81 protein-coding genes (1 of these 81 only partly in view) are annotated in these 86,406 nt (G+C 62.4%); 39 read left to right on the plus strand and 42 right to left on the minus strand.

Annotated elements, in window-relative coordinates; translation table 11 throughout:
* From RE4_RS22505 to upp, 3 genes are all read right to left on the minus strand, one after another.
* Positions 1-551 carry the beginning of a CaiB/BaiF CoA transferase family protein gene (locus RE4_RS22505; RefSeq protein WP_020909750.1) on the minus strand. 676 nt of this gene lie to the left of the window's left edge, so the window shows 551 of its 1,227 coding nt (coding positions 1-551); the start codon lies at positions 549-551; its stop codon lies beyond the left edge, outside the window.
* A gap of 289 nt (positions 552-840) precedes the next feature.
* Complete coding sequence (locus RE4_RS22510) at positions 841-2,538, minus strand: PucR family transcriptional regulator (protein WP_003946020.1); 1,698 nt, start codon at positions 2,536-2,538, stop codon at positions 841-843.
* A 92-nt stretch (positions 2,539-2,630) separates the two neighbouring features.
* The gene (gene upp / locus RE4_RS22515) at positions 2,631-3,254 is read right to left on the minus strand and encodes a uracil phosphoribosyltransferase (RefSeq protein ID WP_019746096.1); all 624 of its coding nucleotides are present in this window, start codon (positions 3,252-3,254) and stop codon (positions 2,631-2,633) included.
* A 223-nt stretch (positions 3,255-3,477) separates the two neighbouring features.
* On the opposite strand from upp, the gene bar reads away from it, so the two are divergent.
* From bar to RE4_RS22570, 11 genes are all read left to right on the plus strand, one after another.
* The gene (gene bar / locus RE4_RS22520; RefSeq protein WP_060939374.1) at positions 3,478-4,587 is read left to right on the plus strand and encodes a barbiturase; all 1,110 of its coding nucleotides are present in this window, start codon (positions 3,478-3,480) and stop codon (positions 4,585-4,587) included.
* A gap of 137 nt (positions 4,588-4,724) precedes the next feature.
* Complete coding sequence (locus RE4_RS22525; RefSeq protein WP_060939403.1) at positions 4,725-6,203, plus strand: amidase; 1,479 nt, start codon at positions 4,725-4,727, stop codon at positions 6,201-6,203.
* 41 nt (positions 6,204-6,244) lie between these two features.
* Positions 6,245-7,468 carry an aminotransferase family protein gene (locus RE4_RS22530; protein ID WP_060939375.1) on the plus strand — a complete coding sequence of 408 codons (1,224 nt, stop codon included), beginning with the start codon at positions 6,245-6,247 and terminating at the stop codon, positions 7,466-7,468.
* Between the two features lie 292 nt (positions 7,469-7,760).
* Entirely contained in the window at positions 7,761-9,200 is a 1,440-nt protein-coding gene (locus RE4_RS22535) for a uracil-xanthine permease family protein (RefSeq protein ID WP_020909747.1), read from the plus strand.
* 89 nt (positions 9,201-9,289) lie between these two features.
* Entirely contained in the window at positions 9,290-10,192 is a 903-nt protein-coding gene (locus RE4_RS22540) for an FAD binding domain-containing protein (RefSeq protein WP_019746091.1), read from the plus strand.
* Positions 10,193-10,194: 2 nt separating this feature from the next.
* The gene (locus RE4_RS22545; protein ID WP_029256750.1) at positions 10,195-10,839 is read left to right on the plus strand and encodes a (2Fe-2S)-binding protein; all 645 of its coding nucleotides are present in this window, start codon (positions 10,195-10,197) and stop codon (positions 10,837-10,839) included.
* Positions 10,836-13,358, plus strand: a complete 2,523-nt coding sequence (gene cutA, locus RE4_RS22550; protein ID WP_060939376.1) for an aerobic carbon-monoxide dehydrogenase large subunit — start codon at positions 10,836-10,838, stop codon at positions 13,356-13,358. The genes RE4_RS22545 and cutA overlap by 4 nt, the downstream gene beginning before the upstream one ends.
* Positions 13,355-14,026 (plus strand): SRPBCC family protein, encoded by a 672-nt coding sequence (locus RE4_RS22555; RefSeq protein ID WP_003946004.1) that lies wholly within the window; start codon positions 13,355-13,357, stop codon positions 14,024-14,026. The genes cutA and RE4_RS22555 overlap by 4 nt, the downstream gene beginning before the upstream one ends.
* Positions 14,027-14,307: 281 nt before the next feature.
* On the plus strand, positions 14,308-16,407 hold the full coding sequence (locus RE4_RS22560) for a hydantoinase/oxoprolinase family protein (protein ID WP_019746087.1): 2,100 nt from the start codon (positions 14,308-14,310) through the stop codon (positions 16,405-16,407).
* Positions 16,407-18,347 (plus strand): hydantoinase B/oxoprolinase family protein, encoded by a 1,941-nt coding sequence (locus tag RE4_RS22565; RefSeq protein WP_060939377.1) that lies wholly within the window; start codon positions 16,407-16,409, stop codon positions 18,345-18,347. The genes RE4_RS22560 and RE4_RS22565 overlap by 1 nt, the downstream gene beginning before the upstream one ends.
* 14 nt (positions 18,348-18,361) lie before the next feature.
* Positions 18,362-19,195: an NmrA family NAD(P)-binding protein gene (locus tag RE4_RS22570; protein WP_060939378.1), complete on the plus strand. Its 834-nt coding sequence runs from the start codon at positions 18,362-18,364 to the stop codon at positions 19,193-19,195.
* A 6-nt stretch (positions 19,196-19,201) separates the two neighbouring features.
* On the opposite strand, the gene RE4_RS22575 is transcribed toward RE4_RS22570, so the two are convergent.
* The 5 genes from RE4_RS22575 to RE4_RS22595 are packed head-to-tail and all read right to left on the minus strand — an operon-like array spanning position 19,202 to position 23,626.
* The gene (locus RE4_RS22575; RefSeq protein ID WP_019746084.1) at positions 19,202-20,212 is read right to left on the minus strand and encodes a YdcF family protein; all 1,011 of its coding nucleotides are present in this window, start codon (positions 20,210-20,212) and stop codon (positions 19,202-19,204) included.
* A gap of 25 nt (positions 20,213-20,237) precedes the next feature.
* A complete protein-coding gene (locus tag RE4_RS22580; protein ID WP_060939379.1) occupies positions 20,238-21,044 on the minus strand; it encodes an ABC transporter ATP-binding protein in 807 nt (268 codons plus the stop codon).
* Positions 21,044-21,826: an ABC transporter permease gene (locus tag RE4_RS22585; protein ID WP_202022878.1), complete on the minus strand. Its 783-nt coding sequence runs from the start codon at positions 21,824-21,826 to the stop codon at positions 21,044-21,046. The genes RE4_RS22580 and RE4_RS22585 overlap by 1 nt, the downstream gene beginning before the upstream one ends.
* Before the next feature lie 2 nt (positions 21,827-21,828).
* Complete coding sequence (locus RE4_RS22590) at positions 21,829-22,611, minus strand: ABC transporter permease (RefSeq protein WP_174531779.1); 783 nt, start codon at positions 22,609-22,611, stop codon at positions 21,829-21,831.
* A gap of 10 nt (positions 22,612-22,621) precedes the next feature.
* Positions 22,622-23,626, minus strand: coding sequence for an ABC transporter substrate-binding protein (locus RE4_RS22595; RefSeq protein WP_060939381.1), 1,005 nt, complete (start codon positions 23,624-23,626; stop codon positions 22,622-22,624).
* Positions 23,627-23,821: 195 nt separating this feature from the next.
* Between RE4_RS22595 and RE4_RS22600 the strand changes: the two genes are divergently transcribed.
* The 3 genes from RE4_RS22600 to RE4_RS22610 are packed head-to-tail and all read left to right on the plus strand — an operon-like array spanning position 23,822 to position 25,842.
* A complete protein-coding gene (locus RE4_RS22600; protein WP_019746079.1) occupies positions 23,822-24,604 on the plus strand; it encodes an IclR family transcriptional regulator in 783 nt (260 codons plus the stop codon).
* Positions 24,601-25,413 carry an alpha/beta fold hydrolase gene (locus RE4_RS22605; RefSeq protein ID WP_060939382.1) on the plus strand — a complete coding sequence of 271 codons (813 nt, stop codon included), beginning with the start codon at positions 24,601-24,603 and terminating at the stop codon, positions 25,411-25,413. Before RE4_RS22600 ends, RE4_RS22605 begins: the two co-directional genes overlap by 4 nt.
* Before the next feature lie 42 nt (positions 25,414-25,455).
* Positions 25,456-25,842, plus strand: a complete 387-nt coding sequence (locus tag RE4_RS22610; RefSeq protein ID WP_003946047.1) for a RidA family protein — start codon at positions 25,456-25,458, stop codon at positions 25,840-25,842.
* Between the two features lie 13 nt (positions 25,843-25,855).
* Here the strand turns inward: RE4_RS22610 and RE4_RS22615 are convergent, their stop codons facing one another.
* From RE4_RS22615 to RE4_RS22655, 9 genes are all read right to left on the minus strand, one after another.
* On the minus strand, positions 25,856-27,106 hold the full coding sequence (locus tag RE4_RS22615; RefSeq protein ID WP_080945738.1) for a reverse transcriptase family protein: 1,251 nt from the start codon (positions 27,104-27,106) through the stop codon (positions 25,856-25,858).
* 240 nt (positions 27,107-27,346) lie between these two features.
* Positions 27,347-28,288 (minus strand): ABC transporter substrate-binding protein, encoded by a 942-nt coding sequence (locus RE4_RS22620; RefSeq protein ID WP_060939383.1) that lies wholly within the window; start codon positions 28,286-28,288, stop codon positions 27,347-27,349.
* A 41-nt stretch (positions 28,289-28,329) separates the two neighbouring features.
* A complete protein-coding gene (locus RE4_RS22625; protein WP_020909735.1) occupies positions 28,330-29,037 on the minus strand; it encodes a class II aldolase/adducin family protein in 708 nt (235 codons plus the stop codon).
* The gene (locus RE4_RS22630; RefSeq protein ID WP_060939384.1) at positions 29,034-30,188 is read right to left on the minus strand and encodes an LLM class flavin-dependent oxidoreductase; all 1,155 of its coding nucleotides are present in this window, start codon (positions 30,186-30,188) and stop codon (positions 29,034-29,036) included. Before RE4_RS22630 ends, RE4_RS22625 begins: the two co-directional genes overlap by 4 nt.
* Entirely contained in the window at positions 30,185-31,294 is a 1,110-nt protein-coding gene (locus RE4_RS22635) for an LLM class flavin-dependent oxidoreductase (protein WP_060939385.1), read from the minus strand. Before RE4_RS22635 ends, RE4_RS22630 begins: the two co-directional genes overlap by 4 nt.
* Positions 31,291-32,334 carry an ABC transporter substrate-binding protein gene (locus RE4_RS22640; protein ID WP_029256742.1) on the minus strand — a complete coding sequence of 348 codons (1,044 nt, stop codon included), beginning with the start codon at positions 32,332-32,334 and terminating at the stop codon, positions 31,291-31,293. The genes RE4_RS22635 and RE4_RS22640 overlap by 4 nt, the downstream gene beginning before the upstream one ends.
* Positions 32,318-33,160, minus strand: coding sequence for an ABC transporter ATP-binding protein (locus RE4_RS22645; protein ID WP_031332129.1), 843 nt, complete (start codon positions 33,158-33,160; stop codon positions 32,318-32,320). Before RE4_RS22645 ends, RE4_RS22640 begins: the two co-directional genes overlap by 17 nt.
* The gene (locus tag RE4_RS22650) at positions 33,157-34,014 is read right to left on the minus strand and encodes an ABC transporter permease (protein WP_060939386.1); all 858 of its coding nucleotides are present in this window, start codon (positions 34,012-34,014) and stop codon (positions 33,157-33,159) included. Before RE4_RS22650 ends, RE4_RS22645 begins: the two co-directional genes overlap by 4 nt.
* A 4-nt stretch (positions 34,015-34,018) precedes the next feature.
* Positions 34,019-35,071 carry an NrtA/SsuA/CpmA family ABC transporter substrate-binding protein gene (locus RE4_RS22655; protein ID WP_060939387.1) on the minus strand — a complete coding sequence of 351 codons (1,053 nt, stop codon included), beginning with the start codon at positions 35,069-35,071 and terminating at the stop codon, positions 34,019-34,021.
* A gap of 247 nt (positions 35,072-35,318) precedes the next feature.
* Here RE4_RS22655 and RE4_RS22660 point away from each other — a divergent pair, with 247 nt between their 5' ends.
* From RE4_RS22660 to RE4_RS22675, 4 genes are all read left to right on the plus strand, one after another.
* Positions 35,319-36,068 carry an IclR family transcriptional regulator gene (locus tag RE4_RS22660; protein ID WP_020971387.1) on the plus strand — a complete coding sequence of 250 codons (750 nt, stop codon included), beginning with the start codon at positions 35,319-35,321 and terminating at the stop codon, positions 36,066-36,068.
* A 117-nt stretch (positions 36,069-36,185) separates the two neighbouring features.
* Positions 36,186-36,656, plus strand: a complete 471-nt coding sequence (locus RE4_RS22665; protein WP_031332131.1) for an NfeD family protein — start codon at positions 36,186-36,188, stop codon at positions 36,654-36,656.
* Positions 36,653-37,468, plus strand: a complete 816-nt coding sequence (locus tag RE4_RS22670; RefSeq protein ID WP_020971385.1) for a slipin family protein — start codon at positions 36,653-36,655, stop codon at positions 37,466-37,468. Before RE4_RS22665 ends, RE4_RS22670 begins: the two co-directional genes overlap by 4 nt.
* A 60-nt stretch (positions 37,469-37,528) precedes the next feature.
* Positions 37,529-38,767, plus strand: coding sequence for an HNH endonuclease signature motif containing protein (locus RE4_RS22675; protein ID WP_060939388.1), 1,239 nt, complete (start codon positions 37,529-37,531; stop codon positions 38,765-38,767).
* Between the two features lie 80 nt (positions 38,768-38,847).
* Here RE4_RS22675 and RE4_RS22680 read toward each other — a convergent pair whose 3' ends face one another.
* Positions 38,848-39,555, minus strand: coding sequence for a pyridoxamine 5'-phosphate oxidase family protein (locus RE4_RS22680; protein ID WP_060939389.1), 708 nt, complete (start codon positions 39,553-39,555; stop codon positions 38,848-38,850).
* Between the two features lie 97 nt (positions 39,556-39,652).
* Here RE4_RS22680 and pdxR point away from each other — a divergent pair, with 97 nt between their 5' ends.
* Positions 39,653-41,038, plus strand: coding sequence for a MocR-like pyridoxine biosynthesis transcription factor PdxR (gene pdxR, locus RE4_RS22685; RefSeq protein ID WP_060939390.1), 1,386 nt, complete (start codon positions 39,653-39,655; stop codon positions 41,036-41,038).
* 59 nt (positions 41,039-41,097) lie between these two features.
* Positions 41,098-43,215: an oxidoreductase gene (locus RE4_RS22690; protein ID WP_060939391.1), complete on the plus strand. Its 2,118-nt coding sequence runs from the start codon at positions 41,098-41,100 to the stop codon at positions 43,213-43,215.
* Positions 43,216-43,223: 8 nt separating this feature from the next.
* Here RE4_RS22690 and RE4_RS22695 read toward each other — a convergent pair whose 3' ends face one another.
* The 4 genes from RE4_RS22695 to RE4_RS22710 form a co-directional block, all read right to left on the minus strand.
* Entirely contained in the window at positions 43,224-44,282 is a 1,059-nt protein-coding gene (locus RE4_RS22695) for an isopenicillin N synthase family dioxygenase (protein WP_238077123.1), read from the minus strand.
* Between the two features lie 170 nt (positions 44,283-44,452).
* The gene (locus RE4_RS22700; protein ID WP_003945979.1) at positions 44,453-45,556 is read right to left on the minus strand and encodes an inositol-3-phosphate synthase; all 1,104 of its coding nucleotides are present in this window, start codon (positions 45,554-45,556) and stop codon (positions 44,453-44,455) included.
* Complete coding sequence (locus tag RE4_RS22705; protein ID WP_003946014.1) at positions 45,549-46,112, minus strand: PadR family transcriptional regulator; 564 nt, start codon at positions 46,110-46,112, stop codon at positions 45,549-45,551. Before RE4_RS22705 ends, RE4_RS22700 begins: the two co-directional genes overlap by 8 nt.
* A 149-nt stretch (positions 46,113-46,261) precedes the next feature.
* A complete protein-coding gene (locus RE4_RS22710; protein WP_020971380.1) occupies positions 46,262-47,653 on the minus strand; it encodes an L-serine ammonia-lyase in 1,392 nt (463 codons plus the stop codon).
* Positions 47,654-47,826: 173 nt separating this feature from the next.
* Here RE4_RS22710 and RE4_RS22715 point away from each other — a divergent pair, with 173 nt between their 5' ends.
* From RE4_RS22715 to RE4_RS22735, 5 genes are read left to right on the plus strand one after another with little or no spacing between them, the layout of a single operon-like run.
* On the plus strand, positions 47,827-49,221 hold the full coding sequence (locus RE4_RS22715) for a purine-cytosine permease family protein (protein ID WP_020971379.1): 1,395 nt from the start codon (positions 47,827-47,829) through the stop codon (positions 49,219-49,221).
* Between the two features lie 25 nt (positions 49,222-49,246).
* Entirely contained in the window at positions 49,247-49,699 is a 453-nt protein-coding gene (locus tag RE4_RS22720; RefSeq protein WP_020971378.1) for a RidA family protein, read from the plus strand.
* A 17-nt stretch (positions 49,700-49,716) separates the two neighbouring features.
* Entirely contained in the window at positions 49,717-51,207 is a 1,491-nt protein-coding gene (locus RE4_RS22725) for a 4-hydroxyphenylacetate 3-hydroxylase N-terminal domain-containing protein (RefSeq protein WP_020971377.1), read from the plus strand.
* Positions 51,207-51,788, plus strand: coding sequence for a flavin reductase family protein (locus RE4_RS22730; protein WP_020971376.1), 582 nt, complete (start codon positions 51,207-51,209; stop codon positions 51,786-51,788). The genes RE4_RS22725 and RE4_RS22730 overlap by 1 nt, the downstream gene beginning before the upstream one ends.
* Positions 51,785-52,594, plus strand: a complete 810-nt coding sequence (locus tag RE4_RS22735) for a cyclase family protein (protein WP_020971375.1) — start codon at positions 51,785-51,787, stop codon at positions 52,592-52,594. Before RE4_RS22730 ends, RE4_RS22735 begins: the two co-directional genes overlap by 4 nt.
* A 21-nt stretch (positions 52,595-52,615) precedes the next feature.
* Here the strand turns inward: RE4_RS22735 and RE4_RS22740 are convergent, their stop codons facing one another.
* The gene (locus tag RE4_RS22740) at positions 52,616-53,470 is read right to left on the minus strand and encodes a MerR family transcriptional regulator (RefSeq protein ID WP_020971374.1); all 855 of its coding nucleotides are present in this window, start codon (positions 53,468-53,470) and stop codon (positions 52,616-52,618) included.
* Positions 53,471-53,511: 41 nt separating this feature from the next.
* Between RE4_RS22740 and RE4_RS22745 the strand changes: the two genes are divergently transcribed.
* Both RE4_RS22745 and RE4_RS22750 read left to right on the plus strand, forming a co-directional pair.
* Positions 53,512-54,093, plus strand: a complete 582-nt coding sequence (locus RE4_RS22745) for a VOC family protein (protein WP_158630225.1) — start codon at positions 53,512-53,514, stop codon at positions 54,091-54,093.
* Positions 54,090-55,274, plus strand: coding sequence for a M20 metallopeptidase family protein (locus tag RE4_RS22750; protein WP_020971372.1), 1,185 nt, complete (start codon positions 54,090-54,092; stop codon positions 55,272-55,274). Before RE4_RS22745 ends, RE4_RS22750 begins: the two co-directional genes overlap by 4 nt.
* Here RE4_RS22750 and RE4_RS22755 read toward each other — a convergent pair.
* The 3 genes from RE4_RS22755 to RE4_RS22765 are packed head-to-tail and all read right to left on the minus strand — an operon-like array spanning position 55,256 to position 57,674.
* On the minus strand, positions 55,256-56,056 hold the full coding sequence (locus RE4_RS22755; protein WP_020971371.1) for a DUF1707 SHOCT-like domain-containing protein: 801 nt from the start codon (positions 56,054-56,056) through the stop codon (positions 55,256-55,258). The two genes, RE4_RS22750 and RE4_RS22755, sit on opposite strands and share 19 nt — an antisense overlap.
* 10 nt (positions 56,057-56,066) lie before the next feature.
* On the minus strand, positions 56,067-56,879 hold the full coding sequence (locus tag RE4_RS22760; protein ID WP_020971370.1) for a DUF1707 SHOCT-like domain-containing protein: 813 nt from the start codon (positions 56,877-56,879) through the stop codon (positions 56,067-56,069).
* A gap of 30 nt (positions 56,880-56,909) precedes the next feature.
* Positions 56,910-57,674, minus strand: coding sequence for a DUF1707 SHOCT-like domain-containing protein (locus tag RE4_RS22765; RefSeq protein ID WP_060939392.1), 765 nt, complete (start codon positions 57,672-57,674; stop codon positions 56,910-56,912).
* 107 nt (positions 57,675-57,781) lie between these two features.
* Here RE4_RS22765 and RE4_RS22770 point away from each other — a divergent pair, with 107 nt between their 5' ends.
* The 3 genes from RE4_RS22770 to RE4_RS22780 all read left to right on the plus strand — a co-directional run bounded on the left by RE4_RS22770 (position 57,782) and on the right by RE4_RS22780 (position 62,519).
* Positions 57,782-58,201: a DUF5318 family protein gene (locus RE4_RS22770; RefSeq protein ID WP_042448217.1), complete on the plus strand. Its 420-nt coding sequence runs from the start codon at positions 57,782-57,784 to the stop codon at positions 58,199-58,201.
* A gap of 550 nt (positions 58,202-58,751) precedes the next feature.
* Entirely contained in the window at positions 58,752-60,902 is a 2,151-nt protein-coding gene (locus RE4_RS22775; RefSeq protein WP_060939393.1) for a transglycosylase domain-containing protein, read from the plus strand.
* A gap of 39 nt (positions 60,903-60,941) precedes the next feature.
* Positions 60,942-62,519, plus strand: coding sequence for a glycosyltransferase family 87 protein (locus RE4_RS22780; RefSeq protein ID WP_060939394.1), 1,578 nt, complete (start codon positions 60,942-60,944; stop codon positions 62,517-62,519).
* A 2-nt stretch (positions 62,520-62,521) separates the two neighbouring features.
* On the opposite strand, the gene RE4_RS22785 is transcribed toward RE4_RS22780, so the two are convergent.
* Complete coding sequence (locus tag RE4_RS22785; RefSeq protein WP_020909716.1) at positions 62,522-62,821, minus strand: helix-turn-helix transcriptional regulator; 300 nt, start codon at positions 62,819-62,821, stop codon at positions 62,522-62,524.
* Between the two features lie 187 nt (positions 62,822-63,008).
* On the opposite strand from RE4_RS22785, the gene RE4_RS22790 reads away from it, so the two are divergent.
* Positions 63,009-66,851 carry an nSTAND1 domain-containing NTPase gene (locus tag RE4_RS22790; protein ID WP_060939395.1) on the plus strand — a complete coding sequence of 1,281 codons (3,843 nt, stop codon included), beginning with the start codon at positions 63,009-63,011 and terminating at the stop codon, positions 66,849-66,851.
* A 6-nt stretch (positions 66,852-66,857) separates the two neighbouring features.
* Here the strand turns inward: RE4_RS22790 and RE4_RS22795 are convergent, their stop codons facing one another.
* From RE4_RS22795 to RE4_RS22805, 3 genes are read right to left on the minus strand one after another with little or no spacing between them, the layout of a single operon-like run.
* Positions 66,858-67,637, minus strand: coding sequence for a DUF4190 domain-containing protein (locus RE4_RS22795; protein WP_021333212.1), 780 nt, complete (start codon positions 67,635-67,637; stop codon positions 66,858-66,860).
* Between the two features lie 45 nt (positions 67,638-67,682).
* Positions 67,683-68,267 (minus strand): GNAT family N-acetyltransferase, encoded by a 585-nt coding sequence (locus RE4_RS22800; RefSeq protein WP_021333213.1) that lies wholly within the window; start codon positions 68,265-68,267, stop codon positions 67,683-67,685.
* Positions 68,267-69,622: a glycosyltransferase family 87 protein gene (locus RE4_RS22805; RefSeq protein WP_007735530.1), complete on the minus strand. Its 1,356-nt coding sequence runs from the start codon at positions 69,620-69,622 to the stop codon at positions 68,267-68,269. Before RE4_RS22805 ends, RE4_RS22800 begins: the two co-directional genes overlap by 1 nt.
* A gap of 210 nt (positions 69,623-69,832) precedes the next feature.
* Between RE4_RS22805 and rpsF the strand changes: the two genes are divergently transcribed.
* The 5 genes from rpsF to dnaB all read left to right on the plus strand — a co-directional run bounded on the left by rpsF (position 69,833) and on the right by dnaB (position 73,380).
* A complete protein-coding gene (rpsF, locus tag RE4_RS22810) occupies positions 69,833-70,120 on the plus strand; it encodes a 30S ribosomal protein S6 (RefSeq protein ID WP_003941237.1) in 288 nt (95 codons plus the stop codon).
* 64 nt (positions 70,121-70,184) lie between these two features.
* Positions 70,185-70,709 (plus strand): single-stranded DNA-binding protein, encoded by a 525-nt coding sequence (locus tag RE4_RS22815; RefSeq protein ID WP_003941248.1) that lies wholly within the window; start codon positions 70,185-70,187, stop codon positions 70,707-70,709.
* A 39-nt stretch (positions 70,710-70,748) separates the two neighbouring features.
* Entirely contained in the window at positions 70,749-70,991 is a 243-nt protein-coding gene (gene rpsR / locus RE4_RS22820; RefSeq protein WP_003941245.1) for a 30S ribosomal protein S18, read from the plus strand.
* Between the two features lie 18 nt (positions 70,992-71,009).
* Entirely contained in the window at positions 71,010-71,465 is a 456-nt protein-coding gene (gene rplI, locus RE4_RS22825) for a 50S ribosomal protein L9 (RefSeq protein ID WP_003941243.1), read from the plus strand.
* A gap of 508 nt (positions 71,466-71,973) precedes the next feature.
* Entirely contained in the window at positions 71,974-73,380 is a 1,407-nt protein-coding gene (dnaB, locus tag RE4_RS22830; protein WP_019746049.1) for a replicative DNA helicase, read from the plus strand.
* A gap of 98 nt (positions 73,381-73,478) precedes the next feature.
* Here dnaB and RE4_RS22835 read toward each other — a convergent pair whose 3' ends face one another.
* The 3 genes from RE4_RS22835 to RE4_RS22845 all read right to left on the minus strand — a co-directional run bounded on the left by RE4_RS22835 (position 73,479) and on the right by RE4_RS22845 (position 76,048).
* Positions 73,479-73,940, minus strand: a complete 462-nt coding sequence (locus RE4_RS22835; RefSeq protein WP_060939396.1) for a hypothetical protein — start codon at positions 73,938-73,940, stop codon at positions 73,479-73,481.
* Positions 73,941-73,992: 52 nt separating this feature from the next.
* Entirely contained in the window at positions 73,993-74,454 is a 462-nt protein-coding gene (locus RE4_RS22840; RefSeq protein WP_060939397.1) for an Hsp20/alpha crystallin family protein, read from the minus strand.
* Positions 74,455-75,082: 628 nt separating this feature from the next.
* Positions 75,083-76,048, minus strand: a complete 966-nt coding sequence (locus tag RE4_RS22845; RefSeq protein ID WP_024488176.1) for a DUF8129 domain-containing protein — start codon at positions 76,046-76,048, stop codon at positions 75,083-75,085.
* A gap of 436 nt (positions 76,049-76,484) precedes the next feature.
* Here RE4_RS22845 and RE4_RS22850 point away from each other — a divergent pair, with 436 nt between their 5' ends.
* Positions 76,485-76,772, plus strand: coding sequence for a hypothetical protein (locus RE4_RS22850; protein ID WP_174531780.1), 288 nt, complete (start codon positions 76,485-76,487; stop codon positions 76,770-76,772).
* Here the strand turns inward: RE4_RS22850 and RE4_RS22855 are convergent.
* The 8 genes from RE4_RS22855 to RE4_RS22890 form a co-directional block, all read right to left on the minus strand.
* Positions 76,760-77,032 (minus strand): hypothetical protein, encoded by a 273-nt coding sequence (locus tag RE4_RS22855; protein ID WP_024488174.1) that lies wholly within the window; start codon positions 77,030-77,032, stop codon positions 76,760-76,762. The genes RE4_RS22850 and RE4_RS22855 overlap by 13 nt on opposite strands.
* Before the next feature lie 685 nt (positions 77,033-77,717).
* Positions 77,718-78,146 (minus strand): Rv0361 family membrane protein, encoded by a 429-nt coding sequence (locus RE4_RS22860; RefSeq protein WP_127160033.1) that lies wholly within the window; start codon positions 78,144-78,146, stop codon positions 77,718-77,720.
* A gap of 54 nt (positions 78,147-78,200) precedes the next feature.
* Positions 78,201-78,380, minus strand: coding sequence for a hypothetical protein (locus RE4_RS22865; RefSeq protein ID WP_060939399.1), 180 nt, complete (start codon positions 78,378-78,380; stop codon positions 78,201-78,203).
* Positions 78,381-78,572: 192 nt separating this feature from the next.
* Positions 78,573-78,965 (minus strand): limonene-1,2-epoxide hydrolase family protein, encoded by a 393-nt coding sequence (locus tag RE4_RS22870; RefSeq protein ID WP_223257862.1) that lies wholly within the window; start codon positions 78,963-78,965, stop codon positions 78,573-78,575.
* Positions 78,966-79,009: 44 nt separating this feature from the next.
* Positions 79,010-80,146, minus strand: coding sequence for a PDR/VanB family oxidoreductase (locus RE4_RS22875; RefSeq protein ID WP_060939400.1), 1,137 nt, complete (start codon positions 80,144-80,146; stop codon positions 79,010-79,012).
* The gene (locus tag RE4_RS22880) at positions 80,143-81,048 is read right to left on the minus strand and encodes a metal-dependent hydrolase (protein WP_021333229.1); all 906 of its coding nucleotides are present in this window, start codon (positions 81,046-81,048) and stop codon (positions 80,143-80,145) included. The genes RE4_RS22875 and RE4_RS22880 overlap by 4 nt, the downstream gene beginning before the upstream one ends.
* Positions 81,049-81,126: 78 nt before the next feature.
* On the minus strand, positions 81,127-81,780 hold the full coding sequence (locus RE4_RS22885) for a TetR/AcrR family transcriptional regulator (RefSeq protein ID WP_060939401.1): 654 nt from the start codon (positions 81,778-81,780) through the stop codon (positions 81,127-81,129).
* A 226-nt stretch (positions 81,781-82,006) separates the two neighbouring features.
* A complete protein-coding gene (locus tag RE4_RS22890; protein ID WP_060939402.1) occupies positions 82,007-82,627 on the minus strand; it encodes a TetR/AcrR family transcriptional regulator in 621 nt (206 codons plus the stop codon).
* Between the two features lie 169 nt (positions 82,628-82,796).
* Here RE4_RS22890 and RE4_RS22895 point away from each other — a divergent pair, with 169 nt between their 5' ends.
* Positions 82,797-83,810 carry an AurF N-oxygenase family protein gene (locus RE4_RS22895; RefSeq protein ID WP_029256690.1) on the plus strand — a complete coding sequence of 338 codons (1,014 nt, stop codon included), beginning with the start codon at positions 82,797-82,799 and terminating at the stop codon, positions 83,808-83,810.
* Between the two features lie 78 nt (positions 83,811-83,888).
* The gene (locus tag RE4_RS22900) at positions 83,889-85,142 is read left to right on the plus strand and encodes an MCE family protein (RefSeq protein ID WP_249347660.1); all 1,254 of its coding nucleotides are present in this window, start codon (positions 83,889-83,891) and stop codon (positions 85,140-85,142) included.
* A gap of 563 nt (positions 85,143-85,705) precedes the next feature.
* Here the strand turns inward: RE4_RS22900 and RE4_RS22905 are convergent.
* On the minus strand, positions 85,706-86,406 hold a 701-nt coding region (locus RE4_RS22905; RefSeq protein ID WP_155716988.1), incomplete at its 5' end, for a GlxA family transcriptional regulator.

The raw sequence follows: 86,406 nt of genomic DNA on the forward strand, positions 1-86,406 counted from the left end.
ACTCGTTGAACGTCGTCCGGGCTCGAGCCGGTCAGCGACATGAGTCCGGCTTCCCCCTGGGCGATCTGGTCGTAACCGGCGCGGCCACCTTCCGGGCCGTCGTGGCCGAAACCGCTGATGGACAGGACGATCAGTCGAGGATTGAGTTCGGCCAGCCGCTCGGTGGAGAATCCGAGTCGATCGAGAACTCCGGTGCGGAAGTTCTCCATGAGAACGTCGGCGCGGCAGACAAGATCTTCGAGGGTTGCGCGCCCGCTGTCGGATTTGAGGTCGAGCGTGATCGACTTCTTGTTCCGGTTCGTGGACAGGAAATACGTCGATTCCCGTTGCGTGTTCGGTGGTTCCAGCGGTGGCTCCACAAAAGGCGGCCCCCACCCACGGGTGTCGTCGCCACCGTGAGGTGATTCGACCTTGATCACGTCGGCACCCAGATCGCCGAGCATCATTGCCGCGTGAGGACCCGCGAGTGCGCGCGTGAGGTCGACGACAATCACGTCGTGTAGCGGACCACTACGAGCACTTGTGTTGTGAGGCTTCGAAGTCGAGTTCATGTCGCACCGCCGTGTTCTGGTGTAATTGGCTGAGCCAGTTGGTGGTTGAGGCCTCCGTAGTTCGGTCGACTCCGGTCCGCTGGACCGAGAAATCGGCCAGGGCCACTGAAGGAGGTATGTGCGGCCCGTCTTTCGAACCGTAAGCGCGCACCGGTCAACGGCACATGGGTAACCTTGCCGATGACGGGTATCAGTGGTGGGTAAGAAGTGACGAACGCTCAACGCACGGCGCGATTGCGGTTGTATCGAACCGTAATTGGGGCGTTCTGTCAGCCTATTGGGTGCATCTTCATGACATTTCGTGCATCTTCATGACCTGCAGGGCGAGTGAGACGTTCAATCGAAGGACGGGGTCGTCGGTGAACGATCCGACGACGCTCTCCAGCTTTCCGATTCTGTATCGCAAAGTGTTGTAGTGCATATGCAGTGCCCGGGACGCCTCGGCAACATTGCAATTGCAGTCGAGCAACGTCTGGAGTGTCAGACGCAAATCTGCGGCTTCGGCGTTGTCCGCCGACAGGGACTTCAGAACGTCATCGGTGAACGAACGCAGTTCGCTCTTGTCCGTCTGGAGCGAGAGGAGTCGGTGTACGCCGAGTTCGTCGAAGTGCGCGATCTGGCCCGGCCCGTTGATACGTCGGCCGACGACCACGGCCGTACAGGCTTGGTCGTAGGCAGCAGGTAGATCGGCCAGGGAGTAGATCACCCGGCTCACTCCCGTGCTGAAGGAGCGGCGGCCGCTGGTGCGATCTCCGGCAACCTTGCGCACCAACCCTTCGATGTCCCGAACCGCACGGTCGGTGCTGGTGGGGAAAAGCGTGACCACCTCGTGTCGAAACCCGACGGAGGGTGCCGTCCGCTCGTGGGTGCGTACCACTTGTTGCCAGCCGTCGCTGAGTCGATCTTGGTCCGTGCGCGTGGAATTCGCGTGCTGGGATTCCGGGTGATCGACGTCGAGTTCTGCAACCACTACGGCAAGTGGACGAGTGACATCCCACCCCAACTGGGTGAAGTGCGCGCTCACTTCCGCCGGCGAGCCGGCTTCACCTATCAGTGCGTCGCGGAGGAAGTCGCCGCGGAATTTGGATTCCACTGCCGCAACTGCCAGCTGCTTGGTGACGGCCAGCGCAGCAACGGTGGCCGCTCGCTCCAGCGCTTGGACGACAACTGCGCCGAGTTCGTGGGTGCCGGCGTACGCGACCATTCGGCCGTGGTCGGTGCCGCCGGCCACCACCCGGGTGAGCGCCAACTGACCAGGAAATCCTTTGGGCGCGTTCTGTAAACCGACAGCGACCCGTTCGGTCAGGAACCGACCGGTGCTTTCGAACAACGGAAGCGCGTTCAGCGCGGCTGAATCTCCGGCCTCCGTCAACACTCTTCCGTCCGGCGAGCAGATGAGAACGCTGACGTCGAAAAGCGCGGCGAATTCCGCGGCAATCTGGGGTAGATCGCCACCTTCCAAGACGATCGACGTCAACGAGCGGTGAAGACGATCGGCAATGTCGAGTGCCGCAGACTGCTTCGCCACCAACTTGGTGAAGACCTCCGAGATCACCTCGTCGAATCCTGCGGTGACGGGAAGAACCAACAACGGCAGCCCTCGCTGCTCTGCCATGTGCAGCATGGCTTCCGGCAGTTCGTCGAGATAGCGGCCCGTTTTAACGGCAAGTGCCGCGACTCCTCGGCGTGCGAGACCGTCGACGAGGTCGCTGAGATCTGTATCGTCGAGAAGCTCTCCGGTTCGCCCGTAACGCAGCGGGAACCCGGTTGTCACCAACAGTTCGTTCGGCTTCACCCAAGCGAGGATGTCCGGTACTTCCATCACGTTCACCGATTGAACGAGGTGGCGCAAGCCCCCGTGCCCGGCAAGGACTTCGGCTCCACGCAGACTGGGCAGCTCGAGGACATCCCGAACCGTCAGTCTGTAGTCGCCACCTTCTGGCAAATGTTGAAGCTCTTCGCTCGAATATTTGGCAGATCTATCCATGTCGCGAGACTACGCTCGATCACGCGACGAACATTGTCAACAGTTGACGAAAATAGCCTCTCGAAATGAGTGGTTCTCCGTATGTCTGCCAACTACCGTGGTCCGAATTGGCGATCGCCCGCGTCTCCGAGTCCAGGTACCAGGAAAGCATTTTCGTTCAGGCCGTCGTCGATGCTCGCAGTGAGGAGCCTGACTGGATGTCCGGAGTTCCTCAGTGCTTCGATCCCCTCCGGAGCCACGACGACACATATTGCAGTCACATCGGTGGCTCCGCGTGCAATGAGCAGATCGATTGTGCGGATGATGGATCCACCGGTCGCCAACATCGGATCGAGGACGTAGACGGGGGTGCCCGACAGATCAGCGGGAAGGGACTCCAGATACGGAACCGGTTGGTGTGTCTTCTCGTCTCGTGCCATTCCCACGAAACCGACGCCTGCCTGCGGAATAAGGGCACTCGCCTGCTCGACCATGCCGAGGCCCGCTCGCAAGACCGGTACCAGGAGCGGTGGATTTGCCAGCCGCACTCCCAGCGTCGGAGCAACTGGCGTCTCGATGTCGAACTGTTCCACTTCTGCGCCGCGCATGGCCTCGTAGACCAACATATGGGTCAGTCTGCGCAAGGCGGACCGGAAAGTTGCGTTGTCGCTGCGAGCGTCGCGCATGGTCGTGAGCAGCGATGCCGCCAGCGGATGGTCGACAACAGTGGTGTCCATGGTCGAATCGTAAGTGAGAACCGATGGGGCGGCGCACAACCGGTGAATTGGAGTCGAAATAACCAATCGCGGTTTTCGTTTGGGCAACTATTGACGATGCCGAAGGGTTCGAGTCGTCATAGCGTAGTCGGCATGGCAGTTCCGAACCGCTCGGCTGGGCTGGGCGCCAGGAGCTGTCAAGGCCCAATTTTGCCTCCACGATTCCCTATACAAGGAGATGCCAATGCCCGAAGCAATCGAGGTCCGTAAGGTTCCGCTACACAGCGTCTCCGACGCCAGTGAGCTCGCCAAGCTGATCGACGACGGTGTCCTCGAGGCCGACCGCGTCATTGCAGTCATCGGCAAAACCGAGGGTAACGGCGGCGTCAACGACTACACGCGCATCATCGCGGACCGAGCGTTTCGAGAGGTTCTCTCCGCCAAGGGTAATCGCAGCCCCGAAGAGGTGGCCGAGGTACCGATCGTCTGGTCAGGCGGCACGGACGGTGTGATCAGCCCGCACGCGACGATCTTCGCGACGGTACCGGCAGACAAGGTCACCAAGACCGACGAGCCGCGACTGACCGTGGGTGTCGCCATGAGTGAGCAGTTGCTGCCCGAGGACATCGGTCGTACCGCGATGATCACCAAAGTGGCTGCGGCAGTGAAAGATGCGATGACCGATGCCGGCATCACCGATCCCGCCGACGTGCACTACGTACAGACCAAGACTCCGTTGCTGACAATCCACACCATCCGTGACGCCAAGAGTCGCGGCAAGACCGTGTGGACCGAACAGACTCATGAGTCGATGGACCTGTCCAACGGCGGTACGGCGCTCGGAATCGCGGTTGCACTCGGCGAAATCGACATGCCGACCGACGAGGATGTCATGCACAGCCGCGAGCTCTTCTCCTCTGTTGCATCCTGCTCGTCCGGCGTCGAGTTGGACCGTGCTCAGATCGTTGTCGTCGGTAACGCACGTGGCGTCGGCGGACGCTACCGGATCGGCCACAGCGTGATGAAGGATCCGCTCGACCAGGACGGCATCTGGGCGGCGATCCGTGACGCCGGACTCGAACTTCCGGAGCGGCCGCACTCGAGCGACCTGGACGGTCAACTCGTCAACGTGTTCTTGAAGTGCGAGGCCAGCCAGGACGGAACGGTCCGCGGCCGTCGTAATGCGATGCTCGACGACTCCGATGTGCACTGGCACCGCCAGATCAAGTCGTGCGTAGGTGGAGTCACGGCAGCTGTCACCGGTGATCCGGCAGTGTTCGTCTCGGTCTCGGCAGCGCATCAGGGCCCCGAGGGCGGCGGCCCTGTCGCCGCCATCGTCGATCTCGGTCAGTAGCCGGTAAGAACCTCGCTGGAAACTTCGACAGTCGCGCGCCGCCACCGGTAATTCGTCCTCGAATCAGTTGCCGGTGGCGGCGAATCCGACCGAGATTCTGCCGGCGCAACCCACTTCACTGCTTGAAAGGATTCACGATGGTTCATGCTGCTGACCCTGTCGACGAGAGCGTTTCCGGTGCGCCCGAGAATCGCGAGCTCGTCATGGCCGATGCGGTCACGCTCAGTGGTCTGATACGCAGGCGTGAAGTGTCGTGTGTCGAGGTGATGGACAGCTACCTCGACCAGATCGAAGTTCATAACCCGGCGGTGAACGCGATCGTCGCATTGCGGGATCGGGAAGCATTGACGGCGGAGGCGCGCGAGCGTGATTCGCAGTTGGCGAGTGGGCAGTATCTCGGTTGGATGCACGGGTTTCCGCATGCGGTGAAGGATCTTTCGGCAGCCAAGGGTCTGCCGTTCACGTCCGGGTCGCCGATGTTCGCGGATCGAATCGCCGAAGAGGACGACCTGTTCGTCAAGCGGATCAAGTCTGCCGGTGCCATCGTGATCGGCAAGACGAACACACCGGAGTTCGGGCTCGGATCCCAGACGTACAACCCGGTGTGGGGTACGACGGTGTCGCCGTACGACAATTCGCGCACTGCCGGCGGTAGCAGCGGAGGCGCCGCAGCGTCGTTGGCGCTTCGCATGCTGCCGGTGGCTGATGGAAGTGATTACATGGGTTCGCTCCGAAACCCGTCGGCGTTCAACAACGTCGTGGGGTTTCGACCTTCCTGGGGTCGGATACCGGAGACGGGATTCATCGCTCAGGGCGCTGTTGTGGGTCCGATGGGCCGAACCGTCACCGACGTGGCTCACCTTCTCTCTACGATGGCGGGGCCGGATGCCTATGCACCGTTGGGGATTCGTGAGAATCCCGCTGTGTTCACCGAAAGCCTCGCACGGGATCTGAAGGGCTCTCGGATCGCATGGGTCGGTGACTGGAACGGTTACCTGGCAACCGAACCTGGAGTTCTCGAGTTGTGCGAATCCTCGTTCGAGGTCTTCGAACAGTTGGGGTGCCGCGTCGAGGCAGCACTTCCCGACTTCAAACCCGAGGACATCTGGCAACTGTTCCTGCGATGGCGTTGGTGGGCGCAGCTCGGTTTGATCGATCAGTACAACGATCCGAGCTTGCGTGAGTTGATGAAGCCCGAACTGTTGTGGGAACTCGGGCATGCGGTCACCCTCTCGGCACTCGACGTGACCAAGGCTGCGGAGGCCCGCAACGGCTGGCTGTCGGCCATTACCAAGATGTTCGAAACCTACGACTACATTCTCGCGCCGAGTGCTCAGGTGTTTCCTTTCGACAAGAACACTCACTGGCCCGAGAACGTCGACGGGCGGTCGATGGACACGTATCACCGGTGGATGGAGACGGTTGTTCCCTGGACGATGGCCGGGGTTCCGGTTGCGGGGATGCCGGTCGGCTTCGACGATCGTTCGCTTCCCATGGGTATCCAGATCATCGGTCGGCACGGAGCCGACTTGGACGTACTCCAACTCGCCTACGCATTCGAGCAGGCAACCCAGTGGGTCGAGCGGGTTCTTCCTCCCGCACTCCGCGTGAACTGACCTAATCTATTTCGAACGTATCCAGTTGGGAGAGAACGACGATGGCTTCGGCATTGTGGCACGGGTTCGCGGACATGGGCGCTGTGGAGAAGAACGGCGCGTTTGTCGTCTCTCGCGGTGAGGGCGCGTACATCTGGGACCGCGAGGGCACTCGGTATCTGGATGCGACGGCGGGCCTGTGGTTCACCAATGTCGGGCACGGGCGCACGGAGATCGCGGATGCGGTGGCGGCTCAGTTGTCGAAGATCGCTCATTTCTCGAATTTCGGTGATTTTGTTCCCGAGACCACGCAGGTGTTGGCGGAGCGGTTGGCGACGATCGCGCCGGTTGCCGGGAGCAAGATCTTCTTCACTTCGGGTGGTTCGGATTCGGTGGACACTGCGGCGAAGCTCGCTCGCCGGTACTGGCACGAGGTGGGGCAGCCGGAGAAGGCGATCAGCGTCGGTCGTCAGAAGGCGTACCACGGAATGCATGTTGCGGGAACGGCTCTGGCGGGTATTCCGGTGAACCGTGAGGGTTACGGCGAGCTGATGGCGGATGCGGCCACGGTCGGCTGGGATGATGCGAAGAGTCTGCTCGAGTTGATCGAGAGGATCGGTGCGAACAAGATCGCCGCGTTCTTCGCGGAGCCGATCATCGGTGCCGGTGGGGTGTATCTTCCGCCGGAGGGGTACCTGGCCGAGGTGCGCGACATCTGCCGCGAGCACGACATTCTGTTTGTCGTCGACGAGGTCGTGACCGGTTTCGGTCGTATCGGCGGCGAGTGGTTCGCGTCTACTCGTTTCGATTTGCAGCCCGACATGATGACCACGGCAAAGGGTTTGACGTCCGGTTACGTTCCGATGGGTGCGGTGTTCATCGCGCCGCGGGTGGCGGAGCCGTTCTATGCGGGTTCGTGGTGGCGTCATGGTTACACGTATGGCGGGCATGCCGGTGCTGCTGCGGCGGCGATGGCGAACCTCGACATTCTCGAGCGTGAGAATTTGCTTGGGGAGTCCAAGCGTCTGGAGGCGTCGTTGCATACGCATCTGCAGCCGTTGGCCGAGCATCCGCGGGTGGCGGAGGTTCGTAGTGGGCTCGGTGCGGTCGCTGCGGTGCAGTTGGCTGATCCGGCGGAGGCGTTGCTGTTCGTGAAGACGTTGCGTGAGCACGGTATTTCGGGTCGCGCGGCGGGTCAGGGTGCGATGCAGATTTCGCCGACGTTCGTGATGACCGATGATCAGGTCGCGGAGATGGCAGCAGGGATCCTCGCAGCCCTCGGCTAGGTACCTCGTTTTCCGTTGACAGACATCGTGTTACGGAATCATTAAGCCGAAGAAAATGTTTGGACCCTTCGCGGCGCGGTCCTCATTTCGGTCGAAACTGTCTCCAGCACTGACGATGACCCCTGCCCGCGTCATCTGCCACCATTGTTGCCAATCTCGGCGAGTGGGTTCTGGCAGATTGTCATCACGTCCAAATCTGATTGCTGCATTAGCGTTTCACTCCAGACACGGTGTTTGTGAGCTGGGGCACAAAGCATTTCGAACACCTTCCTCCTTCGCGAAAGGTCTCGTCATGCCGATCTGGACGTTGCACGGAGACGGAAAGAACATCGGACCCGGTGAAGTGGTCGCTCCCGGCGAGCGACTCAGTTGGGGAAGAACCATCGGGTTGGGTGGCCAGCATGTCGTGTCGATGTTCGGCGCGACGTTCGTCTTCCCGATCATCATGGGGCTCAATCCTCAACTTGCCGTGATGATGTCGGGCTTTTGTACGCTCTTTTTCCTCCTGGTGGTCAAAGGACGCGTCCCCAGTTACCTCGGTACGTCGGCGGCCTTCGTCGGCGGCGTTGCCGCTATTCGTGCTCAGGGTGGAACGACGGCGGAAGTGACCGGTGCGATTCTGGTGTCGGGGTTGGTTCTGGGATTCGTCGGCATCGCCATCCACTTTCTCGGCGGTGGCGTCATCAGTAAAGCGCTACCGCCGGTGGTCACCGGCGCTGTGGTGATGCTGATCGGTTTCAACCTGGCGCCCGTTGTCGCGGGGTTGTACTGGCCGCAGGACCAATGGGTGGCACTGATCGTGATGGTTGCCCTGATCGTGATGAGCGTTGCGCTACGCGGCTTCCTGGGACGTATCGCCATTCTCGTCGCGCTGGTTTTCGGCTACATCTTCTCGTGGGTCCTCGACCGGGTCTCCGGTCCGATCACGTCCGCCGGCGGTAGTGGAGCACCCACCGAGCACTTTCGTGTCAACTGGGATTCGGTGCACTCGGCGTCATGGTTCGGGTTGCCGCCGTTCTCGGACGAAGCCAACGGAATCGTCGGTATCCACGCTCCCTCGTTCAGCCTCACGTTCATCGTTCTGGTCCTTCCCGGTGTCATCGCACTGGTCGCGGAAAACGCCGGTCACGTCAAGGCCGTCGCCGAGATCACGGGCGACGATCTCGACCCGTACATCGGACGCGCAATTGCCGGTGACGGTTTTGCCACCGCCATCGCCAGCGCAGTAGGCGGCTCTCCCACGACGACACACGCCGAGAACATCGGTGTCATGGCGGCCACTCGGGTGTACTCGACCGCCGCGTACGTGATCGCGGGTGTCATCGCGATCCTGCTCGGCTTCTCCCCCAAGTTCGGGGCGGTCATGGCGGCGACTCCCGGCGGCGTTCTCGGCGGAATTCTTGTGGTTCTGTTCGGCATGATCGGTCTGCTCGGCGCCAAGATCTGGAAAGAGAACGGTGTCGACTTCGGGAATCCGCTGAATCTGATGCCGATCGCCGCCGGTCTGATCATCGGTATCGGCGACACGGCTCTGAAGTTCAGTGACACGTTCTCACTCGGAGGCATCGCGCTCGGCACCATCGTCTTGATCGTGATGTACCACTTCTGCCAGTTCGTCGGGTCCAGGAACCCCGAACTGAACAGGCCGGAGCCCGGCAGGCGACCGGGCTCCACGACGGGTCCGGATACGTCAGATGACGAACGGGAAGAGCCCGTGGCGCAGCTCACGTGATGCCAAGTTGAATGTATGCCAGGTATGACCCGTGACCGTTGTCACATCTGCACAAAACGTGAAGTGACTCATAGAGGCAGGATTGAGTAATGAAACCGTCGCCGCTGACTTATCACCGACCGTCCTCGGTCGAGGACGCGTGCCGAATCCTCTCCGAGGTCTCTCACGAGGGGAAGGTGCTCGCCGGTGGGCAATCGCTTGTGCCGCTGCTGTCCATGCGCCTCGCCGCGCCCGCCCACATCGTCGACATCGGATCGATCCCGAACCTCGCTTCGGTGACCTCGTCCGAAGACGAAGGAGTGCGGTTCCAGGCCCTGGCCACGCACTCGGTGCTGGCGGCCGACGAAGGTGCTCGTCGAGTTCAGCCTCTACTGAACCGTGCTCTGCAGTTGGTAGCGCACCCCACGATCCGTAACCGCGGGACGAGCGTCGGTTCCATCGTCCATGCCGACCCGTCGGCGGAGATGCCGGCAGTCCTGACACTGCTCGGCGGCAGCGTGACCGTCCAGTCGGTGCGTGGCACCCGCGAGATCGCGTCGACGGATCTCTTTGCCGGTCCTCTCGAGTCGAGCCTGGAATCGGACGAGATCGCGGTGTCGGTGTCGGTGCCCGGCGCCGAACCCGGAGTGGGGACCGCCATCGACGAGATCGCGCGTCGTCACGGTGACTATGCACTGGTCGGCGTCGTCGCCCGGATTCGCGTGGTCGACGGTCTGGTGGCCGAAGCGCACATGACGTACGTGTCCGCCGGAGAGCTGGGGCAGGTCGTGGACTACACGGACGTGCTGGCGGGGGCGTCCGCGACGGATCAGCGAGACCCGCGATGGCGCACTCTCGGAGAATGCGCCCGCGCGCAGATAGATACCGAGGCAGACATTCACGGGACGGCGGCGTACCGCTCGCAGTTGGTGTCCGCGCTCACGGCGCGGGTCGGCTTCGCGGCGGCAACGGATGCTCTCAGTGAGAACGCAGTACTGGCAGGAAAGTGGTGACAATGTCCAAAAACGATCGCTCCATCGATGATCAACTTGCCGAGTTGGCAGCAGACACCGGTGAGCACCATGTGGCCGTGACGTTCACGCTCAACGAGGTGACGAGCACCGTCGTTCTTCCCTCCCGCACCTTGGCTTCGGATGCCATTCGTCACCACCTCCGTAAGACGGGCACGCACGTCGGTTGTGAACACGGCGTGTGTGGTGCGTGCACCGTGCTGCTCGACGGAAAGCCGGTTCGGTCCTGCCTCGTCCTCGCTGCCAGCCTCGAAGGTCGATCGATCACGACCGTCGAAGGCCTCGTCGAGCCGGACGGTACTTTGCATCCGGTTCAGCAGGCGTTCAAGGATTGTCACGGTCTGCAGTGCGGATTCTGCACACCGGGATTCGTGACGACCATCGCGGCGTTTCTCGAGGAGAACCCCAATCCCACACGTGAGGAAGCAACCGACGCGATCGCGGGAAACCTCTGCCGTTGTACGGGATACCAGAACATCAGGGCGTCGGTTCTGCGCGCAGCCGAGATCAAGCGTGAACGGGCCGGGCAGTTCCCGCTCGGAATCGACGACGCGTCCACTCGGGAGGCGTTGGATCGCAAGGTGCGGGGAACGACGAATCCCGTCGGAGGACGGGCGGGTAAGGCATGAGTACTCCGGTCAAACCAGCAAAGCGCAACGGGGCGAAGCACCCGGCTTCCGATCATTCGACGGCCGATCATTCGGTTGCCGACGACGGCAAGTTCTTCGGTAAACCGATTCCGCGCGAGGAAGATACGCGTCTGCTCAGCGGTCAGGGGCGATACCTCGACGATCTGGGCCACAACGCGCTGATCGCGGCATTCGTCAGGTCGCCGCACGCTCATGCGCGAATCATCGACATCGACATCGACCAGGCGCTGGAAGTGCCTGGTGTGCATGCCATCTACACCTACGAAGATCTCCTGGCCGACACGCCGGAAATGGCGGAGAACCTGCCACTGCTCATTCCGCATCCGGGAATCATCGCTCCGCGCAACGGGTATCCCCTCGCGAAGGACGAGGTGAAGCATGTCGGCGAAGCCATCGCCATGGTGGTCGCCGACAACCGGTACATCGCCGAGGACGCTTGCGCGAAGATCGACGTCACCTACGAGGCGCTGAAGCCTGTAGTGGGGATCGACGTCGCTCGCACCGCCGCCAACGCCGTCCACGCCGACGTTCCGGACAACGTCGCCGCTCACCTGCAGCACGGGTTCGGAGATCTGGATGCCGAACTGGCCGCCGCGCCGCACCGACTGACGCTGGATCTCGAAATCGAGCGTTCGGCTTCCATGCCGATGGAGGGCAAGGGTGTCTACGCGCGCTGGGACGGCGACGAGAACACCCTCACGTTCTGGACCTCCACCCAGACCTCCACGTCCGCCCGCGCCGCAATCGCCGCGCGATTGGGGATGGCGCTGAACAAGGTTCACTGCATCGCTCCTGACGTCGGCGGTGGATTCGGCGTCAAGATCGTTCACCCGTGGCCCGAAGAAGTGATGATCACGTGGGCCGCTCGACGCCTCGGCCAGGCCGGCATCTCCTGTGAGGTGAAGTGGGTCGAGGATCGCCGTGAGCACTTCATCTCGAGCGCGCACGAGCGTGGGCAGATCCAGAAGGTCGACATCGGATTCGACGACGAGGGTCGTCTGTTGGCGTTCGACTTCACGTTCTGGCACGACAACGGCGCCTACCTGCCGTACGGGATCATCGTCATGATCAACACCGCGACGCAGGTTCTCGGGCCGTACAAGCCGAAGTCGTTCCGGGTCAACGCCTATTCGCTGTACACCAACACGGTCATAGTGACCCCGTACCGCGGCGCCGGACGTCCGCAGGCCGTGTTCGCTATGGAGCGATCCATGGACGCCATCGCCAAGTACCTGAACAAGGACAAGATCGCGGTGCGGGAGGCGAACTTCATTCGCCCCGAGGACATGCCGTACGACTTCGGCCTGATGTTCCAGGACGGACGCCCGTTGATCTACGACACGGGCGACTACCAGGCAGGCATCGACAAGCTCAAGAAGCTCATCGACTGGGACGGATTTCCCGAGTACCAGAGGAAGGCTCGCGCCGAAGGGCGGTCGGTCGGCATCGGTATCGGTGCGTACGTCGAGGGAACCGGCCCGGGGCCTTACGAGGGTGCACACGTCGTGGTCGAGACGTCCGGAAAGGTCAAGGCGGCAACAGGCTTGACGACGCAAGGCCAAGGACATCAGACCGCCTTCGCCCAGATCGTCGCGGACGATCTCGGAGTCAAGGTCTCCGACGTCGAGATCGTCACGGGTGATACCCGCCGGTTCGGTTATGCCGTAGGCACTTTCGCCTCGCGTGGTGCGGTCATGTCGGGTTCGGCCTTCCATGTCGCGGCGCAGATGGTCGCGGAGAAGGCGAAGAAGATCGCCTCCGGAATCTTGGATCTGCCGGAAACCGAACTGGAACTCCGGGAAGGCCACGTGTGCAAGATCGGCACCGAAGCCGGTGTGGAAGGTACGTCCGTACCGCTGAGTGTTGTTGCCGTGCTGTCGAACCCGCTACGATATGCGTTCGACCGTGAGTCGAAGCTGGCCACCGGTTTCGCCAAGACCGACACGGACATGTCGAAGCCGCCGATTCCCGAGGGTGAGCAGCCCGGTCTGGAAGCAACAGGCTACTACTCGCCGCCCAGTTCCACCTTCGCTTCGGGAGTGCACGCGGCGATCGTCGAAACTGATCCCGTGACAGCCGAGATCACGGTCCGTCGTTACGTTGTCATCCACGACTGCGGGAACGTGATCAACCCCCGCATCGTAGAAGGCCAGGTCATGGGCGCAGTTGCGCAAGGTATCGGCGGCGCACTCTACGAGCGGATCGTCTACGACGAGCACGGGCAGATGCTCAACGCGTCGTACATGGACTTCTTGATGCCGTTCGTCACCGAGATGCCGGATTCGCTCGAGATGGATCACACCGTCACGCCGTCAGGGCTCAACCCACTCGGAATGAAGGGTGCCGGTGAGGCCGGTGTGATCCCCACCAGCGCCGTCATCGCGGCCGCCATCGAGGACGCCGAAGGAATCTCGATCACGTCCATGCCCATTTCACCGTCCGAACTGTTCGAACTTCGACTCGCACATGCGGGTTCGTCATCAGAGGAGAATTCATGAGAATCGCCGGCACCGCGCAGTTGACGGCACCTCGCGAAGAGGTCTACGACAAGCTCCAGGACGGTCGTGTACTGGCCGCGACCATTCCCGGTGTGCAGTCGCTCGAGCAGCTCACAGACAATCATTACAAGCTCTCCATCATGGCGGGAGTTGCGTCGATCAAGGGCGTCTACGACGGCGAGGTTGTTCTGTCGCAACAGAATCGGCCCAATTCGTTTGTCATGACGGCTTCGGGGGCTGGTGCTCCCGGCACGGTGAAGGCGGACGTCACGGTCACCTTGACGGAGAACGAGGGTGGCACGCTGCTTTCGTATGACGCCGATGCCGTGGTCGGCGGGATGGTCGGCGGCGTCGGGCAGCGCATGATCACCGGTGTAGCCAAGAAGATGGCCGGGGTGTTCTTCAAGAGCATCGACGGCGTCATTGCCAACGGCATCCCCGAGAAGGTCACTGCCGCCGTGGCGGCGGCAATACCGGCAGTGGCGGTCGAAGGCGCGCCGGTAGTCTCCGGAGCTGTCGCGGCACCGGCGGTTCTTCCGGCCGCTGCACCGACAGCGGGCGGCACAGATGCTCGCACGGTGATGGTCAGCGCCGTCGTCGGCGCAGCCATTGCTTTGTCAGGTGTTGCTATAGGCGGATTCCTGGCGCGTTCTGGTTGTCGCGAGTAGTTCACTCAGGTGTCAACAGCTGATTCACGATGAGGGAAACGCCCCGAACCGACCAGGTTCGGGGCGTTTTTCACGTCCGCGTAACCCACGGGGGCGCCGGCGAAGATCCGCTCGTGATCGTGCGCCGAACCTTGGCCCCCCGATTCGGCGAATTGTGACAAAGAATCCGCCCTTCCGAACCTGTGGAATAGCACTACACGTCAGGTACGAGCCACTCACCGGCTAGGCCGCAACCGTCGATCGGTACCAGACGAGACGAGCCAAAGATCTCAGGAGGAAGCGTGGAACCCAGGAAGATTCGGGTCGGTATCGATACCGGCGGAACGTTCACCGACATCGTGGCAGTGGACGACGAAACCGGCGCCATCGTCACCACCAAGACCCCGTCCACCCCGGCGGACCCCGCCGAGGGCTTTCTCGCCGGTATCGAGAAGGTACTCGCCAAGCTCGGCGAGAGCGGCGACTCGATCGGTGCGGTCAGCCACGGCACGACCGTTGCGACCAACAAGCTGCTCGAAGGCAAGGTCGAGAACCTCGGCTTCATCACCACCGAAGGCTACGAGCACGTTCTCGAAATCGCTCGTCAGTCGGTGCCGGACGGCTACGGCAACTCGTACTTCTGGGTCAAGCCCGAACGCATCGTTCCCGCCGATCGTGTACGCACCGTCGGTGGACGGCTTTCCTTCGACGGCAGCGAGATTCGTCCGCTCGACGAAGAGAGCGTCCGCAGCGCAGCGCAGTTCTTCAAGGACCGCGGCATCCGGACCATCGGCGTCTGCCTCATGCACTCGTACGCCGATCCGACGCACGAGGAGCGCGTTCGCGACATCCTCTTCGAGGTCTTCCCCGATGCGACGGTGAGCATCTCGAGCCAGGTGCTTCGTGAGTACCGCGAATACGAGCGGTCCATCACCACTCTCGTCGACGCCGCGGTCAAGCCGAACATCCGAAACTACGTGAACAACATCGCGAATCGTCTGCGTGAGTTCTCGACCACCGACGGTGAACCCCGCGACATCCCGTTCTACGTCATGAAGTCCAACGGCGGTGTCCTGTCGGCCAAAGAGGTTGTTCACCAGCCTATTACGACAGTCCTGTCGGGACCGGCTGCCGGAGCTCTCGGTGCTGCGCTGATCGCCGATGCGGCCGGCGTCGAGCAGGTGTTGACCTGTGACGGCGGCGGAACGTCGACGGACGTCACCGTCGTGGTTCGCGGCGAGCCCGCGCTGACCACCGAAGGGCGAGTAGGCAACTACCCCTCGAAGATCCCGATGATCGACGTCGTGACCGTCGGCGCCGGCGGTGGCTCGATCGCGTGGATGACGCCGGAACGCACCCTCCGAGTCGGCCCTCAGTCGGCGGGCGCCGATCCCGGACCGTTGTGCTACGGCAAGGGCGGCAGCGAACCGACCATCACCGACGCGCACGTCCTGCTCGGGCGCATCCCACCCCATCTGCTCGGCGGCGAAATTCCCCTCGACACAGAACTGGCACGCAAGGGCCTCGAAGAGCTTGCAACACAGCTCAGTCTGGGCTTCGAGGAGTGTGCGGTCGGTGTCCTCGAGGTTTCGGCGTGGAACCAGGCCAACGCCCTGCGTCAGATCACGGTCAAGCGTGGCCTCGACGTTCGCGACTTCACCCTCGTGACGTTCGGCGGTTCCGGCTCCCTGCTCGCCTGCCGTCTCGTCGACATCCTGGGTCTGAAGGACGTTCTTGTCCCGCTCAATCCGGGTAACGTCTCCGCGTTCGGTCTGCTGACGGTCGATGTCCGCAACGACTACGTCCAGACGCATGTCAGTCGTCACGACCGGTTGAAGGCTGAAGACCTGCAGAGCCAGTTCGACGCGTTGGCCGGCGAGGCCGAAATCGCGCTTGCCGAAGAAGGATTCGACGAGACGCAGCGCAAGTACTCCCGTACTGCGGATCTGCGTTACCTCGGTCAGGCCTTCGAGGTACGCGTCCCGGTGGCGGAAGGTACCGTCACGGCGCAGATCATGGACGACGCGGCCGAGGCGTTCCATCAGGCGCACCGCGAACTGTACGGCTACGACTTCCGGGGAGACCCGTCGCAGCACGTGGAGTGGGTCAACCTGCGCGTGAGCGGCATCGGCCCGATCAAGCGTCCGACGCTCAAGGAGATCCCCGCCGGCACTGGCGCCGACACTGCCCGAACCGGTTCGCGGCAATCGTATTTCGACAGCTGGGTCGAAACTGCTACCTACGACCGCACGCTGCTCGGTGCGGGTGACGTCATCGAAGGACCGGCCGTGATCGAGGAGTTCAGCTCGACTGTCCCGATCCACCCCGGATTCTCGGCACGTATCGACACCTTCGGGAACATTCGTATCTCGAAGTCTTCCGACTCGAACGGAGTGAAGTGATGACCGCCATTCTCGATGCTGCTGCTGCCACCGCGGCCAAGCCGTACCGACTCACCGCTACCGACGGCGCGTCACCTGATCCGATTCTGGTCGAGATCGTCGCCGGTTACCTCGCCAGCGTGGAAATGGAGGTCGAGACCTCCATTTCGCGCACCTCGCGTTCGCCGATGATCCGTGACGCTCACGATTTCCGCGCCGGTATTCACGACCGGAACCTCCGCAAGCTCACGGGCCGTTCGTATTCCGCGCTGGTTCATCCGATCGCCCGGGACTTCCCACTCGAGACGATGAAGCCGGGAGACGTGTACTTCCACAACGACGTCTACCTGTCCGAAGGGGGCATCGGCCATCTCCCCGACCTCTGCGTCACGGTGCCTGTCTTCGTCCGCGTCACTCCCGATGCCGAGCCGAAGGTTGTTGCTTTCGTTCAGGCATTCGGTCACCACGACGACATCGGCGGTTGCTGCCCCGGCTCCATGCCGTCCGGCGCCACCACGGTGTACGAAGAGGGACTGATGGTTCCGCCGATCAAACTGTGGGACCAGGGAGTTCCCAACGAGGCGGCGCTGCGCATCATGACGCGTAACTCCCGCATGCCGGACGCTCTCGCAGCTGACCTCGACGCCGAGTGCTCGGCGTGCCTGATGGGTGCGCGTCGACTCACCGAATTGTTCGAGCGCTACGGCGTCGACACCGTCGAGTCGTGCTTCGACGCGATGATGGACGCGACCACCGAGACGTACCGCCGCGAGATCCTCAGCAAGATCCCGGTCGGTGAGTACACGTGGGAGGACTACGCCGAGCACGACGGCGTCGACGAGCCGATGCTCCACATCCAGCGCATCACGCTCACGAAGACGCGGCCGGAGGACGAGGGCGGCGAGCGACTCATCCTGGACTTCAACGGAACCGGACCGCAGGCAAAGGGCCCGATCAACCACTGCGGTGACTACGCGGACGGAAACTTCCTCATCAAGTGGTTGGCCCCGATTCTGCGTAACCTCGCGGACACCCCGGAGCGCATGGCCGAACTGGATGTCAACGAGGGCGTCGTACCGCTGATCGAGATGAAGTTCCCCGAGAAGGGAACATTGATCACCCCGATCTTCCCTGCCCCCACCAACGCTCGCACGTTTGTCATCCTCCGTCTTCTCGGAGTGCTGGCCGGCGTCGTCGCCAAGGCCGTGGACGGCAACATGCCCGCCGACCAGGAGACCATCAGGTACACCGGTGTTTACGGTGAAGACTTCGAGGGTCACTCGTACCTCATGCGTGAGGTGCTCGGCGGCGGTTCGGGCGGACGCTATTACGCCGACGGTGAGGACACGATTCACGTCGTTCCCGATTCACGGAACCTGCCGACCGAATTCACCGAGAGCCGTTTCCCCTTCATCGTCGAGAAGCTCGGTCTGGCCATGGATTCCGGCGGAGCCGGACGCTACCGCGGCGGCCTGGGATACGAGAAGCACATCCGGATGCTCAAGGATGCGCACTTCATGTCCATTGCGGATCGTTCGATCCTCGCCTGCTGGGGAGTCAAGGGCGGCAAGGCCGGTCGGCCGTTCTCCGTGGTCCTGGATCCGGGTGGACCGAACGAGCGTGAGTTCGACGCGCTGACCGATGCCGAGCCGATCAAGGCGGGCGAGGTCGTACGGATTCGCACCACCGGTGGTGGCGGTTGGGGAGATCCACTGGAGCGCCCGATCGAGGAGGTCTTGCGAGACATTCAGTGGCGCAAGGTTTCCGTGGAGGGTGCACGCGACGACTACGGTGTTGTCGTGATCGAGGGTGACGAGCCGTCGGTCGACGAGGCTGCTACCACGGAGCTACGGGATCAGTTGCGCTCGGAGCGCGGTGAGAACGAACCCTTCTTCGATCGGGGTCCGGGCTACGCGCAGCTTTCCGGTGGCGCCACCTCAGCGGTCTACGGCTACGTCTAGGACGGAAAACTCTCATGGAGAACGGAATTGCTCGCGGCGCCGACATCGCGGTGATCGGCGCCGCGGGTAAGACCGGTGAGGCAGTCGTCGCTGCACTGCCGCCGAGCGTGACAGCTCGGCGACTGGTGCGAAAGGCGCGTGTCGACGGGGACTTCGAGGTAGAACTCGAAACGGGAAGAGGGCTGCGCAAGGCGCTCGCCGGGTGCCGAGGGGTGTACTTCATTGCCCCGAACGTCCATCCCGACGAGCCGGCGCTGCTTCGCAATGCGCTGACGGCAGCGGCTTCGGCGGGGGTGGAGCACTTTGTCTATCACTCCGTGGCGTGGCCGTTCAGCCCGTCAATGCCGCATCACCTGGACAAAGCCAGGTGTGAGGACGAACTGCATCGTTCTCCCTTGAAATGGACTGTGCTGCAACCATGTGCGTACGCGCAGAATTTCGAAGCGGTACTCACGGGTCGGTCAGAGACCATCATCGTGCCGTACAGCGCGGACACGAGGTTCTCGTTCGTGAGTTTGGCGGACGTGGCAGCTGTTGCCGCGGTCGTCCTGAGCGAGGGCCCGGGCGAGCATCACGGAGCGACGTACGAGGTGGGCGGCCCGCAAGCTCTGAGCGTCATGGAGGTGGCACAGATGGTGGAGAAGCAGACGTCACGTACCGTCGCGATAGAACAGATCAGCGTGGATCAATGGCGTGAACAGATCGGCAGCGGCCTGGACGTCAACGCCAGCTCACGATTGGCGGCGATGTTCGAGTTCTACAACCACCACGACTTCCTTGCGGGCAGTGCTGCCGTGGAACTGCTTCTGGGTCGCCGACCGATGGGCGTCGAGAGCCTGATTCGGTGATGCTTGCTACGCAATGCCTCCTGCCGCCCAGACAACCAGTGGGGGCAGGGCGGCGAGGATCAGGCAGACCGTTCCGTTGAGCCACTTGTGTTCCACCGTGACGGCGGCGAACTCGCGCAGAATAGCGCTCGGCAGGTAGTACCGGGCGGTGTGGGAACCGATGACTTCTGCGTCCAGATCGAGGCTTCGGGCAAACGTTGCGGTTCGGAGTATGTGGAAGTTGCTGGTGACCAGAACCATTCGAGGCTTCGTGGTGTCGGCGCGGAGAAGGTCCCTGGTGTACTCGAGATTCTCGAGCGTGGTGGTCGAACGGTCCTCTAGCATCACGTTCTCGCGCGGGATCCCGTGATCGACGAGGTAGACGCACATTGCCTCAGCCTCGCTGACCACCTCGTCCGATCCCTTCCCGCCGCTGACGACCAACAGCGGTGAACGTCCTTCGCGGACCTCGGCGCGGAAGACGTCCGCGGCCTTGTCCAGACGGCTGGCCAGCAGGGGCGTCACGTCGGCACCCGAAAGCCCGGCGCCGTGCACCACTATCGCGTCCATCCCGGGCTGGTACTTCTGGCGTCCGTACACGTAGGAGTAGAGCAGAAAGCTCGTGAACAGAAACCCCAGGTACGACGCGACCAGGCTGAACGATCCGAGAACGACTGCGAGCCAATATCTCTGCGTCAGCAACGCTGATGCGAGCAGAACGTAGGGAACGAGCAGTCCGAGTCCGGCGACGAGGGAGAGCAGGTTCGCCACGCTGAATCCCTCGCGCCGCAGCATCGTGACCCCGTTGACGATCAGGAATCCTGCAAGCAGGAGCACCAGCAACGGCGAGAGCAGAGCGATCGTCGCGATGACGAACGACGGGATCTCCGTCCCCGGTGCACCCGACTGCAGCATCCACAGACCGGTGAAGATCACTCCGAGAAGTAGATAGACGCCGTTGCTCAGCCTCCGCCGATCCTGCCTGAACCGGTAGCCGCAGAATCCGAGCAGCGCGAGGCCGATGAGGAGAAGGATCACGGAGCCAGACTAGGCGAGGTGTCCACTACACGGGCGCCACCGTTTTGGACTGCTGGATCGCGGACAGCACCCTGTTACGGCACTCGATGAACAGTGGGTCCGCCTTGGTGGTCAGCTGATCTCGAGCTCCGGTCAACGGGACGTCGACGATGTCCTGCATCAATGCCGGCGTTCCGCCGAGTACGACCACTCGATCGGACAGGTACACCGATTCGTCGACGTCGTGGGTGACCATGAGGACGGTGATACCAAGATCACGTTGAAGCGTCAGCAGCAGGTCTTCGAGTTCCGCGCGGGTCTGCGCATCGACCGACGCGAAGGGTTCGTCCATGAGGAGTACCTGCGGCCGATAGGCGAGAGCGCGAGCTATCGCTACTCTCTGCTGCATTCCGCCGGACAACTGCCAGGGGTAGGAACGCGCAGCACCACCTAGACCGACAACGGCGAGTGCATCGGTAACCCTCTCGTTCTGAACCTTCCGCGCCAGACCGTTGCCCCGCAGCGGCAGGCGAACGTTCTCGCCCACTCGAAGCCACGGCATCAGTGTGCGTCCGTAGTCCTGTGACACGAGAGCCAGAGTGGCGGGCGGTGCATCGATCGCGATCCCGGCGATGCGGACCTCACCGGTGGTCGGCTTCTGCAGACCGGCGATGCAACGAATCAGCGTGCTTTTGCCGATGCCGGAATGGCCGACGATGCAGACGATTTCTCCCGGTGCGACCGTAAGGTCGATCCCGCGGAGCACTTCGCGGCCGGTGGGGCCGCCGTAGGTCACCCCGAGGCCGCTCAGTTCGACTGCGGGTATCGATGCCGCAGATTCTGTGGATGACATCAGTTTCCTTTCACTGCGAGAGCGTCGTGGGTCCGCGGCTGCCATCTGAGCAACCATCGTTCGATCACGCCGTATCCGAGGTTGAGCACGTATCCGATGATTCCCAGCAGGAGAATTCCGGACCACATGTCCGCGATGGCGAATGTCTGTTGCGCGACGATCACGAAGTGACCGATTCCTGCAGTGGAGACATACATTTCGCTGCCGACCATGATGACGACACCGATCGCGAGACTGGTACGGATACCGACTGTTATCTGCGGCATCGCTCCGGGGAGGAGTACCTGCGTCACCAGGAGGGGTGTACGGATCCGGTAGCTGCGCGCCACCAATCGGATACTCGGGTCGATGGAGCGAATGCCGTCGAGGGTGTTGAGGAGTATCGGCCAGACCGCACCGAAGGCGATGGCGGCAACGTTACCGGTCGAACCGGTTCCGAAAACGATGAAGAGGGCGGGCAATACGGCCAGCGCCGGAATGGCGCGGAAGAACTGGAGAAACGGATCGGCAATATCGGCAGCCAGCGGGAACAGGGCCAGCAGGAGACCGGCGCCGATGCCGACCACCAGTGCCACGGCGAGACCGAAGGCAAGGTTGGTCAAGCTCGGTACGACGTCGTGGGCGAATCCCGGACCGAACCAGTTGTCCACAAACGCTTTCCAGATACGCGACAGTGGCGGGAAGTAGGGTGACTTGCTCGACTCCGAACCGAAGTACCATACGACGACGATCAAGATCGGCAGCCACAACTCCCACGCGAGGAGTCGAAGTCCTGACATCATCTTCACGTCGTCATCCTCCTCGGGATGTAATGCCAAGCAAGTAAACGATTCTCGATCGCCATCACGGCGAAGGCGAGCAGCATTCCGAGTAGTCCGGCGACGATGATCAGTGCGAACATTCGATCGGGGACGGATTGGCTCAGCAGGATCTCCTTACCGAGTCCCGGCACGCCGGCGATCAATTCTGCACCGATGGTCAGCAGCAAGCTCAGTGTTGCCGAGATGCGAATTCCGGTGAAGATGTAGGGCATCGACGCCGGTGCGACGACGAGAGCGAGTCTGCGCCACAGCGGAAGTCGGAAGGAGCGTGCGGTCGCCAGCAGTTCCGGGTCGACGTTGCGCACACCGTGAATCGTCTGGAGCAGAATCGGCCACACACTTACTGCCACGATCAGCGCCACCGCCATCCGTTGGGTCGGGCCCATGATCAGCAGAAAGAGCGGAATGATTGCGAGCGGCGGAACGGTTCGGCAGAAGTCGATGACGAAACGGGAGGAGACCGTCAGGAACGGGTGCGCGGCGAGCAGCAGTCCTGCCGGGATCCCGATGACCAGGCACAGCGCCAATCCGATCGCTGTGGTGGTCACCGTTTGTCCCAGTGATGTCCACAACGAGGACGTGCCGAGTTCGTTCACAAGGGCCACTGCCACGTCGCTGAACTTCGGAATACCTTTGACGTCCTCGTCGCCGAGCATTCCGAAGATCTGCCAGGCGGCTCCCAACGCGAAGAGCGTCAGCAGCCGACCGAGCAGAACCTGCCTGCGGCGAGTCTGCAGGGTTGTCAAGGCGGACAACTCAGTTGGCCGGTGTCAGCAGGGATTCGGCCTCGACCGAATCCGTCAGTACCCCGTACTTGACCAGCAGTTCGATCTCCGTGCCGAGAGCACCCGGTTCCACTACTGCGACGAACTGAGGATTCTTGCTGTTGGCCAGCATTTCGAGCGGAATCTTGGCTTGTGTCGAGAGCGCAGCCTTGACGGCGCCCGGATTCTGATTGGCGTAGTCGACGGATTTGGCAAGCGCCGTGCGGAATTTGGCGAGTGAGTCCGGGTTCGCGTCGACAAACGATTCCGAAGCGACCAGCGAGGTCCCTGGCACACCGGGCGCGGCCAAGGGGAAGGGGTGGCCGAGGATCTTCAGCCCCGAGTCGGTTGCTTTGCTCAGGAACGGATCGATGAGGAATGCCGCATCGGCTCCGCCAGTGGAAACAAGGTCGCCGAGGTTGGGCATGGGCGCCTGAATGAACGAGATCTTGTCCGCTGCTCCACCGGACTTCTCCACCGCAGCAGAGATGACTGCCTCGCTGACGGACTTCAATCCGCTGATCGCAACGGTTTTGCCTTCGAGGTCACGGAAGCCGCTGATGGAACTGTCTTTGGCGACGACGAGGCCGGACTGGTCGACGCCGTCACTCGCGGCAAAATTCGTGAGTCCTCCGACGATGGTGACGGGCATGTTCTGGCTGCGTGCCTGAATTGCGGCGGCGGCGGTCGTGGCTGCCATATCTGCATTTCCGCTGAGCAGCAACGGAATTTGAGCCGAGGAACTAGCACCGCCCTCGACGAGTTGGATGTCGAGTCCTTCGTCGGTGAAGTATCCCTGCTCCATTCCGAGCCAGATCGGTGCGAAGTCTGCGATCGGCTGAGGCGCGATTCGAATCGTGGTGGTCTGGGTGCCCCCGTCGTCGGAGGCCGTGGCGTCGCTCGAGCAGCCGGTCAGTGCCAATGCTGCGGTCGCGACCGCAGCTAGGGCAACAACTCTGAACCGTGGTGTCGACCGAAGGGTATGTCCAACCGTCATGTCCGAAAGCCTCTCGCTGGGAAAGATATGACTTCCTTGCCGGTAATCCGGTGGGAAGGTGAAGACGCTCAAAGAATTCCGTACGCCGGAACGATTGTTGTGACTATAGTAATTTCCAAGACGAATGCCAAGGGTTTTCCAAGAACACGAGATTTCGGATCGCCGGGTACATCCACGGCACCGGGAGGGGATCGGATGACGAAGGGTTCTGCGTCCGCCGTCGACAAAGCGCTGGATCTACTCGAGGCCATCGCGCGCTCGACCACGCCGATGAAGCTCAGCGAACTGGCAGAAGAAGTCGGGATGCTCCGCCCGACTGCGCACCGAGTGCTCGGAGAACTCGCGAACCGTGGTTGGGTCTTCCGCTACGACGGTCGCTATCTCCCCGGCCCGGCTGCACTGCAGGTTTCCCACGAAGCGGCAGCGCACTCGTTGGCGGCCTTGTGCGATCCGACCATGCGGGTGCTGTCCGAGAGCACCGACATGATGGTGAATCTGCAGGTTCTCGAGAGCGGCGGAACGCGGATCATCGCGGCGCTGCGTCCCGAGAGACTCAAGATGATCACTCGGATGCTCGGGGATCTGCTTCCGCCGCACCGGTTCGCGGGTCCGCTCGCGTTGGTCGCGGCACTCGAGGACAACACCCGGGCGCCCTACCTGGCGATGGTGGAGAAGAGCGGCTATCCGCTGGAAGGCCCCACCGGCTTTCTCGCCGACATAGCCGAGACGCAGAAAACCGGATTCGCCGTTGTACACAAACGATCTCAGGACATCATCGGTTCGGTCTCGCGTGCAGTGTCTTCCCGCAAGGGATCTCCGCTCTGCGCGTTGACGGTGATCGGGTTCGATACCGACTTCGATGCGAAAACGACGCGAATGGTCGAAGAACACCTGCTGCGGGCCACCGATGAAGTGCAGCAACTCCTCACTGACCACACTTCGGGCAAGCGCCCGTCCGACACAGGAGAAGAAGGATGATTTCACGGACCGAGGGCTTCATCACCGTCGCAGACGGCGAACGGGTCTGGTACGAGACTGCCGGCGAAGGCCCGGATCTGATTCTCACGCACGGTCTCGGCGGCAACGCCGCGGTCTGGTACCAACAGGTACCGTACTTCGCTCAGCATTATCGGGTAATCAGCTGGGATCAGCGAGGATTCGGCCGGTCCACCAACGAAAAGGGCAACCACGGCCCGGTAGCGGCAGTCTCGGATCTGATCGAAATCATGAACCTGTTGGAGGTCGATCGAGCGCACGTGGTCGGCCAGTCGATGGGCGGTTGGGCCGCATTGGGGACCGCGATCGCTGTTCCGGAGCGGGTGGAGTCGGTAGTCCTGGCCTGCACGACCGGCGGCATTCCCGTCGGATTCGGCCCGGACAGCGCACCTCCCCTCACCGCGGCGCCCGTCACGGCGCGGCCACTGGGGGAACACCCCGCTGTGGGCGGACGGTTGCCGAGCTTGGACATGGCGAGGGCATACCTGTACCAAGCTCTCGGCACCTTCGGTCATCGCCCACCTGACACCGAGTTCTTCCGAATTCTCAAGGCCCACAACTACTCGCCGAGCGATCTTGCGGCGGTGACGGCGCCGGTTCTGCTGATCGCGGGTGAGCTGGACGATTTGATGACACCCGAGCGGATTCGCAGCGCCGCCGAGTTCCTGCCCCACGCCGAAGTGGTCGAACTTGCCGACCGCGGCCACTCCCCCTACTTCGAGGACCCACACGCGTGGAACGAGTTGGTGGCGCACTTCCTGGCCGATGTTCGTGCCCGCCCAGTGCGCTGAAACACCAACTCGTCACGCATATTCCAACTCCGAGGAGATCTAATGGATTCATCTCAGACCGTCGAGTTCATCCCACCCGCTTTCGATACGCCGTTCTCCACCGGAGTGCGCGTCGGAGACGTTCTGTATCTGTCGGGTCAGATCGGCATGCTCCCGGACGGGACTTTGGCCGACGGCTTCGAAGCGCAGGCTCGACAGACCATGGAGAACATCGTGGCTTCGCTGATCGCTTACGGTTCCGGCGTCGAAGCAATCTTCAAATGCACTGTCATGCTTGACGACATGTCTCGTTGGCAGGAGTTCAACAAGGTCTACCTCGAGTACTTCCCGGCGTCGAGACTGCCGGCCCGCAGTGCGTTCGGAACAGATGGACTGGCGCTGGGTGCGCACATGGAGGTCGAATGCATGGCGTACACACCGCGGGTCTGACTGCTCGCGGGCACTAGCCGTCCCAATCCACACGTTCAGCCAGGCGCAGCAACGTGCGTCGGCGTGTAGTGCTGGTTTCGCCGATGTGCGCGATCCGGCCGTAGACGTGGGCGCGGAAGTTCTCGATACCGTCCCGATTCTGTTCCTGCGCAGAAGTACTGGCGGCATTGTGCAGCAGGGCGCGCAAGCGATCGTAGTCGTCACGCGGATACGACGGTTGGTCGTTGATCACCAGCCCGGTGAGGTGTTGGCGTCGATGAGGGCGCATCACCTTGGTCTTTCGTGGATGGATGGCAAACCCTTCGTCCCTGGCGATCTGCTCGACCGTCCAGAGGAGGGTTCCGACGTCGGCTACTTCAATTCCGGAGAACGCGAGGTCGTCGGCGTATCGGGTGTAGGTGAGCCAGTTCGCTTGTGCGAGTCCACTCAAGCGGATGTCGAGTTTGCGTGCGACGAGATTCGCCAGTGCAGGCGAAGTTGGCGCGCCTTGCGGAAGATGCGCGGTGCGTAGCTGTGATGCCTGTGCATACGGTAGTCCGCGCAGGGTATCGGCAGGTGTTGCAACAGTGCACAATCCGGTGAGAACTCCTGCCACTGCGGGTGGATAGCCGAGGGCTGTGAAGACGGCGTGAACGCGGCTGCCGCTGATCGAGGGGAAGAACTGCGCGAGGTCCACACCGATCACGATTTCCGACTGTGCGTGCGGCGCTGCAAAAGTCAGAGGGCTTCGACCACGGACGAATCCGTGTGCCGCGTCGTGTGGGGGCACCAGGTCGAGTATGCGGCGCAGAATCTTGCGCTGAATTTCGCGCAATCGAGGTTTCGGTACCTCGAGGAGGCGAGCGCCGGTCTTCTTGCTGATCTGCATGGGCCGGTAGTGGCGTAGCGGTAGGGGTTTCGTGCGGAGCCATTCCCCTCGGTCGGCAAACCACTCGAGTTCGGAGATCGTCAGATCCAGTGAACGAGCCAGGTCCACACTGGTGTTGTAGCGGGGAACGTCGAACCGCCACACCGAAGATTCATTGGTGTCCAGTGAGAGAGGAACAGGCCGCAGGCGAGGTAGTTCGCGAAGCAATCGGTACAGCGTTTGCGGTTCGAACGGTGGGGCGGGCATGAGGTCGAGAACGCGCACGGCCAGGAGCGTCGGGGAAACGCCGAAGACGGTTCCGAATGCCTCCTCGAGGCCGCTGAGGGTCCACGGAGCATCAGCAGCCGCAACGGCCAGACGACGCGCCAACTCGGGATCGAGCTCGAAGTCACGCATGATTCGACCCCGGGATGCGACGGGGCGGGGTGACCAAATCCTTTGTCCGGTGCGGCGGCAAGCACGCGGAGCGTGCCGAACGCCGGTGGACGCAGTATCCAATTCTTCTGGCCGACCCAGGGGTTACCCCTGAGACTGGTCGCGTGGACCAACTCTCACCCACGCGCCGCCGCATCCCTTCACAATGGCAGACCGTTCGGTATCTGTCACGTGTGAAGCGGATCTGTCAGGTGTGGGTTCTCAGATCGACGAACGATCCGAACCGACGAACTCGCTGATCCACGGCACGACTGCTTCACGGACGGTGACCGCCTTCGGCAGTAGTCCGTTGCTCAGCAGGAGATCGGCCGCGCGCTGCTGCTCGTCGAGGAACTCGTCGGTGACCGGGTTGACACCGAAAGGACGTCCGCGCAGTGCAGCTTCCCAGGCATCGAGGCTCGTGGACCCGCCACGCTTCTCGATGTCGTCGACGAAGATCTGCGCGGCTTCGCGGGGGTTGGCTTCGATCCAGGCGTCGGATTCCTGCAGGGCCTCGATGATCGCCTGGAGGGCCTCCGGGTTGGTATCCGCGAAATCGCGCCGGGTGAACCACAGTGAGGGGTGGCTGAAGAGTCCGTCGGTGGCGACCAGCGTGCGCAGTTCGTGGTTCGCTTCGATGTCCGTCAGCCCCGGGTACGCCCCTACCCAGGCATCGATGGTGCCGTCGACGAGGTCCGCTTCACCACCGCGCACGTCGGTATCGACGGGGACGATGTCGGACCAGGTCAGCCCCGCCTGATCCAAGGCGAACAACAACAGTGTGGTCTGCCACGATCCGTGCGCGATGCCGACGCGCTTGCCGCGCAGGTCCTCTACCGTGTTGATCTCGGACTCTGCCTTGACTACCAGGCGCCCGTTCTCCACGCGGGGGCCGGAGATTCCGATGTAGACGAGATCGCGGCCCTGGGCCAAACCGGTGACCGGCGGCGTGAAGCCGGTTCCGATCACGTCGTATCCGCCCTCCTCGAACAGCCAGTCCGAGTGCAGGGTCGGCAAGGCGTTTTCCGGGTTCACTGCAGGCTTGGCGGGAAGCTCACGCAGGTCCACCCACTCGACGTCCGGGAGACGACGTTCGAGGATTCCGGTGTGGCGCAAAACGAACAGTGAATTGTTGTGTGGGAAGTATCCGACGCGAACGGTCATGAGATCTACGCTTTCCTGTTCTGAATCAGTGATGGGGGTGGCTAGATGAGGCCGCGTCGACGCGCCTCGTCGGCGAGTCCGCTACGGCCCCACTGGACCGTGAGGTTGGACGGATCGAATTCGACCGAACCGCCGAGGGTTTCGGCGATCGCCTGGAACTGCGCGCCTTCCTCGAGGAGGACGACGAACTTCGCGAGGTCGAGCAACCCGCTGCGGCCGATGACGTTGACCCCGCCGTTGGCTTCGAAGATCGCCACCAGATCGGGATCGTGTTCGAGACGCTCGAGAATGAACTCGCCCGCAGAACGGGACCGATCGATGTGCGGCGGAATCTCTCGGGAGAGCGTCAGCCTCTGCGAAGCCGCATATCGGATGGGTAGCGTCCGGTGTGTCTGGGCCCAACCGCCGAGCCACGGAGTGTGGATGTGGACAACGCTGGTGATTTCCGGATGCTCACGGAACACTGACGCGTAGCCGGTGACAAAACCAGCCGATCCGTTGCCGGACAGCACCTCTCCATCGAACGTAGCGACAACCGGTGACACCGACGGATCGTCCGCCCACGGTCCCGGGTCGTTCAGGGCGACCGCGATTTCGGTGCCGGGTACGCGTTCGACGAAGTTCACGGTCCCGTTGGCTGCAACCGTTCCAGTCTTGCGGAAGACGTCGAATGCCTTGTCTGCTGCTTTGCGCGCTGCTTCGACGAATGCTGCGGTATCGGCGTCGAGTCGAGTTTCGGTGGTGGTCATCGAGTCTCCAGTCCAGAAGGTGTGATCGGGGTGCGCTGCAGGAGGGGAAGAACTTCTTCGCCGACGCGGTATGCCTCTTCGAGATGCGGGTTACCCGCGAGGATGAAGGCGTCGACGCCCAGTTCGCGCAGCTCGTCGAGTCTTTCGGCGACCTGTTCGTAGCTGCCGACCAGTCCGAACGCTGGTCCGCCGCGGATGAGGCTGAAGCCACACCACACGTTGGGCTGCACTTCCAGATCTCGGTAACCGGTGATGTGTTCGGGCACCCACCCCTTGATGCGGGCGGCGCCCACCGAATCACCCTGCGCTGCGCGGTCGGCGGCCCCCTTGTCGACGAAGGCCCAGCCTTTCTCGATCTCGGCCCACGCGGCTTCTTCGGTGTGCCGGGCAACGACGTCGATGCGTACGGCGAACTTCGGGGTGCGGCCCAGCTTGGCCGAATTCTCCCGCACGCCGTCGATCTTGGCTCTCAGATCGGCGTACGGCTCCAGCCAGGAAAGGTAGTAATCGGAGTGCAGTCCGGCGGCGGCGACGGCTGCTGCCGAAGATCCGGAGAAGTACACCTCGGGAAACGGCTGGCCGGCAAGTCCGGGTGGAAGTGCAGCACCGTGGGTTTGGAAGAATCGACCGTCGAAGTCGAAAGGTTCGCCGTCCCACACACCCTTGAGGACATCGAGGAACTCGGACGTCCTGGTGTAGCGATCGTCATGGTCGACTTTGTCGCCCCACCACAGCTGAGGCGCGCCGCCTCCACCACTGATGATGTTGTAAACCAGACGTCCGCCAGTTGCTCGCTGCAGACTCGCCGACATCCGCGCGGCCTGCACTGGGTGAAGGAACCCCGGTTGGAACGCGACCATGAAACGGTACGTGGTGGTCTCGGCGGCCACCGATGCTGCGGTCGCCCACGGATCCTCGGTCATCGGGAAGGACGGCAGCAGTCCACCGAGGAAGCCGGCAGACTCGGAAGCCTTTGCCACCGCGGCCATGTGGTCGATGTAGCTGTATCCGTCCAACTCGCCGCCGCGGATCGCGGGAGCGATGTTGCCCGGCCCGTATCCACCGGCATCGCCGCGGTTGTAGCGACGCGGAGTACGCAGCGACGCGTGGTCGCCTTCCATCCCGATCCGCCAATAGAAATCGATGCTCATGCTGTGGCCTTCTCTTCTGTGGTGGCCTTCTCTTCCTTGCGGATCCGACCCTCGGGATCGACCAGGTGCAGGAGATGCTCGCCCGCCCGGTGCAGCTCTTCGATGTGTGGCCGACCGGACAAGACGAAACCGTCCACGCCGAGATCGCGATACGACGACAATCGCTGTGCCACTTCCTCGTAGCTTCCGACGAGGCCGATACTGTGCTCGTAGCCGATGCGGTCGAATCCGGACCACAGGATGCCGCCCCGATCGATCTCGAGTGCAGCGGAATCGGCTTCTCTCAGTTGCCGTTCGACGCGAGCCCAGGCTTCGTCGGCTGTCTCCCTCGCGATGATCGGGATGCGCAGGACCTTCTCGACGGTCCTGCCGAGTTCGGATGCTCGGTCGTCGAGGGTGGTGATCCGTGTCGACAACTCGTCACCGGCAAGGGTGAACTGATGGACATCGGCATGGTGGGCCGAGAGTTCCAGAGCTTCCGGTGAGTCTCCGGTCAGATGTACTCGGGGAAAACGGAGTCCCGACAAGATGCCTCGGAATCCGCCGCCGAGTACGTCGTAGTATTCGCCGTCGAAGTCGTAACCCGTGCCGCCGAATCCGCCGGGGAGAATCTGTTCCTCGTTCCACACACCGCGTGCGACGGTCAGGAACTCCGCGGCGCGCGCGTAGCGGTCGGCTCCTCGAACCACGTCTCCGCGAGCAGCGGCGTCTTCGGGGTCCGTCTCTACCTTCACTCGCCATTCGAGACGACCTGCCGACAGGCGCTGAAGTGTCGCCGACATTTTGGCGGCGTAGACGGGGGTGCCGAAAGTGGGGTGAAACTCCACGACCACTCGCGAATGACGCGTCTGACGTAGGGCGGCGGCAGCAACGATCCAGGATTCTTCGCCATTCGGATCGTACGGTGCGACAACGCCGTCGACGCCCGACAGTTCGGCTGCGAGAATGATCTGTGCCAATTCGTCGAAGGGCCCGAAGTTTCCGGGGCGAACATCGGTCGCGACGGTAGTCGGTCGCTGTGGCCCGAAGCCGCCGCGACTGTTCAGCGCGGCCACTGCCCGACGTCCGTCACCGCGCGAGGGCAGCTCCCAGTAGACGTCCGTCATTCTTCTGTGCCCTTCTGCGCGGCGACAAGTGCGCGTGCCTGTTCCAGTGGTTCGTGCGCCACCCAGGACTGCAGGTCGAAGTCGGCGGCAAGGAAGCCGTGCGCATACAGGAATTGTTTCTGCACGCCGAGCAGGTCCACACGCTCGTCCGACAGGCTCAAATGCAGTCCGGTGTGGAAGTTCTCGCCGTAGGCTGCCACCACACCTTCGGGCCCGGACTGTGTTTCGGTCTGCAGCACGGCTCGGACCTCGTCGATGTTGGCTGCGGCCCAGTCCGCTGCTCTCAGGCTCTCGGCGAGGAAACCGACGACGATGTCCGGGCGCTGTTCGAGTAGGTCGGCATGAACCGTGATCGGTCGTGGGGTGCCGTTGTTGACGCGATCACGTAGGGATGCAGTGGAATCGAGATCGACGGCAACGGCGAGGCCGTGTTCGCGGGCAACTTCCTGGGCGCGGGCGCCCTTGACGTAGATGGCATCGACGTCGCCGCGGAGCAGGGATTCGACACCCCACGTCGTGTTGCGGGTGGACGAGGCGGTGCGGACCTCGGGGGCTGCGGTCGTCGCAACCTCGACGAGGGTGACGTCGGCAAAACTCAACTCGCCCAGTCGAAGTGCGGAGGCGAAGCCGTGCAGGGCCATGGCGCGAGGAAAGCTCCTGGCCTGATCCGCAGCCCAGGCCGGGATACCGATCCGAGCGCCGGCCAGAAGACCTGCTTCGCGGATGTCGGAGTCTCCGCGCACCAGGATTGCCTGGGCCTCGTCGATCCAGGTGAGCCCGATGAGCCTCGTCGGAGAACCACTGGCACGCGCGGCCAGTGCGGGGACGTTGCCGCCTTCGCGAATGAGTCCGGAGAGATGGTGATCGAAATGGCGCACTGCCAATTCCGGTCCGGCATCTTGCAGTACGCCGAAACGCACTCCGGATTCGTTTGCCGTCCGGTCGAGCCAACCGAGACTGTTGGCGAGACCGCTGGCGGTGGGAACGGGGCAGCGGGTGTACCAGAGTGTGTCGATTGCGGAATCAGCGATCAATGTCATGACTGTCCTGTCCGTCGGGGAAGGTGCGGCCGACACCGAGTTCCTTCAGGAAACTCGCTCGGTAGCGCAAAGATTCGGGATCGTTCCGATCGCGGGGGCGTGGCAGGTCGATGTCGACGTCCACGGCAAACCCGCCCTTGTCGAGGATGAGCACGCGGTCGGCAAGTCGTACGGCTTCGTCGACGTCGTGCGTGACGAGTAGTACAGCCGGACGGTGACGGGCGACCAGATCGCCTACCAAGTCTTGCATTTGGAGCCTGGTCAAAGCGTCGAGGGCCGCGAACGGTTCGTCGAGCAGTAATAGTTCAGGTTCGCGAACGAGAGCGCGAGCCAATGCGACGCGTTGGGCCTCGCCGCCGGAGAGGGTGGCCGGCCAGGCACGGTGCTTGTCCGCGAGGTTGACCTCGGAGAGTGCGTTGCGTGCATTGTCGGTCACCTGACGTGAACGCTTCTGTCCGACTGTGACATTGGCCAGAACTCGCTTCGACGGGATCAATCGCGGTTCCTGGTAGACAACCGTGCGGTCGCGCGGAACCAGCACCTCGCCGCTGTCCGGTGCTTCCAAACCGGAGAGCACTCGCAACAGGGTCGTCTTGCCGGTGCCGCTGGGGCCGAGGAGAACGACGAACTCTCCGCGTGTGATCTCGAGGTCGATACCGCCCAGAACAGTCTTGTCACCGAACGACTTCCGCACTCCGGTGAGCGAAACTGCCACCGGTGATCCGGCACGTCGCTCGGCCGCAGTGGTACCGGTCCGCTCACGCGTTGCCAACGGCGGCAGAGGTGCTTCGGTGGTCGGCAGCGAGCCGACGGTCGTGTTCGTCATCGCGCCACCGACAATCTCCGCCACGGCATGGAGTACCGCTCGATCAGCCTGACGACGGCGTCGAAGATGAGACCCAGCGCCGCGTACATGACGATGCACAGAACCATGTAATCGGTGCGGTTGTATTCCTGCGCCAGAGTGACCAGGTATCCGATCCCCTCACGTGTGCCGACCTGCTCGGCGGCGATCAATCCGGTGATGCTGAGCGACAGGCAGATTCGAAGCCCCATCAGAACACCGGGGAGGGCGGTCGGAAGAATCGCTCCGAACACCAGTCGCCAACCTGTCAGTCCGAAACCCTGTGCCGCTTCGACCATCTTGCGATCGACCCCGCGCACTCCCAGGTAGGTGTACGCGTACATGGGGGCGACGGTCGCGACCGCGATCAGGACCACCTTGAAAGTTTCGTCGATACCGAACCAGGCGATGAACAGCGGAACGAGCGCGAGGAACGGGACCGCGCGATTGATCTGCATGGTCGAGTCGATCAGTTCTTCACCGAGCGAGGAGAGACCGGACAGAACCCCGAGCACCAATCCGACGACCACACCGACCGAAACACCGAGTGCAGCACGTTGAAGCGACGCGAGACCGAAGTCGACCAACTGACCCGACTGGTAAAGCTCGACGAATGCCGTCCACACCGCCGGAGGTCCGGCCAGGATCTCTTCGCGGATCAGTCCGGTAGCGGATCCGATCCACCATCCGGCAACCAGCAGCGCGGGCACGAGGAAGCGGAGGGGGATCGAGACCCACTTGGGCCTGCTGCGATTGCGCCGGTAGCGGGGCGTTTCGAGTTGCGGATGTTCCACTGACTGCGACGCCGTTCGTGCGGGGCGGGTCAGCGTCACCATCGGGTCACTTCCCCTCGGTGGTGGGCGCTGCCGCTGCCGAACCTGCCACAGCACCCTGGAGGTCGAAGATCACATCGCTGCCCTTGAGCGGCTGCTGGATCACCTTGTTCTCGGCGAACAGTGTGGAGATCGATTCGAGGTCGGTGGCATCCGCTGCGGTCGGATAGCGGAAGTTGGTGATCTGGCCGCCCAGGGTGATCGCGTCGTCGAGCCGCTGTCCGGAGAGTGCACGCGGACCGGTCTGTTCGAAGACGTTCTCGAAGGCTGCTGGGTCGGCCTGCTGCTTCGCGGTGAGTTCCTGGGTGACCTCGAGGAACTTCTGGACCACCTCGGGATGCGCTTCGAGTACTGCGGTGCGGCCGGCGATGATGGTGCTGTCCACGGAGTCGATGCTCGCCTCGGTTGCGATCTCGACCGCGCCCTTGGCCTTGGCCTCCTGATACGGAATCAGGAACGATGCCCACGCGTCGACCTGCCCGGTGGAGAACGCCGACGCGGCGTCTGCCTGTTGCAGCGGAACGCGTTCGACGGAATCGATCGGCACTCCGGCCTGTGTCAGGGCCTTGAGCGTGATGTACTCGCCCTTACCTGCAGGGTTGACGGCGATGCGCTTGCCGGCCAGATCTGCGACGGTCTTGATTCCGGATTCCGGAGTGGCGATGATGCCGGCCTGGTCCTTGTTGTACGGGTCGGACGTGGCGAAGATGCGGACACCCACGTCCTTCGACAGTGCGCCGACGACGGGACTGTATGCGCCGGTTTGGATGTCGAGTTCTCCGCTGTTGAACAGTTTGAGGTTGGAGCTGAATCCCGGTGTGGTCTTGACCCATTCGATCTTTACGCCCAGCGGTGCCAGCGCCTCGTCGTAGGTTCCGTCACGCTTGCCGACGGCGATGGCACCGGAGTTTCCGGGATCGAAGACTTTGAGCGTGAAGTCGGCGCTGGAATTGCCTGCGGCGCTGTCGGAATCGGAAGACCCACACGCCACCGCCAACCCGGCCAGCGGGATCATGGCGAGCGCAGCGGCAGCTCGTGGCAGTCGGCGGAAGCGGGACATGTATGTGGCTCCTTCAGGCGTTGATTCGTCAGAACTGACGACGATGACGCTATTGGGTGCGTGTCTGTTTTACCCCCGTTTGTTTTCTGGAGATTGGAAATCTTGACAACATAGGAAGTCTGTTCATCTGGGCTTTTGTGGGTCCGCGTCTGGTTCCTTTCCGCCTGATGGAAAGGATGGCCGGACTGCTGGGTCCGTGTTAGCGTCCGATTCTCAGGTCGATCAGGCCACAGCGAAAGGATCGTTCGTGACGGACGCACGCGGCGCGGGAGTTCAGACGGTAACTCGTGCCCTGACCATGCTCACATGTTTTCGCAGTGGCGAAGAACTGGGAGTCTCGGAAGTTGCGCGGCGACAAGAGCTTGCGGTCAGCACCACGCATCGATTGCTGCAGTCGCTCGTCGACGCGGGGTTCCTCGAGAAGGACGACGCAACCAGTCGGTATCGCATCGGCGCGGCGCTGGCGGCCTACGGACAGGTCTCCTACCGGCAGCATCGGATCTATCTGTCCGAGCCCTATTTGGAGCAATTGGCCGCGACGACAGGAGCATCCGCCTCCCTGGCAGTGCGAAGCGGAAGTGAGGTGGTGTTGCTCGGATTCAGCCGATGGCGCGAGGCCGACGGGCACGTGCTCCAGGGTGTCCGCCTTCCCTTGCATGCGAGCGCACTGGGGAAAGCCTTTCTGGCTTGGTCCGATGTCGACGATTCCGAGCTCGCTGCGCTGCCACGTGAAGCGACCACTCAGCGTGCGATCACCGATGTTGCCGGTATCCGCCGGGAATTGGAACTGACTCGTGAGCGAGGATACGGATTCAACGACGAGGAGTTGACCCCGGACTACCGAACGATCGGAATTCCGATCATCGATGGATCCGGCACTGTGCGTTACGCTCTCGGGCTTCGTGGTCCGGTCGAGCTGATGATCGACGAACGGATTCCGTTCCTCGCCGACCTTGCCAAGGTAACTGCGCGACAGATCGGTGAAGTGCTTCTCTGAACTGGCGTGAAGCGCTTGTGGCAGATCCGGCCGAACGTGATTACCGTTGAAGTCGAGGGCGCGATCGCACAATGGCTACGCGACGTGACCGCGTCCTCGCGAGCGTGGAGACGAGTGATGACGACGATCGGTGTCGTTGCCCTGCTGCTGGGCGTCCTGTTGATCGTGGTCGAGGCGCATGCCCCAACCGCGGGGGTGCTCGGTGTGCTTGGAGCACTCATGATCGGTGCCGGCGTCTGGATGCTTTTCACATCCGACGGTATCGGGCAATTGATCGCGATCCCGGTGACGGCGGGGGTCGCGGTAGTCGGCCTGGGCGTGGTGGCGGTAGCGAGTCGAAAAGCGCTTACCGCGCGCCGCGCGCCCGTGCGTACCGGAACGGAATCTCTTGTCGGCTCCGACGCGACCGTTCGCAGTTGGACCGGCGCGCAGGGGCAGGTCGAGCTTGACGGCGGATTATGGAGTGCTCGAATGGAATTCGGGTACGACGACTCTGTGCCTGCCGTGGGCGAATCCGTCGTCGTAGAGCAGGTACGAGGCCTGACTCTGAGAGTGCGCCGTCGTGAACCGTGGGAGCTGCCGCTATGACCACCGTGCTTGTCGTGTTGTCCGTGTTTGTCGTGCTGATTGCAGTCCTTGTGGGAATGTCGGTGAGAGTTCTGCGCGAGTACGAGCGCGCGGTGGTGTTCCGCCTCGGCCGATTGATCACCTTGAAAGGCCCAGGCCTGGTGATTCTGGTGCCGGCGATCGATCGTATGGAACGGGTCAGTCTGCGAACCGTCACGCTGAAAATACCGGTCCAAGAAGTGATTACCCGCGACAATGTTCCGGTGAAGGTCACCGCCGTCACGTACTTTCGGGTCGTCGACGCTGACCGTTCGATAGTCGAAGTCGAGGACTTTCTGGCCGCCACCTCACAGATCGCCCAGACCACACTGCGCTCCATCCTCGGTAAAGCTGAGCTGGACTCGCTGCTATCCGAACGTGAACGCCTCAACGAGGATCTGCAGAAAGTCATCGACCAGCAGACCGAACCGTGGGGCGTCAAGGTCACGACCGTCGAGATCAAGGACGTCGAGATTCCAGCCAACATGCAGCGCGCCATCGCCAGGCAAGCAGAGGCCGAACGTGAACGTCGAGCCAAGATCATCAACGCCGACGCAGAGTTTCAGGCTTCGGCCAAGCTCGCCGAGGCGGCCGAGGTGATCAGCCGCAATCCGACCACCCTGCAATTGCGATATCTGCAGACACTTCACGAGATCGGTAGCGAGAACAACTCCACCGTTGTCTTCCCCTTGCCGCTGGATCTTGTCCGGCCCTTCATGGGCGGTCAAGCGGAGGTCTCCACAGCCACCCAAGAACATGCCCGTTCTGTCTGGAATGCGAAAGTTGTTGATTAGCAGCTAGTTTCATCTCGATATCCTCTTGTATTCGAAACTGTGTTCGAATATGATTGCTGCATGGACAGTCGGGATGCATGGCAGCTGGATGGTGAGGGCCTCAAGAGTGAGGTTCTGGATCTGGTGCGTGTCCGGCACGAGTTGCAGTCGCGGATGGTGTTGTTGATCGTGGAGATGTTTTCCCGTGAGGTTCTCGGGGGGAAGGGTTTTCGGGCGATCGCACAGTGGTTGCATGGTTCGACGAATTTGGAGATCGGTGAGTGTAGCCTGCTGGTCGGGTTGGCGCGGTTGTTGATGCTCGAACCTGTTGTCGCGGATGCGTTTCATCGTGGTGATGTTGATGCGTTGAAGGCGCGGCAGGTGGCGTCGTTTTGTCAGCATCCGCCGAAGAACATGACCCTGGCGGATGTGGACAAGGCTCGCGGGATTCTGTTGGGGTTGGCGTCGAAGAACATTGCGGATTGTGATGCGGTGCGGGCGGCGATTCGGCGGATCGAGAAGCAGTACGGGACGCGTGAGGATGGTGTTCCGGTCGGGGAGGATTCGGAGCGGAATGAGTTCTATGCCTCGAAAGGCTTGTACGGGCGTGTGTCTGTGAAGGGTGACTTGGATGCTGTGAACGGGGCCCGTCTGATCACGTTGCTGTCGAGCCTGTCGGCGCCGACGCCGGAGAAGGACGGTGTCAAGGACACGCGCACGCCTGCATTACGGCGTGCGGACGGGTTTTGCGAATTGTTGCGCCGGTACGAGCGGGCGGGGTTGGGTCCGATCGAAGGTGGAGTGAAACCACACATCACGGTGACCGCGTCGGCTAAGGACATGACGGACCTGCAAGCGTTGAAAGACCTCCTGCCGTCCACTGAGGAACTCGGGTTTGCGTGGACCGATTGGGTAGGCCCCATCAGTATCGACACCGCCCGGATGCTCGCCTGCGACTGCACAGTCACCCGGATCCTCCTGGATGAGAATGGTGTTCCGCTCGACTGCGGCAAGGAAGCGAGAACAGCGACGGTGCCGCAGCGGCGGGCTCTTGCGGTTCGTGATGGTGGGTGTGCGTTTCCGGGGTGTGGGACGCCGTCGGGGTGGTGCGATGCCCATCATATTGTTCACTGGGGTGATGGTGGCCCAACAGATCTCGACAATCTGATCTTGTTGTGCGGTCATCACCATCGGACGATGCACCACACCGAGTGGCGGGTGGAGATCGGCCCGGATCGGAAGACGGTGTTCTATCCACCGATGTCGATCGATCCGTATCAACAGCCGATCGGCGGGAACAGCCCGCCCACAGCAGCCTGAACAGGCGCAACTGAATACGTACACACCGGGGCATAGCCATGCCCCGGTGCGAGCTGCGTTTGTCGGAGTCGCGTGTGCGGTCAGAGCATCGTCGAGATATGGTCCGGAAGCGCGACACCGGAGTCGAGATCCTCGGACGGGATCGGTTCACCGAAGTGCGTAGCTGCGGGAACTACTCCAGCCCAAACGGTTTCGACACCGATGTCGGCGGCATCGTCGCCGGGGCCGCCGGTGCGGGCCTTGACGGAAGCCTCGTACAACGGCAGTGCAAGAACGATGGTTGCCGCCATTTCCTTGCGCGTGTGATCCCGCAAGTGTTGGGAACGTCCGGGAACCACCTGGTCGACGATCAGATTCAAAGCCTTCACTCGCTCGTCGCCGTCGGTCACGACTCGAGGTGATCCGACGATGACGCCGCTGCGGTAGTTCATCGAGTGGTGGAAGCCCGACCGCGCCAACACGAGCCCGTCGAGGATCGTGATGGTGATGCAGATTTCGCTGTCCGGAGCCAAGCTTCGCGAGGCCACCGAGCCGTGAACATAAATAGACCCGCCGCGGTCAGGGCCGTCGAGGTCGAACCCGTACGCGGTGGGAAACACCATGGGAACTCCGCCGACGTTCACGCCCATGTGGCACAGCTTCGCAGACTGCAAGACGTCGACGAGTGCCGCGCGTTCTGCGACGCCGTGGTGGCGGGCGCGCTTGTGCGTCGTACGTGCTGTCGGAGACAGCGGAATAGGTGCAGTGGGGGCAGGAGCAGGGGCAGCAAAGACAACGGCATCTGTCATGCAGACAATGCTGGTGGCAAAGTGGCTTCAAGTCATGGTCCAATCAGTGGAGACTTCGATAGGCCACTTCGATTTTCCACTTCCGAGAGGGTTCTGAATGTTTCTTCCTTCGGCGGTAGCCGTCGTCCTCGACCGGACAGATCGGCGGGCGCTCCCGATCCAGATTGCCGACCACCTCAGAGCTGATATCCGCAGTGGTAAGGCGGCAGTGGGTCTGAGGTTACCCAGTTCCCGGAAGCTGGCGGCGGAGCTCGAGGTGGCGCGGGGCGTCGTGGAACGGGCGTATGAGCAGTTGATCGCCGAGGGTTGGCTTGTCGCTGTGCACGGCTCGGGCACCTTCGTTGCCGAGGCGCCATCTCCCGTGGTCACTCCCACGACTACACCGAAGAAGATCGCCGACAAGATGTCGCCCAGGGTGCAGCTCCGGCCGGGCGTGCCGTGGACGCCGCCGCGTGCATCGGCAGCGTGGCGGCGGGCGTGGCGTGACGTCGGGTCCAAGCCGCCACCATTCGAGGATCCCGATCCTGCGGGTGACTACGAATTGCGTTCGGCACTATCGGAATTGCTGGCAAGAGCCCGCGGAATGTCGGTTGAACCCGAGAGAATCCTGATCACCTCAGGTGCCACGCATGGTCTCGGCCTCGCCCTGTCGGCTCTGCGTACCCGTGGTGCTGTTCTGGCGATGGAAGATCCCGGATACCGGTATGCGTCCTCGGCCGCAACAGCCTGTGGATGGTCGCTGCTCGACGTGCCCGTCGACGCTCATGGTCTCTGTGTCGACCAACTCGAAACGGCGTCGGAGAGCGTCCGCGGTGTGTATGTGACACCGTCCCATCAGTATCCGACAGGTGGGCTGCTTCCGGTAGGTCGGCGCAACCAGTTGATCGAGTTCGCACGCGCCCGCGACGTCGTCCTGTTCGAGGACGATTACGACTCCGAATTCCGTTACGACGTAGCGCCTTTGCCTGCGCTCGCCCAGTTGGCTCCTGATCGGGTGGTGTATCTCGGAACGGTTGCCAAAACGCTCGGCGCCGGAATTCGATTGGGCTGGTTGGTAGCTCCCCTCGACCTGGTCGACCGCATAGCAGTACACCGCAAGCGAATCGGCGACTTCCCGTCGGTTCCGCTGCAGCAAGCGCTCCTGTCCCTGCTCCGTGACGGCGAATGGGATCGAGCGGTACGTACCGCCCGGCGCAGGTACCGGGATCGCGATCGGGCGGTGGAGGAAGCACTGTCATCGTTCGGTGAACTGCGGGGTCTCGGCGCCGGCATGCACACGACGCTCATGCTCGACGCGGATCTGGCAGCCACCGTTGCTCGTGAGGCGCTCCTGCAAGGCGTCGAAGTGCCCACCCTGGTCGAGTCCACCCGAACGCACGGAGACCCCGGCGGATTGGTCATCGGCTACGGACGAGTGGAATCCGCAGACCTCGAATATGCGCTCGAGGTGATAGCCGGGTGCCTCGCACGTCACAGCGCGTGAAGTCTCGATGATCGGGAGTGCGGCAACGGATGGGCGTGGTCCAGTTCTAGCGTCTGCTCGTGACGATCCGAAGCCAGACCTTTCCGCACCTGCTCGCACCAGGCACCATCGGCCCGATGACCGTGCCCAATCGTGTGGTTCTCCCTGCGATGGACATGAACCTGTGTGAAGACGGGGAAATCGAAAAGGGCGACATCGACCACTTCGTGGCTCGTGCGGCCGGTGGAACGGGTCTGATCATCACCGGTTGCTGCGCTGTTGCGTATCCGCTGGGCTGCACCAGCCGCAAGGAACCGGGGCTCTCCGAAGACCGGTTCATCCCCGGACTCAAAGCGCTGGCCGACGCGGTGCACGACGCAGGCAGCAAGCTCTGTGTGCAGATGACACACCACGGCAAGGTGGCGCGCATCGATACCCTCGACGGCCGACCCCAGTTGGTCCCGTCCACACCGAAGCCGCCGGGTGACATGAGTGCGATGGCCGATTGCACGCCCGAAGAACTGGGCAAGATGGCTGCCATCAACGAGGGCAAGAGGGCGACCTACCACGAGGCCACCAAGGAAGATCTTGATTGGCTCGTCCGCATGTTCGCCGAGGCTGCCGGACGGGTGAAAGCGGCGGGCGGCGACGCCGTCGAGATTCACTGTGCCCACAACTACGTCCTCGGAGCGTTCCTGAGTCGGTACACGAATCAGCGCAGCGATGAGTACGGAGGTTCCATGGAGAACCGTGCTCGCCTGGCTTGTGAGGTTATTCGGGCGGTCAAGGAGGAGGTCGGTGGTGCGCTTGCCGTCATCGTGCGTCTGGCCGGTCAAGAGTACGGCGAAACCGACGGGCTGACCGTCGACGAGGCTGCTGCGGCCGCCAAGATGTTCGAAGAGGCCGGCGCTGACGCCATTCACGTCACCGGTACCGCGCTGAATGCTTTTGCCAACTTCACCGACGGCCCCCTGCCCGACAAGGTCGGCTACTACACGGACAATGCAACGCGAATCAAGCAGGCGATATCGATCCCCGTGATCACGGTCGGACGTATGCTCCCCGAGGTCGGCGAGAAGATGATCGCGGAAGGTCGCACGGACTTCGCCGCGATGGGCCGCCAGCTCCTGGCCGATCCACAGCTGGTGAACAAACTCAAAGACGGTGTACCCGAGCGGGTTCGGCCTTGCATCAATTGCTACGTCTGCGTGCAGGAGAACTTCTGGGACGAGACCCCGCTGTGCGCGGTGAACCCTGCCCTGGGCAACGAAGCGCTGCTCCCCTTCGTTCGGACCAGCACTCCGAAACACGTTGTTGTGGTCGGAGCGGGCCCCGGTGGTCTCGAAACGGCTCGCGTGGCCGCTGAACGTGGGCACCGAGTCACGGTGTTGGACAAATCCGATCGCCTCGGCGGCACCCTGTGGTTCTCGAGCCTCACTACCCCGGACAACGGGCGTCTGCTCAGCTGGTTGAAAGTGGAGATCGAGCGTCTCGGTGTCGATGTTCGACTGAAGACCGAAGCCTCGGTTGCTTCGATCCGGGCACTGAACCCCGACGCCGTAGTCGTGGCCACCGGTGCAGTTCGTGAGCGGCCTAGTGTTCCGGGCGGCGACTTGCCGCACGTGCACACCGGTGATTCGTTGCGCGCGTTGATGACCGGAGCGGGAGACGTCTCACAGGTGCCGCCGTTCCTGCGGACGATGGCCAAGTTGGGCAAGCTGTCCGGTATCACCAAAAGCCCCGCGGCGATCCGAGCTGTGACCCGCAAGTTCCTGCCCATGGGTAAGGACGTTGTCGTGATCGGTGGTTCGCTTGTCGGACTCGAGCTTGCGGAGTTCCTGGCCGAGCGAGGTCGCAATGTGACGCTGATCGAAGAAGGCCAGCAGTTGGGTATTCCGATGGCGATGCCGCGCCGCTGGACGGCTGTGCGCCACGCCAAGCATGTCGGTGTGGACATTCACCGCAATTCAACGGTGCAGCGAATCACCAAGGAGCACGTCGAATTCCGTTCCGGTGAAAAGACACTGACCGCTCCAGCCGACATGGTTGTCGTCGCCTCGGGGGTGTCAGCGCAAGCGCCGCTGGCCGACGCTCTGATCGGCGTAGTCTCCGACGTGCACGTGGTCGGTGACGCGGTGAACGTCGACTACATCGAAGGTGCGATGCACACGGCGTGGAAAGTTGCGATGGATCTTTGACCCATCCCCTAGGTAGCGCTTTGTGCCGCAACGATGTCCGGCCACCATCGGGCCGCGACATCGGGGTGCGCACGTAGTCGACTCTTGAGGGCGTTCGCCCCGTAGGAATCGTGGATCGGGTTGTTCGCGTCCACCGTGACGCCGGTGGCGCGCGACGCCAGCTCGGGCGGTAGGTCGAACTCCGGGATCTGCGCTGCGTAGTTCGGGTTGAAGAAGAACGGCACCGAGATACGTTCACCGTCACCTTCGGGTGAAACTACCCGGTGCACAGTCGCTTTCAAGTAGCCGCCGGTAGCGACCTCGAGAAGTTCGCCGATGTTGACCACCAGCGCCCCGTCGATCGGCGGTGCGTCGATCCAATCGCCGTCGTGCTCGACCTGCAGACCGCCCTTGCCCGGTTCGACATAGAGCAGTGTCAGTACACCCGCGTCCTTGTGCCCGCCGACGCCCTGGGAGCCGGCACCTTTCGGGCGGCCCGGGTAACGCACCACCTTGATGAGGATCGACGGATCGTGAGCGAACGCGTCGTCGAAGATGTTCGCATCCTGGCCCAGGGCTACCGCCCATTCGCGTAAGAGGCTCAATGCGATCGAGGTGAGTGTGTCGTTCCACTCGGTGATGACGTCGCGGAGTTCGGGAAGGGCGTCGGGCCACTGGTTGGGGCCCTGCAGGATCTCCCAGGCCGGTGAGGCGTCGGTGCGCTCGGCCGCGGGCTGTTCGGCGCCGATGTCGATCTGCTCGCGCCAGTCCTGCTTGCCTTCGGTCAGTTCGCCGCCGAGCCTGGTGTACCCACGGAAGTGCGGGCTGCGGACGTTCTCGATCGCGAGCTTCTCGGCAGTCGGTAGCGCGAAGAACTCGCGGGCGACGGCGAGGAGGCGTCGCTGCAGTTCGTCGGGAATTCCGTGGCCGACCAGGTAGAAGAATCCGACCTCGTGGGTGGCCGCGCGGAGCTGAGTGCGGAACTGCTCGGCGGTGTCGGGGTTCTGCGCAAGCGACAGATCGAGCACTGGCAGCGACGTAATCGACATGGGGTCCTCGATCCGTGTGATGGTTCTGATGTTCATCATTCCACGCTGATCGGCACCCGGACCCGCGCGGCGATTCGGCAGCCGCAGGCGTGATTACCCGCGCGGATGCGGAAACACCCTGCGGATAACAGAATCGGGGCCTTGCGCCGTTGGCGCAAGACCCCGAATCAGCGTGAACCTAAATCAGGCCTCGTCGGCCCGGCGTCTAGCTACGCCTCGTCGGCTCCGATGATGAACGCTTCGAGCTCGATGCGAGCCTTGTCGTCGGCCATCTGGACCGGCGGGGACTTCATCAGGTAAGCGGAAGCCGGGTAAACCGGTCCACCGATGCCGCGGTCCTTGGCGATCTTGGCTGCGCGGACGGCGTCGATGATGATGCCGGCAGAGTTGGGCGAATCCCAGACCTCGAGCTTGTACTCCAGGTTCAGGGGAGCGTCACCGAAGGCGCGGCCTTCGAGGCGGACGTATGCCCACTTGCGGTCGTCGAGCCACTCCACGTAGTCCGAGGGACCGATGTGGACGTTGCGGTCGTGAACCTTGCCGGCAAGTGCGCCGGTCAGGTTGGACGTCACGGCCTGGGTCTTGGAAACCTTCTTGGACTCCAGGCGATCACGCTCGAGCATGTTCTTGAAGTCCATGTTTCCACCGACGTTGAGCTGGTAGGTGCGGTCCAGCACGACGCCGCGGTCTTCGAACAGCTTCGCCATCACGCGGTGGGTGATGGTGGCGCCGACCTGGCTCTTGATGTCGTCGCCGACGATCGGGACGCCGGCGTCCTTGAACTTGGCAGCCCACTCCGGGTCGGAAGCGATGAAGACGGGCAGGGCGTTGACGAATGCAACGCCTGCGTCGATCGCGCACTGTGCGTAGAACTTGTCAGCGTCATCGGAACCGACGGGCAGGTAGGAGACGAGGACGTCGACCTGAGCGTCCTTGAGTGCCTTGACGACGTCGACGGGCTCGGCGTCGGACAGCTCGATGGTCTCGGCGTAGTACTTGCCGATGCCGTCGAGGGTCGGGCCACGCTGAACGGGAACGTCCAGGGGCGGGACGTCGGCGATCTTGATGGTGTTGTTCTCGCTCGCGAGGATCGCCTCGGAGAGGTCGAAGCCGACCTTCTTGGCGTCGACGTCGAACGCAGCGACGAACTGCACGTCGCGGACGTGGTACTTACCGAACTTGACGTGCATGAGGCCGGGGACCGTCTGGGTCTCGTCGGCATCCTTGTAGTAGTGGACGCCCTGAACCAGGGACGAGGCGCAGTTACCCACGCCCACAATGGCTACGCGCACCGCGGTGCTGTTCTCACCCATGGTCGGGTTCTCCTTCTTTCCGGGATGTTCCTGTTGTCGATTGCTCGGCTGCGATCAATTCGTTGAGCCAACGCACTTCGCGTTCACTCGATTCGAGTCCGAGCTGATGGAGCTGACGGGTATAGCGGTCCAGCGATCCGCTGGCCCGACCGACGGCCTCGCGGAGCCCCTCACGGCGCTCCTCGACCTGGCGTCGCCTGCCTTCGAGGATCCGCATCCGCGCTTCTGCGGGGGTGCGGCTGAAGAAGGCGAGGTGAACGCCGAAACCGTCGTCGGTGTAGTTCTGCGGCCCGGTGTCGGCGACCAGTTCGGTGAACCGTTGCCGACCTTCCGGAGTGAGCTGGTAGACGCGACGCGCCCGACGCTTGAGCGTGCCGGTGGCAGTGTCGACGTCTTCCGAGATCAATCCGTCGGCTTGCATGCGCCGCAGTGCCGGGTACAGCGATCCGTACGAGAACGCGCGGAATGCGCCGAGCAGACCAGTGAGCCGCTTACGCAGCTCGTATCCGTGCATCGGTGACTCGAGGAGCAGCCCGAGGATTGCGAGTTCGAGCAACTGACAAACCTCCCGAGTCGTTGAACCTAACCGCTTGATGCGATAACCAACTATATCGCGCCGATATATAAAACCACACTGCGGCCCGATACGTGTACCAAGGTGTCACGGATAGACGGCCTCGATTGGCCGCGGGCTGGGTGGACAACTCAGCACTCGACGACATTGACTGCAAGCCCGCCGCGTGAAGTTTCCTTGTACTTGTCGTGCATGTCGGCGCCAACGTCGCGCAAGGTACGGATGGCGGTGTCCAGTGAGACGTGGTGTGGCTGATCCTCCTCGTTCAGGGTGAGTGTCGCCGCCTGAACCGCGGTGACGGCAGCTATCGCATTGCGTTCGATGCACGGGATCTGTACCAGTCCGGCCACCGGATCACAGGTCAGGCCCAGGTGATGTTCCAGACCCATCTCCGCTGCCTTTCCCACCTGTGCCGGCGTTCCGCCGAGGGCCGCGCACAAGGCTCCGGCCGCCATCGCGCACGCCGAACCCACTTCGCCCTGGCAGCCGACCTCTGCCCCGGAGATGGAAGCGCCCGCCTTCACGACGCTGCCGATGGCAGTCGCGGTCAGGAGCATGTCGACGACGCCATTCATGTCGGCACCTGGCGTCCGAAGGTAATGCTCCACAACTGCGGGCAAGATTCCCGCTGCCCCGTTCGTCGGCGCGGTGACCACCCGGAATCCCGATGCGTTCTCCTCGTTGACGGCCAATGCTGCGAGTTGGATCCGAGAAATTGCGGTCAGTTCGTGCGTGGGTTGGCTGTCCAGAGTCCTGGCGAGTCCGGGGGCACGTCTGCGAACGGCAAGACCTCCCGGGAGTGTGCCATCTGCCCGCGTGCGACCGGCGCCGATGCACGCCCGCATGGCTTCCCAGATCTCGACCGCGTCGGCTTGGGGGTCTCGGCCGAGCGCCCACTCGTTTGCCGCGGCAATCTCTGCGACGGTCACTTCCCGTGATGCGCTGAGTGTAAGAAGGTCGTCGAACGTGCGGTAGGGGTACGGAATCTGTGGTGGCGATGGTTGCGTCTGGCCCACCGTCACTACGAAACCGCCGCCGACGGATAGGAAAGTGCGGTCCTCGATAACTGTGCCGTCGTTCGCTATCGCAGTGAACTCCAACGCATTCGGGTGATCTGGGTGGGGGTCGAACGGGGCAAGAGTGATGTCCTCGTAAGCGACGGTGACCGCGTGGTCGTCGACTGATATTTCGTGCAGCGAACGCGAATGTTCCCATAATCCGTGGACGGCAGCGGGATCGCAGTCGTGCGGTGACCATCCGCGTAAGCCCGCGAGGACTGCGTCGGGAGATCCGTGGCCGACTCCGGTGGCCCCGAGGGAGCCGCGAAGCCGTACCTGAATGCGCGAAGTCCGTGCAAGCAGGTGTGCGTTGCGTAGTCCCGCCACGAACGACGCGGCAGCACGCATGGGCCCGACGGTATGTGAACTCGACGGACCTATGCCTATCGAAAACAATTCGGACATGGACGTGTGTGCGCCCACAGATCCATCAGCACAATATGAGGTATTTAGCACAGATTTCATCGATCTTCTCCGTCTGAAGTGAGTTAAACAGGGAAATTGCCCTGTTTCGAGGATGTTTCGGCAAAGAAAATTCTCCACGGTTCCGTAGATATTTCTTACTGCACAGTTGTAGATTATCCGTACATCACTCGATCGGTTCCGATTCTCACTACTCACGCACTGCAGAGGTGCCAATGAAGACCACTGATTCCTCACTCATCGAGGACCTCACGATCCAACCTGTGCCGGAAGAGCGCCGCACCGGTACTGCCCGCCATCTGTTCTCGGTCTGGTTCGGCGTCCAGATCATGCCCCTTACCCTCGTGATGGGTGTGCTGGGTCCGACTGTGTACGGACTCGACATCGCCTCGACAATTGCCGCGATCGTCCTCGGTAACCTGATCGGTGCGGTCTTCATGGCATTGCACTCGGTGCAGGGATCAAAACTTGGTGTGCCGCAGATGATTCAGGCACGTGGACAATTCGGTATGTACGGCTCGCTGCTCGTGTTGGTCGTCGTCATCCTGATGTACCTGGGTTTTCTCGCGTCTATCATCGTGCTTGCCCGAGACACACTTGTTGCGTTGGTACCCGCATTGAACCCCTCGCTTGCGTTGGTGCTGACTACTGGTCTCACGCTGGTGGCAGTCATCTTCGGTTACGAGTTCATTCACCGACTCAACCGCGCCTTGCTCGTTCTCTTCGGAATTGCCGTCATCTTGATCGCCGTGTTCACCTTCCAAGCCGCCGGTGGAGGGCCCGCGACATCGGCGGATACGAGCTTTAGCGTGATAGGTTTCCTCGGGATGACGTCGATCGCCGCGACATGGCAGATCGCCTACGCGCCTTACGTTTCCGACTATTCTCGCTACCTGCCCGCGGCGACTCCTTCGCGCGAGGCGTTCTGGTACACCTATCTCGGCGCCGTTGTCGGCGCGATTCCGGTGATGACCCTCGGTGCGCTCCTCGTGACCGCGGCAGGCGGCGACGGAAGCGTCGCTCAACTGCTCGACATCATGCCAGGTCCGATTGGCGTCTTCGTTCTCGTCATGCTTTTCCTCGGCGCCATCGACGCGGCGGTGATCAACCTTTACGGCCCGTCCCTGTGCACGCTGACGTTGATGCAAACATTCCGAACAGGCTGGAAACCAGGAGCTTTCGCGCGTAACCTCGTCGCCACCTGCACCGCCGTCATCGCATTCATGGTGGCCCTGCTGTTCGCTGACAACTTTCTCGTCAACTACTCCAACTTCATCCACTTCCTGATGTGCTTGCTCATCCCCTGGAGCATCGTCAATCTGGTCGACTATTACATGATCGCCAAGGGACAGTACGATATTGCCGCGTTCAGTGACGTCAATGCCGGCTATGGGGCCTTCAACATACCGGCCCTGGCTACCTACATCCTCGGATTTGTCATCCAAATGCCTTTCATGTCAGGCGATTTCTTTACCGGACCGGTGGCCGCAGCCATGAACGGGGTCGACGTGTCCTGGCTCGTCGGGTCCGTGGCCAGCTTCTTTCTCTATCTCGCGCTCGTTCGACTCTCCGCCAAGCGCACTCCGGCTCTCGCTGCAGCCGCTGCCTGAAACTTGAACACCGAAAGGAATATTCATGACCGGGACCGAACTCGCCGACCTCGTCGGCGACGGCACTGACCGCCAGCGTCTGATGAACAGCACCTGGACTCACCACATCAAGACTCCGTTCTCACAGGGATGGCGGATCGGGAACCTCGTCTTCACCGGCGGCCAACTCTCGGCGGACGAACACGGAAACGTCCTCGGAGAGGGTGACATCGAGGCGCAGACCCGCAATGTATTCGAGTCGCTCACCACAGTACTGGCCGAGGCCGGTGCCACCTGGGGCGACGTCGTCAAACTCAATACCTACTACTGCTTCGACGGCTCGGGAGACCAGGTTCAGGAGAACTGGGAGACCATGACCCGCGTTCGGATGGAATTCCTCCCCGAAGAGGGGCCTGCCGGTACCGGCGTACGCGTCGCCGGACTCATGTACGACGGCTTTCTCATCGAGGCCGAAGCCATCGCGGTCATCCGCGGCTGATCACCGAAAGGAACATCATGACCAACCCCACGCTCGACGCCCGGAGACTGCGCATCGACAAGGTCACCGAACAACTCTCGCAGACCGGAGGGCACCTGCTCACCGGTGATCAGTACAAGGCCTCGTTGCGCGACGGCCGCCGCATCATCTCCTCACAGGGTGAGGATGTCGAGGATGTCACCACCCATCCCGACCTGCGTGCCGTCAACACCCTGGCCGGAATTCAGGATGCCCAGTTCGCGTCGGAGACCCGCGACGTTCTCACCTACGTGGACGACGACGGTGGCCGACGCGCCATCGGATGGCAGATTCCCCGCACTCGCGCTGACCTGATGGCCAAACGTGAAGCGACGCGGCTGATCACGCAGAAGACCATGGGCATGTACGGCCGTCCCAACGACTACGGCGCAATGATGGCACTCGGCTTCCTCTCGACCATCGACAGGATCGAAGCGGAGAACCCTGAATTCGCGCAGAACATACGCGATTTCGTGAAGATATCTGGTGATCACAACCTGCTCAGCACAGATCTGATCGCAGACCCGCAGTCCGACAAGAGTATTCCGCGAAACGAGCGCCCGTCGCAGTTGCGCATTGTCGAAGACCGACCCGACGGAATCGTCATCTCAGGTGCGAAGGTAGCCGGTAGCATCGGTTCCCTCGCACACTTTTTCACTCTCTCGACCACTCTCGGCGGTGGAGTCGGGCCGGAAGCGGCCATCTGGGCGGCGATCCCGGTCAACTCCCCCGGTCTCTCGCTCATCCTGCGCGAGCCGACGGCGAAGATGAACACGCCGCGCAATGATCACCCGCTCGATCACGCCGGTGAAGAACTCGATCAGACGATCATCTTCGACAAGGTGTTCATCCCGCGTGAGTACGTCTTCAGCAAGTACAACCTGGGATTGCTCGACCTGTACTACGAATCCTGTGCGTATTCGCTGTGGTCGGTGATGACGCGCCTGGCCTTCCGGGCAGAGATGTTCACCGGTGTGGCGCAGGTGATCACCGAGATCCTCGGCACCGACAAGATTCCCGGTGTGCAGGCTGCCGTCGCCGACATCACGCTCTACGCACAAACCCTCAAGGCGTATTCGCTCGCCACCGTTCACGAGTCAGTGGAATGGTGTGGCCTGCATGTACCGAACCCGGAACTGACAACGGCAGGCCGTCTCTACTCGATCGAGAACTATCCCCGCATCACCTATCTGCTTCGCGATCTGTGCGGGCAGGCGCTCATCGCCCGCTGGCCCGAAAAAGTTTGGGATCATCCGGAATTCGGCTCCCGGATGGAAGAGTTCTTTCCTGGAACCGGGGTCTCCGCCCGGGACAAGAACACCTTCTTCAACTTCGTCTGGGACCTGGTCGCGGGTGCTCACGCGGGCCGCGTCGGACTGTTCGAGAACGTCAACGCCACTCCGCCAGCCTTCGTCCGTAACCTCGTCTACTCCAAGACCGATCGCACCGCAGCCGCTCGGCGAGTCCGCGACTATGTGGGGATCGCCTGATGGGCGCGCCGGTGATGGACAGACGCACCGCATCACTTCGTGCAGCAGCCGGCGCCACCCACCCATGTGTGCCCGCCGAGGATTTTGCTGCCTCGATGCGCAAGCTGGCGAGCGGTATCGTGGTGGTGACCACCGAGGTCGAGGGGCGACCTTGGGGGCTGACGCTCAGTTCGGTGTCCTCGTTCTCGGCTGATCCGGCCCGGATCTCGTTGTCGGTGAACAAGACCAATGTCACAGCCCGCTACATCGCCGAGCGCGAGCGCTTCGGCGTCGCAATCCTCTCCGACGACAAGATGGCGCTCGCCGCCGATCTCGCTGCGCCTGGTAAGCCGAAATTCATTGCCGAAGAACAACTGTGCAGTCCTGGACCGCGGTTCTCGCTGCCGGCGATCGACGGGGCCCTGTACAACATCGAATGCGCAGTGGTCTTCATGGTGGAAGCCGTCGACCACGTCCTCGTTGTCGCCGACGTGGTCTCGGCGCGTGCAGGCGCTCACGCGGAGACTGCCGGACCGTTGACGTACTTCGACCGCACCTTCGGCTCGTTCGCCGTGGGAGACCCAGAAGGAGGGATCGTATGACCACGACACCGGATACGGCTGCCAGACAGCAGAGCCCACTGCTTGGTGATCGGCTACTCGAGAACCGTCAACCGATAGTCGATCTGACCAGGCCGGTGTACGAAGGGATGCCGATGTGGTTCGGCCATCAGCGCACCTTCACTCCGGTGAACCAGACACACGAGCAGTTCAAGGCGATGTACGGGACCAAGGATGGGTTCTACGCGCGCAATCTCGTGATCAGCGAGCACGCCGGCACCCACGCCGACGCGACCATCGAGTATGACCCCGACGGCGCCACCATCGACAACACCCCGTTGGCGTACTACTACGGTTCGGCCGTCTGTCTCGATCTATCGCACGTGAAATTCGAAGGCCCCGAACCGATGACACATGGATCGGCGGGTATCGAGGACGTCGAGATCGCCGAGCGGGCGCTGGCCGAGGCAGGTGAGGAGATCAGGCCCGGCGATATCGTACTGGCCTGGTTCGACTACGGCGATCGCTGGTTCCCCGAACGCAAGTACATCGACGAGAATCCCGGATTCTCCTGGGAGGGCGCCGAATACCTCGCGAAGAAGGGTGTGGTAAACATCGGCACCGACTGCAATGCGATCGACAACAGTCTCGACAACAGCTTCGCCGGACACATGGTGTGCAAGAAGTACGGGATCGTGAACACCGAGCATTTGCAGAATCTGGGACAGTTGGTGAACACCCGCTTCGACTACTTCGGCCTGCCACTGCACCTCGTCGGCGGCACCGGCTCGCCCATTCGGGCCGTCGCGGTCCCCCGTGCGCGGTTAGGGAGTCCGGAGACTCCTTAACCACGCACAGGGCTGGAGGAATTAGAAGGTCGGTGGAGTGTTCACCCACACTACGCGGGCGGTGACGGTGCCATGATTGGCGTAAGTGTGCGGGCGAGTGCTGGGAAACGTCATCGAGTCGCCGGTGGCCAGAGACACGGTTTCGACGCCGTCGAGAACGATCTCCACGCTGCCGGCGACAACGGTGAGGAACTCTTCTCCTGCATGAGTCATCGGTTCACCGCTGCCGAAACCGGGCTCGATGGTGACCATCTGGGACTGCAACACCGTCGACGACTGGTAAAGGTTCTCGATTCGAACGCCTTCGGCTTCGAGGGGAAGGACTTCGCGCTCGTCGGCGCGCACGATCATCCGATCCTCGGAGGCCGGCATACCGAGGAGCTCCGGCGTGGTCGTTCCGAGCGCATGTGCGATCTGTGTGATGCGTCCGATGCTGGGTTTGCTCAGTCCACGCTCGAATGCGCTCAACGCAGAAGGGCTGACCGCGATTTCCTGCGAAAGGTCACGCAGGCTCATCCGATTTCGGCGTCGAAGCTCCTTGACTCGGGCGCCTATGGCGCCGATGTCGTCTTCGGCGGGTGGGGCGTCGTCCTCGACGTCGCCGTCAAGCGCCTGACGGATACCGACGACGGTCATGGAGCGGGATTCGAGGAGCTTGCGGATCTTCTCGAGCCGTTTGACGTCCTGCATCGAATACATGCGTTGCCCGGACTCGGTGCGAAGAGGGGTGATCAGCCGTTCTTGCTCCCACAACCGAATTCGTGCGGTAGACACGCCGACGATGCTGGCCACGTGGCCGATCTTGAGGATCGCGGCATCGGTTGCAGACTTCGGCACCGGCTCGTCCGGACGATTCGGGGAACTGGTTGAAGACATGGACCTCGACCTCACGAAAGGGGAAACGGATCACGGTGAACGTGCGCGTAGATCATATAGTTCTCGTACATGGCGACTTGAAGAAAGCCGCACAAATTGTGTCGCAGGTGACAGGTCTCGAGGTGCGTGGCGGTGGCCGCCACGACGCAGTCGGCACCAGCAATCTGATCATTCCGATGGGGGAGACGTACCTGGAACTGGCGACTGTGAACGACCCCGTCGCCGCTGCGCAGCACCCCTTCGGACGACTGGTCTCTGCCGCACTTGAACACGACCGGGCCTTGGCGGCGTGGGCAGTGGCAGGCACTGTCGGCGACGACGCCGTGCCGCTTAGTCGCGCCGGCGTCAGCGTCCGCCTCGTCGGCTGCGACCAGGCGATCATTCGCCCTGACCTACCTTTCCGGCTCGAGCGTCCCGGCGGCCAGGCGTTTCCCGGCGCGACATCTGAGCCGCGCCGACTGCGGGAGATCCACCTGCGCGGACCCGAAGAACCGGGCGGTCTGAGCAACGGACCCACTGAACTGGTGACGACCCGCGGACCCGCAGCCCTTCACTCGTTCGCCCTCGACGACGCGGACGGGCACGAGTTGAGCGTCACCAACGACATCTGGAGCACTCTGTGAGCATCGACATCGTCGCGGTACGTCGCGATCTGCACGCCATGCCCGAAGTGGGCCTCGACCTCCCGCTGACCCAGGCCTACCTGCTGGACCGACTCGTCGAATCGGGAATCGAACTGACGCTCGGCACCGCGATGTCGTCGGTAACCGCCGTGGTGCGCGGCGGCAGGGTCGATCGCTCGAACCCGTCTCAGGTTCCCACCGTCCTGGTGCGATCCGACATGGACGCTCTCCCTGTTGCCGAAGACACCGGACTCGACTGGGCGTCGGGCAACGGGGCGATGCACGCGTGCGGTCACGACGCGCACATGGCGATCGTCCTCGCGGCGGCATTGGAAACCCAGGAGAGGCGAGCCGATCTGACCGGCGACGTCATCTTCTTCTTCCAGCCGGGAGAAGAAGGCCACGGCGGTGCGAAACTGGCACTCGAGGAAGGCCTCCTGGGCGTTTCCGGCGCGCGCCCGGTGGCCGCACTGGGGTTGCACGTCCTCGCTCATCTGCTCGGCGCCGGTGAATTCGCGTCACGCGAGGGTGCAGTGCTGTCGGGTTCGACGCTCGTCGATGTGACCATCACCGGCAGTGGCGGCCACGGCTCCTCCCCTCACCTGGCGCGTAGTCCACTCACAGCGGCGGCGGAAGCTGTTGGTGCCGTGGGGATCGCGGCGTCACACGGCGTCTCGATGTTCGAGCCCGCTGCGGTGGTGTTCGGTGCATTACGCGCCGGTGAGGCGCGAAACGTCATACCCGACAACGCTTCTCTGTCCGGGGTGATCCGCAGTTTCTCGGAGGACACGGATGCGCGTCTGCAGTCGATCGTGCGTCGTACCGTCGACGGCGTCGCACACGCGCACGGCGTCGAGGCTGAAGTGGTGCTGACCCAGGACACTGTGCCGACAGTCAGCAACGGCATTGAACTGGACCGACTGGATGCGGTCGCCGCGGGAGTCGGCACGTCGGTCACTCGATTGCAGCAGCCGATCGGAATCTCCGAGGATTTCTCGTGGATCCTCCGCGAAGTGCCCGGTGTCTTCCTGCTCGTCGGGGCCCGTACCAGCGACGAAAGCCACTTACCGTCGAATCACTCTGCGCGGGCGACATTTTCCGATGACGTGCTCGCCCCCACCCGGGATCTGATCGTGGCGTGGGTGCAAGGGCGTCTGGCAGATCAAGGCGCAAATGGGTAGACGCTCAATGGCTCGCCCGACAGTGTGGTCTCCAGGTGGCCGGAGTCGTCGGCCTCGTTTCTCACGTACATAGAGACGGTCGGCTCGTTGGCTCGGCCGATGGTGGGGTATTCGAAACGGATCTGGTCGACCACTCCGCCCGGAACCCGGAGCGTTTCCGGAGCGCCGGCGATCAGCCGCGCCAGAACCTCGAGATCGACCGTCGACAGGTCGATTGTTCGTGTCCCGGTTTTTCGGGGTGAAGGTGTCGACCAGGATTTGAAGTCACCATCGTAGATGTATCTGACGTAGTTGCCGGGCTGATCATGGGCCACTCGTTCTACGGTTGCGTTTTCGGTACTGAGCGAGACGGTATCGGCGATGGTGTCGCCGAATTCGGCCCGGTAATCGTCGATGAACTGCGCCACGCCGTGGCCGGTCATCAGATTCGGGATCGGTGCGTCGGTCCCGAGCGGTGACGTGTCCGGGTTGGTGGCCGAACCGATCAGCGCCCCGACGACACCGGCGACAAGTACGACGGCCGCAGCAGCTTTCACCGATTTCGGTGGCGCAGGCAGGCGGGGCCGGACCACCTCGGTGTCGAGATATCGAGAGGGGATCTGAAGGTCATTCACGAGAACCTGAAGGTCGTGAATTGTTTTGGCGGACATTGCTTTTGATGTTCGAGACTCGTATTCTCCGGCATGTAGCTGCCCGTCTGCGAGGGCGTTGTCCAGCACCCCACAGGTATCGGCTCGGTCGGAATCTCGTGCACGTTTAGACGGGGAGGGACTCGACGGCATGATCTGATTCCTAATCGGTGAAGGCGTAGACGCGGACGAGTTCGCCAGCGGAGGTGGTATTGACGAATCCGCCTTCGCCGAAGCTGTTTTTCGCCGAAATATCCAGCAGCGGTTCTTCTCCGGCAGTGTACGAAATGTAGTAGACCTGGGCGTCGGGCACATTGACGTGCCGCTGGATCGCCTCGATGTTTCGTCGTACGGCTTCGAGATCAATCGCGTCGAGATCGACTGTTGCAGTGTCGATCTTACGGCTTTCCGGATCGCCGTCCGCAGTGAAGCCGCCGCGAAAGGAGTACTTGATCTTCCGGTTGGGTTGACCGGGAACAGCGAGGGAGAAATAGGCTGCGCTGTTGTTGAAGGTGATCTCGTCGACGACGGTGGAGCCGAACTTTTCCCGCAACCGGTCACGTAAGAGGGCGATCCCTTCCGCGCTCGCCATGAAGGGTGTGGGTATGACCAAGGGCTCCGGGTTCGGGACAACGGCAGGCGCAACTGCGGACGGCGGCGTCACGGGATCTCGGTGCGTGAGCGAATAAGCCCCGACGCCGACGACCAGCGCTGCCGCCACCGTTGCCGCTGCGAACCACGGCACCGGTCGTTTTGGTGGGCGACGTCGATCGGACGGCGGATTCGCTGCGCCCTGCAAGTCGGCGACGATGGCGGCCAGTTCGTCGAGAGTGCGCGCTTTCGCCACCGCCTGCGCGGCAGCGCGATGCTCGGCGGCGTTCAACTGTCCGTCTCCGAACGCCGCATCGACGACGGCCGCGGTTGTCTCCCTGTCCCGGTTTGCGGCGCGGGTGTTCGGCGGATATTTCTGGGCCATGCCGAGAATCCTAAATTCAAGGCCTGTGCGTCAGAACACCCTGCCGTCGAAGGTCATCTTGCGCACGCCCGTGTACGCCCCGGTGTCGTCGACGACGTAGATGCTTATCACCGGCGCACCCGAATCGGCCAAGGTGATGTGGTCCACGCGGGTACCGGCCAGCGCGGCGGGGGACTGTGCGATCACCGATACCAAGGCGTCGCGGTTCACGTTGGTGAGGTCCATGTCCGTGTTGCCGGCCACCGACGCGGGTTCGTCGGACGGAGTGAGAGTGCCGCGGAAATCGAAGTTCCGGAAGTTCCCTGATCCGTCGACGCGGCCGACCACCGCTCGATCGGGGTAAAAGGTCGCAACCCGCACCGTCTCGGAACCGTACGTCGCGACGAACGACGCGAAGACGTCGTCGATGCCGGTGGGAGTAAACGGAGAATCGGCAGGCTCGGTGCTTGCTGTGAACCGTTCGACCACCTCGGCCGGCGGCTCGAGCGGACCGCGTTGGGCTGCAGCCAGTGCAATCGCGCCCGCCACCGCCGCAGCGGCCAGCGAAACGTAGAGCACTTTTCGTCGAAAGGTCACGTGGGGAGATTTCACGCGCGCACGAGGTGCAGCTTCCTGTAGATCGCCGATCAACGACGCCAACTCGACCACCGTCGTGGCAGTTCGCGCTTGCTCGGTGCGATCGAAGTATTCGGCGGCGCCCAGTTGTCCCTCGGCGTAAGCGGCGTCGAGTCTGGCGCAGGCGTCGATACGGTCCGTATCGCGTGCGCGGGTGGCCGGCGTCTTGGAAGAACTCACAGGTTCCAATGATAATTGCTGGTCGCCATGCGTCCGGACCGCAAAATGTGTTCATCGTGACCCTCCCGAACCGTCCGTGGCGGCACGGACGCACGTACGCTGGTCAGGTGCGGATACAGCGGCAAGTTGTGGACTACGCGCTCGCGCGTCGGTCTGTGCTGGCCGAAGTGTCTGCGGGTAGGACCGACGTCAAGCAAGTGTGTGACGCCGATCCGTACCTACTCAGAGCCGCGAAGTTCCACGGCCGGGGCAGCGACGTCGTCTGCCCCATTTGCCGCAAGGAACAGTTGACGCTCGTGTCCTGGGTGTTCGGCGACAAGCTCGGTCAGGTTTCGGGATCGGCCCGAACCTCGGACGAGCTCGCTCGGCTTGCGGAAACAGCAGAGGAGTTCACGGTGCACGTTGTAGAGGTGTGCCGTACCTGCAGTTGGAACCACTTGGTGCAGTCCTATGTGCTCGGCGCAGTACCTGCGCCGCCGCGACCGCGGCGAGCACGCCCACCAAGCCGGCGCACCGCCAGCGAGTAACGCCACACCCGAAGAAGGGCCCGATCGAAGTCTGCACGTGATCGGTCCGTGACCACTGGAGATTTGATTCGTGAGTTCCCCCAGCAACAACAACCCGGGAGGCAACAACCCGGGTGGCCGTCCCGTCGGTCCCAACCGTCCCGCCGGACCTCCTCAGGGTCGTCCGCCGCAGGGACGCCCTCCGATGGGTCCGCCCCCTCAGGGTCGTCCGCCGCAAGGTCGTCCGATGGGACCCCCGCCTCAGGGTCGTCCGCCTCAGGGTCGTCCGCCTCAGGGTCGACCTTCGGGCCCGCCTCCTCAGGGCCGCCCCGCCGGCCCCCCGCCTCAGGGTCGTCCGCCGCAAGGCCGACCTGCCGGCCCGCCGCCTCGAGATCGCGCCGCAGGCGCTCAGGCAAACGAACCGACCCAGCGCGTCGCGGCAGCAGCAGCGACCACCCGTACCAACGCGGGCACCCGCCCGCCGGTCGGACCTCCGCCGACGAAGCCGCCGACAGGTGGCTCCGGTGGCGGTGGCAACGACGGACAACCCCCGAAGGGAAGAAAGAGCACCGTGAAGAAGAAGTCCAAGTGGCGCACAGTTCGCCGCTCGGCCTACGTCTTGGTGGCGCTCGGTCTTGTTCTGCCCGTCCTTGCCTTCATGGCCGCGTACATCGTGCAGGACGTCCCCAAGCCAGGTGACCAAAAGACCAATCAGGTGGCGACGGTCTTCGCCGCCGACGGCACCACGGTGATCAGTACTGTCGTCCCGCCGGACGAAGGTAACCGCGTCGAGGTCTCACTCGATCAGGTGCCGATGCACGTTCGGAACGCCGTTCTGGCCGCAGAGGACCGCGATTTCTACTCGAACCCGGGCTTCTCGATCTCCGGTTTCGCGCGCGCAGCCCGTGACAACGTGCTCGGTCGTGACAGCGCCGGTGGTGGCTCGACCATCACGCAGCAGTACGTGAAGACCGCGCTCGTCGGCTCGGAGCGTTCGCTGACGCGAAAGATGAAGGAACTCGTTCTCTCTTCGAAGATGGCCAACGAGTGGTCCAAGGACGACATTCTCGCCGCATACCTGAACACCATTTACTTCGGTCGCGGCGCGTACGGCATCGAAGCTGCGTCCAAGGCTTACTTCGGCAAGCCCGTCGACCAGCTGTCCATCGAAGAAGGCGCCGTCCTGGCATCGTCGATTCAGCTTCCGTCACTCCTCGATCCCGAGACCAACCCGACCGGTGCCAAGTCCCGTTGGAACTACGTGCTCGACGGCATGGTGTCCGCCGGCACGCTGGATCAGGCCGCGCGCACGCCGATGCAGTACCCCGCCTACATCCCGCTCGCCCAGGTCGACAACAGCAGCCAAGGCTCGACCGGACCCGAGGGCCTGATCAAGCGTCAGGTGCTCAAGGAGATCGGCGACGCCGGAATCAGCGAGCAGTTGCTCAACACCGAGGGCTTGCAGATCACCACGACCATCGACCCGCAGGCTCAGGCCGCAGCGGTCGAGGCAGCCCGTTCCAACATGGAGGGTGAGCCGGAGAACCTGCGCACCGCCGTTGTCTCGGTCGACCCGAAGACCGGAGCCGTCAAGGCGTACTACGGCGGTGAGGACGGCGCGGGATACGACTTCGCGAATGCCGGACTTCAGACCGGTTCCTCGTTCAAGGTGTTCGGTCTCGCAGCCGCCCTGGATCAGGGGATCCCGCTCTCGCAGATGTACGACAGTTCGCCGCTGACCGTCAACGGCATCTCCATCGGCAACGTCGAAGGTGAAAGCTGCGGCACCTGCACCATCGCAGAGGCGCTCAAGCGTTCGCTGAACACCAGCTTCTACCGCCAGATGCTCAGCCTCGACGGCAACGGCCCGCAGGCAATCGCGGACATCGCACACCAAGCAGGCATCCCGAAGGACATCCCGGGCGTCGGCCCGTCGCTCACCGAGGGTGACGGTTCCGGTCCCAACAACGGCATCGTGCTCGGCCAGTACCAGGCCCGCGTGCTCGACATGGCGTCGTCGTACGCGACGCTCGCCGCATCCGGCACGTATCACGCACCGCACTTCGTCCAGAAGGTCGTCGCGGCTGACGGCACCGTGCTGCTGGACCGCGGCGCACCCGCCGGTGAGGACCGCATCGACGCTGCCGTGGCGGACAACGTGACGGCTGCGATGCAGCCGATCGCGGCGTACTCGCGCGGTCACAACCTGGCCGGCGGACGTCTGTCGGCGTCGAAGACAGGTACCGCGCAGCTCGGTGACACCGGAGCCAACAAGGACGCATGGATGGTCGGCTACACGCCGTCACTCTCGACCGCGGTCTGGGTCGGAACTCCCGACGGTGAAGCGATCACCAATTCCGGTGGCGCGATGATCTACGGCTCGGGTCTGCCTTCGGACATCTGGAAGGACACGATGGACGGCGCTCTCGAGGGCACCGACAACGAGAAGTTCCCGACGCCGGGCAAGATCAACGGTCAAGCCGGTGGTGTTCCGGAGTACACGGCTCCCGCACCGCCCAAGACGTCGGCGCCGCCGACCACCGCACCGACGACGACGGAAACCACTCCGCCGCCCGTGGTGACGACGACGCAGGTCGAGGTTCTGCCGGGCATCACCATCCCGATTCCGGGCATCTCCCGGCCGACGACAACGGCGCCGCAGGTACCAGGGGCAGGCGAGACCACCGAGGAAGAACCGGCAGGTGTGAGCCCCGGCCAGTAGTTGGAGGGTGGTCGGTTCGAAAGACGGTAACCTCGCGGAGTGGCCGCGAATGCTGATGATGCCGAACCGACCTCCCCCGCTCCGCTGGCCGAAGATCTTCGTTCGGCGGATTGGCGGGACGTTCCCAGTCGCAACGACGCGATGGTGTCTGCGCTGTCGGGAACCGTCGGCGGTCCGGTAGGTCGTCACGCACTGATCGGACGCACTCGCTTCTTCACCCCGATGCGAGTGATCCTTCTGCTCGCCGTGGTGTTCTTGGCTTTCGGCTGGTTCGCGAAGGCCGGCTGTATTCAGCAGGCGCCGGTCGGCGAGAGCGGGCAGGTCGGCCTCGACTGGAGCGGCAGCCGTCAGTACGTGGCGATGTGTTACTCCGACACCGTTCCGCTGTACGGAGCCGAACGCCTCGATCAGGGAGCATTCCCGTACAAGACGTCGTGGGAAGAAGTACGCGGCGACGGTTCGATCCAGATGCGGTACATGGAGTATCCGGTCATCTCGGGGCTCTATCAGTACGGCGCGATGAAGGTCGCCAAGGCGTGGGATTCGATCACCTGGCTGCCGGGCGCGATTCAGGTGGCGCTCTATTTCAACGTCGTGGCGTTCGGATTGGCGTTGGCGTGGCTGGTCACCGTGTGGGCGAGCACCCTGCTGGCCGGACGACGAGTGTGGGACGGTGCGCTCATCGCGTGTTCCCCGTTGGTGATCGTGCACGTGTTCACGAACTTCGATCCTCTGGCGACGGCGTTCGCGGCCGGTGGATTGTTGGCGTGGGCACGCAAGCGGCCCGTGCTCGCGGGAATCCTGCTCGGCCTGGGCGGCGCCGCGAAGCTCTACCCGCTGCTCCTACTCGGACCGCTTTTTGTCCTGTGTCTGCGCGCGGGCAAGACGAGGGACTGGCTGGTGACCGCACTCAGCGCCGTCGCGGCATGGCTTGCGGTGAACCTGCCCATCGCCGCGCTGTACCCGCATGGTTGGTACGAGTTCTTCCGGCTCAACTCCGAGCGCGGGGCCGATCCCGATTCCCTCTACAACGTGATCGCGTCGTTCACGTCGTGGAAGGGCCTCGACGGTCCTCTCGCCCAGGGTGAGTCACCGTCGAATCTCAACGCCGTCTCTCTGCTTTTGTTCGTGGCCGTCTGCATCGGTGTCGGATACGTCGCCCTGACGGCGCAGCGTCGTCCGCGCGTTGCGCAGTTGTGCTTCCTGTTGGTGGCGGGCTTCTTGCTCACCAACAAGGTGTGGAGCCCGCAGTATTCTCTGTGGCTGGTGCCGCTGGCCGTGTTGGCCTTGCCGCACCGCAGACTCCTGCTCGCGTGGATGACCATCGACGCCCTGGTCTGGGTTCCGCGAATGATGTATTACCTCGGGGTGTCCAACAAGGGGCTGCCCGAGCAGTGGTTCACCGGAACCGTCGTGATCCGGGACATCGCGGTACTCGTGCTGTGCGCGCTGGTGCTTCGGCAGATCTACCGGCCGTCGGAGGATCTCGTGCGGTACGGGTTCATCGACGATCCGGCGGGCGGTGTTCTCGATCAGGCTCCGGACAAACAACCTGCCTGGCTACCCGGTTGGTTGAAGCCGTCCAAGGCGAAGGATCCGGAACCCGTCACGGTCTGAGGTCACCACTCGTCGAGGGTGGTGTACCCGTCCTGGACCGCGCGGGCGAACAACGCTGCCTTCGTGGGAGCCGGCCGCCCGACGTCGCTGTACTTCGTGCGTACCCGAGTGATGTGTGTGTTGACGGTGCAGACGCGTAGGCCGAGTGTCTCGGCGACCTCGGACTTGGAATCCGAACGAAGCCAGGCGAGAAGTACTTCGATCTCGCGGACGCTCAGCTTCGGCTTGTGCTTGCCGTGCTTGGGGTTGCCGACTCGGGACACGTTTGCCTCGATCTTCGGAGAAAAGCCGATTGAAGACATGCGCGCAGCGCCTTTCGACGGAGGGAATGGGCGTCGACTGCCGTATTTGCAGAAGGGCTGCTGAGATGGGGCGCGACTGAGAACGAGTATTTCGATCGAGGCGTCTCAGTGGAACGGACGCAACTCTCTCGATACAGAGTCCATACAACGGACAAATCCCCTACCTGCTCCGATAGAGTGCCTCGCTATGAACTCGAAGGCGGAAGCCGGTAGGCACAATCAGGTCGATCCCGCCCAGATCGAGTCGCGTGGTCAGTTTGCTGAGGCGCTCACGGCTTTGCGGAAGGCGGCCGGACTGACGGTTCGCGAAGCCGTCGAGCGTTCGGGTGGTTTGCACGGAACCGTCAGCGGATGGTTTGCCGGCCAACACCTGCCGACGCCGGCGAGTACCCCGATGTTTTTTGCGCTCCTCGAGGCCTGCGGTGTCGACTCCGAGGATGAGCGGCAGCGCTGGATCGGTGCGGTGCAACGAGTGAGGCAGTTGACGGCCAGACGACGCGGCGACGCCACCGTTCCGTACCGAGGTCTCGAATCTTTCCGACAAGAGGACGCCGAGTGGTTCTTCGGTCGAGACGAACTCACTGCCAACTTGGCCGAACGGGTGGCGTCGGCGATACGAGGTGTCGGCCGCAGTCAGTTCATGGTGATCGGTGCTTCCGGATCGGGTAAGTCGTCGTTGCTGCGGGCCGGACTCGCCCCCAAGGTTGCCGAGGGCGATTCACGGTTCGACGGCTGGCGGGTGGAAATCCTGCAGCCGGGTACGGGAGGAATTCCGTCGTCGATTTCCGACGAACCAACCGTCTTGATCCTCGACCAGTTCGAGGAACTGTGGACGCAGTGCGACGGTGATCGGCGCGAGGAAATACTGCGGACTCTCGCGGAACTCGGTGAGAACACCATCGCCGTCATCGGAATGCGCGCCGACTTCTACGGGCTCGCGGCGGAGGAACCGCTTTTGGTGCCGCTGCTCGACGATTCGCCGATGGTGGTCGGGCCGCTGACCGACGAACAATTGCGCGAGGTGATCGTCGAGCCGGCGATCAAGGCCGGGATGACCGTGCAGAGCGAATTGGTTCAGGTTCTGGTCTCCGAGCTGACACCACGCGGCTCGCGTACGGCGAGCGACCCCGGAGCTTTGCCCTTGCTGTCACACGCACTGTTGGGGACCTGGCAACGGTCGACGCGTAAAACTCTGACCGTCTCGGATTACTACGCCACCGACGGGATTGCCGGAGCCGTCCAGCAAAGCGCGGAGGAAGTGTACGGCGAGCTCACAGAGCGGCAGCAGCAGTTGGCGCGCAGGATCTTCCTCCGATTGGTCAACGTCGACGAAGTGACGCAGACGCGTCGGCGTGCACCGCGCACCGAACTCTTCCTCGGTGACGACGTCGACGACGTGAACACCGTCATCGACCGGTTCGCCTTACGGCGCCTTCTCACCGTCGACGAAGAGACGGTCGAGGTTTCGCACGAGGTCTTACTGTCAGCGTGGAGTCGGCTTCGCGATTGGATCGACTCGGACCGCGCCGGCCTGGCGGTGCATCGCCGGTTCACCTACGCGGCGCAGGTGTGGGAAGACAGTGGACGCGACCCCGGCGCGCTGCTCGGACCCGCACGTCTTCACCTGACGGAAGAATGGCTGAACTCGGGTGAACTCGGTCTCCCACTGGAACCGAGTCGGACCCGCGCCGCCGACCTCAACGCCACCGAGCGGGAGTACCTCGCTGCGAGCATCGAGCATCGTGATCAGCAGGAATTTGCCGATCGCCGACGTACACGCGTTCTGCGACGGCTCGTGACTGCGTTGGCAGCTGCGTCGGTGATCGCTCTGGTGTTGGCGGTGGTTGCGACCGTCGCCGGTATCGGAGCCAATCGTCAACGTGTCCAAGCAGATACCGCGCGAGACGAGGCGATGTCGCGTCAGGTGGCCACCGAGTCGATCAGGATGCGCGAGCGGGATCCGTCGCTGGCGTCGCAGCTTGCTCTGGCGGCATTTGCGGTCAACGAAACAACCGAAGCCCGCTCGGCATTGCTGGATGCGTCGGGCGTTCATTCGGCTACTCGCATCATCGGACCGCCCGGCGCGATGAAGGCCCGGATAAACCCAGCCGGAACTGTTGTGGCGGTGGGTGGTTCGGATGGGAAGGTCAGACTTTATCCGATGGTGGACGGTGTGGCCTCAGCTGTTCCGCAGGCGGAGTTCCTCGGAGTCTCGGAGGGCACGGCGCTCTTTGCCGTCGCCTACAGCCCGGACGGACGGCTGCTTGCGACCGGTGGCGCCGGCGGCGCTGCGCTGTGGGACGTGTCGGATCCCGAGAATCCGGTCCGTGGAACTCTTCCCGTCGACGGTGAACGCGTAGTGCAGGACATGGAGTTCAGTCCAGACGGAACCAAGCTGGTCGCCGGTACCTCGACGCCCGACGTCCTGCGATGGAACATCGACGTTTCCGCGAATGCCGTTGCTTTGCCTGCTCTTCCGCACCCAGCTGACGGCATCGTCACCGCGACGTTCAGTCCTGACGGACGTTTCCTCGTGGCAGGCGGGCGTCAATCGACACTTCGTGTGTGGGACGTCGCGAAGTGGGGTGAGGAATCGGCGCCGATCTTCGCGACCGAGCCGAACGGCACCACCGTCCACTACCTCGGTGTCGCCTTCAGTCCGGACGGACGCGAGCTTGCGGCGGGAACCACTGGCAGGGAGGTGGTTCGGTGGGACATGAGCGATCCGGCGCGCCCCACTCCCCTGCCGGCACTGACGGGATTTTCCAGCTACGTCAACGAACTCAACTACGGCAAAGACGGAACACGTCTTGCCGCAGGAAGTTCCGACAACTCCGTGCGCGTGTGGGACCCACGAACCGGGGCGTTGATCGAAACACTTCCGGACAGTGGGGCGGTGACCACCGTCGACTACAGCGACGACGGCCGCAACCTGGTCACCGGAGGACTCAACGGTGTGACTCGCGTGTGGGCTCTACCGGGTCCGGTCTGGGCGGGACCTCGGGACACGATTTTCACCAGTCCCTTTGCCGCGGACGGCTCGCGTCTGGTGGCCGGCGTCGGGGCCAGGGGTGGCGCGATGTTGGCGTGGAACACCGAGGATCTCGATCGCCCCGCGGTGATGCCGGAGTTGAAACCGCAAGGGGACGACTCTTTCAGCGGTGCGTCGGCGGTGTCGGCAGACGGGAACCTGGCTGTGAGCGGCACCGGCGGCGGCGGTGCATATCTTTGGGACCTGAGTGATCCGGCGTCGCCACGGATCTACAGCGAACCCGCGGTGTACGTGAAGGGCATCGTGGCGGTCGTCGCGTTGAATCCCGCCGGAGATCTGCTGGCGGTGTCCTCGCAGGACGACAACAGCATTGCGTTGGTCGACGTTTCCGATCCATCGGAACCGAAGCTGCTGTCGTCGACCGATGTCGGCTCTTACCCGCAGATGATGGCATTTCAACCGGGCACCGACATCTTGGCGATCGCGAACGCCAAGAACGAGGTGGATCTGTGGGACGTGTCGAACGCAGCGTCGCCCCGTGTGGCGGCGACGGTGGGTGGATTCGAAAGTTACGCACTAGCAGTGTCTTTCAGCGCCGACGGGACGTTGTTGGCCGCCGGAAGTGCGGATCACAGGGTCGCCGTGTGGGACGTACGCACACCGTCGGCACCCGAGGAGCTCGCTCGTCTTCTCGGCCCCGAGGGCGCAATCTATTCGATCTCGTTCAACCGCGCCGGTGATCGGCTCGCTGCCGGTGTCGGCGACGGAACCGTCTGGCTCTGGGATATCGAGACGCCCTCGCAGTCAACACGATTTGCGACGCTGTCCGCCTACCCGGGTCGCGTCAACGACGCTCAGTTCGCCGGCGAGAGTGACATGATCGCGGGTAGCGGGTCGGACAAGACCGTTCGCTTGTGGGGAATCGACCCCGACAGCGTCGTTGATCGATTGTGCCGCACCGCAGGATCTCCCATCACGGAAGCCGAATGGGAGCGTTACCTGCCCGGGGTTCCCTATCAGGATCCGTGCGCCGGCTGACGTGGGTCAGTTCATCCAGAACTCGAGCGCCGCTTCCCGACCCAGCTCGCCTCCGCTGCCGGTGATGACCAGTCCGGCGGAGGTGAGCTTGTATGTCACGTCCTTGTTGGTGACGGTGAATCCGTTGCCGGTGGGCGTCGGATCGTCGAGTTCGATGGTGGCGCCGTCGCTCAGCCGTTGACCCTTGTAGTAGTAGCGGCCGACTCCCGTTTCGCAGATGACGATTCGTGATCCGGTCGTGACGGCGATGGCGACGGCAGGATTGGTGGAGTTGCAACTGGGGCCGCCGGAGATGAAACCCTGACGGTCGGTGCCAGAGACGGTCGGCGCCGGACCGATCGAGGTTGTGACGCGTGGTGGCGTCGTCGTTTTCGGCGCTGTGGTGGGTGCACTCGGTGCCCGAGTCGTGGTCGTGGAGTACGAGTACGGCGTCGTATAGGTGAGACTCCGCGAACTCGCCTCGTTCGCAGCGTTGCCGAAAGCGGCGGCGAGCAGCCCGAAGAACGCGATCCACACGATCACGGCCAGGATGCCGAGTGCGGTGAAGATGTAGCCGATGATCAGTCCGGCAAGGGCGAGTCCGTCGCCTTCTTCGCCGGTCCGTTTGATCTGGCCGCGAGCGATGTGCCCGAAGACGATCCCCAACGGCGCGATGAGGAACGCGAAGACGAGGGCGAGCACCGCGAGTGTGTTCGTCGGGCGCCTGCCGTACGGATCGGGCTGCCCGTACGGAGCCGGTTGCCAATTCTGATTGCCCTGGTACCCGTACCCACCCTGATCGCTCATGAGGTGAATCTTGGCATGGACTTGGCCGAAGAGTGCAGGTGATCGCTAGTTTCGGGTACGTGTCTCGAGCTGAGGTGCGATGGTCGGCCAGTCGTCGTCGGTCATCGCGAACAGCGCTGTTGTACGCCAACTGCCATCGGCGCGGCGCCGGTGCTTGCGCAGCAGGCCCTCGAACTGAGCGCCGAGCTTTGCGATCGCTGCTCTGGACTGTTCGTTGAACTCGTCCGTGTGCCACTCGACGCGTACGGCCTCGAGCTGGTCGAAGGCGTGACGAAGCAGGAGCAGCTTCGATTCGGGATTGATCCCCGTTCCCTGAACAGATCGCGACAACCACGTGTATCCGATTGCAAGACTGCGGTTTACCGGGTCGATCTGGTACATGGACGTAGTGCCGACCACGGCGTTCGTCGCGATGTTCACCTGCGCGAAGGCGATCCGATTCGGGTCGTCGGTTGCTGCAGCGATGTACTTCTGCGCCTGTTCCCGATCGGTGATGGGCGATGCGGTCCAACGAAAGATCGCCGCGTCGTCGGCAGCAGCGAGCAGAGCGTCGGTGTGCGCGACGCCCAGGGGTTCGAGTCGGACACGATCACCGGTCAGCGTCGGTGATTCGAACCATGATGCAGTCATCAGGCGTGCTCCCGTGAGTGAGTCGGAAGGTTGTTGTCGGAGTTGGCAATCTGATCGGTCCCACCGGCCAGCGGATACCGCAACGGGACTCGCAGGAACAGGAAGAAGAACACGGCGAGCAGGATGACGTGGCCCCACACGCTCGCCTGGACGACGGCTTCGTACTTGCTCGGATCGAGATTCATGTCCAGTTGGTAGAAGTACCGGAAGATGCCGATACCCAACGCTGCGTCGGCGATCAGATAGGCGACGATCCAGAACCACCGGATCTTGAACAGTACGAGGAAAGGCAGGATCCACAGTGTGTACTGCGGTGAATTGACCTTGTGCAGCAACACGAATCCGCACAGCATCGCGGCACTGACTGCAATCCACGGAAAGTAGCCGTCGCGGACGTAGCGGCGCCAACCCAGATACATCGCGAGCGCGAACGACAACAGGATCATCACCGGAGACAGGATGCTCACCAGTGCGTCGTAGTCGGCGTTGAGTTCGCGAACTCCGAAACCGTAGAAGGGGCGCAACCCCCAGAACCACACCGAGTTGGTGGTGATGTCGGCGCTTCGCTTCTCCTGGAAGCTGAACGACGCGCGCCAGCCTTCGTACGAGATGAGGGCGAACGGCAGGTTGACGAGGACGACGGTGACGATCGCCGCGCCCGCCGTCATCAGCGCCCCACGAACGTCGTAGCGCTTGCCTTCGGTGCCGCGTAGAAGCACGTAGGCCATGAGCGGCAGCACGAACATTCCCGGGTACAGCTTCAAACAGAAACCGATCGCCAGGATGACGGCCGCCAGAACCGCGCGAGTTCGCAGCGGGATCCGCTCGAACGTCATCAGGAAGATCGCGCCGACGCTGGTGGCCACCACCGGGAGCTCCCAGTTGTGGAATGCGTACAGAACCAGAGGCGGAGTCGCCGACCACACGAGCGCGTACGCGCCGCTCATCTTGCCGAGCATCCACGCGGTGAGCAGTCCGAAAGGAGCCAGGATCAGGGCCGAGTGCAGAAGGAAATCGGTGTCGGTGTGTGAGCCGATACCGCCCAGCCACATCAGAATTCCGCTGAGCACCGGGTATTCGACGGTTCCGCCGGTCAGGAATCCTTCGGGCGTTATCCCTCCGGTGACGAAGGGGAACAGATGCTGATCGATACCTCGTCCGAGCCAGAGCAACTGAATGTCGGAGTAGCAGACGTCGATGTTCTTGTTGACGTCGAAGTTCAGGCTTCGGCCGTCGGGCGCGAACGGTGCACCGCCGCATCTGGCCTTGTTGAAATAGCCCAGCGCCATCGTCAGCCCGCACAATCCGACGACCAACGCCAGGATCGACGCCGGGGTCTTGCGGTCTGTTCGCATGATTCTCACCCTAGGGGGCGCAGTGGCTCGCGGGGTGATGCGTCTGCGCCACGCGTCGCGCATCGATCCGGTGGTCTTCCCGGAGGGCCGGGACGATTTCCCTGGTCAAGGCCCCTCGTGTAACCTACGAGGGTTGCTGACGCAACGACCCTCCTGCCACGGATAGTCCGTGGCCGTTTTCACTTAGTCCACAGGAGGTGATGAGGTCTTATGCGTCATTACGAATTGATGGTCATCCTTGACCCCAGCCTGGACGAGCGCACTGTCGCTCCTTCACTGGATACGTTCCTCAATGTTGTGCGCCAGCACGGCGGCACGATCGACAAGGTCGATGTCTGGGGTAAGCGTCGTCTCGCCTACGAGATCCTGAAGCATGCTGAAGGTATCTACGCGGTGATCGACATCAACGCCACTCCCGCCACCGTCGCTGAGCTCGATCGTCAGCTCGGTCTGAACGAGTCGGTTCTGCGCACGAAGGTTCTGCGCCACAACAAGTAATTACTGTCGGTAGCGAGCTCTACTCTCGCGCCCAACGGTCTTACATCAATGCAGGAGGAACCACATGGCTGGCGACACCATCATCACCGTCATCGGAAACCTGACGGCTGATCCTGAACTTCGTTTCACCCCGGCGGGTGCCGCGGTTGCAAACTTCACGGTTGCTTCCACGCCCCGCACCTTCGACCGTAATTCCAATGAATGGAAAGACGGCGATGCGCTGTTCATGCGTTGCAACATCTGGCGCGAAGCAGCCGAGAACGTCGCGGAGAGCTTGACCCGTGGTTCACGAGTAATCGTGAGCGGCCGGCTCAAGCAGCGTTCGTACGAAACTCGCGAGGGCGAAAAGCGAACTGTCGTCGAGCTCGAAGTCGATGAAATCGGTCCTTCACTGAAGTACGCCACGGCAAAGGTCAACAAGGCCAACCGTGGTGGCGGCGGTGGAGGCGGCAACTTCGGCGGTTCCTCCGGCGGATCGGGTGGCGGACGTCCGAGCGCTGCACCTTCGGGTGGAGACGATCCTTGGGGCAGTGCGCCTCAGGCTTCGGGCTCCTTCGGTGGTGCGGGCAGCGACGAACCGCCCTTCTGATCCGTACCTGATCAGGAACATCCAGAAAAGAGCAAAGACATGCCGAAGCCGCCCTTGCGCGACAAGGTTATGAAGAAGAAGGTCTGCACCTTCTGCAAAGAGAAGAACACGCAGATCAACTACAAGGACACGACGTTGCTTCGTAAGTACGTCAGCGATCGCGGAAAGATCCGTGCTCGCCGTGTCACCGGCAATTGCGTCCAGCACCAGCGCGACGTTGCCATTGCCGTCAAGAACTCACGTGAGGTAGCACTGCTGCCTTACGCCACCGTGGCTCGCTAAGGAAAGGGAGGAAAGAACATGAAGCTCATCCTCACCGCTGACGTGGACAACCTCGGTGCGCCTGGCGACACCGTGGAGGTCAAGGACGGCTACGGCCGTAACTACCTGCTCCCCCGCGGACTGGCAATCGTCGCCACCCGTGGCGCCGAGAAGCAGGTCGAGGGCATCCGTCGTGCACAGGAAGCGCGCGCTGTGCGCGGCCTGGATCACGCCAAGGAGCTCAAGGCAGCTATCGAGGGCCTCGAGTCCGTAACGCTGACGGTCAAGACCGCCGGTGGCTCGGGCAAGCTCTTCGGTTCGGTTACCGTCGCTGACGTCGCTGCTGCGATCAAGGCTGCCGGTGGACCGATTGTCGACAAGCGCTCCATCGTGTTGCCGAAGGCTCACATCAAGAACACGGGCAAGCACGCCGTGGTCGTGAACCTGCACCCCGATGTGGTTGCCAAGTTCAACCTGAACGTCGTCGGCGCATAGTCGACTGTTCGTCTCGTCGGGCCCCGCACACTTCGGTGTGTGGGGCCCGACGTTTTGTTTCGGGGTGCGGTGTGCCGCCTGACAGCGTCCCGAATCGGACCTGGGGATAACTCTCACACTGTGATGTTCGACTTGGTGATCAGTGACGAATCGGGCGAGGCAACACGCCCGACACGCCGACGCGCCGACTGTGGAAAAACTATTTTCATCAACAGGCCTGTGAAATTGTGGATAGCCATCTACCTGGTCTTTTGTGGTTGCTAGGCAAAGTAGTCCCCAAATGCTCCACAGGCGGTGCACACCGTGGGGCGGGAGTTTCCACAAAGCATCCACAGGTTTATCCACAGTCCGGTTTGTATGCGGACCTACTAGTCCCTAACGTCATCTCGGCGTCTATCTACAGCCCGGCCGAATGCGGCTAGGGGATGTCGGTGGGGGCAGGTACAAATGATGAGGGCGCTGCGGTTTCTGGCAGTGTCGTCGAGTGTTTTACGGGAAGGTCTCGCTTGTGGCTGTTGTAGATGATCGAGGACCTTCCGACTTCTCAGGGCCGGACTACCCGGGCCCTCCCGAGGCCGAGCCCGACCAGGAGTTCGGACGCCAGCCACCTCAGGACATGACTGCCGAGCAGTCGGTGCTCGGCGGCATGCTGCTGAGCAAGGACGCCATCGCTGACGTCCTCGAGGTACTGCGTCCGGGTGACTTCTACCGGCCCGCCCACCAGTCCGTCTACGACGTGATCCTGGACCTCTACAGCCGTGGCGAGCCCGCCGACCCGGTGACGGTCTCCGCCGAGCTCGACCGTCGAGGTGAGCTCCGCCGTATCGGTGGTGCTGCCTACCTGGTGACGCTGACCCAGACAGTGCCCACAGCGGCCAACGCCGCCTTCTATGCCGAGATCGTGGCCGAGAAGTCCGTGCTGCGTCGTCTCGTCGACGCCGGTACGCGCATCGTCCAGTACGGCTACGCCGGCACCGAGGGCCAGGACGTGGCCGAGGTTGTCGACCGCGCGCAGGCCGAGATCTTCGAGGTCACCGAGCGTCGAACCACCGAGGACTTCGTACCCCTCACCGAGCTCCTCCAGCCCACGATGGACGAGATCGACTCCATCGCCAGCCGCGGCGGAATTTCCCTCGGTGTGCCCACCGGATTCAAGGATCTCGACGAGATCACCAACGGCCTTCACGCTGGTCAGATGATTATCGTCGCGGCCCGTCCTGGTGTGGGCAAATCGACCCTTGGAATGGATTTTTTGCGTTCCTGCTCCATCACGCACGGCATGGCCAGCGTCATGTTCTCGTTGGAAATGAGTAAAACCGAGATCGTCATGCGTCTGCTGTCCGCAGAGGCAAAGATCAAGCTCGGCGACATGCGCTCCGGAAAGATGACCGACGACGACTGGACCAAGCTCGCGCGTCGCATGAGTGAGATCAGTGAGGCGCCGCTATTCATCGACGACTCCCCCAACCTCACCATGATGGAAATTCGCGCAAAAGCGCGGCGGCTCAAGCAGAAACACGACATTCGCCTGATCGTCATCGACTACCTCCAGCTGATGAGCTCGGGTAAAAAGGTCGAGTCCCGTCAGCAGGAAGTCTCCGAATTCTCCCGTAGCCTAAAGCTTTTGGCGAAGGAGCTCGAAGTTCCGGTTGTCGCGATCTGTCAGCTCAACCGTGGTCCCGAGCAGCGAACCGACAAGCGTCCGCAGGTCGCCGACCTTCGTGAGTCCGGATCGCTCGAGCAGGACGCCGACATGGTGATTCTGCTGTACCGCCCCGACGCGACCGAGCGAGACGATCCCCGTGGCGGTGAAGCCGACCTGATTCTGGGTAAGCACCGTAACGGCCCGACCGCGACAATCACTGTGGCGCACCAGCTTCATCTCTCGAAGTTCGTCGATATGGCGCGGGGATAGCTGCTGCCGCCATCGCCTGAAGGTGGGACGGATTTCAGATCTTGTGAGATCCTGCTACAAGCACCAATTCGATTCCACTAGTGCAAAATTCGGTTTGTCTACAGGTGGGGTAGTGCTGCAGTGAGGAAGACTGCGCCGAAGGCGATTCCGGCAATGCCGGTGAGGATCCCGACCACGCCGGCGGTGTTGTCGCCCGGATCGTGTCGGGGGGTGTCGGGTCGGCGCGCTGCCAGTGCGGTTCCGATGGCGGCGGCACCGAGGAAGATGCCGAGGCCGAACATCCAGAACGTCAGGATCGAGAGGGCACCGAGCATCAGCGCCATGTCGCTGTATTCGTCGCTGGTGATCGGACGGTGGTGATCCCACCAATCGGGTGGAGTGTGCGCGCGGGATTCGGTGTTGTCGGTGTTGTCGGATTGTTCGTGCGGGGGGATGGTGGATGCAGTCATGGCAGCTAAAGGGTTCTCGCGCTGATTCTTTCGTGTGGTGGATGTACCGGTGTGTGCCACGGGTGTGCAGTGGGAGATCGAAACGATGGTGGGTGAGGCCCGAGAACCCATCGCGTGTCCTCGGGAGTCACCCCACCATCAAGCGGTGTTCGGGCCAGGCGGATCAGGCTTCGATCTGCACCTGTGTTGTCGATCCGGCGTTATCGGTTCGGGAGGGTGGTCCGGAGGAGACCTCGATCCGCCGCGGTTTCGCCTTCTCCACGATCGGCAAGGTCACCGTCAATACGCCGTTGTCGTATGAGGCGACGATCTGTTCGGCGTCGATGTCGTCGCTGATGGACAGTTGCCGTCTGAAGGTTCCAGCGAAACGCTCACTCGCCAGCCAGCTCACACCCTCTTCGGAGAGGGCGGTGCGGTGCGCGGTCAACGTCAGAGTCGAGCCGTCGATGTGAACGTCCACCGAGCCGGGATCGACGCCGGGAAGATCGGCGTGCAGGACGTACTGGTCTTCGACCTTGTAGAGGTCCATCGGCATGAACCGTGGACTGCGTCCGTTGCCGGTTCCCACGGCGAGGACGGACTTGGTGATCGCATCGATGTCGGTGAAAGGATCGAAACGAAGCACAGCAACACACCTCCCATGTCGTGAAACGAAAGGTCCCCGCCACTGTGGCGGTCGACCGAACTTACTGTGCGAGAACATGATAACCACACGAATTAGCACTCTGCAACTGAGAGTGCCAGATTTTTTCGAGGAGGGTCTCGGCCGCGAACAAGGCAGCATCGGAGCAGGAACAACGGCGGTTGCCAACCCCATGGGGTGGGGGCGGAACGGGAATTGCCGGTGTCGAGATGCTGTCAGCTGCCGGTCGAGTTCGTGCGGGATTACGACTGCCGCTGCGCCCAGCAAGATCGATGTTCGCGTACAACGGCGATTGCTTCAAACCCGTATTCTTGCAATGTGTTTCGATTCAGAAACTGCCGCGTCTCGTAGATTTCGAGCAGACAGGCGCGTTCTTCCATGGTGAGTTTGCGCTGACAGCCCTAAACTGCAGAAACGGCGGCGGGGGCTGACTTTGATGCGTGGTCAGCCCCCGCCCCGTATGCCCGGAACCTGTCGTGATGAACGAGTATCGCCGATTTCGGGAGTGCTTTGTAGTTGTGTTCGGGGCGGTCTGGCCTTGCTCGGTTCTTCGGGACACGAAGCAATGCAGAGGCTGTTTTCTCTCGCCCTCCTCAGGCGGATACGAAGGTCAGTTAATTCCGACGACTTCCTGGGCGATCGCCGCAAGTCTTGCCTGTGCAGCGGATACGACGCCGTGTCGGTTCTTGTGCGCTTCCTCGTACGCAACGATGTCTCGTACCTGTGCGGCGTCGGCCAGTTCCTTCACCGCGGAGACGGCCTGGGTGACGTTGAGTTCGTCGAAGTCTTCGATGGGAAGTTCAGCGGGGTCGAGTAACCCACTCGACTTGCGTACCGAACGGAAGACATCCGCGGCACCGTCAGCACCTTCTCGGCGAGTGACTTTCTCAGCCGTGGCGATGGCCGCATCCCTACTGGCCGACAGTGTTTTCACAGTCACGTCACCGGCATATGCGCCCCAGCTGATCAGCTCACCCAATACCGGCGGCGACGTGCGAACAGCGTCGATGGCACGGTCGAGACTGCGGGTGGACCAGGAGACCGGAACGTTGACCAGTCGAATGGCTGCTCCGGTGGCCGCTTGGAACGGAGTGCGACGCAAAGCTGCCGGCCCCCCGAGTGCCTCCTCGGCAAGGACGGTGGTCAGCCAGTCCACAGTCGCGGAGTGTGCAGTGATGAGGCGGTCGGCCAACGCCGCGACGGTCTGATCGCCGCCGGCAGTGGCCAGGGCCTTGAGGTAGCGGGAGCGGTCGAGGAGTTGATGTTCGAGCGCAAGGTCTCCCAGTACAGCTTCGTCGAAGGGCTGGGCCTGTTCGACCATCGCTTTCACGCCTGCTGTCGCTCGTCCGAGGAACGGACCGACCGATTCCGGAACGCCACCCAGATCGCGAATCGTGGACTCGATGGAACTGGCCCTTTCTCGACCGTTCTCTGCGTTTTCCGTGAGTTCGCGTCGAACCGCTTCGGTTCTGGCTTGAGCGACGCGTGTTTCGGCGACCTGGATCTCGGCATGTGTCAGACCGAGGATGATGCGCAGCTGGTTGATCAAGGCGGACGTGGTTTCGGAGTTGCTCATATCGGGGTCGTCCCTTCGTCGGTGCGTGCTTTACATGATGTTCAGCTTGTGCTCGACGAGTGCTCCGCGGACCGCGGAGCCACCGCCGATACGCGGGCTACCCCGACCTACCTCCTAGTAACCACCGCAACTTCGCTGCGGATGTCGAACCGCATCGACGAGTAATTGGGCCAAGGGTGGCGGAGGCCGATTTCATGGTGGGGCGGCCTGATTCGTCCGCGAGGATCTCGCAGTCCCTGTACCACCGCGCGTGTAGGTCGTTGGATACCGCGGACCAACATTCCGGATTCGCCGTGCGGCGGACGGGGTACCTCCAATGCGTCGTGACCCCGCAACTGATATGTCGACGAAACAGGCTGCCGAGCAACCCGTTCGAGTGTCGGCAGGTTGCCTGAAGCGACGACCGGTCGGTGTCGATGCAGAGAGTGGGATACCAGTGAACGTGGAAAGTTCCGGGCACGTTGATGCCGGCCAAGAGGGTACGACTGGATCCGAAACAAGTCCCGACACCGCTGACGGGGCGATAGAACTCGCGGACGAGATGGACAAAAGATACGAGCCTGGATCGAGAGAGACGGTCACGGTGCCCGGGACCGGCGGCACAGTCGCCGGGACAGCTTTCGCCGACCACGTCACGGAGATGTCGGACGAGAAGGTCGAAAACCTCGACGAACAGTTCTCGGAATTCCAGACTCGTGCTGACGACAAGCATCATGAGGACTGACCCGGGGTCCATGCTCCGGTGTGCCAGATGGAATCGTGCGGAAACCCGACAGTCCAGGCGTCGCCGAATGCGGCGTTGATCAGATTGCCCGCCTTGATCTGGCTCGCGACGACCGTCTCGTGGTGATCGAGAATGACTCCGACGTAACCGTCTCCCGATACCGGAGTCGCCGCCGAGGCAGATCCTGCGCCCGCAACCGCCACAGCTCCAGCAGCCGCTGGGATGGCCAGAGCGGCAACGATCTTGAGTGCACGTGTCATCGAAAGGGCCTTTCTTCGTTCGGATCTAGTCAGGGGCCGAATCCGGTGTCTCGAAACCAAAATAGGTGGAGGGGGCGTGCCAGTGAACGCCATTTGGCAAATAGTCGGCAACTCTATGGGTTTACTTGGGGGTCAGATCACATCGGTGGGATTGATTCGCCGCGGTCGTGGTGCCGGTTTTCGGTCGATCGGGTGTAGGACGTTGAGTCCGTGTGGGCGTCTTCCGACGGCTTTCGGAGATACGTAGTGCGGCAGCCAGATTCGACAACAGTTCAAGTGAGGTCGCCGAGAGTCCGTTCGCGGCCCGGAGCAACTGTCTCAGTTCCGGGTCGGCGAGATGAGCGACTATCTCCGCGTCCTCGTCGTGAATGCGCGCGCGATCGCCGGACCAGGGGATGATGAAGAAATAGCCGGGAGGGACATCGAGTCGGCCAACGCTGACACCACCTCATCCGATGGGCTCGAGCGGACGCCGTGTCGAAGCTGTGAGAGATACGGTGTCGAGATTCGGTAGCCCCGTGCGAGAAGGCCGTTAGCCACAGCGGTGTTCGTCAGGCGCCGATCGGAGCCGGAGAAAAGCTCGTTCAACCGGAGTTGAAAGACGTTCTCGTCCGTCGCACGGCCTACCATCACCGCTACCTCAATTCTCTCGTTCCTATCCTGTGCTTGCCGAAGCGGTGCAGGCTTAGCAGATGAGCCAGTGGCCACTGGTGGAGGTCAACGACACGACCTTGCCGATCGAGGTCTCCGGAGCGTCATCCAGATGTCCGCGTACGGTCGCTGTGGCTGTCGATCCTTGGAGGGTGACGTACTCGACTGCATCGAGTGTGATTGCCGGCAACACCTTTCCAGTGGTCGTGGTTGATACCTGCTTCTCGGCGCAGACGGTGGCAGCAGCGCTCTCGGTCGAGTCGGTACGGAGTGCATCGAGGTGAGATCGGATCACCGTGGTGATCTGCTCGGAGTCGGTGGGCATCTTCGACGACTGCCTGCCTTCGGTAGTGGGGCCTGCTGAACTGATCGTGCATCCCGAGAGCAGCAGTGCTGCAACGACTCCGCCGAAGAGGATCGATTTCACCGATCGCCGGCGGTAGTGGTTTATGGGTGGATTCACCGAAACTCCTTCGTTCGTGAACATGTTGCGCCCGGAAAGTCATCCAGCCGTCGGTCAGAAGACAAACGCGGCGGACAGCAGAGCAAGGCTGAGGACCGCGGTGGCATTGGCGGCGCGAACAAAGACGTACCGCTCCGCGTCCTCGTCGCCGAGACACAGCGCGGTCAGTTGCAAGGCCAGCGACAACATCCCGGTACCGAGCGCGCCGAGGGCGAACAATTGTCGTGCATCCATCAGCGGTATCCAATCCCGTTGCGGTCCAACGGCACAACGAGCCGGTCACATACGCGACCGTGAACTCGGTGAGAGTTGCCCGCACCAGCAGCCGAACTCCTGAGCCGAGGATGTAGTCGAGAGGCCGCAGGGGGGAGATTTCAGCATCTGGTGAGGACTCCCCGGCAAAATGCGACACAAAACGTCGCTACTTCAGGTGGTTGGGCCGAATCGCAATCCGCGGAGCAGTCGGCGGTAGGAGAAGCGGTCGTCCCAAATGCGAAGCAGGCCGTTTGCGAATGTGTAGTGGCCGTCTACGTCGAGGTGCATGGCAAACCATCCGATGCGGATGATCTCTCTTCGCCGGGAGGACACGGTGTTGTGGTCGGTGGTCATCGTGAGCACTTCCACGACCTCGTACCTGGTGATCAGGCGAGAGACGATCGTGAGCGCCCGTTCGACGCGTTTGCTTCCACGCACGCTGGGCAGGCCGGTGTTGCGCCATTCGATGTCGGGATCGACGAGTGCGCGCACGGCATCGGCGTCCATTTCCTCCAGTGCGATCAGCAGGTCCACCACACGCGATGTCAGTTGATCGTCGTTCAACAGGTACTCCGGTCGTCTGGAATTGTGTTTTCTCATCGGTGGATTCATGTGGTGACCGTCAGGCAGGGACTGTTGCTCCGCGAAACGCACAGGAGCATCTTGCCGGCGGCGCGCTCGGCTGGGCTCAACGAATTGTCACGATGATCGACGTCGCCGTCGCTGACGTGGACCATGCAGGTGCCGCAGAAGCCCTGACGACATGAATAGGGGGCTTTCGGGTTCACACGCAGGACCGCGTCCAGTGCGGTCTGGTCGGCGGCGACATCGATGACCTGACCGGTGCGAGCCAGTTGGATGCGGAAGGGTCGTCCATCGACGACCGGTGCGGCGGAGAAGCGTTCGGCGTGCACTTCCACACCGGGCTCGTTGCGCACACAAGCTGTGATCAGGTCCATCATCGGGACCGGACCGCAACAGTAGATCGCGTCGCCGCTGCGGACATTCGGCGGGAGAAGATCGTTCGCTGCGGGTAGGCCGTATTCGTCGTCGGTGCGGATGGTGACCCGATCACCAAACGACGACAATTCCTCGAGGAACGGTAGTGTGCGGCGCTCGCGACCGACGTACATCAGCGACCAATCCAGGCCCATGCGCTCCGCCTCGCGGACCATCGGCAGTATCGGTGTGATGCCGATGCCACCCGCCACGAAGTGAACGCGCTTCGCGCGCTCGATTCGCCCGGGTTCGACGAACCCGAACGCGTTGCGTGGACCGCGAACGCCGACGACGGTACCGACTGGCAACTCGTCGTGCACCTCGTTCGATCCGCCGCCACCATCAGGAATCCGGCGTACCGCGATCCGGTAGCAGCGTCGATCGGCGGGATCGCCGCACAGCGAGTACTGACGTATCCGTCCCGAGGGCAGGTACAGGTCGAGGTGTGCCCCGGGATACCACCGTTCGAGGTCGCTGCCGTCAGGTGCTCGCAGTTCGAGACTGACCACATCGTTGTCGGTGGCCACCGTCGTGCGCTCCGACACCGTGAGCGTTGTCTTGTACTCGTCGATCCGGTTTTCCGGTGGCTCGTCGCGATGAATCAAGACCGCCACCTTTACCTGCGTGGAGACCAGGACATCCAGAATGCGCAGAATCGAGTCGCGGCGCTTGCCGCGGCGTAGGTCGACCGGGATCTTGCGGGGGGCCGGCCACCGCTGCGTGAGTTCGGGCGCGTTGGGTGTCATGTGTTGACCCGCTTGGCCGCTGGCGATTGCGCGACGTAGGCGAGGGCCTGGGCGGTGGACCCCACACTGTCGGGGTGAAATCCCGGCACGAACGTCGACACACCGCTCCAGAACCATTTCGATACACCAGGCACCAGTCCGCGGCGTCCGGCGCGGACGAATTCCAGTAGCAATCGCGGATAACCGATGTTCGGCGTGTTGGGGTCGTTGCGGCTCAGATACATCGCAGCACGGAGCAACCACCCCAAAAAGATTGGCCACGTGATGATCATGGAGATACAGCGGCGAAAGTAGCCGACTCCGAAGTACGTGGCGACCTCGTGTGCCACGGCACGATGCTCGACCTCTTCGGCCCCATGCCACCGATAGAGGTCAAGCATCTGCGGATCCGCGCCGAATTTCTCCAAGTCCGCGTTCAACGCCCAGTCGCCCACGAACGCGAACATATGCTCCGAAGACGCGCAGATCCCGAGACGCTCGATCAGACGCTGCCGGATGGCCTGCGGATCGGAGTCGTCACCGATGCCCAAAGTTCTACGGAAGAAATACTGCATCTGGCGGTTGAACGGGGCCGGGTCGATCCCGTGCCGTGTGAACACCTGATTCATGACCTCGTCATGCGCCTCTGCGTGCAGCAATTCTTGGCCCATGAAACCGAGCATGTCCTCGCGAAGCTTCTCGTCGTGCACGTCCGGGAGAGCCTGCTCGAAGGCCTGGATCATCATCCGTTCGCCCTCCGGGATGACGAGGTTCATCGAGCCGAGGAGGTATGAGGCGATCGGCTCGTTCGGCAACCACACCAAAGGCGCTTTCTCCCAGTCGAAATCGACTCGCCGCGGACGGATCGCTACCCGGCCGGGCGGTGCGATCGGACGCTGTGTCAGTCCACTCGTAATTCGCATGACCACTCCTCATTCATAAGTACGCAGCAGTACTTATGAATGAGCATGGCGATCTACCCGTGGCTTGTCAACACCGGACTACGAAGGGTCGGACGAGAGATCCAGTACCCGTTCAAGGAAGGACATGATCGGCGCATGAAGATTCATGTACGAATTCGACCCGTCAACCACCTGGCGGTAGAACAACTCGTTGCAACCGCCGATCGCCGCGAGAAACACTTCACGCCCCGGGGCTTCTGAAGACTTGGACGAGTAGCCGACGAGCAATGCATCGGCGAGCAGTTCCACGTACTCGTTGCGCTTCGCCACCCCTGCCGGGCCGGCCACAGGTAGGTCCACCACCCAGGCTCGCACGAACTCCGGTTCGGACGAACACGTCTCGAGATACTTTTCGATTACAGCCGAAAGCTGTTCGTGTAGAGACAAATTGGCGGTCGAGCTTTGTGTCGAGGTGATGTTGGAGACGATCACCTCGATGCCTGCGTCGATCGCCGCGATCAAGCACGCTTCTTTGCTCTCGAACTGCTTGTAGAAAGCTTGACGAGACACCCTGGCACGCCCGACGACATCGGCGATCGTGGTCGAGGCGATCCCCTTCTCCGCAGTCGACGAGATCACCGCACGCAGAATGCGATCACGTTGCGCGTCTTGGACCTCGCCCACAGCCAGTCGGCCGCGGCCACGCGGCAATCCGGGGAGGTCACGATCGAACGATCCGGCCAGCCTGCGCATACTGCATCATAACCTGCCTGGCGCCATCGGTTCTCTCGTTGAGCCGTCGACGTGGCCTGACGGAGAACCGGTTCAGGCAACGTCGACGGTCCAAGGAGGCGGTCGAGCGCCGCCGGGAGTGATCATTCTCGTAGTGGCACGCGCCGTTATCAGCAGCCATTCGATTTTGTATGAACTGCATGGTTCGGAGAGACGCTCTGCTGCTGATCGGTGGTCGGCGAGGTAGTCAGTTTTGTTGTCGGAGAACAGGTTCTCTCTCGTGATTTTCGCTGAGATGCGCCTCGAGGAGCTCGGTGAGGTGCTTGCCGACGCGGTCGAGAGGCCTGGTGGAGCGTGTTGCGACGGACATGATGACGGCGCCTTCGATTGCTGCGATCGTCATTGTCGAGAGGGATTGCGCGAGGGCATCATCCAGGTTTGCAGCTCGAAAATTGTTGGCTAGCATCGATTCCCACTCTTCAAATGCTATTTTTGCCGCGTCAACTGCGCCGGGTATTTCATTGCCGCCGAACGTGGCAGCGGCGATCGGGCATCCGGCGGTGTAGTCGCTGGATACGATCATCGACTTCCAGTAATCGATGAATGCCTGCAATGCCTCCAGGGGAGGGGCGGAACAGAGTTGCTCGATCATCGCGCTGATCCACGATCCGGCGGCTCTGGCAGAGGCTTCGATCAACTGATTCTTGCCTTGTGGAAAGTGCGTGTAGATCGATTGACGTGCGGTTCCGCTGCGGTCGAGTAGCTCGGTCACGGCCACGCCAGAGACTCCCCTGCTTTGGATGAGTTCGACTGTGGTGCGAATGAGGCGTTCTCGCGGAGCGGTAACCAATGTGCTCCCCTTCATCATCGATCTGTCTAGGCATCGAATCTATCAGCCGCGCGTCCTCTGTGTTCGCCGGTGGAAGTGCTCACCATTGCCATAGACCGTTTGTTCTACTACCCTACTTATCTGTTACTTGAAGTCATATCTACTGAGTTATAGGCCTCCTGTTTGCCCTGGAAGGGACACACCTGCCATGACGACCACCGAACCGAGATTTTCCGACGCGCCTGACGACGAAACGTACGAGGACATGCTCAATCGACTCTCGGATGCTTCTGTGCACCGGAGCTTCAGTCCGTATACCGACATCGATTGGGAGGCACCGGAATTTCAGGTCGTGGACAACGACCCACGATGGATTCTTCCCGAGGTAGAACTGCTGGGAACACATTCTTGGTATCTCGCGCGCACCCGGGAGCAGCAGATTGCCATAGGGCAGTATCGGCAAGCGAACATCGCCAAGGTGGGTCTGCAGTTCGAGCAGGTGCTCATTCGTGGTTTCATGCAGTACGTTTCCATGCTGCCTAACCGGTCGGCGGAATTCCGGTATGCCACTCACGAGGTCATCGAAGAGTGCAACCACACACTCATGTTCCAGGAACTGGTGAATCGGTCGGGCGTCGACGTACCGGGATTCGGCCCGGTTCTGCGACGCGTCATGCCGTTCCTCGGGCTTGCGGCTTGGCCGTTTCCGTCGATTTTCTTCATGGGGGTGCTGGCTGGGGAAGAGCCCATTGATCACATCCAAAAGAGCTATCTTCGCAGTGAAAGCAACTATCACCCCATTATTCGCGGAGTGATGCGCATTCACGTCGCCGAAGAGGCGCGACACATCTCGTTTGCGAACGAGTTCCTACGGCAGCATGTGCATCAGAACGGCCCGGTGGGTAAGTTCCTTCTCTCCCTGGCTTTTCCGGTCATCATGCGGGTCCTGTGCGACGTGATCGCCGTTCCGCCGAAGTCGTTCTTCGAAACCTTCGAGATCCCGAAGTCGGTGAAGAAGGAGCTGTTCTGGGAGTCCCCTGCATCACGTAAGGCGTTGAGCGGGTACTTCGGCGATGTCCGATTACTCGCGGACGAACTCGGATTGATGAACCGGGTCTCGAGAGTCCTGTGGAAGGCTCTCAAGATCGACGGGAAATCTTCACGCTTCAGGAGCGAACCCGATCGGGCGTCTGCAGCTGATTTCGATAATGCTCATGCGTAATTCCGCATTGAACAGGGACCGCAAGTCGAACACTCCGGCGCCGGTGGGGCGCTCAGCCGAATCGACCCGAGGCACGCGATGGTGATGTCGAAGCTCGCCAAGTGGCAGCTGGTCGCACTCGTCGTGGTTGCACTCCTGGGTTTGATCTATGTCGGAGCGAAATACGTACGGCTGGACAATCTTCTGGGATTCGGCCAATACACGGTCAAAACCGAACTGGCGACGTCCGGTGGCATCTTCACCAACGCCGAAGTGACCTATCGCGGTGTACCCGTCGGACGCGTCGGCGACATGTCGCTCACGTCCGACGGAATCGAAGTCGACCTGTTGATCGACAGCAGTGCTCCACAGATTCCGGCATCCGCGCGAGCCGTGGTGGCCAATCGCTCAGCCATCGGTGAGCAGTACGTCGACCTTCAGCCCGATACCGACCAGGGCCCGTTCCTCGAAGACGGCTCGGTGATCGCCGTGGGCGAGACCACCACGCCGATCCCCATCGAGAACGTCTTGACCAGCGCCAACGGTCTGGTGCACTCCGTTCCGGTCGACGCACTCCACACCGTCGCGAAGGAACTCGGCGCGGCATTCAACGGCAAGGGCGAAGATCTGCAGGTACTTGCCGACTCGCTGTCGGGGATTTCCCAGTCGGGCCTCGACACCCTTCCCCAGACCCTCGGACTGATCCGTGACAGCCAGACGGTACTCACGACGCAATCCGATCAATCGTCGGCGATCAAGCAGTTCAGCACCGACCTCGACGCACTGGCTGCGCAATTGCGCACCAGCGACCCCGACATCCGACGCGTGATCGACAACGGCATACCGGCCAGCGAACAGGTCGGGGCTCTCGTCCGTGACGGGGGTCCGAGTCTGACGACAGACCTGAGCGACCTTGCTTCCACAGCACGAACATTGGCGCCACGAACCATTGCACTGCAACCCCTTCTGATCTTCATGCCCGGCCTCGCCGCCGGAATACCGTCCGCCATTGAGGCAGACGGACCGTCTCAACGTCAGGGACTTGTCCTCGAGACCAATGCGCCGTTCCCCTGCACGGTCGGATACGAAGGGACTATGGCGATCCTCGACGAGATGAAGCGCAAAGACCCGAACTTCGACGACACTCAGCAGGACTTCCCGGTCAACGTCGCGGCCAGCTGCCTGGCGCCGCAAGGCAGTGAAACGGGGGTTCGGAGCGCCAACCGCGTCGTATTCGCGGACCCGAATACCCCCCAGCCTTGGGACGACAAGCCCAAGGTGGACCCGGACAAGCTCAACCTGAACCCTATTGCCACACAACTGGCACCATCGTTCGGTGCGACACCGAAGTGAGATGATCACCAGCTTCGGGAGGCGACAAGGGTGAAGTGGGCCGGCCAGACGCTCATCCAGGGCCTCAACTCTCGGTGGACTGCCTCGCACTCGATGCCGGACAACCCGAAACGGCAATCCTGGGATACGCCAAACGGTCAACACGGGATCGCCAAAGCGAATGCGAGAAACTCCTACCGAAACTAGGGCGACGCCCACGCTCTCAACATGCTTCGCCAGTGCTCCAAGCTTGAGATTATCCGATAGGTGCATGATCCCGTCCGGGTTCACCGCATCGTCTAGCAGCGCGCGCCAGATCGTCAGTACGAGTGGAAAGAGCTGTGCGTGCGTCAACTCACCCGTTGGTGACATTGAAGCGACGCGATACGTGCGATGGAATTCGAACAGAGCGTCGAGGCATTTTTGGGCGGGCGTCCGGCTTCGTATTAGTCCAAGAGCGGTTCAAGTACACGTACTCCCGACGTATGTGGCTGGAGCGGGCCGCTCGCTAAGGGCAGAGAGCTGGCCTGCTGCTTCACATAGTGAGGGCAAGCGAATCGGTCGTATCCAGGGCGCGCGGCGCATCATCCCCTCCGTATTCGCCCTCCTGAACCAACGGACGTCGCGGTTTCTCCGACGCGATCGTTGTGGGAGTGGTCAGCGAACTGCTTCCGGTAGGCGGAAGGTGCGGTCGCAAACGCGGATGTGAAGTTCTGTCGAAAGGTCACCGTGCTTCCGAACCCACACGCCAGCGCAATTGCGTCAATGCTCCAACCGGTCGTCTCCAGGAGAACTCGCGCCTCGCTCAGTCGTTGCTGGAGAATCCAGCGTGCCGGAGTGGTTCCCGTGACAAGACGGAACTGCCGTATGAAGTTTCGTCGACTCATCCGCGCCTGACCTGCGAGGCGGTCGACAGACAGCGGCTCGTCCAGGCGTCCGAGCGCCCATTCCAGCACGTCTGCAACAGCTGTGTCGCCCGCAGGTTCCGCAAGCGGTCTCTCGATGTACTGGGCCTGACCACCCTCTCGATGCGGCGCGACGACCAGGTTTCTCGCCACGCGGGTGGCAACTGCGGATCCGAGGTGCTTGCGCACAAGGTGCAGACAAGCATCGACCGACGACACCGTCCCCGCGGACGTCATCACGTCGCCGTGGTCGATATAGAGCACCGACTCGTCCAAGCGGATACTTGGATGGTTTTTAGCGAGCGCGGGCATCATCTCCCAGTGCGTGACGGCCGAGCGACCATGGAGGAGTCCGGCGTCGGCGACGGCAAAAGCGCCGA

It is taken from the genome of Rhodococcus erythropolis NBRC 15567, assembly GCF_001552595.1.
Lineage (GTDB): Bacteria > Actinomycetota > Actinomycetes > Mycobacteriales > Mycobacteriaceae > Rhodococcus_F > Rhodococcus_F erythropolis.

Excerpts from the sequence above, each read along its gene's own strand:
- RE4_RS22510 (WP_003946020.1), bottom strand. The coding sequence starts at position 2,538 with ATGGATAGATCTGCCAAATATTCGAGCGAAGAGCTTCAACATTTGCCA.
- upp (WP_019746096.1), bottom strand. The coding sequence starts at position 3,254 with ATGGACACCACTGTTGTCGACCATCCGCTGGCGGCATCGCTGCTCACG.
- bar (WP_060939374.1), top strand. The coding sequence starts at position 3,478 with ATGCCCGAAGCAATCGAGGTCCGTAAGGTTCCGCTACACAGCGTCTCC.
- RE4_RS22525 (WP_060939403.1), top strand. The coding sequence starts at position 4,725 with ATGGTTCATGCTGCTGACCCTGTCGACGAGAGCGTTTCCGGTGCGCCC.
- RE4_RS22530 (WP_060939375.1), top strand. The coding sequence starts at position 6,245 with ATGGCTTCGGCATTGTGGCACGGGTTCGCGGACATGGGCGCTGTGGAG.
- RE4_RS22535 (WP_020909747.1), top strand. The coding sequence starts at position 7,761 with ATGCCGATCTGGACGTTGCACGGAGACGGAAAGAACATCGGACCCGGT.
- RE4_RS22540 (WP_019746091.1), top strand. The coding sequence starts at position 9,290 with ATGAAACCGTCGCCGCTGACTTATCACCGACCGTCCTCGGTCGAGGAC.
- RE4_RS22545 (WP_029256750.1), top strand. The coding sequence starts at position 10,195 with ATGTCCAAAAACGATCGCTCCATCGATGATCAACTTGCCGAGTTGGCA.
- cutA (WP_060939376.1), top strand. The coding sequence starts at position 10,836 with ATGAGTACTCCGGTCAAACCAGCAAAGCGCAACGGGGCGAAGCACCCG.
- RE4_RS22555 (WP_003946004.1), top strand. The coding sequence starts at position 13,355 with ATGAGAATCGCCGGCACCGCGCAGTTGACGGCACCTCGCGAAGAGGTC.
- RE4_RS22565 (WP_060939377.1), top strand. The coding sequence starts at position 16,407 with ATGACCGCCATTCTCGATGCTGCTGCTGCCACCGCGGCCAAGCCGTAC.
- RE4_RS22570 (WP_060939378.1), top strand. The coding sequence starts at position 18,362 with ATGGAGAACGGAATTGCTCGCGGCGCCGACATCGCGGTGATCGGCGCC.
- RE4_RS22580 (WP_060939379.1), bottom strand. The coding sequence starts at position 21,044 with ATGTCATCCACAGAATCTGCGGCATCGATACCCGCAGTCGAACTGAGC.
- RE4_RS22585 (WP_202022878.1), bottom strand. The coding sequence starts at position 21,826 with ATGATGTCAGGACTTCGACTCCTCGCGTGGGAGTTGTGGCTGCCGATC.
- RE4_RS22595 (WP_060939381.1), bottom strand. The coding sequence starts at position 23,626 with ATGACGGTTGGACATACCCTTCGGTCGACACCACGGTTCAGAGTTGTT.
- RE4_RS22600 (WP_019746079.1), top strand. The coding sequence starts at position 23,822 with ATGACGAAGGGTTCTGCGTCCGCCGTCGACAAAGCGCTGGATCTACTC.
- RE4_RS22605 (WP_060939382.1), top strand. The coding sequence starts at position 24,601 with ATGATTTCACGGACCGAGGGCTTCATCACCGTCGCAGACGGCGAACGG.
- RE4_RS22610 (WP_003946047.1), top strand. The coding sequence starts at position 25,456 with ATGGATTCATCTCAGACCGTCGAGTTCATCCCACCCGCTTTCGATACG.
- RE4_RS22615 (WP_080945738.1), bottom strand. The coding sequence starts at position 27,106 with ATGCGTGACTTCGAGCTCGATCCCGAGTTGGCGCGTCGTCTGGCCGTT.
- RE4_RS22620 (WP_060939383.1), bottom strand. The coding sequence starts at position 28,288 with ATGACCGTTCGCGTCGGATACTTCCCACACAACAATTCACTGTTCGTT.
- RE4_RS22625 (WP_020909735.1), bottom strand. The coding sequence starts at position 29,037 with ATGACCACCACCGAAACTCGACTCGACGCCGATACCGCAGCATTCGTC.
- RE4_RS22630 (WP_060939384.1), bottom strand. The coding sequence starts at position 30,188 with ATGAGCATCGATTTCTATTGGCGGATCGGGATGGAAGGCGACCACGCG.
- RE4_RS22635 (WP_060939385.1), bottom strand. The coding sequence starts at position 31,294 with ATGACGGACGTCTACTGGGAGCTGCCCTCGCGCGGTGACGGACGTCGG.
- RE4_RS22640 (WP_029256742.1), bottom strand. The coding sequence starts at position 32,334 with ATGACATTGATCGCTGATTCCGCAATCGACACACTCTGGTACACCCGC.
- RE4_RS22645 (WP_031332129.1), bottom strand. The coding sequence starts at position 33,160 with ATGACGAACACGACCGTCGGCTCGCTGCCGACCACCGAAGCACCTCTG.
- RE4_RS22650 (WP_060939386.1), bottom strand. The coding sequence starts at position 34,014 with ATGGTGACGCTGACCCGCCCCGCACGAACGGCGTCGCAGTCAGTGGAA.
- RE4_RS22655 (WP_060939387.1), bottom strand. The coding sequence starts at position 35,071 with ATGTCCCGCTTCCGCCGACTGCCACGAGCTGCCGCTGCGCTCGCCATG.
- RE4_RS22665 (WP_031332131.1), top strand. The coding sequence starts at position 36,186 with ATGACGACGATCGGTGTCGTTGCCCTGCTGCTGGGCGTCCTGTTGATC.
- RE4_RS22670 (WP_020971385.1), top strand. The coding sequence starts at position 36,653 with ATGACCACCGTGCTTGTCGTGTTGTCCGTGTTTGTCGTGCTGATTGCA.
- RE4_RS22675 (WP_060939388.1), top strand. The coding sequence starts at position 37,529 with ATGGACAGTCGGGATGCATGGCAGCTGGATGGTGAGGGCCTCAAGAGT.
- RE4_RS22680 (WP_060939389.1), bottom strand. The coding sequence starts at position 39,555 with ATGACAGATGCCGTTGTCTTTGCTGCCCCTGCTCCTGCCCCCACTGCA.
- pdxR (WP_060939390.1), top strand. The coding sequence starts at position 39,653 with ATGTTTCTTCCTTCGGCGGTAGCCGTCGTCCTCGACCGGACAGATCGG.
- RE4_RS22695 (WP_238077123.1), bottom strand. The coding sequence starts at position 44,282 with ATGATGAACATCAGAACCATCACACGGATCGAGGACCCCATGTCGATT.
- RE4_RS22700 (WP_003945979.1), bottom strand. The coding sequence starts at position 45,556 with ATGGGTGAGAACAGCACCGCGGTGCGCGTAGCCATTGTGGGCGTGGGT.
- RE4_RS22710 (WP_020971380.1), bottom strand. The coding sequence starts at position 47,653 with ATGAAATCTGTGCTAAATACCTCATATTGTGCTGATGGATCTGTGGGC.
- RE4_RS22715 (WP_020971379.1), top strand. The coding sequence starts at position 47,827 with ATGAAGACCACTGATTCCTCACTCATCGAGGACCTCACGATCCAACCT.
- RE4_RS22720 (WP_020971378.1), top strand. The coding sequence starts at position 49,247 with ATGACCGGGACCGAACTCGCCGACCTCGTCGGCGACGGCACTGACCGC.
- RE4_RS22725 (WP_020971377.1), top strand. The coding sequence starts at position 49,717 with ATGACCAACCCCACGCTCGACGCCCGGAGACTGCGCATCGACAAGGTC.
- RE4_RS22730 (WP_020971376.1), top strand. The coding sequence starts at position 51,207 with ATGGGCGCGCCGGTGATGGACAGACGCACCGCATCACTTCGTGCAGCA.
- RE4_RS22735 (WP_020971375.1), top strand. The coding sequence starts at position 51,785 with ATGACCACGACACCGGATACGGCTGCCAGACAGCAGAGCCCACTGCTT.
- RE4_RS22740 (WP_020971374.1), bottom strand. The coding sequence starts at position 53,470 with ATGTCTTCAACCAGTTCCCCGAATCGTCCGGACGAGCCGGTGCCGAAG.
- RE4_RS22755 (WP_020971371.1), bottom strand. The coding sequence starts at position 56,056 with ATGCCGTCGAGTCCCTCCCCGTCTAAACGTGCACGAGATTCCGACCGA.
- RE4_RS22760 (WP_020971370.1), bottom strand. The coding sequence starts at position 56,879 with ATGGCCCAGAAATATCCGCCGAACACCCGCGCCGCAAACCGGGACAGG.
- RE4_RS22785 (WP_020909716.1), bottom strand. The coding sequence starts at position 62,821 with ATGTCTTCAATCGGCTTTTCTCCGAAGATCGAGGCAAACGTGTCCCGA.
- RE4_RS22790 (WP_060939395.1), top strand. The coding sequence starts at position 63,009 with ATGAACTCGAAGGCGGAAGCCGGTAGGCACAATCAGGTCGATCCCGCC.
- RE4_RS22795 (WP_021333212.1), bottom strand. The coding sequence starts at position 67,637 with ATGAGCGATCAGGGTGGGTACGGGTACCAGGGCAATCAGAATTGGCAA.
- RE4_RS22800 (WP_021333213.1), bottom strand. The coding sequence starts at position 68,267 with ATGACTGCATCATGGTTCGAATCACCGACGCTGACCGGTGATCGTGTC.
- RE4_RS22805 (WP_007735530.1), bottom strand. The coding sequence starts at position 69,622 with ATGCGAACAGACCGCAAGACCCCGGCGTCGATCCTGGCGTTGGTCGTC.
- rpsF (WP_003941237.1), top strand. The coding sequence starts at position 69,833 with ATGCGTCATTACGAATTGATGGTCATCCTTGACCCCAGCCTGGACGAG.
- RE4_RS22815 (WP_003941248.1), top strand. The coding sequence starts at position 70,185 with ATGGCTGGCGACACCATCATCACCGTCATCGGAAACCTGACGGCTGAT.
- rpsR (WP_003941245.1), top strand. The coding sequence starts at position 70,749 with ATGCCGAAGCCGCCCTTGCGCGACAAGGTTATGAAGAAGAAGGTCTGC.
- rplI (WP_003941243.1), top strand. The coding sequence starts at position 71,010 with ATGAAGCTCATCCTCACCGCTGACGTGGACAACCTCGGTGCGCCTGGC.
- RE4_RS22835 (WP_060939396.1), bottom strand. The coding sequence starts at position 73,940 with ATGGGTTCTCGGGCCTCACCCACCATCGTTTCGATCTCCCACTGCACA.
- RE4_RS22845 (WP_024488176.1), bottom strand. The coding sequence starts at position 76,048 with ATGAGCAACTCCGAAACCACGTCCGCCTTGATCAACCAGCTGCGCATC.
- RE4_RS22855 (WP_024488174.1), bottom strand. The coding sequence starts at position 77,032 with ATGACACGTGCACTCAAGATCGTTGCCGCTCTGGCCATCCCAGCGGCT.
- RE4_RS22865 (WP_060939399.1), bottom strand. The coding sequence starts at position 78,380 with ATGGATGCACGACAATTGTTCGCCCTCGGCGCGCTCGGTACCGGGATG.
- RE4_RS22875 (WP_060939400.1), bottom strand. The coding sequence starts at position 80,146 with ATGACACCCAACGCGCCCGAACTCACGCAGCGGTGGCCGGCCCCCCGC.
- RE4_RS22880 (WP_021333229.1), bottom strand. The coding sequence starts at position 81,048 with ATGCGAATTACGAGTGGACTGACACAGCGTCCGATCGCACCGCCCGGC.
- RE4_RS22885 (WP_060939401.1), bottom strand. The coding sequence starts at position 81,780 with ATGCGCAGGCTGGCCGGATCGTTCGATCGTGACCTCCCCGGATTGCCG.
- RE4_RS22890 (WP_060939402.1), bottom strand. The coding sequence starts at position 82,627 with ATGATGAAGGGGAGCACATTGGTTACCGCTCCGCGAGAACGCCTCATT.
- RE4_RS22895 (WP_029256690.1), top strand. The coding sequence starts at position 82,797 with ATGACGACCACCGAACCGAGATTTTCCGACGCGCCTGACGACGAAACG.
- RE4_RS22900 (WP_249347660.1), top strand. The coding sequence starts at position 83,889 with ATGGTGATGTCGAAGCTCGCCAAGTGGCAGCTGGTCGCACTCGTCGTG.